The organism is Agromyces sp. Y575, assembly GCF_059445445.1.
The window spans coordinates 795,726-907,996 of record NZ_JCAIUI010000002.1 but is presented as its reverse complement, the minus strand read 5'-3'; the positions used below and the strand labels follow the sequence as shown (position 1 = coordinate 907,996).

At 66.3% G+C, this 112,271-nt stretch carries 110 protein-coding genes, 3 tRNA genes and 3 pseudogenes (2 of these 116 cut by a window edge); 53 read left to right on the top strand and 63 right to left on the bottom strand.

The genetic code is table 11. The annotated features are described in order from the left end of the window. Positions 1-438: the start of a helix-turn-helix transcriptional regulator gene (locus tag AC1C2U_RS10325; protein WP_495361646.1), read on the bottom strand. Its footprint begins 2,307 nt before the window's first position; the window shows 438 of its 2,745 coding nt (coding positions 1-438); it begins with the start codon at positions 436-438; its stop codon lies off the left edge, out of view. Between the two features lie 179 nt (positions 439-617). On the opposite strand from AC1C2U_RS10325, the gene AC1C2U_RS10320 reads away from it, so the two are divergent. The 4 genes from AC1C2U_RS10320 (at position 618) to AC1C2U_RS10305 (ending at position 2,148) form a co-directional block, all read left to right on the top strand. Continuing rightward, positions 618-1,121, top strand: a complete 504-nt coding sequence (locus AC1C2U_RS10320; protein ID WP_495361645.1) for a VOC family protein — start codon at positions 618-620, stop codon at positions 1,119-1,121. Positions 1,122-1,141: 20 nt separating this feature from the next. Beyond that, positions 1,142-1,369: a hypothetical protein gene (locus tag AC1C2U_RS10315; RefSeq protein WP_495361644.1), complete on the top strand. Its 228-nt coding sequence runs from the start codon at positions 1,142-1,144 to the stop codon at positions 1,367-1,369. Continuing rightward, entirely contained in the window at positions 1,366-1,599 is a 234-nt protein-coding gene (locus AC1C2U_RS10310) for a hypothetical protein (RefSeq protein WP_495361643.1), read from the top strand. The genes AC1C2U_RS10315 and AC1C2U_RS10310 overlap by 4 nt, the downstream gene beginning before the upstream one ends. A 108-nt stretch (positions 1,600-1,707) precedes the next feature. Then, on the top strand, positions 1,708-2,148 hold the full coding sequence (locus tag AC1C2U_RS10305) for an iron chaperone (protein WP_495361642.1): 441 nt from the start codon (positions 1,708-1,710) through the stop codon (positions 2,146-2,148). A 70-nt stretch (positions 2,149-2,218) separates the two neighbouring features. Here AC1C2U_RS10305 and AC1C2U_RS10300 read toward each other — a convergent pair whose 3' ends face one another. The 4 genes from AC1C2U_RS10300 to AC1C2U_RS10285 are packed head-to-tail and all read right to left on the bottom strand — an operon-like array spanning position 2,219 to position 4,552. Continuing rightward, positions 2,219-2,983, bottom strand: a complete 765-nt coding sequence (locus AC1C2U_RS10300; protein ID WP_495361641.1) for an ABC transporter permease — start codon at positions 2,981-2,983, stop codon at positions 2,219-2,221. After that, positions 2,980-3,813, bottom strand: coding sequence for an ABC transporter ATP-binding protein (locus AC1C2U_RS10295; RefSeq protein WP_495361640.1), 834 nt, complete (start codon positions 3,811-3,813; stop codon positions 2,980-2,982). Before AC1C2U_RS10295 ends, AC1C2U_RS10300 begins: the two co-directional genes overlap by 4 nt. Continuing rightward, complete coding sequence (locus tag AC1C2U_RS10290) at positions 3,810-4,184, bottom strand: DUF1048 domain-containing protein (RefSeq protein WP_495361639.1); 375 nt, start codon at positions 4,182-4,184, stop codon at positions 3,810-3,812. The genes AC1C2U_RS10295 and AC1C2U_RS10290 overlap by 4 nt, the downstream gene beginning before the upstream one ends. A 2-nt stretch (positions 4,185-4,186) precedes the next feature. After that, positions 4,187-4,552 carry a PadR family transcriptional regulator gene (locus tag AC1C2U_RS10285; RefSeq protein WP_495361638.1) on the bottom strand — a complete coding sequence of 122 codons (366 nt, stop codon included), beginning with the start codon at positions 4,550-4,552 and terminating at the stop codon, positions 4,187-4,189. Positions 4,553-4,770: 218 nt separating this feature from the next. On the opposite strand from AC1C2U_RS10285, the gene AC1C2U_RS10280 reads away from it, so the two are divergent. Then, positions 4,771-5,682 carry a LysR family transcriptional regulator gene (locus AC1C2U_RS10280; RefSeq protein ID WP_495361637.1) on the top strand — a complete coding sequence of 304 codons (912 nt, stop codon included), beginning with the start codon at positions 4,771-4,773 and terminating at the stop codon, positions 5,680-5,682. Between the two features lie 186 nt (positions 5,683-5,868). On the opposite strand, the gene AC1C2U_RS10275 is transcribed toward AC1C2U_RS10280, so the two are convergent. Beyond that, entirely contained in the window at positions 5,869-6,240 is a 372-nt protein-coding gene (locus tag AC1C2U_RS10275) for a hypothetical protein (protein ID WP_495361636.1), read from the bottom strand. Positions 6,241-6,536: 296 nt separating this feature from the next. Between AC1C2U_RS10275 and AC1C2U_RS10270 the strand changes: the two are divergent. Next, positions 6,537-6,674, top strand: a pseudogene (locus tag AC1C2U_RS10270) (MerR family DNA-binding transcriptional regulator); the annotation flags it as partial. Positions 6,675-7,115: 441 nt separating this feature from the next. Continuing rightward, positions 7,116-7,295, top strand: coding sequence for a hypothetical protein (locus AC1C2U_RS10265; RefSeq protein WP_495361993.1), 180 nt, complete (start codon positions 7,116-7,118; stop codon positions 7,293-7,295). 2 nt (positions 7,296-7,297) lie between these two features. On the opposite strand, the gene AC1C2U_RS10260 is transcribed toward AC1C2U_RS10265, so the two are convergent. Both AC1C2U_RS10260 and AC1C2U_RS10255 read right to left on the bottom strand, forming a co-directional pair. Then, the gene (locus AC1C2U_RS10260; RefSeq protein WP_495361635.1) at positions 7,298-7,621 is read right to left on the bottom strand and encodes a helix-turn-helix domain-containing protein; all 324 of its coding nucleotides are present in this window, start codon (positions 7,619-7,621) and stop codon (positions 7,298-7,300) included. After that, positions 7,602-8,555, bottom strand: a complete 954-nt coding sequence (locus AC1C2U_RS10255) for a CPBP family intramembrane glutamic endopeptidase (protein ID WP_495361634.1) — start codon at positions 8,553-8,555, stop codon at positions 7,602-7,604. The genes AC1C2U_RS10260 and AC1C2U_RS10255 overlap by 20 nt, the downstream gene beginning before the upstream one ends. A gap of 251 nt (positions 8,556-8,806) precedes the next feature. Here AC1C2U_RS10255 and AC1C2U_RS10250 point away from each other — a divergent pair, with 251 nt between their 5' ends. The 3 genes from AC1C2U_RS10250 to istB all read left to right on the top strand — a co-directional run bounded on the left by AC1C2U_RS10250 (position 8,807) and on the right by istB (position 12,557). After that, positions 8,807-9,391 carry a small multidrug efflux protein gene (locus AC1C2U_RS10250; protein ID WP_495361633.1) on the top strand — a complete coding sequence of 195 codons (585 nt, stop codon included), beginning with the start codon at positions 8,807-8,809 and terminating at the stop codon, positions 9,389-9,391. A 683-nt stretch (positions 9,392-10,074) separates the two neighbouring features. Continuing rightward, positions 10,075-11,748, top strand: coding sequence for an IS21 family transposase (istA, locus tag AC1C2U_RS10245; protein ID WP_495361632.1), 1,674 nt, complete (start codon positions 10,075-10,077; stop codon positions 11,746-11,748). Beyond that, entirely contained in the window at positions 11,745-12,557 is an 813-nt protein-coding gene (istB, locus tag AC1C2U_RS10240; protein WP_495354363.1) for an IS21-like element helper ATPase IstB, read from the top strand. Before istA ends, istB begins: the two co-directional genes overlap by 4 nt. Positions 12,558-12,684: 127 nt before the next feature. Here the strand turns inward: istB and AC1C2U_RS10235 are convergent, their stop codons facing one another. The 5 genes from AC1C2U_RS10235 to AC1C2U_RS10215 all read right to left on the bottom strand — a co-directional run bounded on the left by AC1C2U_RS10235 (position 12,685) and on the right by AC1C2U_RS10215 (position 16,229). Then, positions 12,685-13,674, bottom strand: coding sequence for a hypothetical protein (locus AC1C2U_RS10235; RefSeq protein WP_495354364.1), 990 nt, complete (start codon positions 13,672-13,674; stop codon positions 12,685-12,687). A gap of 74 nt (positions 13,675-13,748) precedes the next feature. Then, entirely contained in the window at positions 13,749-14,351 is a 603-nt protein-coding gene (locus AC1C2U_RS10230) for an ATP-binding cassette domain-containing protein (protein ID WP_495354365.1), read from the bottom strand. Further along, positions 14,342-15,241, bottom strand: a complete 900-nt coding sequence (locus tag AC1C2U_RS10225; RefSeq protein WP_495354366.1) for a peptidoglycan-binding domain-containing protein — start codon at positions 15,239-15,241, stop codon at positions 14,342-14,344. The genes AC1C2U_RS10230 and AC1C2U_RS10225 overlap by 10 nt, the downstream gene beginning before the upstream one ends. A gap of 118 nt (positions 15,242-15,359) precedes the next feature. Then, a complete protein-coding gene (locus tag AC1C2U_RS10220) occupies positions 15,360-15,914 on the bottom strand; it encodes a hypothetical protein (RefSeq protein ID WP_495361631.1) in 555 nt (184 codons plus the stop codon). A gap of 3 nt (positions 15,915-15,917) precedes the next feature. Continuing rightward, on the bottom strand, positions 15,918-16,229 hold the full coding sequence (locus tag AC1C2U_RS10215; RefSeq protein WP_495354368.1) for a hypothetical protein: 312 nt from the start codon (positions 16,227-16,229) through the stop codon (positions 15,918-15,920). A gap of 481 nt (positions 16,230-16,710) precedes the next feature. On the opposite strand from AC1C2U_RS10215, the gene AC1C2U_RS10210 reads away from it, so the two are divergent. Next, positions 16,711-16,851 carry a hypothetical protein gene (locus AC1C2U_RS10210; RefSeq protein WP_495361630.1) on the top strand — a complete coding sequence of 47 codons (141 nt, stop codon included), beginning with the start codon at positions 16,711-16,713 and terminating at the stop codon, positions 16,849-16,851. 248 nt (positions 16,852-17,099) lie between these two features. Here AC1C2U_RS10210 and AC1C2U_RS10205 read toward each other — a convergent pair whose 3' ends face one another. Next, positions 17,100-17,369: a hypothetical protein gene (locus tag AC1C2U_RS10205; protein ID WP_495361629.1), complete on the bottom strand. Its 270-nt coding sequence runs from the start codon at positions 17,367-17,369 to the stop codon at positions 17,100-17,102. Between the two features lie 668 nt (positions 17,370-18,037). Here AC1C2U_RS10205 and AC1C2U_RS10200 point away from each other — a divergent pair. Then, on the top strand, positions 18,038-18,499 hold the full coding sequence (locus AC1C2U_RS10200) for a hypothetical protein (RefSeq protein WP_495361628.1): 462 nt from the start codon (positions 18,038-18,040) through the stop codon (positions 18,497-18,499). 223 nt (positions 18,500-18,722) lie between these two features. Here AC1C2U_RS10200 and AC1C2U_RS10195 read toward each other — a convergent pair whose 3' ends face one another. After that, complete coding sequence (locus AC1C2U_RS10195) at positions 18,723-19,328, bottom strand: GNAT family N-acetyltransferase (RefSeq protein WP_495361627.1); 606 nt, start codon at positions 19,326-19,328, stop codon at positions 18,723-18,725. A gap of 79 nt (positions 19,329-19,407) precedes the next feature. On the opposite strand from AC1C2U_RS10195, the gene AC1C2U_RS10190 reads away from it, so the two are divergent. Further along, positions 19,408-19,665: a hypothetical protein gene (locus AC1C2U_RS10190; protein ID WP_495361626.1), complete on the top strand. Its 258-nt coding sequence runs from the start codon at positions 19,408-19,410 to the stop codon at positions 19,663-19,665. Positions 19,666-19,814: 149 nt separating this feature from the next. Here AC1C2U_RS10190 and AC1C2U_RS10185 read toward each other — a convergent pair whose 3' ends face one another. Continuing rightward, a complete protein-coding gene (locus AC1C2U_RS10185; RefSeq protein ID WP_495361979.1) occupies positions 19,815-20,549 on the bottom strand; it encodes an SDR family NAD(P)-dependent oxidoreductase in 735 nt (244 codons plus the stop codon). 42 nt (positions 20,550-20,591) lie between these two features. Between AC1C2U_RS10185 and AC1C2U_RS10180 the strand changes: the two genes are divergently transcribed. Together AC1C2U_RS10180 and AC1C2U_RS10175 are read left to right on the top strand one after the other, a co-directional pair. After that, positions 20,592-21,242: a TetR/AcrR family transcriptional regulator gene (locus AC1C2U_RS10180; protein ID WP_495361625.1), complete on the top strand. Its 651-nt coding sequence runs from the start codon at positions 20,592-20,594 to the stop codon at positions 21,240-21,242. Between the two features lie 694 nt (positions 21,243-21,936). Further along, positions 21,937-22,398, top strand: a complete 462-nt coding sequence (locus AC1C2U_RS10175; protein WP_495361624.1) for an SRPBCC family protein — start codon at positions 21,937-21,939, stop codon at positions 22,396-22,398. A gap of 66 nt (positions 22,399-22,464) precedes the next feature. Here AC1C2U_RS10175 and AC1C2U_RS10170 read toward each other — a convergent pair whose 3' ends face one another. Next, the gene (locus tag AC1C2U_RS10170) at positions 22,465-22,887 is read right to left on the bottom strand and encodes a nuclear transport factor 2 family protein (protein WP_495361623.1); all 423 of its coding nucleotides are present in this window, start codon (positions 22,885-22,887) and stop codon (positions 22,465-22,467) included. A 261-nt stretch (positions 22,888-23,148) separates the two neighbouring features. Between AC1C2U_RS10170 and AC1C2U_RS10165 the strand changes: the two genes are divergently transcribed. Then, positions 23,149-24,627, top strand: coding sequence for a pyridoxal phosphate-dependent decarboxylase family protein (locus AC1C2U_RS10165; protein ID WP_495361622.1), 1,479 nt, complete (start codon positions 23,149-23,151; stop codon positions 24,625-24,627). A 96-nt stretch (positions 24,628-24,723) separates the two neighbouring features. On the opposite strand, the gene dnaB is transcribed toward AC1C2U_RS10165, so the two are convergent. From dnaB to AC1C2U_RS10130, 7 genes and pseudogenes are all read right to left on the bottom strand, one after another. Next, positions 24,724-26,097, bottom strand: a complete 1,374-nt coding sequence (gene dnaB / locus AC1C2U_RS10160; RefSeq protein WP_495361978.1) for a replicative DNA helicase — start codon at positions 26,095-26,097, stop codon at positions 24,724-24,726. Positions 26,098-26,564: 467 nt separating this feature from the next. Next, on the bottom strand, positions 26,565-27,017 hold the full coding sequence (rplI, locus tag AC1C2U_RS10155; protein ID WP_495361621.1) for a 50S ribosomal protein L9: 453 nt from the start codon (positions 27,015-27,017) through the stop codon (positions 26,565-26,567). An 11-nt stretch (positions 27,018-27,028) separates the two neighbouring features. Beyond that, positions 27,029-27,289 (bottom strand): 30S ribosomal protein S18, encoded by a 261-nt coding sequence (gene rpsR / locus AC1C2U_RS10150; protein WP_022892391.1) that lies wholly within the window; start codon positions 27,287-27,289, stop codon positions 27,029-27,031. 70 nt (positions 27,290-27,359) lie between these two features. Further along, complete coding sequence (locus tag AC1C2U_RS10145) at positions 27,360-27,893, bottom strand: single-stranded DNA-binding protein (RefSeq protein WP_495361620.1); 534 nt, start codon at positions 27,891-27,893, stop codon at positions 27,360-27,362. 134 nt (positions 27,894-28,027) lie between these two features. After that, positions 28,028-28,390 (bottom strand): annotated as a pseudogene (gene rpsF / locus AC1C2U_RS10140) (30S ribosomal protein S6); the annotation flags it as partial. A 170-nt stretch (positions 28,391-28,560) separates the two neighbouring features. Next, the gene (locus tag AC1C2U_RS10135) at positions 28,561-29,511 is read right to left on the bottom strand and encodes a hypothetical protein (RefSeq protein ID WP_495361619.1); all 951 of its coding nucleotides are present in this window, start codon (positions 29,509-29,511) and stop codon (positions 28,561-28,563) included. Between the two features lie 242 nt (positions 29,512-29,753). After that, complete coding sequence (locus AC1C2U_RS10130; protein WP_495361618.1) at positions 29,754-31,208, bottom strand: CCA tRNA nucleotidyltransferase; 1,455 nt, start codon at positions 31,206-31,208, stop codon at positions 29,754-29,756. Between the two features lie 106 nt (positions 31,209-31,314). Between AC1C2U_RS10130 and AC1C2U_RS10125 the strand changes: the two genes are divergently transcribed. The 6 genes from AC1C2U_RS10125 to AC1C2U_RS10100 all read left to right on the top strand — a co-directional run bounded on the left by AC1C2U_RS10125 (position 31,315) and on the right by AC1C2U_RS10100 (position 39,410). Further along, positions 31,315-33,780 (top strand): DUF6049 family protein, encoded by a 2,466-nt coding sequence (locus AC1C2U_RS10125; RefSeq protein WP_495361617.1) that lies wholly within the window; start codon positions 31,315-31,317, stop codon positions 33,778-33,780. Further along, the gene (murJ, locus tag AC1C2U_RS10120) at positions 33,773-35,395 is read left to right on the top strand and encodes a murein biosynthesis integral membrane protein MurJ (protein ID WP_495361616.1); all 1,623 of its coding nucleotides are present in this window, start codon (positions 33,773-33,775) and stop codon (positions 35,393-35,395) included. The genes AC1C2U_RS10125 and murJ overlap by 8 nt, the downstream gene beginning before the upstream one ends. A 161-nt stretch (positions 35,396-35,556) precedes the next feature. Further along, entirely contained in the window at positions 35,557-36,531 is a 975-nt protein-coding gene (gene trxB / locus AC1C2U_RS10115) for a thioredoxin-disulfide reductase (protein WP_495361615.1), read from the top strand. Between the two features lie 88 nt (positions 36,532-36,619). After that, positions 36,620-36,943: a thioredoxin gene (gene trxA / locus AC1C2U_RS10110; protein ID WP_056007113.1), complete on the top strand. Its 324-nt coding sequence runs from the start codon at positions 36,620-36,622 to the stop codon at positions 36,941-36,943. A 167-nt stretch (positions 36,944-37,110) separates the two neighbouring features. Then, positions 37,111-38,433: an aminotransferase-like domain-containing protein gene (locus AC1C2U_RS10105; RefSeq protein ID WP_495361614.1), complete on the top strand. Its 1,323-nt coding sequence runs from the start codon at positions 37,111-37,113 to the stop codon at positions 38,431-38,433. 17 nt (positions 38,434-38,450) lie between these two features. Beyond that, positions 38,451-39,410: a D-alanine--D-alanine ligase family protein gene (locus tag AC1C2U_RS10100; protein WP_495361613.1), complete on the top strand. Its 960-nt coding sequence runs from the start codon at positions 38,451-38,453 to the stop codon at positions 39,408-39,410. Between the two features lie 142 nt (positions 39,411-39,552). Here AC1C2U_RS10100 and AC1C2U_RS10095 read toward each other — a convergent pair whose 3' ends face one another. Both AC1C2U_RS10095 and AC1C2U_RS10090 read right to left on the bottom strand, forming a co-directional pair. Continuing rightward, positions 39,553-40,533: a ParB/RepB/Spo0J family partition protein gene (locus tag AC1C2U_RS10095; RefSeq protein ID WP_495361612.1), complete on the bottom strand. Its 981-nt coding sequence runs from the start codon at positions 40,531-40,533 to the stop codon at positions 39,553-39,555. After that, the gene (locus AC1C2U_RS10090; RefSeq protein ID WP_495361977.1) at positions 40,533-41,465 is read right to left on the bottom strand and encodes a ParA family protein; all 933 of its coding nucleotides are present in this window, start codon (positions 41,463-41,465) and stop codon (positions 40,533-40,535) included. Before AC1C2U_RS10090 ends, AC1C2U_RS10095 begins: the two co-directional genes overlap by 1 nt. A gap of 1,791 nt (positions 41,466-43,256) precedes the next feature. Between AC1C2U_RS10090 and AC1C2U_RS10085 the strand changes: the two genes are divergently transcribed. Continuing rightward, positions 43,257-43,793 carry a barstar family protein gene (locus AC1C2U_RS10085; protein ID WP_495361611.1) on the top strand — a complete coding sequence of 179 codons (537 nt, stop codon included), beginning with the start codon at positions 43,257-43,259 and terminating at the stop codon, positions 43,791-43,793. Between the two features lie 1,213 nt (positions 43,794-45,006). Here AC1C2U_RS10085 and rsmG read toward each other — a convergent pair. Genes rsmG through rpmH form a run of 6 tightly spaced genes read right to left on the bottom strand, consistent with a single transcriptional unit; the run spans position 45,007 to position 48,048 of the window. Next, positions 45,007-45,636, bottom strand: coding sequence for a 16S rRNA (guanine(527)-N(7))-methyltransferase RsmG (gene rsmG / locus AC1C2U_RS10080; RefSeq protein WP_495361610.1), 630 nt, complete (start codon positions 45,634-45,636; stop codon positions 45,007-45,009). A 16-nt stretch (positions 45,637-45,652) separates the two neighbouring features. Then, on the bottom strand, positions 45,653-46,150 hold the full coding sequence (locus tag AC1C2U_RS10075; protein WP_495361609.1) for a Jag family protein: 498 nt from the start codon (positions 46,148-46,150) through the stop codon (positions 45,653-45,655). Between the two features lie 4 nt (positions 46,151-46,154). Then, the gene (yidC, locus tag AC1C2U_RS10070) at positions 46,155-47,108 is read right to left on the bottom strand and encodes a membrane protein insertase YidC (RefSeq protein WP_495361608.1); all 954 of its coding nucleotides are present in this window, start codon (positions 47,106-47,108) and stop codon (positions 46,155-46,157) included. A gap of 8 nt (positions 47,109-47,116) precedes the next feature. Continuing rightward, positions 47,117-47,530 (bottom strand): membrane protein insertion efficiency factor YidD, encoded by a 414-nt coding sequence (gene yidD / locus AC1C2U_RS10065; protein ID WP_495361607.1) that lies wholly within the window; start codon positions 47,528-47,530, stop codon positions 47,117-47,119. Between the two features lies 1 nt (position 47,531). After that, on the bottom strand, positions 47,532-47,903 hold the full coding sequence (gene rnpA / locus AC1C2U_RS10060; protein WP_495361606.1) for a ribonuclease P protein component: 372 nt from the start codon (positions 47,901-47,903) through the stop codon (positions 47,532-47,534). Positions 47,904-47,910: 7 nt separating this feature from the next. Continuing rightward, complete coding sequence (gene rpmH / locus AC1C2U_RS10055; RefSeq protein WP_022892375.1) at positions 47,911-48,048, bottom strand: 50S ribosomal protein L34; 138 nt, start codon at positions 48,046-48,048, stop codon at positions 47,911-47,913. A 484-nt stretch (positions 48,049-48,532) separates the two neighbouring features. On the opposite strand from rpmH, the pseudogene dnaA reads away from it, so the two are divergent. The 9 genes and pseudogenes from dnaA to AC1C2U_RS10010 all read left to right on the top strand — a co-directional run. Then, positions 48,533-49,894 (top strand): annotated as a pseudogene (dnaA, locus tag AC1C2U_RS10050) (chromosomal replication initiator protein DnaA); the annotation flags it as partial. A 623-nt stretch (positions 49,895-50,517) separates the two neighbouring features. Further along, positions 50,518-51,666 (top strand): DNA polymerase III subunit beta, encoded by a 1,149-nt coding sequence (gene dnaN, locus AC1C2U_RS10045; RefSeq protein WP_495361605.1) that lies wholly within the window; start codon positions 50,518-50,520, stop codon positions 51,664-51,666. A gap of 229 nt (positions 51,667-51,895) precedes the next feature. Beyond that, a complete protein-coding gene (recF, locus tag AC1C2U_RS10040; protein ID WP_495361604.1) occupies positions 51,896-53,176 on the top strand; it encodes a DNA replication/repair protein RecF in 1,281 nt (426 codons plus the stop codon). Continuing rightward, on the top strand, positions 53,169-53,648 hold the full coding sequence (locus AC1C2U_RS10035; RefSeq protein ID WP_495361603.1) for a DciA family protein: 480 nt from the start codon (positions 53,169-53,171) through the stop codon (positions 53,646-53,648). The genes recF and AC1C2U_RS10035 overlap by 8 nt, the downstream gene beginning before the upstream one ends. Before the next feature lie 123 nt (positions 53,649-53,771). Next, positions 53,772-55,787: a DNA topoisomerase (ATP-hydrolyzing) subunit B gene (gyrB, locus tag AC1C2U_RS10030; protein ID WP_495361602.1), complete on the top strand. Its 2,016-nt coding sequence runs from the start codon at positions 53,772-53,774 to the stop codon at positions 55,785-55,787. 93 nt (positions 55,788-55,880) lie between these two features. Continuing rightward, positions 55,881-58,502, top strand: a complete 2,622-nt coding sequence (gene gyrA, locus AC1C2U_RS10025) for a DNA gyrase subunit A (RefSeq protein WP_495361601.1) — start codon at positions 55,881-55,883, stop codon at positions 58,500-58,502. A gap of 6 nt (positions 58,503-58,508) precedes the next feature. Further along, on the top strand, positions 58,509-58,913 hold the full coding sequence (locus AC1C2U_RS10020; RefSeq protein WP_495361600.1) for a DUF3566 domain-containing protein: 405 nt from the start codon (positions 58,509-58,511) through the stop codon (positions 58,911-58,913). Positions 58,914-59,099: 186 nt separating this feature from the next. Next, positions 59,100-59,173: transfer RNA gene (locus AC1C2U_RS10015), tRNA-Ile, on the top strand. Between the two features lie 129 nt (positions 59,174-59,302). Then, a tRNA-Ala gene (locus AC1C2U_RS10010) sits at positions 59,303-59,375 on the top strand. Positions 59,376-59,435: 60 nt separating this feature from the next. Here AC1C2U_RS10010 and AC1C2U_RS10005 read toward each other — a convergent pair. Then, positions 59,436-59,834, bottom strand: coding sequence for a hypothetical protein (locus AC1C2U_RS10005; protein ID WP_495361599.1), 399 nt, complete (start codon positions 59,832-59,834; stop codon positions 59,436-59,438). A gap of 81 nt (positions 59,835-59,915) precedes the next feature. Between AC1C2U_RS10005 and AC1C2U_RS10000 the strand changes: the two genes are divergently transcribed. Beyond that, positions 59,916-60,365, top strand: a complete 450-nt coding sequence (locus tag AC1C2U_RS10000; protein ID WP_495361598.1) for an NUDIX hydrolase — start codon at positions 59,916-59,918, stop codon at positions 60,363-60,365. A 235-nt stretch (positions 60,366-60,600) separates the two neighbouring features. Here AC1C2U_RS10000 and AC1C2U_RS09995 read toward each other — a convergent pair whose 3' ends face one another. Further along, positions 60,601-60,852: a hypothetical protein gene (locus tag AC1C2U_RS09995; protein ID WP_495361597.1), complete on the bottom strand. Its 252-nt coding sequence runs from the start codon at positions 60,850-60,852 to the stop codon at positions 60,601-60,603. 647 nt (positions 60,853-61,499) lie between these two features. Beyond that, entirely contained in the window at positions 61,500-62,021 is a 522-nt protein-coding gene (locus AC1C2U_RS09990; RefSeq protein WP_495361596.1) for a hypothetical protein, read from the bottom strand. Positions 62,022-62,140: 119 nt separating this feature from the next. Here AC1C2U_RS09990 and AC1C2U_RS09985 point away from each other — a divergent pair, with 119 nt between their 5' ends. Continuing rightward, complete coding sequence (locus AC1C2U_RS09985; protein WP_495361595.1) at positions 62,141-62,680, top strand: peptidylprolyl isomerase; 540 nt, start codon at positions 62,141-62,143, stop codon at positions 62,678-62,680. A gap of 8 nt (positions 62,681-62,688) precedes the next feature. Then, positions 62,689-63,546: a rhomboid family intramembrane serine protease gene (locus AC1C2U_RS09980; protein WP_495361594.1), complete on the top strand. Its 858-nt coding sequence runs from the start codon at positions 62,689-62,691 to the stop codon at positions 63,544-63,546. A 274-nt stretch (positions 63,547-63,820) separates the two neighbouring features. Here the strand turns inward: AC1C2U_RS09980 and AC1C2U_RS09975 are convergent, their stop codons facing one another. Continuing rightward, entirely contained in the window at positions 63,821-64,060 is a 240-nt protein-coding gene (locus AC1C2U_RS09975) for a cell division protein CrgA (RefSeq protein ID WP_495361593.1), read from the bottom strand. Between the two features lie 70 nt (positions 64,061-64,130). On the opposite strand from AC1C2U_RS09975, the gene AC1C2U_RS09970 reads away from it, so the two are divergent. Genes AC1C2U_RS09970 through AC1C2U_RS09960 form a run of 3 tightly spaced genes read left to right on the top strand, consistent with a single transcriptional unit; the run spans position 64,131 to position 65,726 of the window. Further along, on the top strand, positions 64,131-64,922 hold the full coding sequence (locus AC1C2U_RS09970) for a class E sortase (protein ID WP_495361592.1): 792 nt from the start codon (positions 64,131-64,133) through the stop codon (positions 64,920-64,922). Positions 64,923-64,925: 3 nt separating this feature from the next. Further along, positions 64,926-65,081: a hypothetical protein gene (locus AC1C2U_RS09965; RefSeq protein ID WP_495361591.1), complete on the top strand. Its 156-nt coding sequence runs from the start codon at positions 64,926-64,928 to the stop codon at positions 65,079-65,081. Next, on the top strand, positions 65,082-65,726 hold the full coding sequence (locus AC1C2U_RS09960; protein ID WP_495361590.1) for an anthranilate synthase component II: 645 nt from the start codon (positions 65,082-65,084) through the stop codon (positions 65,724-65,726). A gap of 87 nt (positions 65,727-65,813) precedes the next feature. On the opposite strand, the gene pknB is transcribed toward AC1C2U_RS09960, so the two are convergent. The 9 genes from pknB to AC1C2U_RS09915 all read right to left on the bottom strand — a co-directional run bounded on the left by pknB (position 65,814) and on the right by AC1C2U_RS09915 (position 78,099). After that, the gene (gene pknB / locus AC1C2U_RS09955; RefSeq protein ID WP_495361589.1) at positions 65,814-67,508 is read right to left on the bottom strand and encodes a Stk1 family PASTA domain-containing Ser/Thr kinase; all 1,695 of its coding nucleotides are present in this window, start codon (positions 67,506-67,508) and stop codon (positions 65,814-65,816) included. 47 nt (positions 67,509-67,555) lie between these two features. Beyond that, positions 67,556-69,256 carry a protein kinase domain-containing protein gene (locus tag AC1C2U_RS09950; RefSeq protein ID WP_495361588.1) on the bottom strand — a complete coding sequence of 567 codons (1,701 nt, stop codon included), beginning with the start codon at positions 69,254-69,256 and terminating at the stop codon, positions 67,556-67,558. Further along, the gene (locus AC1C2U_RS09945; RefSeq protein ID WP_495361587.1) at positions 69,253-70,707 is read right to left on the bottom strand and encodes a peptidoglycan D,D-transpeptidase FtsI family protein; all 1,455 of its coding nucleotides are present in this window, start codon (positions 70,705-70,707) and stop codon (positions 69,253-69,255) included. Before AC1C2U_RS09945 ends, AC1C2U_RS09950 begins: the two co-directional genes overlap by 4 nt. Continuing rightward, on the bottom strand, positions 70,704-72,098 hold the full coding sequence (locus AC1C2U_RS09940) for an FtsW/RodA/SpoVE family cell cycle protein (protein WP_495361586.1): 1,395 nt from the start codon (positions 72,096-72,098) through the stop codon (positions 70,704-70,706). Before AC1C2U_RS09940 ends, AC1C2U_RS09945 begins: the two co-directional genes overlap by 4 nt. Further along, the gene (locus tag AC1C2U_RS09935; protein WP_495361585.1) at positions 72,091-73,320 is read right to left on the bottom strand and encodes a PP2C family protein-serine/threonine phosphatase; all 1,230 of its coding nucleotides are present in this window, start codon (positions 73,318-73,320) and stop codon (positions 72,091-72,093) included. Before AC1C2U_RS09935 ends, AC1C2U_RS09940 begins: the two co-directional genes overlap by 8 nt. A gap of 3 nt (positions 73,321-73,323) precedes the next feature. Beyond that, the gene (locus AC1C2U_RS09930; protein ID WP_495361584.1) at positions 73,324-73,887 is read right to left on the bottom strand and encodes an FHA domain-containing protein FhaB/FipA; all 564 of its coding nucleotides are present in this window, start codon (positions 73,885-73,887) and stop codon (positions 73,324-73,326) included. Then, the gene (locus tag AC1C2U_RS09925; protein WP_495361583.1) at positions 73,884-74,630 is read right to left on the bottom strand and encodes an FHA domain-containing protein; all 747 of its coding nucleotides are present in this window, start codon (positions 74,628-74,630) and stop codon (positions 73,884-73,886) included. The genes AC1C2U_RS09930 and AC1C2U_RS09925 overlap by 4 nt, the downstream gene beginning before the upstream one ends. A gap of 77 nt (positions 74,631-74,707) precedes the next feature. Next, on the bottom strand, positions 74,708-77,218 hold the full coding sequence (locus AC1C2U_RS09920; protein ID WP_495361582.1) for a glycoside hydrolase family 65 protein: 2,511 nt from the start codon (positions 77,216-77,218) through the stop codon (positions 74,708-74,710). Continuing rightward, positions 77,215-78,099, bottom strand: a complete 885-nt coding sequence (locus tag AC1C2U_RS09915; RefSeq protein WP_495361581.1) for an HAD family hydrolase — start codon at positions 78,097-78,099, stop codon at positions 77,215-77,217. The genes AC1C2U_RS09920 and AC1C2U_RS09915 overlap by 4 nt, the downstream gene beginning before the upstream one ends. A gap of 215 nt (positions 78,100-78,314) precedes the next feature. On the opposite strand from AC1C2U_RS09915, the gene AC1C2U_RS09910 reads away from it, so the two are divergent. After that, a tRNA-Leu gene (locus AC1C2U_RS09910) sits at positions 78,315-78,401 on the top strand. A 124-nt stretch (positions 78,402-78,525) separates the two neighbouring features. On the opposite strand, the gene AC1C2U_RS09905 is transcribed toward AC1C2U_RS09910, so the two are convergent. The 4 genes from AC1C2U_RS09905 to AC1C2U_RS09890 all read right to left on the bottom strand — a co-directional run bounded on the left by AC1C2U_RS09905 (position 78,526) and on the right by AC1C2U_RS09890 (position 82,057). After that, positions 78,526-79,350: a hypothetical protein gene (locus tag AC1C2U_RS09905; protein WP_495361580.1), complete on the bottom strand. Its 825-nt coding sequence runs from the start codon at positions 79,348-79,350 to the stop codon at positions 78,526-78,528. After that, on the bottom strand, positions 79,350-80,552 hold the full coding sequence (locus tag AC1C2U_RS09900) for a globin domain-containing protein (RefSeq protein ID WP_495361579.1): 1,203 nt from the start codon (positions 80,550-80,552) through the stop codon (positions 79,350-79,352). The genes AC1C2U_RS09905 and AC1C2U_RS09900 overlap by 1 nt, the downstream gene beginning before the upstream one ends. A 4-nt stretch (positions 80,553-80,556) precedes the next feature. After that, complete coding sequence (locus tag AC1C2U_RS09895) at positions 80,557-80,964, bottom strand: group I truncated hemoglobin (protein WP_495361578.1); 408 nt, start codon at positions 80,962-80,964, stop codon at positions 80,557-80,559. Between the two features lie 475 nt (positions 80,965-81,439). Then, positions 81,440-82,057: an acyl-CoA-like ligand-binding transcription factor gene (locus AC1C2U_RS09890; protein WP_495361577.1), complete on the bottom strand. Its 618-nt coding sequence runs from the start codon at positions 82,055-82,057 to the stop codon at positions 81,440-81,442. 90 nt (positions 82,058-82,147) lie between these two features. Here AC1C2U_RS09890 and AC1C2U_RS09885 point away from each other — a divergent pair, with 90 nt between their 5' ends. Next, positions 82,148-82,486: a nucleoside triphosphate pyrophosphohydrolase family protein gene (locus tag AC1C2U_RS09885; protein WP_495361576.1), complete on the top strand. Its 339-nt coding sequence runs from the start codon at positions 82,148-82,150 to the stop codon at positions 82,484-82,486. Between the two features lie 92 nt (positions 82,487-82,578). On the opposite strand, the gene AC1C2U_RS09880 is transcribed toward AC1C2U_RS09885, so the two are convergent. The 3 genes from AC1C2U_RS09880 to AC1C2U_RS09870 form a co-directional block, all read right to left on the bottom strand. Then, the gene (locus AC1C2U_RS09880) at positions 82,579-83,604 is read right to left on the bottom strand and encodes a zinc-dependent alcohol dehydrogenase family protein (RefSeq protein ID WP_495361976.1); all 1,026 of its coding nucleotides are present in this window, start codon (positions 83,602-83,604) and stop codon (positions 82,579-82,581) included. 160 nt (positions 83,605-83,764) lie between these two features. Continuing rightward, entirely contained in the window at positions 83,765-84,925 is a 1,161-nt protein-coding gene (locus AC1C2U_RS09875; RefSeq protein WP_495361575.1) for a serine hydrolase domain-containing protein, read from the bottom strand. Positions 84,926-85,112: 187 nt separating this feature from the next. Then, positions 85,113-87,512, bottom strand: coding sequence for an MMPL family transporter (locus AC1C2U_RS09870; RefSeq protein WP_495361574.1), 2,400 nt, complete (start codon positions 87,510-87,512; stop codon positions 85,113-85,115). 76 nt (positions 87,513-87,588) lie between these two features. Between AC1C2U_RS09870 and AC1C2U_RS09865 the strand changes: the two genes are divergently transcribed. After that, positions 87,589-89,058: an alpha/beta hydrolase fold domain-containing protein gene (locus tag AC1C2U_RS09865; RefSeq protein WP_495361573.1), complete on the top strand. Its 1,470-nt coding sequence runs from the start codon at positions 87,589-87,591 to the stop codon at positions 89,056-89,058. Between the two features lie 15 nt (positions 89,059-89,073). Here AC1C2U_RS09865 and AC1C2U_RS09860 read toward each other — a convergent pair whose 3' ends face one another. Continuing rightward, a complete protein-coding gene (locus tag AC1C2U_RS09860) occupies positions 89,074-89,736 on the bottom strand; it encodes a pentapeptide repeat-containing protein (protein ID WP_495361572.1) in 663 nt (220 codons plus the stop codon). A 301-nt stretch (positions 89,737-90,037) separates the two neighbouring features. On the opposite strand from AC1C2U_RS09860, the gene AC1C2U_RS09855 reads away from it, so the two are divergent. Further along, positions 90,038-90,760, top strand: coding sequence for a YoaK family protein (locus AC1C2U_RS09855; RefSeq protein ID WP_495361571.1), 723 nt, complete (start codon positions 90,038-90,040; stop codon positions 90,758-90,760). 49 nt (positions 90,761-90,809) lie between these two features. Here the strand turns inward: AC1C2U_RS09855 and AC1C2U_RS09850 are convergent, their stop codons facing one another. From AC1C2U_RS09850 to AC1C2U_RS09840, 3 genes are read right to left on the bottom strand one after another with little or no spacing between them, the layout of a single operon-like run. After that, positions 90,810-91,664 (bottom strand): SDR family oxidoreductase, encoded by an 855-nt coding sequence (locus AC1C2U_RS09850; RefSeq protein WP_495361570.1) that lies wholly within the window; start codon positions 91,662-91,664, stop codon positions 90,810-90,812. After that, the gene (locus AC1C2U_RS09845; protein WP_495361569.1) at positions 91,661-92,770 is read right to left on the bottom strand and encodes an SDR family NAD(P)-dependent oxidoreductase; all 1,110 of its coding nucleotides are present in this window, start codon (positions 92,768-92,770) and stop codon (positions 91,661-91,663) included. The genes AC1C2U_RS09850 and AC1C2U_RS09845 overlap by 4 nt, the downstream gene beginning before the upstream one ends. Then, positions 92,767-94,500: an FAD-binding protein gene (locus AC1C2U_RS09840; RefSeq protein WP_495361568.1), complete on the bottom strand. Its 1,734-nt coding sequence runs from the start codon at positions 94,498-94,500 to the stop codon at positions 92,767-92,769. The genes AC1C2U_RS09845 and AC1C2U_RS09840 overlap by 4 nt, the downstream gene beginning before the upstream one ends. 48 nt (positions 94,501-94,548) lie before the next feature. Here AC1C2U_RS09840 and AC1C2U_RS09835 point away from each other — a divergent pair, with 48 nt between their 5' ends. From AC1C2U_RS09835 to AC1C2U_RS09825, 3 genes are all read left to right on the top strand, one after another. Then, positions 94,549-95,127 (top strand): TetR family transcriptional regulator, encoded by a 579-nt coding sequence (locus AC1C2U_RS09835; RefSeq protein WP_495361567.1) that lies wholly within the window; start codon positions 94,549-94,551, stop codon positions 95,125-95,127. 173 nt (positions 95,128-95,300) lie between these two features. Next, on the top strand, positions 95,301-96,218 hold the full coding sequence (locus tag AC1C2U_RS09830) for a DNA-3-methyladenine glycosylase family protein (protein ID WP_495361566.1): 918 nt from the start codon (positions 95,301-95,303) through the stop codon (positions 96,216-96,218). Between the two features lie 182 nt (positions 96,219-96,400). Continuing rightward, complete coding sequence (locus tag AC1C2U_RS09825; RefSeq protein ID WP_495361565.1) at positions 96,401-96,919, top strand: hypothetical protein; 519 nt, start codon at positions 96,401-96,403, stop codon at positions 96,917-96,919. Between the two features lie 93 nt (positions 96,920-97,012). Here the strand turns inward: AC1C2U_RS09825 and AC1C2U_RS09820 are convergent, their stop codons facing one another. Then, positions 97,013-97,402 (bottom strand): winged helix-turn-helix transcriptional regulator, encoded by a 390-nt coding sequence (locus tag AC1C2U_RS09820; RefSeq protein ID WP_495361564.1) that lies wholly within the window; start codon positions 97,400-97,402, stop codon positions 97,013-97,015. Between the two features lie 67 nt (positions 97,403-97,469). Here AC1C2U_RS09820 and AC1C2U_RS09815 point away from each other — a divergent pair, with 67 nt between their 5' ends. The 5 genes from AC1C2U_RS09815 to AC1C2U_RS09795 all read left to right on the top strand — a co-directional run bounded on the left by AC1C2U_RS09815 (position 97,470) and on the right by AC1C2U_RS09795 (position 102,057). Next, entirely contained in the window at positions 97,470-99,932 is a 2,463-nt protein-coding gene (locus AC1C2U_RS09815; protein ID WP_495361563.1) for an LLM class flavin-dependent oxidoreductase, read from the top strand. 103 nt (positions 99,933-100,035) lie between these two features. Then, positions 100,036-100,698: an NADPH-dependent F420 reductase gene (locus AC1C2U_RS09810; protein ID WP_495361562.1), complete on the top strand. Its 663-nt coding sequence runs from the start codon at positions 100,036-100,038 to the stop codon at positions 100,696-100,698. A 206-nt stretch (positions 100,699-100,904) separates the two neighbouring features. After that, on the top strand, positions 100,905-101,219 hold the full coding sequence (locus AC1C2U_RS09805) for an ArsR/SmtB family transcription factor (RefSeq protein WP_495361561.1): 315 nt from the start codon (positions 100,905-100,907) through the stop codon (positions 101,217-101,219). Further along, the gene (locus tag AC1C2U_RS09800; RefSeq protein ID WP_495361560.1) at positions 101,206-101,655 is read left to right on the top strand and encodes an SRPBCC family protein; all 450 of its coding nucleotides are present in this window, start codon (positions 101,206-101,208) and stop codon (positions 101,653-101,655) included. Before AC1C2U_RS09805 ends, AC1C2U_RS09800 begins: the two co-directional genes overlap by 14 nt. A 24-nt stretch (positions 101,656-101,679) precedes the next feature. Continuing rightward, a complete protein-coding gene (locus AC1C2U_RS09795; RefSeq protein WP_495361559.1) occupies positions 101,680-102,057 on the top strand; it encodes a DUF3052 family protein in 378 nt (125 codons plus the stop codon). A 27-nt stretch (positions 102,058-102,084) separates the two neighbouring features. Here the strand turns inward: AC1C2U_RS09795 and AC1C2U_RS09790 are convergent, their stop codons facing one another. Both AC1C2U_RS09790 and AC1C2U_RS09785 read right to left on the bottom strand, forming a co-directional pair. Next, a complete protein-coding gene (locus AC1C2U_RS09790) occupies positions 102,085-102,420 on the bottom strand; it encodes a cupin domain-containing protein (protein ID WP_495361558.1) in 336 nt (111 codons plus the stop codon). Positions 102,421-102,654: 234 nt separating this feature from the next. Then, complete coding sequence (locus AC1C2U_RS09785) at positions 102,655-103,530, bottom strand: carbohydrate kinase family protein (RefSeq protein ID WP_495361557.1); 876 nt, start codon at positions 103,528-103,530, stop codon at positions 102,655-102,657. A gap of 145 nt (positions 103,531-103,675) precedes the next feature. Here AC1C2U_RS09785 and AC1C2U_RS09780 point away from each other — a divergent pair, with 145 nt between their 5' ends. Further along, positions 103,676-104,788: a phospholipase D-like domain-containing protein gene (locus AC1C2U_RS09780; protein ID WP_495361556.1), complete on the top strand. Its 1,113-nt coding sequence runs from the start codon at positions 103,676-103,678 to the stop codon at positions 104,786-104,788. Between the two features lie 163 nt (positions 104,789-104,951). Then, on the top strand, positions 104,952-105,890 hold the full coding sequence (locus tag AC1C2U_RS09775) for a BadF/BadG/BcrA/BcrD ATPase family protein (RefSeq protein ID WP_495361555.1): 939 nt from the start codon (positions 104,952-104,954) through the stop codon (positions 105,888-105,890). A 4-nt stretch (positions 105,891-105,894) separates the two neighbouring features. On the opposite strand, the gene AC1C2U_RS09770 is transcribed toward AC1C2U_RS09775, so the two are convergent. Next, positions 105,895-107,301, bottom strand: coding sequence for a glycosyl hydrolase (locus AC1C2U_RS09770; protein WP_495361554.1), 1,407 nt, complete (start codon positions 107,299-107,301; stop codon positions 105,895-105,897). Positions 107,302-107,512: 211 nt separating this feature from the next. Between AC1C2U_RS09770 and AC1C2U_RS09765 the strand changes: the two genes are divergently transcribed. Then, positions 107,513-110,077 (top strand): glycosyl hydrolase, encoded by a 2,565-nt coding sequence (locus AC1C2U_RS09765; protein WP_495361553.1) that lies wholly within the window; start codon positions 107,513-107,515, stop codon positions 110,075-110,077. 22 nt (positions 110,078-110,099) lie between these two features. Here the strand turns inward: AC1C2U_RS09765 and AC1C2U_RS09760 are convergent, their stop codons facing one another. The 3 genes in view from AC1C2U_RS09760 to AC1C2U_RS09750 are tightly spaced (at most 16 nt apart) and all read right to left on the bottom strand, a layout consistent with a single transcriptional unit that may run on beyond the window. Next, entirely contained in the window at positions 110,100-110,504 is a 405-nt protein-coding gene (locus AC1C2U_RS09760; protein ID WP_495361552.1) for a hypothetical protein, read from the bottom strand. A 16-nt stretch (positions 110,505-110,520) separates the two neighbouring features. After that, positions 110,521-111,342, bottom strand: a complete 822-nt coding sequence (locus tag AC1C2U_RS09755; RefSeq protein WP_495361551.1) for a carbohydrate ABC transporter permease — start codon at positions 111,340-111,342, stop codon at positions 110,521-110,523. Continuing rightward, positions 111,342-112,271, bottom strand: partial view of a carbohydrate ABC transporter permease gene (locus tag AC1C2U_RS09750; protein ID WP_495361550.1) — the 3' portion only. The gene runs 45 nt beyond the window's last position; 930 of the gene's 975 nt are visible here — the last part of the coding sequence; the start codon falls outside the window, past its right edge; the stop codon is at positions 111,342-111,344. Before AC1C2U_RS09750 ends, AC1C2U_RS09755 begins: the two co-directional genes overlap by 1 nt.

Genomic DNA, 112,271 nt, shown 5'->3' with positions numbered 1-112,271 from the left:
CATGCGATCCACCCATTGCAGGTCGTCGACGATGCAGACGACCGGGTGGTGCGAGGCCGCCTCGGACATCAGCCCGAGAACCGCGAGTCCGACGATCAAGGCCTGCGGCGGCGCGCCGGCGCTCAGGCCGAATGCGGTGGCGAGCGCATCGCGCTGCGGATCGGGCAGCGTGTCGATGCCCTTCATCAATGGAGCGCAGAGTTGCTGCAGACCCGAGTAGGCGATCTCCGACTCGAGCTCGACACCCGAGGCCCGGATCACCTGCATGCCGGACGCGCGGTTGGCCAGGTACTCGAGCAACGCGGTCTTGCCCGCTCCCGCATCACCGCGGAGCACGAGCACCTGACTCCGGCCATCGCGCACGTCGCGCAAGAGGCGATCGAGCACGCCGCACTCGCGCTGCCGCCCGCGGAGGTCCGAACCACTGGCACTTGTCACGTGAGCCTCCAGTCCGGAGGTTACACGAGCCGTGAACCGCCCCCGGGGTCCCCGGTCCATGCCCCCGGGGGGTCGACCCGTGCATCACCCGGGCGCGAGGCCCGGGACTCCCCGACGAACATGATCACACGGTGCCGAACCGGTGCCCGATCACCGATCACCGATCACGGAGGAATGACATGAACACGAACACGAACACGAACACGGGCAACGAATCACGAAGCCAGGACAGACGGGCACTCGAGCTGAAGTTGGAGGTCGTGGTGATCCCCGTCTCCGATGTGGACCGGGCGAAGACCTTCTACGAGGGGCTGGGCTTCCGGGCCGACGCCGACGCCTCGACCGAACGAGGCCTGCGTGTCGTGCAGGTCACCCCGCCCGGATCATCCGCCTCGGTGATCTTCGGCACCGGCCTGACGGATGCAGCTCCCGGCTCCACCCGCGGACTCCACCTGATCGTGACGGATGTCGCGGAGGCGCGCGCCGCTCTCGCTGAACGCGGGCTCGACATCACGGAGGTGTGGCACGACCGCGACACCGTCTTCCACTGGGCCGGAGCGGCGAATCGGGTCAGCGGGCCCCACCCGCTCTACGACAGCTATGCATCGTTCGCATCGTTCGCCGACCCCGACGGCAACGAGTGGGTGCTCCAGCAGGTCGTCGAGCGCCTGCCCGGGCGCTGAAGACAGTGGAGGAGAGAGACATGGAGACCGGAATCGATCCCACGACGGAGCTGTTGCTCGACCTGCTCACGCGAGCCGCGACGGCACACGGCGTGCACGAGGAGCAGGATCTCGGCGGCGTGTACGACGAGCAATGGCCGCAGTGGTACGCGGTACACATGACTCGCACCCTCGCCGAGGCCGGGTATCGCATCACGGCGACCGGCGATGCGCCGATCGGCGACGCGAGCGAGGGGAGTGAACGATGAGCCTCATCGACAGGATCCTCGGCCGCAAGGCGGATATGCCCGAGACGGCGCCCCCAGACGCGTGGCAGTCTCGCGCCCGGGCTTCGCGCGAGGACCGCCAGACCATCGAGGTCGACGCCCTCACCGCCTCCGCCCTAACCGCGGCGTTGTGGAACCCCGGGGTCGGCATCGGGTACGTCGGTCCGTCGACGTACCAGGACTTCGGCGAATGGGATGACTGGGAGGGATGAATCGGGCAGGAACGGAGAAGCGCGGGGCGGGCATCGCCGCCTAGCCTGAGATCGATGCAGCGGTCCGCGCGGCATCGCCGACGAAGATTCCCGAAGGAGAAGACCACGATGGCTAAGACCGACGAGTCCGGAGGACTGAGCAAGGAGGAGCGCGACGCGGTCAAGCAGCGCGCGAAGGAGGTCCGCGAGCAGGAGAAGGCCGGCAAGAACCGCGCGGCCGGCGAGAAGGCGGTCCTGGAGGCCATCGCCGAAATGGAACCTGAAGACAAGGTGCTCGCGGAAGGGCTCTACAGCGTCGTCTCCGAGGTCGCGCCAGACCTCGTACCCAAGACCTATTACGGCATGCCAGGTTTCGCGGACGCGGATGGCAAGATCGTCGTCTTCATCCAGGCGGCCAAGAAGTTCAAGACGCGCTACGCGACCATCGGGTTCCAGGACACTGCCAATCTCGACGACGGTGACATCTGGGGCGCCGCCTTCGCGGTCCGCAACTGGACACCAGCGGTGGAGAAGAAGGTCGCCGAACTCGTCCGCAAGGCCGTCAGCTGACGAATGCCGCACGCTTCCCGGTGAGGGATGCGAGCGGCATTCGTCGTGGCTCTGCGAGCGAGGCTCTGCCTCAGCTGATCTTGCGGCGGTAGATGGCGATCGCCCAGATGTAGGTGACGACGAGGATGCCGACGAGCCAGGCGAGGGCGATCCAGATGTCGTTGCCGACGGGCTCCTGGGCGAACAGGGCCCGGATGGAGTTCACGATCGAGGTCACGGGCTGGTTCTCGGCGAACCAGGCGACCGGGGCCGGCATCGTGTCGGTGGGCACGAACGCCGAGCTGATGAACGGCAGGAAGATCAGCGGGTAGCTGAACGCGCTCGCACCGTCGACGGTCTTCGCCGAGAGCCCGGCGATCACCGCGAGCCAGGTCAAGGCGAGGGTGAACAGGATCAGGATGCCGGCGACGGCGAGCCAGGCGCCAATGGATGCCCCGGTGCGGAAGCCCATGATGAACCCGACGCCGATGACGATCGCGACCGAGATGAGGTTCGAGACCAGGGACGTGAGCACGTGCCCCCAGAGCACGCTCGACCGGGAGATCGGCATGGACTGGAAGCGTTCGAAGATGCCGCCCTGCATGTCGAGGAACAGCCGGTACGCGGTATAGGCGATGCCCGACGCGACCGTGATCAGCAGGATGCCGGGGAGCATGTAGTTGATGTAGGACTCGTCGGATCCGGTGTTGATCGCACCGCCGAGCACGTACACGAAGAGGAGCATCAACGCGATCGGAGTGACCGCGGTGGTGATGATCGTGTCTGGGCTGCGGAGGATGTGCGTCAGCGAGCGGCCGGTGAGCACCCGGGTGTCGCTGAGGACGTGGCTGGTCATCGTTGTTCCTTTCCTGCCGCGACTGCACCGTCGGTGCGGCCGTCGTCGGCGCTGTCGATCTCGCCGGTTTCGCCGACGAGTGCGAGGAACACGTCCTCGAGGGAGGGCTGCTTCTCGACGTACTCGACCTGGGCGGCCGGGAGGAGTTGCTTGAGTTCGGCGAGGGTGCCGTTCTGGATGATCGTGCCCTTGTGCAGGATCGCGATGCGGTCGGCGAGATGCTCGGCCTCGTCGAGGTACTGCGTGGTCAGCAGCACGGTCGTGCCGCTCTTGGCGAGTTGCTTGATCGTCTGCCACACCTCGATGCGCGCCTGCGGGTCGAGACCGGTGGTGGGCTCATCGAGGAAGATGATCGGCGGGTTGCCGATCAGGCTCATCGAGATGTCGAGCCGACGGCGCATGCCACCCGAGTAGGTACCCGCCTTGCGGCTGCCGGCTTCCGTGAGAGAGAAGCGGGCGAGCAGCTCGTCGGCGATTCCGCCCGGGTTCTTCATGTGACGAAGCTTCGCGATCAGCACGAGGTTCTCCCGGCCGGTGAGTACTTCGTCGATCGCGGCGAACTGGCCGGTCAGGCTGATCGACTCGCGCACGTCGCCGGCGTTGGTGGCGACGTCGAAGCCGTACACCGTCGCCGCGCCCGCATCGGCCTTCAAGAGCGTCGACAGAATGCGCACCAGGGTGGTCTTGCCTGCGCCGTTCGAGCCGAGCAGCGCGAAGATGCTGCCCGCCTTCACGTCGAAGTCGACGCCCCGCAGCACGTGCAGGTCTTTGAATGATTTCTCGATGCCCTGCACCCGGATCGCGGGTGCCTGGACCTGTTGGGTGGTCATTTCTGCTCCTCTCGTTCGATGCTCTCGATCGTCTCCGTGAGGCGATTGCGCTCCTTGTCGACCCAGCGCTTGCCGACATAGGCCTGGCTGAATGCCTCGGCGAAGCCGACCGGATCGTCGCCGACGATCGCGCTGACGGGCGTCTCATCGGCGGCGGCACGTTCCCACAGGTCGGCGAAGTCGCCGAGCATCGTCATCATGACCGTGGCGTCGCCGTCGGTGATGCCGCCGTTGTACATGAAGTACCGTTCGAAGGCATTCGCGGCCGTGAGGTACGGCTCCGGCAGGGCCGCGATGCGGGCCTTGTACTGCCGGTACTGCTTCTTCTGATCCAGCGATCCCGTGAGGGTCTCGATCCATTTGCTCGCCATGGTCACTTCACTCCTTCTTCGTGTGCTTTGTGCTGCTGCGATTCGATGCGGTGGCGGAGCTGTTCGATGCGTTCTGCGAGAAAGCTCCAGGTTCCCCAGAATTCTTCGAGGTACTCGCCGCCCAGTGCGTTCAGCGTGTAGACCTTGCGCGGCGGCCCCTTCTCGGACGGGATCTTCTCGACGTCGACGAAGCCGCGCTGTTCGATCCTGACCAGCAGGGCGTAGACGGTGCCCTCGACGATGTCGGAGAAGCCCTGGTCACGCAGCCGCGCAGTGATCTCAGCGCCGTACGCCGGCTGCTCGGCCAGAATTGCGAGGACGATGCCCTCGAGCGTGCCCTTGAGCATCTCGGTCATCTGCTTGCCCATGAAACCCTCCTTTCACTATTCGGTGTTGGTGAGTACTAGTACTCGGTGACAATGACTACTGGTAGATAGTAATCATGAGTACCGGTAAATAGCAACACTAGGTAGCGAAGAGAATTCCAGTTCTTCCACCGGACCCAGCCTGAAGCCACCGGGAATCCGGATCAACGCTCGATCGGGATACGATCGTTGACCTGTATGTCCACCTCGGAGGAAGAGCAATGGAGCTACGGGACATCGAGATCTTCCTCACCCTCACCGATGAACTGCACTTCGGCCGCACCGCCGAGCGCCTGCACGTCTCGGTGTCGCGCGTGAGCCACGCGATCCGCTCGCAGGAGATCGCGATCGGTGCGCCGCTGTTCGCGCGCTCGAGCCGCCGCGTCGAGCTCACCCACGTGGGCGAGGTGCTCCGGGCGGGCTTGAAACCGGCCTACGACGGCATCCGACGCTCCATTGCGGATGCCACGACGGCCGCCCGTCAATCGGCCGAAACCCTGACGATCGGAGTCCAGGGAGCGCAGGCGCACGACCTCGAACCCGTGTTGGAGGCGTTCCGTGCGTCGCACCCGCTCGCCGATGTGCGGTATCGGGAGGTGTACTTCACCGACCCTTTCGACTTGCTCCGCCGCGGTGAGGTCGATTTGGTGACCGCGTGGCTACCGGTCGACGAGCCCGACCTCGCCGTGGCGTGCGTGTTGCGTGAAGAGCCGCTCAACCTGATGGTGTCGTCGCGGCATCCACTGGCCCGCCACTCATCGATCGAGCTCGAAGCACTCGGCGACCTCGTCGTGCCCGATGTCGTTGGGCCTGCCGCATGGCTCTCGGCGGTCGTGCCGTTCACGACGCCGTCGGGCCGCGCCGTCAGGCGTGCGCACCAGGTGTCAACGTTCCAGGAAGTCCTGGCGCTCGTCGCGGCAGGTGAGGTGGTCTGCCCGGTTCCCGACGAGGGGCGCCGCTATTACCCGCGACCCGGTGTCGCCTACGTGCCGTTCAACGACGCGGAACCCGTGCGTTGGGCCCTCATCCGGCAGCGCGAACGAGTCACGCCGATCATGCGGGAGTTCGTCGACGCAACGCTGCGCATGGGCTCGGAATCCGCCGGCACCAGAGATCCCACTGCGCAGATCTAGCCGAGTTCGTCACGACGGCGCGAGAGGTAGGCGGTCTCGGCGGTGTTTCCCGTGAGAGCGATGGCCCGGTCGTAGGCCGCGCGCGATTCCTCGCGACGTTCCAGCCTTCGGGTCGATCCCGTCGTGCGATGGCGCGCCGTCGTCTCCGAGGTGGTCGTTCACGCACCTCGGATGTTGCGGGGTCGGTCAGCGGCGGTTGACGAACCGGGCCGCGCCGATGATGACGGCCAGCGCCGCGCCGAGCGCGGACACCAACGGCACCGCGACCACGGCGAGGGCGACCGTATTGGGGCGGAACTTCAGACCGTCGGGGCCGCCGATGTACGCCCCGATCGGCACCGAGTAGCCACCGCCACCGCCACCGCTTCCCTCGCCCCGTCCGGCCGGGGTCTTCTCGGATGCCGGCATGTCGCCGGAGCCCTCACCCCCGCCGAAGCCGAAGGCCACGAGTGCGACCGGCACGAACTCCCGACCGTCGATCGTGGACTTCTCGCCGTATGCCACCTTCGCGCCCCACGCGGGCACCGATTCCGCCAGGTTCTCGATGAGCTTCGCCATGGCTCGACCGTACGCTCGATATCCGCGCGCGGCTAGATGCACCTGGTCATCACCCCGCAAGCGGATCCTCTGCGCGCACGCTCAGCGACGAGTCTTCGGACCCCGCAGTTTGGCTGAAGCAACGAGCCAGACTGCGGGGATCACCGTCAGAATCGTGAGGAGCACGGTCGACAGAACGAGAGTTGCTCCTCGCCGCCCGCGCTCTGCGTCGCGATGCTCGCGTAGCCGCTGGAATAGGCGATGTCGGACGTGCGTTGACCCCGGCATGCGCTCCAAAGGCGGAAAGGACGTGCGACATGCCGTGGAGTACACGCGAAGTGGCGGAACTGGCGGGTACGACAGTGAACACTGTCCGTCACTACCATCGAATCGGACTCCTTGAAGAGCCGGAGCGCCGGTACAACGGGTACAAGCAGTACGAGCATCAGCACCTCGTGAGTCTTCTTCGAATCCGGCGCCTCGCAGACCTCGGCGTTCCCTTGTCGCAGATCGATGGAGTGAGCGTCTGCACGGAAGGCACGCCGAAGACGTTTCAGGATCTCGACTCCGAACTGCAAGGGATCATCGAACGATTGGGGAATGCCCGAGCCGACATCGCAGGCATCCTGCGAGACAACGTCTCTGCGGGTGTCTCCGCCGGCTTCGAGTCCGTTGCATCCCGATCGTCGAAGACCGACAGTTCGCAAGCCCACATCCACACGCAGCTGTACGATCCGGCCGCGTTGGCCGACATCCGGAAGATCGCCGAAGCCGACGCTGACAACCTCGGTGCTGAACTCGATCGCTTGCGTCACGACGCGGATGAAGAAACTCGGCGCCGGCTGGTGAATGGGCTTGCGACGAAGCTCGCGCAGCATCTTGTCGACCATCGGCGGTTGGAACCCCCGCTCACACACCTGCCGAACAGCCACCACACGACCTCGCAGACCTCGGTCGAAGTTGCCGAAGAGCTGTACAACCCCGCGCAGCTCGACGTCCTCCATCGTGCATACAACGTCGCGCGCGACGTTGCGCGGGCGACGCACGACGCGAACGAGATCATCAACGCGGGTTGACCCTACTCCAAGACGGCGAGCATCACCCTGATCTCGGCCCGGGCGAGCTGAAGCCTCTTGATGCTCGCCGACAAGTCCGCATCGATCAGACGAAGCATCTCCTGCTCGCTGTGAGCATCATCTTCTCGGCGGATCGCCGCGGCAGGAACGCCACGGTCCCGCATCCGACGTACATGGAGCAACTGCAGCAGGTGATTTCTTCCATACTGCTTGTATCCGTTGGGCGCTCTGTCGGGTTCGTCGAGAACGCCCAGCCGGTGGTAGTGCCGCACCGTGTTCACAGTGGTCCCAGCAAGTTCCGCCAGTTCACGAGTACTCCACGGCATCCGATCGACCTCCTGCTCCCCCTGCCTCGATGCTCGACCCGGCGTTGTTCGGTGTCCGCGCCGGTCCGGTGCGCCGGGTGCGCACCCACACAACCACGGTCGCGAGGACGATCACCACGGCGGGCAGCAGCGTCGTCCACGTCCCGACGCCCGCCGAGCGATCGTACGCGGCGATGACGTCGACGTGAAGCGCAGCGTCGAACAGGAAGCCCAAGGTGTTGAACCCCGCATGCAGCACCACCGCGATCTCGATGCCGCCGGTGCGCCAGGTGACCAACGCCGTCCCGACGGCGAAGAAGAGGTAGTTGACGTTCAGCAACAGGTCGGTCGAGAAGTGGACGAAAGCGAACAGCACGCTCGAAATGACGATGGCGACGACGATGCCGGCCCGTGCGCCACGCGCCCACCCGCCAGCGACGCGGAGGATCAGCCCACGGAATCCGTACTCTTCGCCGGCACCCTGAAGCGGTGTGAGCAGCAGCGTGGCAACGAGGAACCAGACCACATCCGTTTGGCTCAAGGTGGTCTCCGGCAGCGGCGCCCAGTACAGGACAGCCGTGACAACCGTCCACGCGGGAACGATGAAGAGCAGCGCCCGCCCGAAGATGTCGAACCGGAAGCGCGAGATCACCGAGTGCAACGATGCGCCCTTCACTCCGTAGAGCCAGCGCTGGATGAGCATGCTCCACGGGATGAGCATCGCGACGGCGGCCATGCCTGCCGCGTGGAACAGGGGGGTATAAGCCACGCTACCGCCAGCGGGGATCGGCCCATCCACCAGCGTCGCAGCGGCGGTGAAGAGGATGTTGAAGAAGAACATTCCGCCGATCAGGAGGACGATCGCGAGGATGCCGCGACCGATCCGGCGTTTCTCCCCGGCGAGCACACGGTGGTACTCGACCTCGGGCGGAATGATGTTCGTGCGCTGGTTCACGGGTATTGGTTCCTTTCGAATCGACCGACGCGATCGGCGACAGGCGCAAGGTGATCTCGTTCGAAACGGAGCCTGCGGCCGATTGCCGACTTCGGGTGCAGGTGTAGCTCACACCCTGTTCCGAGCACACAGTCAAGGGGCTCATCGCGTGAGGGCTCACGGCTTGACCGTGTGCTGAGAACACGGTTTCTACTGGGAACAGAATCCAAAACCGCTCGACGTACGACCCTACGCAGCAAAGGAATCGCGAAGTGGACCCTCTGCAGGAACTCATCAGCAACTTCCAGGATCTTGTGACCCAGGTGCCCGAGATCATCCAGCCCTTCATCGTGATGCTCGCAGGGGCCGTTCCATTCATCGAGGGCGAACTCGCCGCCACGATCGGCATCGCCGGCGGACTCAATCCCATCGTCGCCGGCATCGCCGCCGCAATCGGCAACTTCATCTGCGTGGTCCTCGTGGTGCTTCTCACGTCGCAGGCTCGCACGGCGGTCGCGAACCGCGGCAGGGTGCGCGTCAAGGCGACGGCGGGTGCCACGGGGCTCCCGGATTCCCTGGGCGACGAGTGGGCCACTGCGTTCGAGGAGACGGCACCCGCCAAGCTTGAGTCGAAGGGCCGTCAGCGCTTCAAGAGGTGGCTCGTCCGCTTCGGCGTCCCCGGCGCGAGCATCCTCGGCCCCCTCGCGATCCCAACGCAATTCACCGCCGCGATTCTCGTTGCCGGCGGAACCCCCCGCGGCTGGGTGCTGCTCTGGCAGGCGGTGGCGATCTTCCTCTGGACGACCGTGACCACCGTGTCGATCTGGGCCGCTCTCACCTTCGTCGTCGGGGCCTGAGCCACTTGGGGGGAATCACCGACTTCCTGCTCCCCGAATCTGAGAGGAACAAATGGCACGCAACGAGACGGTGAAACCCGGAGACGGCCATGCCCTACCGCGCTATCGCTGGTGGCAGATGTTCTCACGCTCCCTCTTTCACCTGCGTCTCGCTGGTGAGGGTGGCGCTCCGGAGACCTGGTCCGTCGAATATCGAGCACCACCTCACGGCGCTTCCAGGCGGCCTAGCGAGCTGATCGAGGTGGTAGAAGGCTGCCAACAACGGAACCTGCCGCAGCTGCCGCGTCGCAGCCGCCCCTCGACGATCATGGCCAGTTGACCGGCGAGTTGCTCTTGTGGATTGAGGACGGCGAACCATCGACTCTGGAGTATGCGTGGTACACCGAGGAGCCGATTACAATGCTTCCCGAGCCGCGTTGCGTGGTCATCAAGGAGGCGGGACATGAAGTACCGGTTGATGAATGACTACACCGCCCGCTGGCCGTTCTGGGCAGCGGATGGGCTCTGCAGCGATGACGATCCGCAGCTGCCTGCATCTGACTATGGCAGCGTAAGTCGGACCCACCGGGGCAATCTAGGCGGGACCCACTTGGTCGTTGCCGGGGTGCCTGCGGCAATCTAAGCCGGACCCACCTCCACCGTTATCGGAACTGTGATTTCCGATTGCTGAGGGTGGAGGACGGATGGAGTCTCGGGTGGATGTGTTTGCTCGGATCCGACGTGATGCGCGCGTTGAGGGGTTGGGGATTCGGGCGCTGGCCCGCCGGCACGCGGTCGGCCTGCAGACGGTTCGACAGGCGCTCGAGTCGCCTGAACCGCCGCCGAAGAAGACGCGGGTGCGGTCGGCACCACGGCTGGACAGGTTCAAGCCCCTCATCGACGAAATGCTCCGTCAGGACTTGGACGCACCGCGGAAGCAGAAGCACACCGCGACGCGCGTGTTCGACCGGCTGATTGCCGAGCACGGGGCGACGGAGCTTTCCTACTCGACGGTCCGGAACTATGTTCGGGCCAGGCGCCCGCAGATCGATGCGGCGGCAGGCAGACGGGCTGATGTGTTCGTCCCACAGGAGCACATGCCGGGTGCCGAGGCCGAGGTCGACTTCGGTGAGGTGTGGGTGGTTCTGGCCGGGGTGAAGACGAAGTGTCACATGTTCGTGTTCCGCCTCTCGCACTCGGGCAAGGCAGTCCACCGGGTGTACTCGACGCAATCACAGGAGGCGTTCCTCGAGGGGCACATCGACTCGTTCGATGAGATCGGCGGAATCCCGACCCGGCACATCAAGTACGACAACCTCACCGCCGCCGTTCAATCGGTGCTCTACGGCCGCGGCCGGGACCGGATCGAGAACGAACGGTGGGTGCTGTTCCGCTCGCACTACGGGTTCGACTCGTTTTACTGCCAACCCGGGATCAAGGGTGCGCACGAGAAAGGCGGCGTCGAGGGTGAAGTCGGACGATTCCGCCGGAAACGACTCACGCCGATGCCGGTCGTGGGCTCGCTGGCCGAGCTCAACACGCGGATCCGGCAATGGGATGTGGAGGATGATGAACGCCGCATCGCGTCGCGGATCCGCACCGTCGGACAAGACTTCAGCGCTGAGCAAACGAAGCTGGCGCCGTTGCCGTTCGAGCGGTTCGACCCAGGGCTGACGTTGCACCCGAGGGTTGACCGGTCGGCGCTGATCACGGTGCGGATGGCGAAGTACTCAGTCCCCGCGCACCTGATCGGCCGCAACGTCCGAGTGTCGCTGCGGGCATCCGAGGTCGTTGTCTTCGACGGGCACGCCGAGATCGCCCGCCATGAACGCGTCGTCGCTCGCGGCGGCCACGCCGTGAATCTGGATCACTACCTCGAGGTGCTGCGGCACAAGCCCGGCGCGTTTCCCGGGTCCACGGCCCTTGCCCGTGCCCGCGAGTCGGGCGCGTTCACGGCCACGCACGATGCGTTCTGGCAAGCGGCCCGCAAGGTCGACGGCGACACCGCCGGCACCCGCGCCCTCATCGACGTGCTGCTCCTGCACCGGACCATGCACGCCGCCGACGTGATCGCGGGCATCCGTGCCGCTCTGACCGTCGGTGCTGTGTCCGCTGACGTGGTCGCGGTCGAAGCTCGCCTGCACGCGGCTGGGTCCGGCTTGGGCCGGCATCTCGTTGAACAGTCACCACCCGTCGAGCAGCGTGTTGTCAGTCTGACTCAACGCCGGCTTGCCGACCCCGCGGCGGTGATCGCCGGACTCCCGCCGGACACACGTCCGCTGCCGTCGGTCGCCGGCTACGACGAACTCCTACCGCGACGAGCACGACCCAACATCACTGGACCATCCGCCGATCGAGAAGGAAGCACCAGAACATGACCTCACGAGCTACTGCTGTCACCACTACCTTGCGCCGGCGGCGCGGGCTGACCGAGGAAGCTGCGTCCGCTGCCGTCGATCAAGCTTGCAGGCGGCTGCGGCTGCCGACCGTTCGTGCGGTGGTCGATGAAGCGCTCGAGACTGCCAATCGGGAGCAGCTGTCCTACCAGGGCTTCCTCGCTGAGTTACTCATGGCCGAATGTGACGACCGGGACCGGCGCTCCTCTATCCGTCGTGTCAGCGCGGCAGGCTTCCCTAGGAACAAGTGGCTCGGGGACTTCGATTTCGATGCGAACCAGAACATCAACGCTGCGACGATCCACCAACTCGCAGCTGGTGACTGGATTCGGAAGGGCGAGCCACTCTGCCTGATCGGTGACTCCGGCACAGGCAAGAGCCACCTTCTGATCGGGCTTGGCACTGCGGCCGCGGAGAAGGGATACCGAGTCAAGTACACGCTCGCGACGAAGCTGGTCAATGAGCTCGTCGAAGCCGCCGACGAGAGCCAGCTCGCCCGCACCATCGCGCGGTACGGACGCGTCGATCTTCTCTGCATTGACGAGCTCGGCTACATGGAGCTCGACCGTCGCGGCGCCGAACTACTGTTCCAGGTCCTCACCGAACGAGAGGAGAAGAACTCCGTCGCGATCGCATCAAACGAATCCTTCTCAGGTTGGACGAAGACGTTCACCGAACCGCGCCTATGTGCCGCAATCGTCGACCGGCTCACCTTCGGCGGCAGCATCATCGAGACCGGCACCGACTCCTACCGGCTCGCGCACACACGACGACTCACCGACGCCAGTTAACAAGCCCGACCTGTCGTATCAAGGCGAAGCCGATCTGCCGGCGGTTTGCGAAAGCAATCGGCCACGAGCAGCTGAGAAAGGCCTTTACCTGCATCAACAGTTCTTCCAATGCCAAATTGGTCCACTGCTAGCGGTCCTTGAAGTACCGAAAGAGGTTGCGGCGACGAATGAGCATGCCAGCAATGAGGCTGCCCAGGATCGCGCCGACGATCGTTGCCAACACGATCGGAATCGACGCCATCCTAATCACTTCCGCGTCCGATGGCGCTTGTTCAGCGGACGTTGCCAGTGCGACGGAGCCTGCCAAGAGGGCAACAGGCAGGGCGAGCCAAAGAGCCTCGACGGTGAGCATCAACAGAAGCGAAGCGCGTCTTACGCCCGAGTGCAAAGCCGACGCCAGTTCCACTCGTCGGCTGTAGACGACGCTGAGGAGCAGGAGCGCCGCGCCGATAAGTCCGACCAGGGGTCCGTAGCGAGTCAGCCGGCCCGCGAAAGCCTCCGGACCATTGAATGTTCGGCCCAGCGATGAGTTGAGCTGGGTCAGCTGTACTTCGGTCTCACGGGGCGCGTTCACAGAGACGACTGGTGCGGTGAATGAACTGGGGTCGGAAAGCGATGGCCAGATATCAACCCAGCATTCGTCAAAGGGACCGCTCGCCGTGACGGGCACTATGACTGCGTACTCTAGATCGCTGCGTCGACCGTCCGGCGGCCAGTCGTAGATGGCTGCCACGCGGGCTTCGCCAGTCGTTGTAGAAACTGAGTCACCGGGTGACAGCGCCAATTCGTCCGCTACCGCACGTGAGAGCACAAGCCCGTCGTTGGCTGGCCTGGCGTGGATCAGCCTGAGCAGGCCAGGAGAACCTTCAAAGCTGAGGATGCTGTTCGAGGGGAGTGCGTCGAACCGGATGCGCTGCTCGCTTTCTCGGAGGGCTCCGGCTTCGGCCACTGCTCTCGTACGTGGCATTCCATCGCAGGCGCGGGCGTCGATCTCCGCGGCCGCGTTGACGATATAGACCGATGCACCAGTCGTCCGAAAATTCTCGGCTTCGTCAACGAGCTGACCAATTGCACGAGTTTCTAAGACGACCAATCCAATGGTGATGAGAGAGAGCACGCACAAGACCGCGAAAGAGCGTAAGGGGCTCGCGAATGCATTTCGCCACGCCTCGGAGAATATTGAAGACGCTCTCATCCGAGACCGCCAAGCTCAATGCGACGGGAGCACTCATCGCGGACTCGCGGATCGTGCGTGGCAATCATTACAATATGGCCGGCTTCTGCGAGACCGTCCAAGATTGAAATAACTGCCTCGGCGCTGATGGCGTCCAACTGCGCCGTGGGCTCGTCCATAAGGATCAGATCAGGGTCGCAGGCGATCGCTCGTGCCATCATCAAGCGTTGTGCCTCGCCTCCGGATAGTTGTCCGAATGTGTGATCGCTGACGGCCTCAAGGCGCACACGCGACAGCAGTTCACGCGCACGCGTTTCAGCGTCCCGACGGCGTGCACCCTTCGCGAGCAAAGGAAGCACCACGTGGTCAACTGCCGTGCGACCAGGGACACCGTGCGGATTCTGGAAGACCCACTGGGTCGTGTTGATCCCGAGCGCCTCCAACGTCCCCGCGCGCGGATCGGCGAACCCACCGAGAATGCTCAATAGTGTGCTCTTTCCGCTCCCAGATGGCCCCGTGATCGCGACTAGGTCACCACCCTGAGCTTTGAAACTCAGCCCACTAAAGAGAGGGCGGTCGACGTCGAACCAGTGAGAGAGCCCACGCGCCGTCAGTTGCACGTCATCCTCGACGAGGAATCTACGATCGCTACGTTCGGGGGTAATGTATCGGCCAACGTACGAATGAGCACCCGACCCAATGTTGACGCCACAACCTCGACCGCGTACTTCCGGTCACCGTCAGACACGCATGAAGCGTCGGTGCCTGCGCCAATCAGGGCGCTAGCCGGGACTGCGCTGACCGCGATGGGGGCGGCAAGCTCGAATGCGGCCGTTAGTTTCACGTCTCCACCGCTTGAGACAACTGCCTCATATTCAGGTGTGGCGAGGATTCGGGCAATAGCGTCTGGAGCCGTCACCGTGGTACTGCCACTCGGAACAGAGACTTCAACATCGCCGACTCTCAAGACCCGCTCACCATCAATGGTGATCGCGTTGGCCCCTTTGATAGCAAAGCCACTGACGGTACCGCCGAGCTGAGCAACCGGAGCCCCCGGTGACACAGCCACACCAAGCTGCGATGGGCAGGCGTCGACCGTGACCGAACTCGTCGGTAGCCAGATGACATCAGCCAAAGGCAGAGTGCCTTCTGACTCGAGTCCATTCGCGATGCGAAGTGCACGCATTTGGGTCGAAGTGCTGGTGCCGAAATATTGGTCAACATCGACCGGGTAGCCGAGCCTGGTCAGCTCATTCTCAAGCGCCTGCACATCGGCGCCTTCATCTCCCGGCTGGAGGTCGCGCCACAGCGGAATACTGGTATGCAAGAGCATCACCGGCACTCCGTCTATGGCTATCGGTGCGGTGCCAGAGTTCCAAGACGCTCCAGGTGCGCAATCGACGGCAGTCAGAACGCCCGAGCGGTAGGGGGCAAGGCCACGACTGGGGGTCTGCTCGGCGACGAGCTCCACACTGATCGGGTCGCCATAATCAGAGGATTCGACCGGCACGATTACGGGCCCCGTGTGCGCTTCCAGCGTCGAGGGCGACGCGGCGGGGACAGCAACCACACCTATGCCGATACCGCAGGAAAGGGCTACGAGGCCGACAAGGATCGCGGTCCCGGCCTTATCCGTGCGGGTTGGTGAGGCACTCGAAGGCTTCGGGCTGGTCTGGGCGGAATTCTGGCGACTCACTGAGCTCTTTCTCGAGATCGTCTACATCGTAGTCGTCTTCCACAATGCCGTTCCGAATGAGGCAATCGACTGCGGGCGCTAGTGGATCGCCATTTGACGGATTCTGCAGCATGTTCACGTAGAGCGGCTCAATGAGGTTCTTGGTACCGAACAAGCATGTCTCCTCTGCCGATGAGACACTGGTGCCGTTCCCCGCTGGATACGAAATCGCGTACTGGTAGCTCCCCGAGGCCTGAAGCTCTGCCGACGCCTGTAAGCCGGATTCATTGAGGCAATCGACATAGCGCTGCGCGGCTTCGTCGTACTCCTGCCGAGATATCTTGCCGTCAGCAAGGACATCACGCTCGAAATCTGATGTCGCCTCTTCGCGCGCCTGTTGGATTTCCGCAGAGTACGGAGCGTCCGAGTTTTCAGTGGCTTGAGCCGCGCAACCTGTGACGCTCAGAATGAACGCCACAGGCAGCACGAGCTGAATTGCTCTGGGCATGCTCTAGAACGATACCCAGCTACTACCGTCGCGGCGGAAGTCGTGGCCTGAATCCGAGCCGTTCGAGTTCGTGACGGACGACGACGAGGCCTGCGCGCCGGTGTAGTGCGTGGGCGCAGAAGAGATGTAGCGCCAGATGCCTGCCTGGACCCAGGCACATTGACCGCCACGATCGAAGACGTACGTCGATGTCGACGTCTTCGACGGAGTCGGCAAGCATCCGGCTTGTTGCCCTGCCTGTGCCGGTGCCGCGAGCCCCAACGTGGCCGCGAGAATCAACGCCCCGGTGAAACCAATGGAAAGTGCCTTGCGCATACAACCCCCCAAAATTATGCCTAGCGGCGTCGCTAGGCACTGAAAGGCTGACCAGTCCCGGCACGTTTGGCAAGTCCTCTCAAGAGCCGACTCGAACCAGCTCGGCTAGCACCACTATGCTATCGCGGCATTTGCCAAGGGCTATGCCTCCCACCGTCTAGAAATTCACCACGAGGGCAACATGCTGCAGCGGCCTGACGGTCAAGCTTCAATGTGAACCAACTGTTCGGCAAGACAAAGGACGTCGCCGAACCCGGCGCCGCCGGTGCGGTGAACAACGACACCATCTAGGTGTACCCGGCCATCAGGTCTAAACGGTGGCCTCATCGAAGATGTCAGGCCCAACCCTGGCCGCGATGAGCGTCTGGGTGGTCTCCCCTTAGATTGCCAACCTGGTCCTGAACTCGGTTGACATTCTCATGCATCGCTGGCCGCCAAACTCCGGGCGTGGGCGGCTACCTTCAACCAAGACTTTGACTACATGACCGGGTGGCCGACGGCAAGGCTCGCGGATGAGCACGAGAAGGAAGGCCAACGCCTCTACGAGAACGTGAAGCGTGCACTGCCGAACGACTCGATCACCTTGGAGTACTGGGAGAAGGCCCGCCGCGACTCGTCATAGAGCGGGCGCGGGAGGGGTCGACAGTCCGTTTGAATGAACGTAAAGGTGACCGAGGTGCCTCGCGGGCGGAAATCGCCAGCCAGCCGGATAAGGTTGCGGCGAACGATCCAGCCCTGATCGCGTGATCCGGCGTGGTCGACGGATTCAACGAACAGCTCGAACCGCCGCTCGCCCCTTTCTTGGGCCAGCCACGCGATGACTACTTCGACCGAGTCCGTTTGATGAGCAGGAACCACTCGCCGGTCGACCTACCAGACGGTGCCGCCGCCGACCGAGATGCCGCCCCACGTGAGCGCGATGAAGATCGCGGCGAACACGACGGGCGCGATGCCCTTGCCGCTGCGCGCGAGCCCCTTGAGGAGGGCGATCACGGCCAGGATTGCGGCGACGATCGAGAGGCCGCCGCCGAGGATCAGCCCGATGAACAGCGGGATGGGCATGAGCACGAGGCCGGCCAGCGCGAACCAGAACGCGGCCCAGGCAGTCGGATTGGAGGGGCGTTCGACGGAGTAGGACATGCTTCATTATCTCGTGTCCGCAGCCCGTGAGACCCACGCTGCTCGTCCAGCTGCGGCGACCACCCGATGCTCCCCGTGTGGCCACGATCGGACGAGAGAGGCGGCTCGAAGGGCGGTCCGCGAAACGGCAGCAAGCAAAGTTGGTGAAAACGCCCGCAGGGGTGCGGCGGATTCTGATGGTCGACGCAACAGATCAGGTGTTTGCGGGCTATCGGAGTGCCGGCAGCGGGGTGCGGTGTTCGGCTCGCGGGCGTCGGGCGGGGGTGTCGTAGCCGGGCTGCTTCCGCGGCCGGTTGTTGATCTCGGCGACCACCCGGCTATGCGACGCACGTCCATGCACACCGCATACCCGTATGCAGGTGGCAGGGTGTAGATGTCCAACTGAAGCGGGGGATCACTATGGAGTGGGTAGTTGTGGCGCTGGTTGTCGTCGTCGTGCTCGCTGCCGTCGTGACGACGCTATTCGTCCGCGAGCGCCGGAATCGTTCGCTTGGCGAGCATCACTCGCAGGCCCACGGAGATGCGTCTCATGCTGAGGCGATGGGGCGTGCTTCTGCGGCGGGTGCTTCGCGTGGCACCGGGGTCGGAAGCGGGAGTCCCTGACTCGTCCGCGCGTCGCCAAGACAACGGTCGTTTATGCACTGCAAACGCTGGGGCATGATTGCTTCATGCGTGATGCTCCGAGGCCACCGCTCCATGGGGCCGCGATGGTGGGCCTGGGGGTGAGTCTCGCGCTGCTGCTCGTCGGCTGCACACCCTCAGTTGAGGCCGAGCAAGGACCCATCCGGGCGACGGCGACGCTGTTCCAGAATTGGGATGGCCGCTGCGGGTTTGGTCTTCACGTTGAGAATATCGGAGTAGAGCCAGTTCACTTCCTGCAGGGCGACTTCGAGTCCGTCGGAGGCGTGAGCACTCTCGAATGGGATGTTCCCTTTAGGGGTAAACCTGTCCCTGAGGGATACGACCTCACGATCAAACTCCCGCCCACAATCGAGCCCGGCGATGGTGTGCGGATAGCGTTCGTTGCGAATTGCGATGGAGAGCCGCTCGAAATTGTGGTGAAGCCGATTGGACTGGACCCGATCCGGCTGACTCCGTTCGCTTCGAGGGCTCCATCTAGTCCTGGATGACTCACACAGTAGAAGAGACCAGAACTCATCGGGGCAATGCAGGGCTGCCGACCGGCGTACGCGCCGACCCCGGGCGCCTCGATGAGCGCCGATTCCGAACCGCGTCGTGCATCTCCGATATCGCGTCAGAACCTGAGCTTCCAAGGCGTAGCCAGGCGGGTTGCACCTCGGGCACGACCCGGAAGTCCTCACACAGCGTTCCACCGATTTACTCGCTCGCGACTCACGTCGGGTCGACCGTTGCATGGTGCCGGGCATCCCACTCGGTCTCGCGCAGAGCGTAGACATCCGTGTCGGCCCAGCGGCCCTTGAACCAGATGTTGGCGACGAAGTGCGCCTCCTTGCGCATTCCGAGTCGACGGCAGAGCGCGACGGATGCCGCATTTTGCGGGTCCACCTCGGCGACGATGCGATGCAGGCCGATGGACTCGAATCCCAGCCGAAGCACCTCCGTCGCCGCCTCGGTCGCGTAGCCCTGGCCCGAGTGGTCGGGGTGGAACGCCCAGCCGATCTCGGCGCACCCGTGCTCGGCGCGCTTGAGGCTGAAGTACAGATCCCCGATCACGCGCGCATCATCCCTGCGTTCCACCGCGAGTTCCAGGAAGTCGCCGTCGGATGCGAGGGTCGACTGCTGCGACCACGTCGCGATCCTCGCGGCGACGGTCCGGCGATCGCGCGGATGGTAAAGGAGGTACTCGCAGACGTCGGCCCGTGACTGGTAGTCGAGGATGTCATCGAAGTCGGCCTCGCGCATGATGCGGAGCCGGAGGCGTTCGGTGAGTGTCTCCTCGAACTGGAAGGGGATGCGGAAGTCAGGGCGCTCGCTCACGCCGCCGAGTCTAAGGGGCGCCTCAGACCGAGGAGGCGCACGGTCGACCCGAAACCCAACGTGCTCCCGAGTGAGACGGGTGCAGTGGGCACTTGCCGCCCTCACCCTCGTCGCGTACCTGACGCTGCCGCTCGGGTCCGCGAGCTCCGTGCAGCTCCTGCCGACGCTGCTGGTCGGCCTCGTCTACGCCGCCGTCGTCGTGGCCGTCGTGGTCCCGCTCGCGCATCTCGGCATGCCGTTTCCGCACGTGCTCCGCGAGGGTCTCAGCACGCTCGCGGTCACGATGTTCACGGCCACCCGTGCGACCTCCGGGCGGAAAAGGCTGCTGACGTGCTGACCGCATACGTGCCTCGCTCGAATGCCGAGGCGCCTGCTCCTGGTGAGCGGTTCGACGTACACGCTACGAGTCTCAGAGACCTCGGAGCGCGGCTTCGAGCCGAGATGGATCGGCAGTAGTTGGTCGGGTTCCGCGACGCGGCCCCACCTTCACGCGGCGTAGCCGGCGTCGACCGAGATCGCGGAGCCAGTGATGAAGCGGCCGGCCGGACCGCAGAGGTGCGCGACCGCGAGGGCGATGTCGTGCGGTGCAGCGTAGGCACGAATCGCCATGTACGGCAGCTCGATCTCCGCGTCAGGCCCCGAGGCGGGATTCGCGTCGGTGTCGGTATTGCCGGGGTTGACGAGCGACACGGCGATACCACGGGGGCCGAGGTCGCGAGCGAGCGCTCGCGTGAGCCCGAGAAGCGATGCTTTCGTGGCGGCGTACAGAGCCAACCCCTCGTATGGCGTGCGCTCGAGGAAGCAAGTGCCGATGTTGACGATGCGACCGCCGTCCGGCAGGTGACGAGCAGCAGCGCGGGCGATCATCAAAGGTGCCCGCACGTGCAATGCGATGGTCTGATCGATCGTGGCGACGTTCAGATCCTCGAGAGCACCGGTGGGGAAGATCCCGGCGTTGTTCACCACGATGTCGAGACGGCCAAAGGCTTCGAGCGCAGCCGTGACCAACGCCTCAGGGCCCTCCGGCGTACTGAGGTCGGCGCGAATAGCTACTATCTCCCGCCCGGCCCTGCGGGCGCGGTCGACCACGTTCATCGCCGCGTCGCGGCCACTGCGATAGCTGATCACCACTCGAATGCCGCGGGCCGACAGTTCTTCCGCGATTGCCGCGCCGATCCCGCGACTGCCTCCGGTAACGAGAGCCACCGAGCCTGCATTCATCATCAAGCCTCCAGAGTTTATGTATCGATCACTGCATAAAGTATGCTCGCAAATATGACGACCGCCAGTCAACCCAAGCGCGGTCGCCCGCGAAAGTTCGACCGCGACCAGGCATTGCGGCAGGCCCTCGATCTGTTCTGGCGGCACGGCTATGAGGGCGTTGCGATCAGCGCCCTCACCGCTGAGCTCGGCATTGGCAGCACGAGCTTGTACGCCGCCTTCGGCTCCAAACGCGCGCTCTTTGACGAGTGTCTGGCGCTCTACAATGCCGAATCGGCGCCCATAGTTCGCGGGCTTGCGGCGCCCCGGTCGACGCGGGTCGCCGTCGAGATGCTGCTCCGTGACAGCGCTGACGCCTATACCTCTGAGGAAAGCACCGCTGGCTGCCTGCTCGATTTCGCCGCCAATTGCTGCGCTCCCGAGAATGACGAGGTGCGACGCGCTGTGCTTGAACTGCGCAAGGAGGATCACCTCGCGGTGCGACGGCGGCTCCAGCGCGGGGTGGACGTTGGTGACGTCGCCGCTAGCACCGATGTGGACGCACTCGCGGGTTACTTGATGACAGTCCTCCGCGGCATGTCGATGGAGTCTCGGGACGGTGCCACCCGGACCCACCTCCACCGCACCGTCGACCTTGCCCTTGCCGGCTGGGACACACTGACTACCCTTCGCGGTCAGGCGTCTCGTGGATGAGGTGAATGATTCCTCAGTGAAGCTCGCGTCCCGATTCTCAGACTCGACACTCGAGCACCGAATGCCCGCAAGGGGTCCGCTTGCGCACGACCGTGGGCGGGCCCCATTCGAACTGCGGGCGGGCGCTGCGCTTCAGATAGCGCTCACTGTGTGAATCCGGTCGCGTCGTGCATCATTCAGATATGCCTGGCAACAGGGTTCACCGCGCTTGGCATCACTGTTCTGGTCAAACCTGCACGGTGGGCCGAGGAGTTTCGGAAGCTCGGCGAGCTTACGTTCGGCCGGAGAGTCTCTGATGCCGTGTACCAGCCGGGGAACCTGAAGTGGCTGCCGTCTTGTTCGTGACTATTGGACCGATCTTCGCGATTACGGGGATCGTCCGATTTGTTACCGTCAGGGCCGGGACCTGACCATAGACGATCGGACGGCCGAACGGATCCCCATGAGGGACACGAGTGGCCAGCCGCCTTCTGCATTGCGTAGTCTCGGCGCGTGACTTCTCCGTCACGGGCTGATGCGCGATCGTTCCACGTACTTGAGCATCACGCTACGGGCGTCCCGCAGCCGTCTCCTTCTTGATTCCCGGTCGATCGGAACTGGGGCAACGATTCGTGCCCGTGGTTCGGGTTTCGTGGTCACCGGTAGCGGCACCGACACCGACACCGACAACGACACCGACGGGCATACTACGCTGATGGGAAGTTTCGAAATCCAGCGTGACGTCACCGCCGGAGTCCACCGGGTATTCGCTGCATTGGTCGACGTGAGACTGATGCCCGACTGGTACTCCGCGGTCACGGCCGTGAACGAGCTCACTCCGCCTCCTGTGAACCTCGGCTCCCGATTCCGGATCCGCCGGGCACTTCCCGGTGGTGAGGTCACCAACGTCGCGCACGTCGCCGAGTTCGAGCCGGATCACGTCTTCACCCTGGCCAGTGTGGAAGGACCGACACCGTTCATCTACCGCTACATGCTTACGCCGCACCCGCGAGGCACCACCATCACGCTGCATGGAGAGATATCGGCGGAGGGTCTGCCCGGACCCGCCCGGATCGTCGGCGCCCTCGCTCCGCGACTGTTCGCACGCGGCATGGCCGACAACCTCGATCGATTCCGGACAATGATCGAACAGGAATCCACCCCACCCGACGCCTAAGCGTGCTGCACCGCGTCGGGCGGGGGGAATGCTGTCTCCGTCAATCCGGGCGACAGTTGCCTCCGGTCACAGGGCCGTGCGCGGATCCACCCGTTCCAGGTGCCATGTCTTGGCCACGATGCGGAACCGCTCCTCATCACGGACGAACGAGAGATGGTCGACGAAGATCTCGTCCAGAACCCGCAGCCGCACCTTGACGACCGCGACCGCCGGGGACAGCCAATCGACGAGCAGGATCTCCTCTTCCCGCCGTTGACCTGCAGCCGCGGGTGCCTGACGCGCAGCGACGACGGACCGCCAGGAGGCGAGGGGCTCCTCGAACAGGGTGCCCTGGTCCGCGTCGAACAAGCTCGCTGAGGGATGGAACACCTCATCGAGCAGGCCCACATCGCCGGTGTGCAACAGCCGGAAGTACACATCCACCGCCTCGAGGAGTGCCTCCTGAGTCGCCGGGTCAGCAGTTTGCAACGTGTCGTTGTTCGAAGTCATAGGCCGACGATAGCGACGTCATTCCCCGCGCGAATCCTCCGTCCTGGCCAAGGAGCGTCGATATTCTGCCAACGCCCCCCTCCTCGTTCAGTGGTGCAGGGGGCGGCGCCTCAGCGCCATTACGGTTCCGTTGACAGAGCTATGATCGCGGCAACTCAGACAGCCGTGGCCCACGGGCCGCCGATTCCAAGGACCGCTTTCCGCCAGAGGCCGTCTCGAGGATGAGGCAGATTGATCAGGGAGGGTGTTGACATTGCCTGCATGTGCGACGGATCGGAAGTGGCAACAGTGAATTCACGTATCGAAGACCCGGATGCGAGCCCGATTTCGATGGGGCCCGTTGAGGCGCGAGAGTTGCTCGACCATACTGCTCGGCTGGCGATGGAGCTCTTTCGAGACATGGAGGCAGGACCGGTTGCGCCAGGGGGTGACTCTGGATCGTGGTTGGCAGGGTACGACTTTGAATCACCAAGAGATCCGCAGATCGTTCTTTCCGACGCAGCCGCACACCTCGTGCACTCGGGTGTACACCCAACACATCCGCGGTACTTCGGACTGTTCAATCCCACTCCGACATGGCCGGCGATCGCGGCCGATCTGTTGACTGCGACCATAAATCCGCAACTCGCTGCGTATAGCCATGCCCCAGCGGCGGTCGACCTGGAGCAGCATGTTCTGCGTTTCATCTCGGAACGGCTGGGTATGCCGGACTCCAGCCTCGGAGGCTTCACATCGGGTGGCGCGGAAGCCAATCACACGGCAACTATCGTCGCCCTGACACGGCTCATCCCCGACTTCGCAAGCGCCGGGCTTGGTGGTGCACGGGCTCGTCCCGTACTGTACGCGTCAGCTGAGAGCCACCTCGCCTGGTTGAAGATCGCTCACGCATGCGGCCTGGGCCGCGACGCGGTCCGGTTGATTCGTGTCGATGACCAGCAGCGCATGCTTCTTCCAGCTCTGCATGGCGCCTACCAGGAAGACGTCGCCGCTGGATTCCTGCCATTCATGGTCGTCGGCACGGCAGGGACCACGGGTGCTGGAGCCATCGATCCCCTCAACGAACTTGGGGGTTTCGCGGCGGAGACCGACATGCATCTTCATGTGGACGCGGCTTGGGCCGGTTCAGTCGCATTGTCCGATCATCATCGTCCCCTGCTTGCTGGAATCGAGCGGGCCGACACTGTGACCGTTGATGCGCACAAATGGATGTCGGTACCGATGGGAGCGGGGATGATCTTCAGCCGTGATGCCGACGCTGTGAAGGAAGCGTTTCACGTCACCACGTCATATATGCCTTCACAATCCTCAACGGGGTTGGACCCCTACACCACGAGCATGCAGTGGTCCCGGAGGCTCATCGGATTGAAAGTCTTCGCAAGCCTGGCCAGCTTTGGCCGGGTCGGGTACGCAAGGCAGATCGACGACGACTTCGAGCTGAGTCGCTATGTCGCGCAGCGCGCTTCCGACTCGGGCTGGGAACGCGTAAACGCCAGCCCATTGCCTGTGGTGTGCATCGTGGATCCGCGCATTGATGCCCTCGGGCCCGATCAGAGCTGGGAATGGCACAGCGCGATCGCTTCGCACGTCGTCGCCGGGGGCGAGGCATGGATCAGTCCCGTACGGGTCGCCGGCCGGCCGGCCTTGCGCATCTGTATCACCAGCTATCGAAGCACCGAAGCCGACGTCGACAGACTCTTCGACGCCATCGAGCACGGAAGAGAAGCCCTTGCCGAGAGCTAGGGTCTCGTCCCTGATCTAAGCCAGGTGTCCGCCGCGTAACTCCGTGGTCGACCTAGGTGCGCCGACCGTCGCTTGCGTGAGAACTACAGGCGCCGCCTACCCCTGCACCATGTCCGTGAACCGCGAGAAGTGCCCGTGGAACGCGACCGTGATCGTGCGGGTCGGACCGTTACGGTGCTTGGCGACGATCAGGTCGGCCTCGCCGGCGCGCGGGCTGTCACGCTCGTAGGCGCTCTCGCGGTGCAGCAGAATCACCATGTCGGCGTCTTGCTCGATCGAGCCCGACTCACGCAGGTCGCTGAGCGCGGGCATCTTGTCGGCGCGCTGCTCGGGGCCACGGTTCAGCTGCGACAGGGCGATGACCGGCACCTGCAGCTCTTTCGCGAGCAGCTTCAGCGCACGCGAGAACTCCGACACCTCTTGCTGGCGGCTCTCGACGCGCTTGCCGCTCGTCATGAGCTGCAGGTAGTCGATGACGACCATCTTCAGCCCGACCCGCTGCTTGAGACGCCGGCACTTTGCGCGGATCTCGACGAGCGTCATGTTGGGGGAGTCATCGAGGTACAGCGGAGCGTCGTTGATGCGGCCGCGCGTCGCCGCGATGGTCGTCCAGTCGCGGGAGTCGACGGTTCCCTTTCGCATCATCTGCAGGGGCACGGATGCCTCGGCGGAGAGCAGACGCATGGCGATCTCGCTCTTGCCCATCTCGAGCGAGAAGAATACGGACGGCAGGCCGTTGGTGATCGAGGCGGCACGCGCGAAGTCGAGGGCGAGCGTCGACTTACCCATGGCGGGGCGGGCAGCCACGATGATCATCTGCCCGGGGTGGAACCCGTTGGTCAGGTCGTCGAGGTCGGCGAACCCGGTGGGCACGCCAGTGAACTTGCCGTCGGTGTGCTTGGCCGCCTCGATCTCATCGATCGCCGCGGTCACGGCATCGGACAACGGTACGTAGTCTTCGGTTTCGACGGAACCCGTGACCGAGTAGATCTCGGCCTGGGCGTTGTTGACGAGGTCGGTGACCTCGCCCTCACCCTGGTAGCCCATCTGCACGATGCGGGTGCCAGCTTCGACCAGGCGGCGGAGCAGCGCCCGCTCGGCCACGATCGAGGAGTAGAAGCCCGCGTTGGCCGCGGTCGGCACGATGCTCGTGAGGGTGTGCAGGTACTCCACGCCGCCGGCACGCTGCAGGTCGCCGATCTTCGTGAGCTCGTCGGTGACGGCGATGACGTCGGTCGGCTCACCGTGCGAGTACAACGTGAGGATTGCGTTGAAGACGACCTCGTGCTTCGGCACGTAGAAGTCGACGCCGCGCACGGTCTCGATGACGTCGGCGACCGCATCTTTCGAGAGCATCATGCCGCCGAGCGCGCTCTGCTCGGCGAGGAGGTCGTGAGGAGGAACGCGTTCGCCTCGTCGGGCCTCACCGTCGTCTGCCGGTTCAGCGAGCCCGATGTGCGCGATCGACAAGTTCATGACCTCCGGTTCGGCTCGAACGGGCGAGCGACCCGCGCCCGCACCTCTAGTGTCTCGGGAGCCGCCGACAGTGGCCGACACACGGGAGTTGCACATGGGGTGGAAGGGTCGCTGCTTCACGATAGGCAAGCCCTGTACACAGCACAACCCGGCCTGTGGATAACTCTGGGGACAAACTGGGCGAAACGCCGTAGAAGGTGTGCACTCAGCCTGTGGAGAACTGTGGAAATTCGGTGAATTACACGGGTTGAATTCAGTCACGACCGGGCTTTTTATCTACTCACACCTGTGAGGGAAAACTTCTTTGAAAGTCCACGGCGTGTGTGCGTCGACCTGTGTACAACCATCACAGGAAACACCGATCTCGACTTGCGCGCGCACCCGCTCCGGGTGTACGCAAAACAACGAAACGGCGGCCCGGGCCGAAGCCCAGACCGCCGCCTGTCAACCTGTGAAGCGAGTTACTTCGCCGCGACCACCTGAAGGGTGATCGTCGCCGAAAGCTCGTCGTGCAGACGAACCGTCGCCTCGTGCTCACCGACCGCCTTGATGGGGGCCGTGATCTCGATCTTGCGCTTGTCGAGCTCGCCGAGGCCGGCAGCCGCGACCGCAGCCGCGACATCCGCCGTCTTGACCGAACCGAACAGACGGCCACCCTGGCCCGCCTTCACAGCCAGCCGAACCTTGGTCGACTCGAGCTTGGCCTTGAGTGCCTGCGCGTCTTCGAGCGAGTGCATCTCGCGTGCAACGCGAGCCGCCTTGATCTGCTCGATCTGCTTCTCGCCACCGCGCGACCACGCCACTGCGAAGCCCTGCGGAACGAGGTAGTTGCGAGCGTAACCGCTCTTGACCTCGACAACGTCGCCGGCCGTGCCGAGGCCGGTGACCTCGTGCGTCAGAATTACCTTAGCCATTGTCGTGCTCCTTAACGGCCAGAGCCCGAGTAGGGCAGAAGGGCCATCTCGCGCGCGTTCTTCACGGCGCGGGCGATGAGGCGCTGCTCCTGCACGGAGACACCGGTGATACGACGGGCGCGGATCTTTCCACGCTCGGAGATGAACTTGCGAAGCGTCGCGACATCTTTGTAATCGATGACACCGACCTTGATGGACTTCGCCGGGGCGGCGTTCTTCGCGCCCTTCCCGCGGGTCGGCTTGCGGCGATCGCCGCTCGACTTTCCAGCCATTGTCTTTCCTGTCTGATTGAGTTCGCGGGTTGAGGAGGTCGCGCAGCGACCAACCGAAACCTGCTGAGTATTAGAAGGGGGTCTCGTCGCCGTAGCTCGTGCCGGGGGTGTTCCAGACATCGCCGCCGCTGCCGCCACCCTGGGGGGCTGCTGCTGCGGGGGTGCTGGGCGCCCACGGCTCGTCGGTTCCGGTGTTACCCCCGAAGGAGCCACCACCGGCGCCGCCGGCGCCACGGTTGGACTGGGCGCGCGTCACGGACGCGGTGGCGTAGCGCAGGCTCGGGCCGATCTCGTCGACCTCGAGCTCGATGGTGGTGCGCTTCTCGCCTTCCTTCGTCTCGTAGGAACGCTGCTTGAGACGCCCGGAAGCGATGACCCGGGAACCCTTGGTGAGTGAACCGGCGACGTGCTCGGCGAATTCACGCCAGACGCTCGCGCGCAGGAACAGCGCTTCACCGTCCTTCCACTCGTTCGCCTGACGGTCGAACGTGCGGGGAGTGGACGCGATGGTGAAGTTGGCAACCGCGAGGCCGTTCTGCGTGTAACGCAGCTCGGGATCTGCAGTGAGGTTGCCCACCACGGTGATGATGGTCTCGCCGGCCATGAGGACTAGGCGTCTTTCTTGGCCGAGGCGGGAGCGGGAGCGGCAGCATCAGCAGCAGCAGGGGCTGCAGCAACAGCAGCAGCGGGAGCGGCGGCCACGGCCGCGGCGGGAGCGGCGGCAGCTGCCTTCGCACCGGCCTTCGCCTGCGCGGCGGCCTTCTTCGCGGCCTTCGCCTCCTGAGCCTTCTTGTGCGCGGCGACCTGTGCGATCGCCTCTTCTGCACGCAGGACCTTGGTGCGCATGACGGCCTCGCTGAGGTTCAGCTGGCGGTCGAGCTCATCGGTGGTCTTGGACTCGGCGGTGAAGTCGACGACGGCGTAGATGCCTTCGTTCTTCTTGTTGATCTCGTACGCCAGACGACGACGTCCCCAGATGTCGACCTTGTCGACGGTGCCGCCATCGTTTCGGATGACGTTGAGGAACTTGTCGAGGCTGGGAGCAACGGTGCGCTCATCGATCTCGGGATCGAGGATAACCATCAGCTCGTATTGGTGCATGACTAACCCACCTCCTTCGGACTCAAACGGCTACAGGATCTCTGTAACAGGAGGGTTGTGCATACGTCGCAAGTGGAGGCCGCAGAACGCGGCACACGGGCAACCTAGACAGCATAGCGGATGCCCCGCAGCCGCGCCATTCGCCCGCCGGTGGCCTCGCCGCAGCGTGTTCACCGAACGGGACGCAGCCCGGCTTGCAGCAACTCCGCCCGCAGCAGTTGCGGATTCATCGCGACCGGCCAGTCCCATCGCGCGCCGAACGGCCGATGCTTGCGGATCCGGTTCTCACGCTCCTTCTCGAGCAGCACGATCTCCTGGATCGACCGGCCCTTCGTGAATTCCTCCTTGATGTACTTGCCAAGACCGTCGAACTCGCCGAAAGCCCGATGCTCGGGCCAGTCGAAGTCGGTCACGTCTCGACCGCCGTCCTGTCGATCGAACGCCACCTGCAGCTGAGGGGGCGGGAACCGGAGCACATGCATGTTCGCCCGACTGATCGACTCGCCCGGTGATCCCGAGCGTGCGTCTCCGAACTCGATCGCGGTCCGCGCCCCTCGCACGCCCGGCCTGCCGCGGATCCCTTCGATTGCGTCCTGAAGTTCTTCGCGCGCCACCCCAGCCCGGTCGCGCGACCTCCCGGAGGGGTGAACGGTCCTGCGAAGTCCGTGGTCGATGACCGCGACCGCGGCCGCGAACGGCAGGGTGCGGGAGAGGTCGATCAGCGTGCGGGTGTAGCCGGTGACGAGGCGTCCGCCGATCTCCACGATCTCGCCGTCGGCGATGGGTTCGTGATGCCAGACGACCCCGTTCTTGGACCGGGCAACGGATCGGCCCGCCGAGATCAGGTGCACCGACTGCAGGTGCCGCCCGACGATCGGGATGCCCCAGAGGATCCCGGCTGAGACATGCGAGAAGATCGGCACCCCACGGCGAGTTTCGGCTACCGCATCGATCATGATGCGGTGGCGCTGTTCGCGCTTCGCGCGATCCCACTCAGTGGCGGCCACGTACACCCCGCGCCGCAACCGCCTCACCGTGTCGGGCGCGAGGGAGCGCAGATCATCGCCCACCAGCCGAGCGTCGCGGGCGAGGAGCAGTTTCGGCATGTCATGCTGCGGCATCCGGCGAGCATCCCGCGATACCTTCGCCGCAGCTGCGGCTCGAGCCGAGTTGTGGACGGCGGAACAGGTGCGACAGGTGTCGAGGAGGAGTCGGCGTCTCCGACCATGCGGCCGGTGTTTCCGTTCGGGCCCCCGGTTTCCGCCTGACAGGAAACGCCGGGCACGAACGGAAACATCGGCCGAGGGGCAACCTGGGGGTGAGGTACGCGGGTCAGGTACGGGGAGGGGCAGGGGTACGGGGGTCAGGCGCCCGCTTCGCGCGACGCCCACCAGGCGAGCAGCCGCTCGGTCGCGGCATCCGCGCCGATGGGGCCCTCGTCGAGACGCACCTCGAGCAGGTAACGGTAGGCCTCGCCCACGACCGGGCCCGGCTTCACGTCGAGCAGCCGCATGATGTCGGCGCCGTCGAGCTCGGGGCGCACCGCGGCGAGCTCCTCTTCACCCGCGAGCACGGCGATGCGCTCCTCGAGGTCGTCGTAGGCGAAGGCGAGCTGGTCGGCCTTGCGCCGATTGCGCGTCGTCACGTCGGCCCGCGCGAGGATGTGCAGCCGCTCGAGCTGGTCTCCGGCGTCGCGCACGTAGCGGCGAACGGCCGAATCGGTCCAGGCGCCGTCGGTGTAGCCGAAGAACCGCAGGTGCAGCTCGATGAGCCGGGAGACCGCCGCGATCGTGTCGTTGTCGAAGCGCAGCGCGCGAAGGCGTTTGCGGGCGAGCTTCGCGCCGACGACGTCGTGGTGGTAGAAGCTCACGGCGCCGCCCGGCTCGAACCGCCGGGTCGCGGGCTTGCCGATGTCGTGGAGCAGCGCGGCGAGCCGCAGAACGAGGTCGGGGGAGTCGAGCACGCCGCGCGCGACCTCGTACTCGATGGCCTGGTCGAGCACGGTGAGGCTGTGCTCGTAGACGTCCTTGTGGCGGTGATGCTCGTCGCGTTCGAGTGACAGCGCCGGCAGTTCGGGCAGCACGCGTTCGGCGAGCCCCGATTCCACGAGCAGTCGGATGCCGCCGCGCGGAGTTCGAGTCAGCAGCAGCTTCGTCAGCTCGTCTCTGACGCGTTCGGCCGAGATGCGGTCGATCTCCCCTGCGAGGTCGCTCATGGCCTGCTCTGTGGCGGGATCGACGGCGAAGCCGAGCTGGGCCGAGAAGCGGGCGGCACGAAGCATCCGCAGCGGGTCGTCGCTGAACGACTGTTCGGGCGCCGCGGGAGTGCGCAGCACTCGGGCGACGAGATCTTCGACACCGCCCGACGGGTCGACGAGTTCGAGCTTCGGCAGCCGGAGGGCGAGCGCGTTGACGGTGAAGTCGCGCCGAGTGAGATCGTCTTCGAGGCTCGTACCGAACACGACCTCGGGCTTGCGCGATGCGCCGTCGTAGGCATCGGCGCGGTACGTCGTGATCTCGACGGTCTCGCCGGTCTCGACGGTCTCGCCGGCGATCTTCGCACCGATCGTGCCGAACGCACGGCCGATGTCCCAATGCGCCTCGGCGATCGGCTTGACGATCGCGAGGATCTCGTCGGGCGTCGCATCCGTCGTGAAATCGAGGTCGTTGATCGGCCGGTCGAGAAACGCGTCGCGCACGGGGCCGCCGACGAGAGCGAGCTCGTGACCGGCCTTCTCGAAGGCGCCCGCGAGCCGCGCGACGGTCGGCGAAGCCGCCAACTCGCCCAGCCGGTCGAGGGCCGCCGTGACACTCTGCATGGCTCCCATATTAAGCGGGCGCCGGTGCGTGTCCGGTTTCGTGACAGGCCGGACCGCCTGTGGATGCCGAGCGGATACTCGGCGGACACGCCGTAGAATCGCCAGCATGCTGCCCGAGTCGTTCCCTGCGCGCCGTCGGCGCCCGAGGGGCGAATCGACGGATGCCGCCGCGCAACGGCCTCCACGCGCGGTTGCCGCGGCTCGACGAATGGTCGCCGGGTTCGGCCTGACTACAGCAATGATCGCCGCACTGGTCGCCGCACCCGTCGCCGCCGACGCGGCGGTCTTCGAGGCCACCGCCGAGGGCGCAACCACGACGAGGGCCGGCCACACGTCACGGCCCGCGGCCCGCGACGTCGACGGCATCCTGGTGCGCATCGCCCCGACCGTGTCGACGACGATCACTCCGGGCACGGCGCTCACCTTCGAGGTCGAGATCGAGAACGCCACCGCCGAGTCGGTCTCAGCCGGAACCCTGCGCCTCGTTCGTGCGAACGAGACCATTGACGACACGAGCGAGCTCGATGCCTGGCTCGATCAGGCGGGCGCCGAATCGGATGCCGCCACCGATACCGCGATGCATTCCCTTGACGGCATGGCGATCGCTGCGGGTGAGTCCCGTGCCCTCGCCGCGGGTGCGGTCGACGTCATCTCGTTCACGCTTCCGCCCGACACGCTCGACGGACTCGCCGAGTCACCGGTGTTCGGTTTCGGCGTCGAGCTCCTCGTCGACGGTGCCATCGCGGCCTCCGCGACCGACGCCTACGCCAACAGCTCTGCGCCCGCGACCGACGCAGTGTCGCTCGCCCTCGCGTATCCGCTCACGGTGCCCGCATCGTCGTCAGGACTCCTGAGTTCCGACGATCTCTCGACGTGGACCGCGCCATTCGGGCTGCTCACCCGTCAGCTGGACGCCGTCGCAGGCCGACAGGTCGCGATCGGCATCGATCCCCGCATCATCGCGTCGATCAGGGTGCTCGGCACTGCGGCACCGGCCACGGCCACCGCGTGGCTCGAACGCGTCGCCCAGCTGCCCAACGAGATATTCCCGCTCGCGTATGCAGACGCAGATCTCGCGGTGCAGGCGCAGGTCGGCCTGACCGCGCCGCTCACCCCCACGTCGTTCGCCGACGAGCTCGATGCCGCGAACTTCGCGGATGCCGCAGCCGATGGTGACGCGGATCCCGATGCCGACGCCGAAGGCACCGCCACAGACGATGCCGCACCCACCCCGTCGGCGGATCCGACGCCGCCCGCGTCGGGCGAGCTGCCCACCACCGAAGAGCTGCTCGCGTGGCCCTACACGCGGACCGACATCGCCTGGCCGGCCGACGACACGGTCGCCGCGGGCAACCTCACCTTCCTGAGCGATGCCGGGCTGACGACAGCGCTCCTCGCCCCCGGCAACGTCGCAGCGAGCGAACCGTGGTCGAACGCGGCATCGAACGTCGACGGCTCGACTGCGGTCGTGGCCGACTCGCGACTGACGGCGCCGTTGCGCGAGGCTTCCGAAGCGCTCACCGACACGGAATGGCGCTCCGCGACCGGATTGCTCGGCGCCGAGTTGGTGCTCGGCGGCGAAGCGAACTCCGGGCAGCAGCTCACACTGCTCGCGACGTTCGACCGTGGCACGGCAACGCAGTCGTCGCGCGTCTCGGCGACGCTCGACGAATTGGCCGCGAGCCCCTGGGCCCGACCCGCGACGCTCTCGGATGCCATCGGCGCGCCCCCGGTCGAGCGTGCGCTGGTCGACCTTCTCGAGACCGAGCAGCGCCGCGCGAATGTCGATCGGCTCGTTCGTGCCGAAGCGGATGTCACCGCGTTCGCGACCGTGCTCGAAGACCCCCGCCTGATCTCCGCACCGGCGCGGCGCAATGTGCTCGCCTTGCTCGACGTCGCCTGGCTGGAAGACAATGAGGGCTGGGAGACGGCCGTCGGCCAGTGGCTTCTCGACCAGCGCAACACGCTCGGCGCAGTGTCGGTCGTGCCCAGCAGCCCGATCAACGTGGTCTCGAGTGAAACCGGCGTGCCCACGACGATCCTCAACGCGCTGCCGTACCAGGTCACCGTGATCGTCGATGTCGAGCCGTCGAACGGTCGCCTGATCGTCGAAGACGAGAAGACGATCACGGTCGACCCCGAATCGCGCAGCCTCGTGCGGGTGCCGGTCGCCGCCGGCATCGGCAACGGAGAGGTCACCCTCACGGTGACGCTGACCTCGCCAGAGGGTGTGCCGATCGGCACCCCCGTGATGATCCCCGCGAACGTGCAGGCCGACTGGGAAGGTCTCGGCGCAGCCCTGCTCGGCCTCGTGGTCGTCGTGTTCTTCGGCCTCGGCGTGTGGCGCAACATCCGTCGCCTCCGCCGACAGCGCGCCGAAGCCGCTGCGGAAGCCCCCGACGATGCAGTGGTAGCAGCGGAGGAAGCGGATGCCGCTGACGCTGACGCGACCGAAACAGCAGGAGCCGCAGAAGCGGCCGAAACCGTGACGCCTACGGAGGAGCCGGATGCCACCGAACCCGATGCCGCGGCAACGCCCCGGGAACCCGGTGACGAGCGCCGCGATGGCTGAAGATCGCATCGGACGCGCGAGCCTCTTCCTCGCATCTGGAACTATCGTCTCCCGCGTCCTCGGCTTCGTGAAGGCGGCCCTCCTCGCAGCCGTGATCGGCGGCAGCGGTGCCGGCGCCAACGCGTTCGCCGCGGCGAACCAGCTGCCGAACACCATCTACGCGGTCGTCGCCGGCGGCGTGTTGAGCGCCGTGCTCGTGCCGTTGATCGTGCGGTCGGCCGCGCATCGCGACGGTGGCGCCGCCTACATCAACAAGGTCATGACCCTGGGGCTCGTGATCCTCAGTGCCGCTGCGCTCATCGCCACGCTGCTCACGCCGCTGCTCACGGCACTGATCGGCAGCCGCATGAGTGACGGTGTCTTCGCCCTCGCTGTCGCATTCGGCTATTGGTGCCTGCCGCAGATCTTCTTCTACGGCATGTACTCGCTGCTGGGCGAGGTGTTGAACGCCAAGCGCGTGTTCGGCCCCTTCACGTGGGTGCCTGTGCTGAACAACATCGTCGCCCTCGCGGGGCTCGCCGTATTCGTGCTGGTCTTCGCCTCAGACCCCGATGGCTTGCGCACCGCAGGCGAGTGGTCGCCCGGCATGATCGCCCTCCTCGCCGGAAGCGCGACGCTCGGTGTCGCAGTCCAGGCGCTCGTGCTGTTCTGGTTCTGGCGTCGTGCAGGCCTGCGCTACCGACCGGACTTCGGCTGGCGCGGCGTCGGCCTGAGGTCAACCGCGGGCATCGCGAGCTGGACCTTCGGAATGCTCCTGCTCACGACGGTCGCCGGATTCGTCGAGGCCTCCGTCGTGGGTGTCTCCGCGGCATCTCACGATGAAGCCTCGATCAACATGCAGCAGAACGCCTGGTTGATCTTCATGCTGCCGCACTCGGTGATCACGGTGTCGATCGCCACCGCCTACTTCACGCGGATGAGCGAGCACGCCGCCACCGGCGAACTCCGAAAGGTGCGCGACGACCTCTCCAGCGCGGTGCGCGGCGTCGGCGTCATCCTGATGGTCGCGGCCGCGGTGCTCATGGTGTGTGCGTTCCTCTTCGCTCGAGTGTTCTCCTCCGTCGAGCCCCTCGTGTGGTCGACCGGTGCGGTGGTACTCGCCTACCTCGTCGGCCTCATCCCGTTCAGTATTCTCTTCATCGTGCAACGCACCTTCTACTCCCTCCACGACACGAAGACCCCGTTCTTCATCACCCTCGTGCAGGTCGTCCTGATCATCGCCGGCACACTGGCCTGCATCGCCCTCCCGAGTGCGTGGGTGGCGTTCGGCATCGCCGTGGTCATCACCGTCGCAGGAACCATCCAGGCCATCCTCGCCATCGTGCTGCTCCGGCGACGCATCGGTCCACTCGACGGCCGACGCATCTTCGTCGCCTACGGACGGTCGGCTGCCGCGCTCGTGCTGCCCGTGATCGCCGGTCTCGCATTGCTCTGGGCGCTCGGTGGAACCACCTTCGACGGTTTCGCGCTCTCGAGCGTGCTCACCGCGATCGTGTCGATGGCGATCATCGGCGCAGTGATGAGCGCGCTGTACTTCGCGGTGCTCTGGATGCTGCGGTCACCCGAGTTGCGCGGATTCGCCGCCCCGCTCGTCGCACGCCTCCGCCGACGCTGACATCGGTGACGCGAGCGCGGGGCACAGCACCCACCACGCGGCATCCAAACACATCGGCTCGCCGAACGGCCGCGGAATAGTCGCCGCTTAGACTGTGTTGAGCATCTCGTGGCATCCGATTCGTTGAATGCTGCGAATCACCAGCTACGACGGGAGCGGCTTTGCGCGACATCATCATCATCGGTTCGGGCCCGGCCGGATTCACGGCCGCGATCTACGCCGCTCGCGCGCAACTGAAACCGCTGCTCATCGCGAGTTCCGTCGAGATCGGCGGCGAGCTGGTGAAGACGACGGAAGTCGAGAACTTCCCCGGCTTCCCAGAGGGCATCATGGGCCCCGACCTCATGACGAAGCTGCAGGAGCAGGCCGAGCGATTCGGCACCGAGGTCGTCTACGACGACGTCGTCGAGCTCGACCTCGACGGCCCAGTGAAGCGCGTGAAGCTCGGCAACGGCGATGAGCATGAGGCAGCGACGGTCATCTACGCGACCGGTTCGGCGTACCGCAAGCTCGGCCTCTCCGAAGAAGAGGTGCTCTCCGGGCACGGTCTCTCCTGGTGCGCAACGTGCGACGGCTTCTTCTTCCGACAGAAGACGATCGCCGTGGCCGGCGGTGGAGATTCCGCCATGGAGGAAGCGACGTTCCTCACCCGCTTCGCCGACAAGGTCTATGTGATCCACCGTCGTGACACGCTCAAGGCGTCGAAGATCATGCAACAGCGCGCCTTCGACAACGAGAAGATCGAGTTCATCTGGAACGCCGAGATCGCTGCGATCCACGGAACCGGCGCGGTCACGGGTGTCACCCTGCGCGACACTGCCACCGGTGACGAGCGCGGCCTCGACCTCGACGGGCTCTTCATCGCCATCGGAAACGATCCGCGAACGCACCTCGTACACGGCAAGCTCGACCTCACGCCCGAAGGCACCATCGCGGTCGAGGGTCGCAGTTCGAGGACGTCCCTCCCCGGCGTCTTCGCAGCCGGCGACGTCGTCGACCCGCACTACCGCCAGGCAATCACCGCCGCCGGATCCGGTGCGGCCGCCGCTCTCGACGCCGAGCACTATCTCGCGGCGCTCGGCAACGAGAATGCCGCCGAAGCCGTGCTCGAGACGGAGTTCGCCGCCGTCAACTGACCTTGTGTCGCTCGAAGACTTGGGGCGACACGCACCGCTGCCGCGAACTTCGCATCGCGACATCCGATTTCACCAAAAGGAGAACGCAATGACTGCACGTGCAGTGACCGAGGCCACCTTCGAGCAGGAGGTCCTCAACAACGAAAAGGCCGTCCTCGTGGACTTCTGGGCCGAATGGTGCGGCCCGTGTCGCGCCGTCAGTCCGATTCTCGACCAGATCGCGACCGAGCACGCCGACAAGCTCGACATCGTCAAGCTCAACGTCGATGAGAACCCCGGTCTCGCGATGAAGTACCAGATCACCGCGATTCCCGCGTTCAAGGTGTTCGAGAAGGGCGAGGTCGTGAAGACCGTCATCGGCGCCAAGCCGAAGCCCGCACTCGAGGCCGACCTCGCCGCCTACATCTCGTAGTCGGCGGTCGAATTTCAGACCCGTCCGGCGAAAGCCGGGCGGGTCTTTCGTGTCTCCACCGGGCTGCGCGTTCACGAGCTGCGGATGCCGCGGCGGCACGCAGCCCCGACCAAGCGCCCGGTACCCAGCAACTACCATGGAAATCCTGAACAGAACGGAAGAGTGCAGTGACTTCTGACGGCGTCCCCCAGCGGACCGGCAACAATCTCGACCCTTGGTACGCGAATTACGCCGAGCGAGCAGCCGGGCTGGCCGCCTCTGAAGTCCGAGCACTCTTCGCCGTCGCCTCGCGGCCCGAGGTGGTCTCTCTCGCCGGTGGCATGCCGTTCGTCTCTGCGCTGCCGCACGACCTCATCGTCTCGTCGATGGAGAAGGTCATGCGCGAACGCGGGGCAGTTGCTCTGCAATATGGCTCTGGTCAGGGGATTCCAGAGCTGCGCGAGCAGATTCTCGAAGTGATGTCGATCGAGGGCATCCGCGGCACCGTCGACAACGTCGTGACTGCGACGGGCTCACAACAAGCGCTCGACCTGGTGGCGAAGCTCTTCATCGACCCGGGTGATGTGATCCTCGCGGAGTCACCGAGTTATGTCGGGGCGCTCGGCATCTTCCGTTCGTATCAGGCGAACGTCGTGCACGTGGCCATGGACGAGCACGGACTCATCCCCGAGGCGCTCCGTCAGACGATTGCCGCGCTTCGCGGCCAAGGCCGGCGCATCAAGTTCCTGTACACGATCCCGAACTTCCACAACCCGGCGGGCGTCACCCTCTCGGCGGAGCGTCGGCCTGAGATCCTCGAGATCTGTCGCTCCAACGAAATCCTGATCCTTGAAGACAATCCGTACGGCCTGTTGCATTTCGATGAGCCCGCGCCGAACGCCCTCCGGTCCCTCGACCCCGAGGGCGTCATCTATCTCGGCTCGTTTTCGAAGACCCTCGCTCCCGGATTTCGGGTCGGATGGGCGCTCGCACCGCACGCGATTCGCGAGAAGCTCATTCTCGCCGCCGAGTCGGCGATCCTCTCACCGAGCTCGTTCAGCCAGTTGGTCGTGTCGGAGTACCTGGCGACGACCGACTGGCGCGGGCAGATCGACACGTTCCGGGGCGTGTACCGCGAGCGGAAAGACGCGATGATCGAGGCTTTGGGGGAGTACCTGCCCCAATTGAACTGGACGAATCCCAACGGCGGATTCTACGTCTGGGTCACGATGCCCGACGTTCTGGACTCGAAGCAGATGTTGCCACGTGCGGTGAAAGAGCTCGTCGCCTACACCCCAGGTACCGCATTCTTCGCCGACGGACGTGGGCGGCACGCGATGCGGCTTTCGTACTGCTATCCGACGCCCGAGGCGATCAGGCTCGGCATCCGGCGACTCGCGACGGTCATCAACGGCGAACTCGACCTTCTCGATACCTTTGCGGGCACTGGCCCGTTGCAGCTCCCAGCGAGCGCGGGCTACGACTCCGCGCCGCCATCCGACCTGAAGTAGTGGAGAAACCCCTGATCATGAGCGATTCTTCCGCCCTCTACGTCGTCGTGCTCGCGGGCGGCATCTCCCACGAACGCGACGTGTCTCTTCGGTCGGGTCGCCGAGTCGCCGACGCACTCACCACAGCGGGGCATCGTGTGGTGCTGCGTGACCCCGACGCCGGGCTGCTGGCATTCCTGTCGAGCGAACGGCCCGACGTGGTCTTCCCCGCCCTTCACGGCTCAAGTGGTGAAGACGGGTCGCTCCTCGAGTTGCTTGCTGCAATTGATGTGCCGACAGTCGGGTCATCGGGTGCAGCGGCGCGGCGAGCCTGGTCGAAGCCCATCGCAAGCTCGTTGCTGGCGTCGGCCGGCGTTGCCGTTCCCGAGTCGATCGTGCTCTCGCATGAGTCGTTCCGCGAGCTCGGCGCATCGAGTGTGCTCCGGGTCGTGCGCTCGGCGCTCGAAGGTGACCTCGTCGTCAAGCCCGCCTCAGGTGGTTCCGCGCAGGGAGTCACGATCGTCGATGACTCCAACGACCTGCCGCGCGCGATGGTCGAGGCGTTCACCTACGCAGAGGTCGCGGTGGTCGAGCGTCGCATCTTCGGCACCGAAGTCGCGGTTGCGGTCGTGGATACGGGTGATGGGCCGCGTGCGCTCCCAGCGGTCGAGATCGAACCGACCGCTGGGGTCTACGGTTTTCAGGCCCGCTACAACGCGGGGGAGACCACGTTCTACGCTCCGTCTCGCCTCGATGAGGTGGCGGTCGCTGCAGTGTCGGATGCCGCGGTGCTCGCGCATCGCACACTTGGACTGCGGGATCTCTCTCGCGTCGACTTCATCGTCGATGCCGACGGAATGCCATGGTTCCTGGAAGCGAACGTGATTCCCGGCCTCACCGAGACGTCACTCGTTCCGCTCGCGATCGAGGCGTCCGGTACGGATGCCGCGACTCTGTACGGCTCGCTCGTCGCAGCGGCCCGGTTGCGCGCGAACTAGCTTCGCACGTTCCGAAGCGATCATCGCCGATGGTGCCGATCGCTTCATCGCGTGCCCGACCAACGCCGTTCCAGCGGGTGTTCTCTTCGCCGATCCAGCCCGATTTCAGCTCGTCAGGAACGATCCTGCGCGACTCTTGAACTCAGACCCCGTCGAGATTCTCGCCAAGTTCCGTCAGGATCCGCCGAAGGTCCTGAACGGTCGCGAAATCAATTGTGATCTGGCCTTTTCTCGCGCCGAGCGCAATCTTCACCCGAGTATTCAGTCGGTCGCCGAGGCGAGTCGCCAAGTCTTCGAGAAAGTCCTGTCGTTTGCCTGCCGCCGGCTTCGGACGCGACGATTTCGGCTCATTCGTGGCGACCGCTTCCGCGGCCCGAACCGACAACTCCTCATTCACGATCTTGTCGGCGAATCGCTGCATGCCTGCTGCGTCGTCGCCGACGGAGAGGATCGCCCGGGCATGCCCCGCGGTGAGCACGCCCGCCGCAACCCGAAGCTGCACGGCCTCGGGAAGCTTGAGCAGTCTGAGTGTGTTCGAGATCTGAGGCCGCGACCGACCGATGCGTGAAGCGAGTTCCTCCTGGGTGATTCCGAAGTCGGCGAGGAGTTGCTGATAGGCGGAGGCTTCTTCGAGCGGGTTGAGTTGAGAGCGGTGCAGGTTCTCGAGCAGCGCGTCACGAAGCATGTCTTCGTTCGCGGTGTCTTTGACGACGGCCGGAATGGAATCGAGTCCCGCTGCCTTCGTCGCACGAAGCCGTCGTTCACCCATGACAAGCTCGTATTTGCCAGGCAGGTCGGGGTGCCGACGAACCACGATGGGCTGGAGAACTCCGAACTCGCGCACACTGTGTACAAGCTCTGCCAGGTCGTCGGGGTCGAAAACGCTACGCGGCTGTTGGGCGTTCGGAAGGATGTCATCCGGATCGAGACGCGCGAGGTGCGCACCCGGAACCGTGACGAGGTTGTCTGCCGACGCTGCTTGTTCGACAACCGCGATGGCCACGGCTGGTTGCGCCTCCGAGTCGGGGAAGAACACGTCGACGGGGCGAGTGCGGGAGCTGTCATCCCCACTCGGGATCAGTGCACCGATTCCACGACCGAGACCGGTCCGTTTGGTTGTCATCAGTTCGACTCCTCGGGTTTCGCAGCTCCGCGCCGGGCGATTTCGGCCGCTGCCTCGCGATACGACAGAGATCCGCTCGACGCATAGTCGTAGCTGATCACGCTCTGGCCATAGCTGGGTGCCTCGGACACCCGCACTGAACGGGGAATGATCGTGTCGAGCGTTTGGACGGGGAAGTGGTCGCGCACCTCTTGAGCCACTTGCTGCGCCAAGTTGGTGCGGGAGTCGTACATCGTCAAAAGGATCGTCGACAGCCGAAGTTCGGGATTGAGGTGCTTCTCAATGAGTTCGATGTTGCTCAGGAGTTGCGAGAGGCCCTCGAGCGCGTAGTACTCGCACTGAATTGGAATCAACACCTCACGTGCCGCGACGAAGGCGTTGATCGTAAGGAGGCCGAGTGATGGCGGGCAGTCGATGAAAACGTAGTCGTAGGGCTGTTCCATCGAAGCGAGATGCGCGTCGAGTGCACGCCGCAGCCGTTGCTCGCGAGCAACGAGCGAGACGAGTTCGATCTCTGCGCCCGCGAGGTGAATGGTCGCGGGCACGCAATCGAGCAACTCGTGCTCGGCTGACGACTGAATGACCTCCGCGAGTGCGAGGTCTGCGACAAGTACCTCGTACACGCTCTTGCGCTCCGAGCGGTGATCGACTCCGAGAGCGGTCGATGCGTTGCCCTGCGGATCGAGGTCGATCACGAGCACTCTGGCACCCGAACGCGCAAGGCCGGCCGCAAGATTGACCGCGGTCGTCGTCTTTCCGACGCCGCCCTTCTGATTGGAGATCGTCAACACACGCGTCGCAGGCGGCAAGGGGAGCACCGCGTCATCGAGGGCGATGCGCCGACGGTTCTCTTCGGCGAGTTCGTAAGCCAGGGGAGTTCCTCCGTGATCAGAAGATGTTTCACGTGAAACATCAGGGGCTTCAATTGGCATCAGGGGTGTCGCCTGCGCGACGGCATTGGCAGGAGTGACCATCATCGGCGAGCTCACCACATATTCACGCCCGAGCGGGGGCTCGGATGATTGCGGTTGCTCGCTGGCTCGGTCGTTGCGTTCGGGCGTTGGCGCGATCTGTGGTTCGACTGCCGAGATGCTCGCATCATCGGGCTCTTCCTGTGCCACAGCCGGCGCACTGGCGTTGGAGGTCGGTGCGGGGGAGTCTGCCTCGGCTGGGGTTCGAACGGGGTACAGCGCCGAAGCCGTGTCGGCCGTAGCCTCCCCGACGATCTCGCGAATGAGGTCCTCCAGGAGACGATCGGGACCCGCAGTGCGGTGCACCGCCGACTCATCGATGGGGTCCGCACCGGCCGTCAGTGCTTCAGCAGTCGCCGCGTCCCAGTCGACTCCGCGGTCGAAGGGGATCTCATTCGAAGGGCGGTCGCCATCGTTCACTGTCGCAGATCCTACCGATGCTCTGGGCGGCGCGGCTTGCTCGGGAGCGACCGCCTGGCGTTCGTCGGCCACGGATGAAATCGCGGCATCAGTACTGGGTTGCTCCGATGTGACACCGGGTCGACCGTCTTCTCCCGGGCCTCCAACGACCAGTTGAGGGGCGGCTTCCGCGTGAGGCTCCGGGCTCCGGTCCGAGACCTGTTGCTTTGCCACGAGATCGGCAGCAGGGTCAGCCGGCCGTGTTTCGTTCACGGGTGCTTCCGAAAGCGCCGGAGGCGTGGATCTCGAGTGAACGGTACCCTCGGCGACTTTCTCAGATTCGGGCTGAGGGCGCCTGCGACGAAACCATCCACGTCCCCCGCCCTTTGCCATACCGACTGCTCCATATCGTTGGATCTGCGGGTCGAATCGACGTATTCCGTAGCGGCCCGACCTGAAAGTCAAGCCTAACCGGCGCGACTGACTCTCAAGTTGATGACTGGCGAAGTCGAGGGTATCCAGACCAAACGTCCCTGCGGGAGCAGTGGTCAGCGTTCGACCAGTCGGCGCCCTCCCGGCCACGCGTACCGGGTCAGCTCGCTGAGGGGGGGGGCAGCGGTGGAGCGTGATGGAGCGAAACCCGTTGTGACGCTGAGGCACGGGCTGGGGAGTTCACGTGAGACACGAGTCCGCCCCTGATGTTGCGTGGTGCCCATGATCACTCGAGGGCGCCTCCTCGACACCTGGCCGCTGAGGTACGGACAAGTGGAAGGCGTGGGGCGGGAGGCCCAATCGTCACGGCGGGATCGTGATGCCAGCCACTCGACAGTCTCATGCGGGCACCGGTGCTTTCGGGGCTTGTTGGCGCGTATTGGGGACACCCCTTACAGAGGTGGTGATCAAGACAGTCCAGGAGCGACACAGCACGGAGGTGAGTGTCCTCGGCCACGTCGAAACGAAGACTCATCGGTCGAGTCGGGACGTCGTCACTCGCGGGCGATGCAAGTTCGATGACTGGGGTCGAGCGGGTGCGACCTGCGGTAACGCCGCCGGCGCCCTCGATCGAATGTTCACCGAGACGAGTTGAATGAATTGCAGCATGTTTCACGTGAAACGCCGTTGGCTCTTGAGATCCGATTGCGCTGCGAAAGCCGGGTGGCTGTGCGTGCGACATCCACACAAGAAGTCCGTCCGCACACACCGTCCCGGCAGGAGCTCGCAGCAATTCGATTGGCAGAGGGACGGCGACGTTTCACGTGAAACGTCAGTTGCGATGGATATCTCGCTCGCCGTGCGCAGTATGCGGGTGTCCCAGGGTCAGTCTCCCAAGTCGCTCACTTGTAGGGTCCAAGTGTGAGCGCGTTCGACCCTGAAGAGGATCTTGGTCAGGACCTTGGCTTCCGCCTGCTGTGGAATACCCCGGTCACTTCGTTCTATCGACGCCATGTTTTGGAGGAGACGTCCGCATGGCTGGCAGAGCACGGATATCAGATCACGGTTCTGGACGCGTCATCCTGGTCTGCCGAGGCGGATCTTCATCGGGATGTTGCTCAGGCGCTGAGCTTCCCTGACTATTACGGCCATAGCCTCGACGCTCTGAACGATTGTTTGCGTGACGTTGTCAGTCAGGACTACGGGTGGGACCCCCACGCCACCGGCCTCGTACTGGTGTTCACCGGATATGACACATTCGCAGCGAGATGCCAGCGGCCCGCGCAGGTCGTTCTGGACCTCGTCGCTCAGCATTCTCGTGTCGCGGGGTTGTTCGGACGAAGGTTGATCTGTCTCGTGCAGAGTGACGCCCCCCGCATCAGCTTCGATGCGGTAGGGGCCGATCCCGTACTTTGGAACGAAGCAGAGTGGCTGAACTCCAGTCGCCTCCCGACCTAAGCCACGATGCGCTTCTCGAGCGCGCCGGTCCACGGTTCGTGCGGGGTGTTGGTGGCAGACCCAGCCGAGGATTGCGCCGACGCGGAAGATCACCCACATGCCGGTCATACCGGGTCGCGAGACCGCGCCATCGCCGCTTGGATGTGGCGGCGGAGCCGGTCAGCGCAGATGGCCCGGGACGAGTACGCCCGATCCGCCAACAGCGCGACCGGCCTCGTGCGTGCAGGAACATGGGCGAGTCCGCGCCAGGTCCGGGACCGACGAGGATCGCGAGGGCGGCGTCGGCCGTCGATGGCGTAGTGGATCTTCGTGGACAGGCCGCCGCGGGACCGTTCGACGGCGCGATCGGGCGGTTGGGTGCAGGGAGTCTTGTGATTCGACAGGTCCCCCTGTGACCCGATTGAACCAGGTCGCCTGCTACGCCGCCAGCCGCTCCCATTGCGCATCCGAAAGTTCACGACCACGAGCCACCCCCACGAGCATCCCCGACCACAGATCACCCCGCGACTTGGGAGACGAACTCTGGCAATTCAGTTCGGCTCCCGCTGGATCCGCATCGCAGCAGAGGTGGCCCGTGACCTGAGACCATCGACCATTGGCGTTGCTCCGTATCAGAGCGAGACGGAACCGCACGGTGGTTCCATGTTTCACGTGAAACGCATGAGAACTGGCACGCCGCACACAACGGACCGTCCGCGCACCTCCGCGGTGTGGCAATCTTCTCCGTCCCAAACCGGCCTGCGCACCGAAGGTCAGCAACTCACCAATGATCACGGCGGCGGGAATGCTCAGGGATCGAACCTTCGAGCGGACAATTCACGACGCCTGCGCAGCTGCAGCTCGAGTGGAGCGCGGGACCAACCGGGCAGCACCGGTCGTGAGCTGAGGCCGTCTGCGTCATTGCTCCCGGCTTTCGTCCCGATCCAGATCGTGATCCACGTCACAGTCGCGAACCCACCTGACCGTCCGTGTGGGGGCCCGAACTTCATCCGGAACCGACCAGGCACCGCAATGCTCTCGAATCAAGCGTCTGACTGGATCGGAAGCACACGACGCCTCAACGTGGCCGAGCGAGCGTGAATTGAGCCACTTGAGTCAGGGCACGCCAGTACGAGCCCTCCGGCCAGCCCGGAAGCCGGCCGAATCGATGTGACTCTCTTCCAGAATCCACGAGTTAACGAATTGGCGGCGCCCACGCCGCAGAGCGGGAGCGTCAGCCCGCAGTTGCGCGGAAGACCCGCGTGACTTCTGACACGAGTCCCTCGCCGAGCACGAGCACCTCCACGTCGCGCAGGTGGTACTTGCGGATGACCTTCTCAGCAGCCGCAATCTCACCGTCGACGCCGGCGCCCTTCATGAGCACGAGCTCGCCACCTGCCCGCAACAGGGGTGCGGTCACTGGAATCAGTGTGCGCAAGGCGCTCACTGCGCGCGCCGTGACCTGATCGAGGGAGTCGAAGAGCTTCGATTCCTCGGCACGGGCTCTCACGACCGTGACGTTCGCAAGCGCGAGTTCACTCGCCTGTCGCTCGAGCCAAGCGACGCGGCGCTCCATCGGCTCGATGAGGGTGAACGAGACATCCGGTCTCAAGATGGCGAGAACGATGCCGGGCAGGCCCGCGCCTGAACCGACATCGCCCACGCGCCCCGGCCGCAGCAGGGGTGCGACCAATGCACTGTTCAAGACGTGACGAGTCCAGAGCCGGGGGAGTTCCAGCGGTCCGACGAGACCGAGTTCCTCGCCGTGTCGCGCGAGCGCCATCGTGAATGCGCGGCCGGCATCGATGTGCTCGCCGAAGATATCGACCGCGGCAGCCGGTTCCGGCTCCAGTCCGTCGATCATCGTTTCACGTGAAACGTCAGGCACCGCGGGTGATGACCGTGTGACGGTCACTGCCCTCGCCGCGTGACTCCGAGTGCAGACCGCGCTCAGCCACAAGATCGTGCACGAGCTTGCGCTCGTACGACGACATCGGGGGGAGTGAAGCTTCCGCCGCGCCTCCATCGATGCGCTCGGCGGCGCGAGTCACGAGATTCGCGAGTTCGTCCCGACGAGCGTCGCGCGAGCCGCCGATGTCGAGGATCAGCCGTGAGAACGCGCCGGTCTTGGTCTGCACGGCGAGCCGAGTGAGTTCTTGGAACGCGCTCACGGTCTCGGGCTTGGAGAGGAGATCGAGGTTTTCGCCGGCTCCAGCGTTCACCGACACATACGCGCGCCCATTGCGGGCATCGATGTCGATGTCGCCGTCGAGGTCCATGATGTCGAGGAGTTCCTCGATGTAATCCGCCGCGATGTCGCCCTCTTCCTCGAGCTGAGCGGTGGAGCGGTCTGCGGTCTCGTGCTGTACGTCGGTCATGGGTCTACTTCCCCTGCTTCTTCGAGCGAGACTTGCTCACGGGCTGCTGGCGCTGCGTCTTCTTCGGCTCCTGCGCCTCGATCGCGATCTCGGTCTTCTCATCGACGACGAGCTTGCCCTTGCGAGCGAGTCGCTCTTCACGGGCCTTCGCTGCTTCACTGCCCGGAGTCGGCATGTTCCTGATGACCACGAACTGCTGACCCATGGTCCAGAAGTTCGAGACGAGCCAGTAGAACATGACACCGATGGGGAAGGCCACGCCGGAGAATGCGAACACGAGGGGGAGCAGGTACAGCATGATGCGCTGCTGGCGGAACATCGGGCTCGCCTTGGTCTCGGGCGACATGTTCTTCGAGACGATCTGCAGCTGGGTGATGAACTGCGAAGCGGTCATCAGCACGATCATCGTGGCCGCGATGGCCATGACCTGCCAGGGGTACTCTCCGTTCATCGCGCCGATGAACGTGCCCTTCAACGGGGCACCGAGGAACTCCGAGTTCGCGAACGAGTTCGCGAGTTGCTGGGTGAACACACCGACGCCGGCCTTGTCATGCTGAGCGTCGTTGAGCACCGAGAAGAGTCCGAAGAAGATCGGCATCTGCAGCAGGAGCGGCAGGCACGATGAGAGCGGGTTGGTGCCCGTCTTCTTGTAGAGCTCCATGGTCTCGCGCGACATGGCCTCGCGGGAGAACTGGTCTTTCTTGCCCTTGTACTTGTCTTGGATCTTCTTGAGCTGCGGCGCGACCTCGAGCATGCGGCGCTGGCTCTTGATCTGCCGGACGAAGATCGGGATCAGCGCCGCACGAACGACGATCACCAGGCCGACGATCGAGAGGATCCAGGTGCCACCTGCGTCGGGATCGAGGCCGATGAAGTCCCACATCGAGTGGAACGCGACGAGGATCAGCTCGATGACCCATTTGATGGGCCAGAGAACCAGGCTGATGAAATCAGGCATGGAGGAGTTCAGTCCTTCCGGGACAGGGTGGGGGAGGAGAGCAAGAGCTCCGCGTCGTCGCGGTGCGAGTGATCATGGCGAGCCGAGACGGTACGCATCTGATCAGATGCATCCGTCTGCCCGATACCGGCCGGTACCACCCACCCGGACGGGGTCACCCGGTAGCGCGAATGACGTGCGGCCTTGACGTCGTCGATGCCGCCGGCAGTCCAGGGATTGCAGCGAAGTATGCGCCAGGCTGTCAGCGCCGAGCCGATGAGGAGGCCGCGCTGTTGCACGGAACCGAGTCCATAGGCGGAGCACGACGGGTAATAGCGGCAGACGTCGCCGTAGAGCGGCGAGATGGCGGCGCGATAGCCGCGAATCACGAGCACCCCGAGATTGCGGGGGAGGAGCCCGACGAACAGGGCGGCGTTCTTCACGCTATTCGCCCTTCTCCTGCGATGGGATCGCTGACGCGCGCATGCGACGGCGCTGAAGTGCACTCAGCACCTCGGCGCGGAGCTCATGCCAGTCGACAGCGGCAGCCGAGGGCAGCGCTCGCACGACCACATCGACGTCGGCGATGCCGTCGCCGAGCGCCTCGTGACACACGGCCTTCAACCGCCGGCGCACGAGATTGCGTCGAACGGCGGAACCGACCTTCTTCGACACGATGAAGCCGAAGCGTGCGCCAGCGCCCGACTCCCGTGAGCGCACATAGCTCACGGTGTGGGCACCGGCGACCTTCGCACCCCGGCGCACGATGACTCGATAGTCGTCGGCACTCGTGATGCGATTGGCTTTGGCAAGCACCGAAGTACTAGGCGGAGAGTTCGGTGCGACCCTTGCCGCGGCGCGCCGACAGGATGGCGCGGCCGGCGCGGGTGCGCATGCGAAGGCGGAAGCCGTGCTTCTTGGCGCGACGACGGTTATTCGGCTGGAAAGTACGCTTGCTCATTCTTCTTCTCCGGCGTTCGGATCTCCTCGCCGGGACCGCGGAACAGCGCGAAGGCGGGAAAACTAGGTGCCCTGATGGGCTGGGGTCAACTGATTAAAACTACGGCCTCGAGGCCTTGGGGTCAAACCGAACAGAGTTCAACCCGGCACAGTTCAAAAGGGACAGTATCGCTCGAACCTCAGGATCGCCTGTGGAGTGACACGCCCGCGACGTCGAATCCCTCAATCGGCATTTGTCGGGAGCGGGTTCATTGGATAGCGTTTGACACCAGTTATCCCCAGCTTGGTGCGCGGAATCTCGGGCTTCTTCCGAATTCTCCCCACAGGGCGTGGAAAACCCAGTGAACACTTCGCCTCGCGCCGCTTGCTCCGTCGATCGGGGGATCGATGAGCGGCAGACGACGGCACCGGATCGATTGCGGGGAACCATGACAGAGCAGCCCATCACGGATATTTGGGCGACGATCCTCGATCGGCTGTCAGACGACGACGCCATCACGCCGATGTTGCAGGGCTTCCTCAATCTCGTCGAGCCGAAGGGCATCGCGGCCGGCACCTTCTACCTGGAGGTGCCGAACGACTTCACGGCGACGATGTTGAACCAGCGCATGCGGGTGTCGTTGCTCTCCGCGATGAGCGTTGTCGAGGCGCCGTCACCGGTCACCTCGTTCTACGTCGTCGTGAATCCCGAGCTCGAGGAGGCTCGAGCCCCCGAGCCGCAGTCGCCGTTCGTCGACGAGCTCGATCCGGTCGAGATGCCCGCCTCCCCCCAGTCGGTCTTCGAGAACACCAGCCCGGTCTCGTCACGCGACACGCGGCTGAATCCGAAGTACGCGTTCGAGAGTTTCGTCATCGGCCAGTCCAACCGCTTCGCCCACGCCGCCGCGGTCGCGGTCGCTGAAGCGCCGGCCAAGGCGTACAACCCGCTGTTCATCTACGGCGACTCCGGTCTCGGCAAGACCCACCTCCTGCACGCCATCGGTCACTACGCGATGAGCCTGTACCCCGGGATTCGCGTGCGCTATGTGAGCTCCGAGGAGTTCACGAACGACTTCATCAACTCGATCGCGAACAACCGGGGATCGCTCTTCCAGCAGCGCTATCGCAACATCGACATCCTGCTGATCGATGACATCCAGTTCCTGCAGGGCAAGGCGGAGACTCAGGAGGCGTTCTTCCATACGTTCAACACACTGCACGATCACAACAAGCAGGTCGTGATCACGAGTGATGTGCCGCCGAAACACCTGACCGGCTTCGAAGACCGCATGAGAAGCCGCTTCGAGTGGGGCCTCATCACCGACGTGCAGGCGCCCGACCTCGAGACCCGCATCGCCATTCTCCGTAAGAAGGCGCAGTCCGAGCGCCTTCAGGTGCCAGACGACATCCTCGAATACATGGCGTCGAAGGTGTCGAGCAACATCCGTGAACTCGAGGGCACCCTCATTCGCGTCACTGCGTTCGCAAGCCTCAACCGCACGGCGGTCGACATGCCTCTCGTGCAGACGGTCTTGAAAGACCTGATCACGGATGACTCGGACAACGTCGTCTCGCCGGTCGACATCATCACGGCGACCGCCGACTACTTCAAGCTGACCGTCGACGACCTCTACGGTTCGAGCCGGTCGCAGGCCGTGGCGACCGCACGCCAGATCGCGATGTACCTCTGCCGTGAGCTCACGAGCCTGTCACTGCCGAAGATCGGCCAGTTGTTCGGCAATCGAGATCACACGACGGTCATGTATGCGAACAAGAAGATCTCGGAACTCATGAAGGAGCGCCGCTCCATCTACAACCAGGTCACCGAGCTCACGGCGCGCATCAAGCAGGTCAGCCGCTACCGCTGAGTGTGCGGCGTTCCCCGTACGGACTGAGCTTGCCCCATGCGTGGGTTGAGCTTGCCCCATGCGTGGGTTGAGCTTGCCCCATCTGCGGGTTGAGCTTGTCGAAACCGAGACTCGTCGAACCTCCGCCGAGAAGGTTTCGACAGGCTCAACCCACAGAACCGGAAACCGACAAGGTCGACCCGGCGCGCTCGAGCTCGCCGAAAAACGGGTCTGCAGCGACCGTGCACGACCATTCCGGGCGATTCCCACAGTTGTGGAGAACCTGTGGATTGTTCGCGAAGAACCGCCTGAAGCCTGTTGAGACAAAGGGTCAGCCTGTGCAGAACAGTGTCATGCGTTCGACGTCAGCATGAGGCATCCGCTCACGAACCCACACACTGTGCACAGATCGGATGCCGCGCGATCGGCGTCGTTCCGCAGGTCTCTGCACACCATCCACAGTTTCCACAGCGGTTAACACTGTTAAGAGTTAAGGGTTTAAGGGGGGATTCCCACAACCTTGGAGATCGGCGCTCGTCGAGCAGCGGTGCGGCAGTGCACGGTCGACATCGATTCGCCCCGCGAAGAGCTGAACTCTGCGGATAACATGGGATCCACCCAGCGACATCCACGACGGGAGAACCGTGAAGTTCCAGGTCAACCGCGACGTCTTCAGTGAGGCCGTTTCCTTCGCCGTCAAACTGCTGCCCCAGCGCACCACTTTGCCGATCCTCTCGGGTGTGCTGATCCAGGCGAACGCCGACGGCCTCGTGCTCTCGTCCTTCGACTACGAGGTCTCATCTCAGACCGAGATCCAGGCAGACGTCGAAGAACCCGGCACCGTGCTCGTCTCGGGGCGTCTGCTCGCCGAGATCGCCGGTCGCCTCCCGAACGCCCCAGTGCGGGTCGCAACGGAAGAGAGTCGAATCTCAGTCAGTTGCGGCTCGGCGAGCTTCACACTGCTGTCGATGCCGGTCGAGGAATATCCTTCGATTCCCGAGATCGGCCCCCAGTCCGGCGTCGTGCCGGCCGAGGAGTTCGCAGCGGCCGTCGCACAGGTCGCGGTCGCCGCTTCGCGCGACGACGTCACGCCAGTGATCACCGGTGTGCAGCTCGAGGTGCGCGAGAACAATCTCAGCCTGGTCGCGACCGACCGCTACCGCGTCGCAGTTCGAGAACTCGACTGGGATGGCGGCACCGTCGCCAGCGAAGAGACGGTCAGCGCGCTCGTGCCTGCCCGCACACTTCAAGAGGTGGGCAAGACATTCGGCCACTCCGGCACCATCTCCGTCTCGATAACGAACCGCGACGATCGCGAGCTCATCGCTTTCAGCGCCGACAAGAAGACCGTGACGTCGCTGCTCATCAAGGGCAACTTCCCGCCCGTGCGACGACTCTTCCCCGAGACGGTCGACAACTACGCGGTCGTGAACACCGCCGAGCTCATCGAGGCGACCCGCCGTGTCGCCTTGGTGCTCGAACGTGAGGCCGCTCTGCGCTACAGCTTCACGGCCGACGGGCTCACGCTCGAGGCGATCGGCAGCGAGCAGGCCCAAGCATCGGAGTCGATCGACGCGATCCTCACCGGCGACGACACAGTTGTGTCGCTGAAGCCGCAGTTCCTGCTCGACGGTCTCGGCGCCGTGCGCTCCGAGTTCGTCCGCGTCTCATTCACGAAGACCGAGAATCCGAACAAGCCGGGTCCGGTGCTCATCACGAGCCAGTCCTCGCGCGAGCAGGCCGGCGCCGACAGCTACCGCTACCTGCTGCAGCCGAACCTGCTGCTGCGCTGACCGTTCTGCGGGTTGAGCCCGGCTGACCGTTCTGCGGGTTGAGCTCGGCTGACCGTTCTGCGGGTTGAGCCTGCCGAAACCTCGCCGAGCTGGGTTTCGGCAAGCTCAACCCGCAGCTTCGGCAAGCTCAACCCGCGGGCCTGGCGTCGGCGGTGCGGGGTAGCGTGGTGAATTGCGATTCCGACGGCCATGAGGCATCCGGATGCCGCGCCGTCGAAGGGAGCCCAGCGTGCACGTCGCCCGTCTCTCCCTGACCGACTATCGCAACTACGAGCGTGCTGAACTCGAACTCGGCCCGGGCGCGACAGTGCTGGTCGGGCGCAACGGACAGGGCAAGACCAACCTCGTCGAAGCGATCGGTTACCTCGCCACGCTCAGTTCGCACCGCGTCTCCGGCGATCAGGCGCTGATCAGGGCCGGCGCCGACGCCGCGATCGTGCGTGCACTGCTCACCCACGGCGATCGTGAGTTGCTCATCGAGCTGCAACTGAATCGTCAAGGCGCCAACCGTGCCCAATTGAATCGTTCCCCGGTGAAGACGCGTGAGCTGCCGCGCTATGTGCACAGCGTGCTCTTCGCTCCTGAAGACCTCGCCATCGTTCGGGGCGAGCCCTCGGTTCGCCGGCGAATGCTCGATGAGCTGCTGGTGCAACGCACGCCACGGCTCGCCGGCGTCATGGCCGATTACGAGCGAGTGCTGAAACAACGCAATTCGTTGTTGAAGAGCGCGCGGGCCAGAGGGCTCGCCGTCGACAAGCTGACGACACTCGACATCTGGGATGAGCGTCTCGTCACGCTCGGTTCGGAGCTCATCGACCAGCGGCTCACGCTCATCGCCGAGCTCCGGGAGCCCCTCGCAGCTGCGTACCGATCGATCGTCGACGCCGACCACGCTCCTGGGATGAGTCCGTCACTCTCAATCGACGGCGCCGACCCGGATGACGAGCCTGATGCATCCGCTGCCCCTCTCGATTCGACGTCGAGCACGATCGAGCGATTCGCCGAGGCGCTGCGAGTGCTTCGCCCGAAAGAGCTCGAGCGAGGCGTCACCCTCGTCGGTCCGCACCGCGACGATGTCGTGCTCCTCCTCAACGGTCTGCCCGCGAAGGGGTACGCCAGCCACGGCGAGTCGTGGTCGTTCGCGCTTGCCCTGCGACTCGCCTCAGCCGAGCTCTTGCGACGCGATTCGATGACCGGCGACCCGGTGCTCGTGCTCGATGACGTGTTCGCCGAACTCGACCGCCTGCGGCGCGAACGTCTCGCCAGCGCCATCTCGGGCTTCGAACAGGTGCTCGTGACGGCGGCGGTGCTCGAAGATGTGCCGGCGCCCCTGACCGCCCGTGTCGTGCACATCGAGGCGGGTCGCATCGTCGACGAGGGTATGCAAGGGATCGGTGCTGGCCCTTCGACAGGCTCAGGGCGCAGAGATGACGATGGTATGCAAGGGATCGATGGTGCCGGCCCTTCGACAGGCTCAGGGCGCAGAGACGACGAGGCCGCCGATGTCTGAGGCCGCGCGCGTCTACCAGCACTTCCGTGAGATCTTCGGCGGCGAACGAACACGCAGCGGTCGAGCGGGCAGGGTTCGCACTCGCGAGATCTCCGGAAGCGAGCCGTTCACCCCGGGGCGCGACCCGAAGCCGCTCGCCGACACGATCGATTCGCTGAGTACCCAGCTCGGCTGGAACGGTCCGCTCTCGCAGCACGACGTGCTCGCCTCTTGGGCCGATATCGCCGGCGAAGAGACCGCACGTCATTCCGAACCCATCGCGATCGAGGGCGGGGTGCTGCAGGTGCGCTGCGAATCGACCGCGTGGGCGACGCAGCTGCGCATGATGCGCACGCAACTGGTCACCGAGATCACGACGAGATTCCCCGGAGCGGCCGTCGAGACGATCAGGTTCCAGGGGCCGGATGCCCCCACCTGGAAAAGGGGTCCCAGATCGGTTCCAGGGCGCGGTCCACGCGATACCTACGGCTAGGCAGGCAAATTCGGTCACTTCCGACCTGATATCGCCCCAGATCGGCGCTTCAGGGCCTGTGTCGACCCTCCGTTTGATAGGATCGAGAGTCGCCAGAATGACGGTCAGGAGCCCGATCCACACATGACAGCGGAACCCACGAAGGCCCAGTCACCGGCTTACGGTGCTGATGAGATCCAGGTACTCGAGGGCCTCGAAGCGGTTCGCAAGCGGCCGGGTATGTACATCGGCTCGACGGGCCCACGAGGCCTGCACCATCTCGTCACCGAGATCGTCGACAACTCGGTCGACGAAGCGCTTGCGGGCCATGCCACCACCATCGACATCACGATCCTGGCCGACGGCGGTATACGCGTCATCGACGACGGGCGCGGCATGCCGGTCGACATCCACAAGACCGAGGGCCGCTCCGCCGTCGAGGTCATCCATACCGTGCTGCACGCCGGCGGCAAGTTCGGCGGTGGCGGATATGCCGTCTCGGGCGGGCTGCACGGCGTCGGGGCATCCGTCGTCAATGCGCTGTCGAGCAAGTTCGACGTCGCAGTGCGCCGTCAAGGGTACGTGTGGCGCCAGTCGTACACCATCGGGGTGCCCGACGCTCCGCTCTCGAAAGATGAGCCGAGCGACGAGACCGGCACGACGACCACGTTCTGGCCGAACCCCGACATCTTCGAGACCGTCGAGTTCGACTACGAGACTCTCCGCTCCCGCTTCCAGCAGATGGCCTTCCTCAACAAGGGCCTGCGTATCACGCTGACCGACGAGCGCGTCGGCCACGTCGAGATCGATCCAGAGGATACGGCTGCGAGCGAAGCGGATGACGCGGCTCCCGGTCAGCGCACCGACACCTTCCTCTACGAGCGAGGACTCGTCGACTACGTCGAGTACTTGAACCGCTCGAAGAAGTCCGACGTCGTGAACGACGAGATCATCTCGTTCGAGACAGAGGACACCGAGCGGAAGATCGCGCTCGAAGTCGCGATGCAGTGGACGACGGCGTACACCGAATCGGTGCACACGTACGCGAACACGATCAACACGCACGAGGGCGGCACCCATGAAGAGGGCTTCCGCGCGGCGCTCACGACTCTCGTGAACAAGTACGCCCGCGAGAAGGGCATCATCAAGGAGAAAGACGACAACCTCTCCGGCGATGACGTTCGCGAAGGCCTCACCGCGGTCATCTCGGTGAAGCTGGCGGAGCCGCAGTTCGAGGGCCAGACGAAGACGAAACTCGGCAACACCGAGGTGAAGTCGTTCGTGCAGAAGGTCACTTCAGACCAGCTCGGTGACTGGTTCGAGCGCAACCCGACGCAGGCACGCGACATCATCCGCAAGGCGATTCAGGCCGCGACCGCGCGCCTCGCCGCGCGCAAAGCGCGCGAGGCGACTCGTCGCAAGGGCCTGCTCGAGTCGGGCGGCATGCCAGGTAAGTTGAAGGACTGCTCGTCGAAAGACCCGTCGGTCTCCGAGATTTTCATCGTCGAGGGCGACTCGGCCGGCGGCTCCGCCGTGCAGGGCCGCAATCCCGAGACGCAGGCGATCCTGCCGCTGCGGGGCAAGATCCTGAACGTCGAGAAGGCACGCCTCGACCGAGCGCTCGCCAACAACGAGGTGCAGGCCATGATCACGGCGTTCGGCGCCGGTATCGGTGAAGATTTCAACACCGAGAAGGTCAGGTACCACAAGATCGTGCTCATGGCCGACGCCGACGTCGATGGCCAGCACATCACGACACTGCTGCTCACGCTGCTGTTCCGGTACATGCGCCCGCTCATCGAGCTCGGCTACGTGTACCTCGCCCAGCCCCCGCTCTACCGTCTCAAGTGGACGAACTCCGACGACGAGTACGTTTACTCCGACAAGGAGCGCGACGCCCTGCTCACGGCGGGCGTAGCGGCCGGCAAGCGAATTCCCAAAGACAACGGGGTGCAGCGCTACAAGGGCCTCGGCGAGATGAACCACCAGGAGCTGTGGGAGACCACGATGAACCCGGAGACCCGCACCCTGCTGCAGGTCACCATGGACGACGCGGCCGCCGCTGACGAGATCTTCTCCACACTGATGGGCGAAGACGTCGAGAGCCGACGCAACTTCATCCAGAAGAACGCGAAAGACGTCAGGTTCCTTGATATCTAGTGGTCTCGTTCCCTGAGATCGTCGAGGGGAACGGACCACGGCAAGACTCCCTTCGACAGGCTCGGGGAGCGGACAGGCGAAGAAGAGAAGCAGATGACAGACGCAGACGAGAATACCGACGGCCCCGGCATCCACGGCAGGATCGACCAGGTCGATCTGCAGCTCGAGATGCAGCGTTCCTACCTCGACTATGCGATGAGCGTCATCGTCGGGCGAGCGCTGCCCGACGTGCGCGACGGGCTCAAGCCCGTGCACCGCCGCGTCATCTACGCGATGTACGACGGCGGCTACCGCCCCGACAAGGCGTTCTCGAAGTGCGCCCGCGTCGTCGGCGACGTCATGGGTCAGTTCCATCCCCACGGTGACACTGCGATCTACGACGCTCTCGTGCGCCTCGTGCAACCGTGGAGCCTGCGGTACCCGCTCGCACTCGGGCAGGGCAACTTCGGTTCGCCCGGCAACGACGGCGCGGCCGCTCCCAGGTACACCGAGACGAAGATGGCTCCGCTCGCGCTCGAAATGGTGCGAGACATCGAGAAGGAGACCGTCGACTTCCAAGACAACTACGACGGCCGCACACAGGAGCCGTCGATCCTGCCCGCCCGGTTCCCGAACCTTCTCGTCAACGGATCGGTCGGCATCGCGGTCGGCATGGCGACGAACATCCCGCCGCACAACCTGCGCGAAGTGGCATCCGGCGCCCAGTGGTACCTCGAGCACCCCGAAGCATCGCGCGAAGAGCTGCAAGAGGCTCTGATGCAGCGCATCAAGGGCCCCGACTTCCCGACGGGCGCACAGATCCTCGGCGTCAAGGGCATCAACGACGCCTACCGCACGGGCCGTGGCTCGATCACGATGCGCGCGGTCGTCTCGGTGGAGGAGCTGCAGGGCCGCACCTGCCTCGTCATCACCGAACTGCCGTACCAGGTGAACCCCGACAACCTCGCGATCAAGATCGCCGACCTCGTGAAAGACGGCAAGGTCGGAGGCATCGCCGACATCCGGGATGAGACCTCGGGCCGTACCGGCCAGCGACTCGTGATCGTGCTGAAGCGCGACGCGGTTGCGAAGGTCGTGCTGAACAACCTCTACAAGCACACGCCGTTGCAGGAGAACTTCGGCGCGAACATGCTGGCGATCGTCGACGGCATACCGCGCACGCTCTCGATCGACGGGTTCATCGCGCACTGGGTCGACCACCAGATCGAGGTCATCGTGCGACGCACGCAGTACCTGCTGCGTGAAGCCGAGGCCCGCATGCACATCCTGCGTGCGTACCTCAAGGCCCTCGATGCCCTCGATGAGGTCATCGCGCTCATCCGCCGCTCGCCCACCGTCGAGGAGGCCCGCGACGGTCTCATGGAGCTGCTCGTCATCGACGAGCTCCAGGCGCGTGCCATCCTCGAGATGCAGCTGCGCCGTCTGGCCGCTCTCGAGCGGCAGAAGATCATGGACGAGGCAGCCGAGCTCGCCGAACTGATCGCGGACTACGAGTCGATCCTCGCGTCGCCCGAACGTCAGCGCACGATCGTCTCGGAAGAGCTGGCCGAGATCGTCGCGAAGTACGGCGACGAGCGGCGCACGCACATCATGCCGGGCTTCGACGGCGACATGTCGGTCGAAGACCTGATCCCCGAAGAGGAGATGGTCGTCACCGTCACCCGCGGCGGCTACGTCAAGCGCACGCGCAGCGACAACTACCGCTCGCAGCACCGCGGTGGCAAGGGCGTCAAGGGTGCGCAGCTCCGCGCAGACGACGTCGTCGAGCACTTCTTCGTGACGACGACGCACCACTGGCTGTTGTTCTTCACGAACAAGGGCCGAGTGTACCGGGCGAAGGCGTACGAGATCCAAGAGGCCGGCCGTGATGCGAAGGGCCAGCACGTCGCGAACCTGCTCGAGATGCAACCCGATGAGCAGATCGCCGAGATTCTCGACATCCGCGACTACGGGGTGGCCCAATATCTCGTGCTCGCCACTCGCGACGGCTTGGTGAAGAAGACCGACCTCACCGCGTACGACACCAATCGCTCGCGTGGCGTCATCGCGATCAACCTGCGCGACGACGACGAGCTCGTCTCGGCGATGCTCGCCGACGAGCACGACGAGATCCTCCTCGTCTCGAAGAAGGGCATGTCCCTGCGCTTCCAGGCGACGGATGAGGCGCTCCGGCCCATGGGGCGGTCGACCTCGGGTGTGAAGGGCATGTCGTTCCGCGAGGGCGACCAGTTGCTCGAGGCATCCGTCGTCGCCGGCTCGGAGCACGCTGGCGCGGTGCTCCCTGAGCTCGTCGAAGGGGGCGAGTCCGCTTCGGCGGGCTCCCCGAACGACGAAGCCGATGGGGCGAGGTACGTCTTCGTCGTCACCGAGGGCGGCTATGCGAAGCGCACCGCCGTCGACCAGTACCGCCTGCAGAATCGTGGCGGCCTCGGTATCAAGGTGGCGAAGTTGAACGACGATCGCGGCGACCTCGCCGGTGCCCTGATCGTCGGCGACGACGACGAGGTGCTTGTGGTTCTTGCCAGTGGCAAGGTGGTACGCTCTGACGTCGCCGAGGTTCCCGCCAAGGGCAGGGACACGATGGGCGTTGTGTTCGCGAAGTTCGCGGACGACGACAAGATCATCGCCATCGCGAAGAATTCCGAACGGAATCTCGTGGAGGAGTCCGCAGAGTCCGCAGAGTCCGCAGCGGCCGAGCCCGCGCGAGAGGGATAGTCGTACATGAGTAGCATTGCAGAGAAGCTGGCCCGCAAATCGAACCGCAAGACCCCTGCCAAGCAGGTGCGCCTTCGGCTCGTCTACATCGACTTCTGGTCGGCGGTGAAGCTGTCGTTCCTCGTCGCCGTGTGTCTCGCCGTGGTCAGCATTGTCGCAATGTTCCTCATCCACACGGTGTTGAACTCGACCGGCATCTTCGAGAAGCTCAACGAGCTCGTGAAAGACGTCGCCGGTGCCGGTGGCGATCTCACATCGATCCTCTCGCTCGGCAACGTCATGGGCTTCGCCATCGTTGCGGCGCTGCTCAACCTCGTCGTGACGACTGCACTCGGCGCAATCCTCGCGGTGCTCTACAATCTGAGCGTCAAGATCACGGGCGGCATTCTCGTCGGCTTCACGAACAATTGATCCGCGCTGAACGCGAAGCGTTCAGCCGGATCAGATCGAGGGGCGGCCCCTTCCGGGCCGCCGAATCGAGATCTCACCCCGGGCTGGCGGCCCTTTCCGGGATGCCGAATCGAGATCTCAAACATGAGATTCGGTCGATTCGGAGATTGCCAGAACGTCCGGTAGTCTTTCCTTCGGCCGAAATTCGGGGATATAGCTCAGGCGGTTAGAGCGCTTCGCTGATAACGAAGAGGTCCGAGGTTCAAGTCCTCGTATCCCCACTGTGACAATTCAACACCCGTGACAATTCAACACCCGTGACAATTCAACACCCGTGATAATTCAATACCCGTGGCGATTCAACACCCGGAACAATTCCATATACACCTGGATGCCGCGGTATCCGGCCCGGGGCCTTAGCTCAGTTGGTAGAGCGCCTGCTTTGCAAGCAGGATGTCAGGAGTTCGATTCTCCTAGGCTCCACAGTTTCGACACAACAGTGTCGACACAACAGTTTCCACGTATCGGGTTCGCGCGTTCGCTTCACAAGCGAAGCCAGCGCTCGACCAAGCCGACGATCGCTTCGAGCCTGTCGTCGAGTTCGCTCGGATCGAGCGTGATGACCCCGCGATCGGCAGCAGCCCAGCGAACCAGACCGGTATCGTCATCGAAGCTGAAGCCGTCGGCATCGACGATCTTCACGCCGCGGTGCAACACCGCCCGCACCTTGCCGCGCGGGTCGATGCCGAGGGTCACGCGGTCGGCGCCATCGAGCGCGTAGTTGGGGCCGTTCCACTTGATGTTCTCGATGGTCGCCGCCGGGGCGACACCACGGATTCCGGCGCACAGCCGCCGGAGCGGACCGCCCTGATCCGTTGGGAGCTGGGCGAGGAACCGGTCGACTTCGGCCGACGCCGCGATCGTATTCGTGTCATCGGCCATGTGCCGCTCCTTCGCCTCGCGGTTGCCTCGACCATAGACCCCAGCGGTCATGGCCGTCGATGGTGCAGCTACAGTGTCCGAATGGACATCCGCATCGCTGCGTACGGGGTCATCATTCGCGACGACCGAATCCTGCTCTCGCACTGGAACGAGCACGGGCGATCGGGATGGACACTGCCGGGCGGGGGAATCGAGGGCGCCGAGCATCCTGTGGCGGCTGCGCGGCGCGAGATCCGAGAAGAGACGGGGTACGAGGCATCCGTCGACAGGCTGCTCGGTATCGACACGATGGTGGTGCCGGCGGCGAAGCGCCACACGGCCGCGTCACCGCTCTATGCGATGCGTGTCGTGTACCGGGCGAGCGTCGTCGGCGGAGAGCTGCGGAATGAAGTGGGCGGCTCGAGCGACGAAGCCCGATGGTTCCCGCTCGACGAGGTGGCGAACCTCAAGCGGGTGAGCCTGCTCGACATCGCACTACGGTTGAACGCGGCGGAGCCGATCGATGGTGTGCCCCCGCCCGTCGGCGACTGAGAACCCACCGCTGCGGCGCTGAAGGCCCCGACGGCGGGCCAGCTGATGCGAGAGCTGCTGCGCCGTGGAACGGATGACCGCGCGGCCGTGTCGCCGACGTTCCGGCCGTGACGGGCCGAACCGTTCGCGACACGGCCGCGCGGTGCCGAGCTCCCCGAGGCCGATGCCGTCGCGCTGGCGATGACATCGACCCGCGGGGGCCGGGCATGAGTGCTGGTGTTGTCTTCCACGATGATCAGATCATCGGCTGGGTGAGGAGCGCGATCCGCTGGAACTGGGCGTCGCGAAGGCCATTCGCGATCAGTTCGTTGCGACGACGCTCGGAGACGGCCGCGTAGCTGCGTTGCTCGTCTTGGCGACGACCCCATGCAATGAGAGCGAGGCCGAGGCGGCGGGCGAGCCGCTCGCGCAGCTGTCGTGCGTCTGCACGAAGGGTGACGGTCTGGTCCTGGGGGCTTCGGCCGGCGGTGAGAGTACTCGTATTCACGGTGATTCCTTCTGGTGTATCGGTGTTGGGTGTGGAGCGATGGTGCTGGTGTGCTTCGTGAGCGGCTCATCGGCCTGAGCTGATCCCGTGATCGACGGCATCCGAGCACGGATGCATCGTCATGGCGTCGAGGGCAGGGTTGACGGACTCGTCGCGAGGCGCGGTTGGGCGGTTGGCCGTCACGGAGCTTCGAGATGCCGAAGGATCGGAGGGCCGGCGATCGCGACCTGACGGTGGCGCACTCCGGGACATCCGCTCATCACGGTGAGGTGACGAAGGCGACGATGTCGCCGACGGACGACCCGGCTGGCGCCGCAGTGGTCACACGCGAGGCGCGCAGTTGGCGGTCAGGCGCAAACGCGCGTGCCGCCGGAGCGAACCGTTAGCCCGCTCGAGGCGCGAGGAGGACTCCCGTATAGGCCGCGGTAAATGCTGGCGTGAAGATGTGCTTCATCATGGGTATCAACTCCTCTGCTGCTCGGGTGCGATGCGCACCGCTTATGGACACTAGCGGGATATTCACGTCGACCGCAAGGTGAATTCTCAGATTCATCGCAAATCGGGGTCAGCACCGAGATCGAGCACGCCCGGAACGACGATGGCCCCGCCTGGATCAGGCGGGGCCATCGGTGATTCAGCGCAAGCGATCAGGCGTCGGTTGGCGCGCCGCCGGGCGTCGGCTCGTCGTCGGCGACCCAGAGTTCATCGTCGGCACGGAACGTCTGCCAGACGGCGTAGGCGACGCCGGCCGCGGCGACGATGCCGGCGCCGATCGCGAGATAGGTGCCCACTCCGGGGCCCTTCTTCTGCTTCACGACGGCCGCGGCACGAGGCGACACCCGCTCGATGGCGCGGCGCACGCGTGCGTCGTTGGCGATATCGCCGATGGAGAGCACGGAACCGAGGGCGTTGCCCACGCTGCGCTCGACGGTGTCGCTGGCAGTACGCGCGACACGGCCCGCCTGCTGGACGCCAGGTCGGACGTAACTCTCGTACCCGGTGCGGACCCGCGGCACGACCTCTTCACGCGTGAGGTGACCGAGTTGACGGCTGGCCTCGCGCGCGACGGCATTTGCGTGCTCGAGCACGTGCTGCTGGTTCTCCCACAGATCCCCAGCGGTGCTCTGCAGTCGCTTGAGTTCCTTCCGGCGCTTGCGTGACAGACTCATGTCGACCTCCATCGTTGTGCAGCGAACCACTCCATCTTGCCACCGAAACGGCTGGAAGCGGGGTGGGAGTCCGAATACGGCATGCCCCTTGACGAATCCACCCATGCCAGAATAAGAGGATGCCGATTCCCACCGCAGTCGCGACACTCAACACCAATCACGGCCCGATCAAGGTCGACCTCTACGGCGACCACGCCCCGAAGACGGTCAAGAACTTCGTCGGCCTCGCCACCGGCGAGATCGAATGGACGCACCCCGCCACCGGTGTGAAGTCCGCCACCCCCCTCTATGACGGGGTGATCTTCCACCGCATCATCCCCGGCTTCATGATCCAGGGCGGCGACCCGCTCGGCCAGGGCGTCGGCGGCCCGGGTTACCAGTTCGACGACGAGATCAACTCGGAACTCGACTTCACCGAGCCCTACGTGCTCGCCATGGCGAACGCCGGCATCCAGATGGGGCACGGCACCAACGGCTCGCAGTTCTTCATCACCACCGGCCCCACCACGTGGCTGCAGGGCAAGCACTCCATCTTCGGCAAGGTGACGGATCCCGCGAGCCAGGCTGTCGTCGACCGACTCGGCGCCGCCGCCACCGATGGCCGCGACAAGCCCCTCGAAGACATCGTCATCGAGAGCATCACCGTCGAGCAGGTCTGAAACTCGAGGTGAGCGACTCGGGGCCTGATCGGGCGAACTTCTGCTATCGGCATCCCGATCGGCAGAGCTACATCCTGTGCCAGCGGTGCGGGCGCACGATCTGCCCCGAGTGCCAGACGCAGGCGGCTGTCGGCGTGATCTGCCCCGAGTGCATGCGCGAGCAGCGCGCAACGGCGCCGCGCACCAAGCCTGCGGTGCTCACTCGTGTGCGCTCGGCCGCCGGGCGCGGCGCCCCCGTCGTGACGTATTCCCTGATCGGCATCACCCTGGCCGTGTTCGTGCTTCAACTGATTCCGGGTCTCGGGGTCACGAACTGGCTCTACTTCACACCGCTGGCGATGAGCGACATCGCGTTCCAGCCATGGCGCCTGCTGACCACCGTGTTCGTGCACTCCACCGGCCTGATCTTCCACGTGCTGCTCAACATGTACACGTTGTGGATCTTCGGAGGCCTGCTCGAGGGACTCCTTGGACGCTGGCGCTTCCTCGCCCTGTACCTGCTCTCGGGCCTCGCCGGCTCGGTCGGCGTGATCTGGTTGTCCGATCCGAACACGAGTGTTGTCGGGGCATCCGGTGCCATCTTCGGTTTGATGGGTGCGTTCCTCGTGATCCAGCGTCGCCTCGGCGGCCAGACGACCCAGTTGTTCGTGCTGCTCGGCATCAACCTCGTGATCGGCTTCGTGCCCGGCTTCAACATCGCCTGGCAGGCCCACCTCGGCGGGCTCATCGGTGGTGCGCTCATCGGGTTCGTCTTCATCGAGACGCGAAAGAGATCGCAGCAGACGCTTCAGATCTGGCTGCTCGTCGCCGTCGCTGTGGTGCTGGTTCTCTTGAGCCTGCGCTACTTCTTCTTGCCGATCGGCTGACACCGTTCCAAGTTATCCACAGCACTTTCCACAGCTGGGGAGAGTTACACACGTGTAATTGTCGGCATTTCGGGGGACTTCGCCGCTCGAAGATATCCACACCTGTGGATAACTCGGCCGGCGGGCGGGCTTCGACCGGCTCAACCCGCAGGGTCTGACGGGCACGAGAGAGGGGCGGATGCCGCAGCATCCGCCCCTGGTTCGCTGAGCTCGTCGAAGCGAAGCCGCGAGCTTCCTTCGACAAGCTCCCTTCGACAAGCTCAGGGAGCCGAGTTCAACGCCAGCGGGTGGTCATGAGGAAGCCGATGAAGGCGATGCCGAAGCCGATGAGGATGTTCCACGACTCGAGCTCGGCGATGGGGAAGCGGCCCTGGCTCACATAGAACACGATGATCCAGGCGAGCCCGACGAGCATGAAGCCGAACATGACGGGCTTGAACCACACCGGGTTCGGAGCCTCTTCGCCGCTCACTGGTTCTGCGCGCGCGGGCTTCGGGGATTTCGTACGTGCCATGGGGCGATTCTAGCCGAGCCGGAGGCCCTCGCACATTCGGTTCACGTTCGCGCGGACTAGAATCGCCCGTATGTCCGAGTCGCAACCCGATGCCCGGCGTGCACGCCGCCCGTCGGGTGGCCAGCGGCCCCGTGTGAGCGTCGTCGGCGTGTTCGGCGAGTTGCTCCTCACCGGCGGCGTGCTGATCCTGCTCTTCCTCGGCTGGCAACTGTGGTGGAACGACGCGATCATGGCCGGACAACAGTCGTCCGCGGCATCCGCTCAGAGCGCTGAATGGCTCGAGCAGGCCCAAGCCGCACAGGGCGAGACGCCCGCCCCCGCTCCCGCCGACTACGGCGAACCTGTCGTGGACGCGACGGGGTACGGCAACGCCGAGACCTTCGCGGTCATGTACGTGCCACGGTTCGGCGAAGACTCCCAGCGCAACATCGCCGAAGGCACCCAGCTCGACGTTCTCAACAGCTTTGAGCTTGGTGTCGGGCACTACCCAGGCACGCAGATGCCGGGCGAGGTCGGCAACTTCGCGATCGCCTCGCACCGCAGTGCCTACGGCGGCGGCATGCACGAGATCGAGCAGTTGCAGCTGGGCGACGCGATCTTCATCCAGACGAAAGACGGCTGGTTCACCTACCGGTTCCGAGACTTCGAGTACGTGACCCCCGAGACGCTCGATGTGCTCGCCCCGGTGCCGCACCATCCCGACCTCGCGGCGACCGATCGCCTCGTCACGCTCACCAGCTGCAACCCGTTGTACTCCACCGCCGAGCGCATCATCGCCTATGGCGTGCTCGAGTCCTGGCAGCCGAGCTCAGCGGGTGCACCCGCCGAGATCGCACCGATCGTGGCGACCTGGGGGAGCTGAGACATGTACGGCGCAATCTGGCGCATCCTGCCCGGGCCCGTGTGGCTGCGCATCATCCTGATGCTGCTCCTCGTCGCGGCCGCGGTGTTCGCCCTCTTCACGTGGGTGTTCCCGTGGGTCGACGGCGTGCTGAATCCGATCAACGTCACGGTGGAATGAATGACCCGCGTCCTCGTCATCGACAACTACGACAGCTTCGTCTACACGCTCAACGGTTACCTGCAAGAGCTCGGCGCCGAGACCGAGGTCGTACGCAACGACTCGTTCGACGCCGCCGAGGTGGCGACGCGTATCGCCGAATACGACGCGGTGCTCATCTCGCCGGGGCCGGGCAAGCCGTCGGATGCCGGTGTGTCGATCCCCATCGTCGAGGCGGCGCTCGCCTCGGGGCAGCCGATCCTCGGTGTCTGCCTCGGCCACCAGGCGATTGCCGAGGCCTTCGGCGCGGTCGTGACGAACGCCGATGAGCTCATGCACGGCAAGACGTCGCGCATCACGCATGACGAGAGTGACTTCTACGACGGGGTGCCGCAGCCTTTCACCGCGACGAGGTACCATTCGCTCGCCGTCGTCGATGGCACCGTGCCCGAGTCGCTCGTGGTGACGAGCCGAACGCAGGGCGGCGTGATCATGGGCGTGCGCCACGAGAGCGCCCCGATCTTCGGCGTGCAGTTCCACCCGGAGTCGGTGCTGACCGAGGGCGGCTACCGCATGCTCGGCAACTGGCTCGCGGTCGCAGGGCTGCCAGAAGCGCGAGAGCGCGCCGTCGGGCTCAGCCCGTTGATGCGCGCAACAACGGCGTAGGCCTCGATACGCTCGCTGCGCTCGCTACTCGACCGGCGAAGATGCGGCTGCTACTCGACCGGCGTGGGGCGAGTCGGCGAGAGCGGGTCAGCCGGCGCAGTAGGTGAGTTCGACCGAGGAGCGCTGCGGCACATCGCCGGGCGGCACCGACTGCTGCGTGACCGGCGAGCCCGGCTGCGACTTGCATGAGGCGTCGGGCTTGGGCACGGCGGTCAATTGCAGGTTCTCGGCCGCCAGGTACGACGAGGCGGCCGCAAGCGTCTGCCCGGTGAGGTCGGTGAGCGTGACCATTCCGCTCGAGATGCGGAAGTCGACGGTGGAACCAGCCTCGACCGATGCACCGGCCTCGGGCGTCGTGGCGAGCACCGTGTCGCCGGGCACGGTCGGTGATGGCTCTCTCGTCTCGGTGCCCGGCACGAGCCCTGCAGCAGTCAGGTCGGCCTTCGCTTGTTCGAGAGTCTTGTTGCGGAGGTCGGGCACGGCGACGGCTTGTCGCCCGGTCGAGACGTACACCGTGACCGCAGTGTCCGCGTCGACGATCTCGCCCGCGGCCGGATCACTGCGGGTCACCTGATCGGCGGGCACCGTGTCGCTCGTCTCGTTGACGCGGGTAGCGGGGAGCCCGAGCTCTTGGAGCTTGGCCACAGCCTCTTCGTAGGTGCCGCCGGTCAGCGCCGGAATCTCCCGTGAGTTCGTCGGCAGCTCGGTGGTGGGTTGCAAGTTGAACGCCCAGTACATGACGGCGATCACGATCACGATCACGCCGATGATGCCCGACCAAATCCAGATCGCCGGCGGGCGGCGCTGGGTGCGGGTCATCGTCTCGTCTTCCGCGAGCTGGCGGAGCGCCAGTTCGGAGCTCGACAGCGAGGCGGTGGGCGCTCCGAAGAGCATCGTGGTCTGGTCGGGTTCGCGATGCACCGGTACGCGACCGGATGCCGCGCTGTCGACGTCGGACCGGAACTCCGCCGCGGTTTGGTAGCGCTGGTCGCGATTCTTCGCGAGGGCGTGCAGCACGACCGAATCGAGCGCGGGCGAGACCTTCGGATTGATGACGCTCGGCTTGACCGGGCGTTCGCTGACGTGCTGGTAGGCCACCGCGACGGGCGTGTCGCCGCGGAACGGCGGCCGACCGGTGAGCATCTCGAAGAGCACCACGCCACTGGAGTACAGGTCGGTGCGCGCGTCGACGGTCTCGCCCTTGGCCTGCTCGGGCGAGAAGTACGACGCTGTGCCGAGGATCGCCGTGGTCTGCGCGACCGTCGTCGACGAGTCGGAGACTGCTCGGGCGATGCCGAAGTCCATGACCTTCACCTGGCCCGCGGTGGTGATCATGATGTTGCCTGGCTTGATGTCGCGGTGCACGACGCCTGCTCGGTGAGAGTACTCGAGTGCGGTCAGCACACCATCGATGACCCGCACCGCGGCAGACGCCTCGAGGGGTCCGTCGTGGATGATGTCTTTCAGCAGCCGACCCTCGACGAACTCCATCACGATGAAGGGTAGCTGCACCTCTTGACCAGCGGAGTCGATGACCGTTTCTTCGCCCGCATCGAACACGCGCACGATCGTGGGGTGCGCCATGCGCGCCGCCGACTGCGCCTCCTGCCGGAACCGCATGCGGAACGCCGGGTCTGTCGCCAGCTGGGGCTTCAGCAGCTTGATGGCGACCTGACGACCGAGCCGGGTGTCGGTTCCGACGTGCACGTCGGACATACCACCGCGCCCGATGAGGGCGCCGACGCGGTATCGACCCGCGAGCACTCGTCCTTCATCGTTCACCCTGTGGCTCCGTCCGTTCTGTGAATCATCCCGTCAGTTGCAGCGTGCTAATTGTTCTTGTTGTCGTTGGCCGCGGCTGTCACGGTTACCATCGCCGACGGCGACGCGGGGGAGGCCACCGAACCGCAGTAGTAGACGTAGGTGACCGTGAGCTGGCCGCTCGTCGCCTCGGTCGTCTGCAGGAGAGCTTCGGTCGCGCCGGCACCCGACGGCTGTGCCGACGGCGCCCCCGTTCCCTGTACCGACACCTGGTAGCCCGACAGCGTCTGGCCGGCAGGGCACGATTGAGCGTCCCATGAGACTGTGAACGTCTCACCGGCCTTCAGGCTCGTCGGCGCCACACGAGGCGCCGCCGCCGGCGCGCCCGGCGTCTCAGGATCGACGTAGAACGTGATCGTGACCTCGGAGCCGATCTGCATGTTGCCCGTGGGGTTCACGTCGTAGACACGGCCGGCCTCTTCAGGGGTTGCCGCGGGGGTGCCCTCGACGGCGTTCACGACCATGCCGAGGGCCTGGAGGCTCGCCCGAGCCTCGTCGACCGTGAGCCCCAGGTAGTCTTCACGGATGACCTGGGCGGTCGTCGGCGCATCGGGCGTCGACGGAGGCGGCGTCGAGGGCGTGCTCGCCGACGACGCCGGCGTCGACGGCGCCGTCGAGGGCGCTTCTTTCCCACCGCCGCTCAGAGAGAGCGCGATGATCGTGCCGATGAGCACGATCGCGAGCAGCGCGATGAGCACGATGAGCGGCCAGGTCCACGGGCTGCGCTTCTTCTTCTCTTCGACGGGCTCTTCTTCGTCGCCCGGGGCGCCGTCGGCCTGCGGCATCACCGTCGTCGCGGCGGTGGCGCCGGCCTGCGGCATGAGCATCGTGGCGGCCGTGGCGCCGGCAGCGCCGAGCACGGCGGGCACCGCGGCGGCAGCCGCCTGCACGTCGCCCCGGCGGAGGGCAGTGGCTGCGCGTGCGAGAAGCGCGGCCGACTGCGGCCGGTCGGCCGGGTTCTTCGCGATGCATCCGTAGACCAGGTTGCGCACCGGCTCGGAGACCGTGACCGGCAGGTCGGGCGGTGTCTCGTTGATCTGCGCCATCGCGATGGCCACTTGCGACTCGCCAGTGAAGGGGCGACGGCCCGCGAGGGCCTCGTAAGCGACGATGCCGAGCGAGTAGATGTCGGTGGTCGGCGAGGCCGGGTGGCCCGACGCCTGCTCGGGCGAGAGGTACTGCACCGTGCCCATGACCTGGCCGGTGGCCGTGAGCGGCACCTGGTCGGCGATGCGCGCGATGCCGAAGTCGGTGATCTTCACGCGCCCGTCGGGCGTGATGAGCAGGTTTCCGGGTTTGATGTCGCGATGCACGAGTCCGGCGGCGTGTGCTGCCTGCAGTGCCGCCGCGGTCTGCGCGACGATATCGAGCACCTTGTCGGTGGAAAGCACATGCTCGCGCTCGAGGATCGTGGAGAGCGCCTCGCCGGGCACGAGCTCCATAACGAGGTACGCGCTGCCGTCTTCCTCGCCGTAGTCGAAGACGTTGGCGATGCCTTCATGGTTCACGAGCGCGGCATGGCGGGCCTCGGCGCGGAAGCGCTCGAGGAAGCCCGGGTCGCCCAGGTACTCGTCTTTCAAGATCTTGATCGCGACCTGACGTCCGATGACGAGGTCTGTGGCTTGCCACACCTCGCCCATCCCGCCGATCGCAATGCGGGACTGCAGTTCGTAGCGCCCCCCGAAGGTGAGCCCTGCGCTCGGTCTCATTTGTTCAGCACCGCCTCTAGTACCTGCTTTGCGATGGGTGCGGCAATGCCATTGCCGAACCCTTCCTGACCAAGTCCCCCGCCATCCTCAACGAGCACTGTGATCGCGTACTGAGGATTGTCGGCGGGGGCAAAACCGGTAAACCAGAGAGTGTAGGGGTCACTCTCTGCGTTCTCCGCTGTACCCGTTTTACCGGCCACGCTGACGCCGTCTATTCTTGCATTACTCGCGGCCCCGTTTTCGACACCGTTGATCATCATGCCGACCATCGTGTTCGCCGTCTCCTCGCTGATCGCACGGCCGAACTCGCGGGGTTCGAACTCCTGCAGTGGGCTGAAGTCGGGCGCCGTGATCTGATCGACCAGATTCGGGTTCATCACGATGCCGTCGTTCGCGATCGCGGCCGACACCATCGCCATCTGCATCGGCGTGGCACGCACCTCGTACTGCCCGAATGCCGAGAGGGCCGTCTGCGCGTCGTCGAGCACTCGCGGGTAGATGCTCGGCTCGGTCACCGTCGGAATCTCGAACTCCGAATTGAACCCGAACTTCTCGGCCTGCTCGCGGATCGCTGCGTCGCCGAGTTCGATGCCGAGCTCGGCGAACGGGATATTGCACGAGAGACGTAGCGCCGTCGCGAGGCTGACGGTGTCGCCGCCGCCGCAGTTGCCGCCCTCGGTGTTGCGGACGACGGAGTCGGTGCCGGGCAGGGTGAACGTGGGGGGGTTCGGCAACTGGCTCTCGGGCGTGTACTTGCCCGACTCGAGTGCGGCCGCGGTGACGACGAGCTTGAACACCGACCCAGGCGGGTTCATGTCGCCGCCCGTCGCCCGATTGAAGAGCGGGTCGCCCGGGTCGGCGAGCAGTCCCTCGTAGGTCGCGAGCGCCAGGGCACTGTCGTGCACGACCAGCGCGTTCGGATCGTATGTCGGCTTGGTGACCATCGCGAGGATGCGCCCGGTCGACGGCTCGGTGACGTAGATCGCGCCCGTGTAGTCGCCGAGCGCGTCCCACGCGGCCTGTTGCGCCACCGGGTCGATCGCGACCTCGACGGATGCCCCCATCGGATCTTGCCCTGAGATCAGGCGGTTGAGGGAATCGAAGAACTGGCTCGACGACTGCCCGCTGAGGTAGTCGTTGAGCGAACGCTCGAGGCCAGTGGCCTCGCCGTTGACGGGGATGTACCCGGTGACCGCGGCGTACAAGGGTCCGTTCGAGTAGACCCGCTGGAACTTGTAGTTGTCGTCGGAGGGCTGCGAGTAGGCGATCGGCTCACCGTCGACGAGGATCGGGCCGCGCTCGACGGAGTAGCTCTCGTAGAGGGTGCGCGAGTTGCGAGGGTCGGCCGAGAGTGTCTCAGCCTGCGCGTACTGGATGATCGTCGACGAGACGAGCAGGGTGAGGAACATGAGGAGCGCGACGATCGAGACGCGCTTGAGCTCGCGGTTCATCCGTCGATCACCAGCCTCGGGTGGTTGCGCACCGTATCGGACAGGCGCAGGAGCAGGGCGACGATGATCCAGTTCGCCACGAGCGAGGAACCACCAGCTGCGAGGAACGGAGTGGTGAGACCGGTGAGCGGGATGACGCGGGTGACGCCTCCGACGACGATGAAGACCTGCAGGGCGACGACGAACGCGAGGCCCACGCCGAGCAGTTTGCCGAAGTCGTCTTGGCCGGCGAACCCGATGCGGAACCCGCGTGCGACGAACAGCAGGTACAGCGCGAGGATCGCGAAGATGCCGGCGAGGCCGAGCTCCTCACCGAGGCTCGCGATGATGTAGTCGCTCTGCGGAACCGGGGTGATGTCGGGTCGGCCCTGGCCCCAGCCCGTGCCGATCAACCCGCCGTTGGCGAGCCCGAAGAGGCCTTGCACGAGCTGATAGCTGCCGCCGTAGACCTGGTCGAAGCGCTCGGGATTGAACGGGTCGAGCCAGTTCGCGAAACGATTGCCGACGTAGTCGAGGGTCTGGCTGGCGATGATCGCACCGCCGATGAAGAGGCTGAGCCCGAGCACCACCCACGACAACCGGCTCGTCGCGACGTAGAGCATCACGAGGAAGAGGCCGAAGTAGAGGAGCGCGGTGCCGAGGTCGCGCTGGAAGACGATGACGGCCATCGACAGCGCCCACACGATGAGGAGCGGGCCGAGGTCGCGTGCCCGCGGAAACTGCATGCCGAGGAACTTCGTGCCCACCATCGACAGCGAGTCGCGGTTGCGGACGAGATAACCGGCGAAGAAGACCGCCAGGGCGATCTTCGCGATCTCGCCGGGCTGGAACGTGGCGAAGTCGCCGAGGCCGATCCACACCCGCGCGCCGCTCACCTCGCGCCCGAGGCCGGGCACGAGCGGTAGGAGCAGCAGGATGATCGCGGCGAGCCCCGCGAGATAGGTGTAGCGAAACAGCACGCGGTGGTTGCGGATGACGAAGATCGTTGCGATCGCGCAGACGATCGCGATGCCGCTCCATGCGATCTGCCGCACCGCTGCGCTCTCCCAGCCCGACTCATCGTTGGCGATGTCGATGCGGTAGATCATCGCGATGCCGAGGCCGTTGAGCACGGTCGCGATCGGCAGCAGGAACGGGTCTGCGTCGCGCGCGACGAATCGCATGCCGATGTGCAGGCCGAACACGAGCACCGAGAGTCCGGCGCCGAGCAGCACCAGCTGCGTGTCGATGTGACCGAGCGCCCCGAGCTGCACGAGCACGATCGCCGCGGCGTTGATGAAGCATGCGATGAGGAGCAGCCAGAACTCGAGATTGCGCAGCTTCTGCGGTATCCGGATGCGGCGGACGCCCTCTGGGGGCGTCGCGACTTGACCGACGTGGAGGTCACTCAACGGAATCCTCCAGCCGCTGCACGATGCGATACGCCTCGGAGAAGGAGCCCGCGCTGATGGTCTGCTCGACACGCTGCTGGTCGTAGGTACGAAGCTCTGCCATGTCGAGGTCGATCTCGGTGTGGAGTTCGTGCAGCGAGATCGGCCCCAGGTCTTGCTGGATGCCCTGGAAGATCGCGACCCGGCCGTTGGACTCGCCCACGTAGTAGCGCGTCTGCGTCCACTGGTAGCCGAGCAGGAACGCCGCCGCGATGGCGGCAACGAGCAGCACGATCCAGAAGCTCCACGTCCAGCGGCGGCGGCGGCGGCGACGGGCGTCTTCTTCGATGATCTCGTCGAAGAAGTCTTCGGAGTCGGGCTCGAAGTGCGTCTCTTGAACGGGGTGCGGACGGAACGGCGTGAGACGGATGCCGCGGGCGCGCACGGGCTCGGGCTGGCCGAAGGCGAGCGGCGCGGCGGCCGAACCGACCACGAGGGGCGGGGTCGCCGGCGTCGGCGGTTCGCCGATGTCGAGGATCACGACCGTGACGTTGTCGGGTGCCCCGCCGTCGAGCGAGGCCTTCACGAGCCGGTCGGCCACTTGCTTGGCGCCCGCCTCGGCCGACATCAGGTCGTGGATCTCGTCGAAGGAGACGACGCCCGAGAGGCCGTCGGAGCACAGCATCCAGCGGTCGCCCGCCCGCGTGTCGAGCACCATCGCGTCGATCTCGGGCGACGCCTCGACGTCGCCGAGCACACGCATGAGCACCGAACGACGCGGGTGCACCATCGCCTCTTCGGCGGTGATGCGACCTGCGTCGACGAGGCGCTGCACGAAGGTGTGGTCGGTGGAGATCTGGCTGAGCTCGCCCGACCGCAGCAGGTAGATGCGGGAGTCGCCGATGTGCGAAATGACGATGCGATCGCCGACGAGCAGCACGGCGCTCACGGTCGTGCCCATGCCGGTGAGTTCGGAGTGCTCGGCGACGGTGGCCGCGAGCTGACGGTTCGCGGCGATCAGGGCGCCCTCGAGGGATGCCGCGGCCTCGGTCGTGTTGTCGTAGTCGACATCGGCCTCGGCGATGCGCCGCGTCGCGATCGCGCTCGCGACGTCACCGCCCGCGTGCCCGCCCATGCCGTCGGCGACGACGAACAGGCGGCGTCCGGCGTACCCCGAGTCCTGGTTGTTCGAGCGGATGCGCCCCACATGCGAGACCGCAGCGCTCGCCTTGACAGTCGCCATGGGCTACCGCCGCAGCTCGAACGTCGTCGCTCCCACCTTGACGGTGGCTCCGAGCGGGATAGGGGTCGGCACGGTCACTCTGGAGCCGTTGAGGAAGGTGCCGTTCGTCGAATCGAGATCTTGGATCATCCAGCGGCCGTTCCACTGCATGATTCGGGCGTGGTGGGTGGAGGTGTAGTCGTCGCGGATGATGATCGCCGAGTCGCTCGAGCGGCCGATGGTGATCTCGTCGTGGCCGAGTGGGAACTCCGCACCGGCCTTCGCGCCGCTCGTGATGACGAGACGGGTCGCGTTGTCGCTCGAGGCGAGCTCGCCGTTGGCGCCGCCGGATGCCGCGGCCGCGTGTGCGACCGGTGCAACCGCCGGCGAGGGGACAGGCGCCGCCGACACGGGTGAGCTGGGGAACGTGGACACCGATGCCGCGCCCGCAGCGGACGTCTCGGGCTGCAGCTTGCGCACCCGCTGCCCGAAGAGGTCGCTGCGCAGTGCATAGACGATCGCGAAGATGAACACCCAGAGCAACAGCAGGAAGCCGAGTTGGAGGACGAGAAGGGTCAGTTCACTCATTCGCCGGGCCCCCAGAACCCGCCCATGTCGTGACGTTCGGTGGCCGGGTCTGTGCGCGAGCCTGCGTCGCCGCCGGGAGAAGCCTGCGCGAGCACCCGGAACACGATGCGGGTGCGGCCGATCGTGATGACCGAGTCGGGTTCGAGGATTGCGTCTTTCAGGGGAGAGCCGTTGAGCTGACTGCCGTTCGTGGAGCCGAGGTCGCGCACGCGGGCGCGACTGCCGTCCCACTGCACCTCGGCGTGCCGACGTGACGCCCCAGAGTCATCGAGGGTGATGTCGGCCTCGCTGCCGCGGCCGATGACCGTGCGCCCCTTCAGGATCGGGTAGCGCTTGCCGTTCACGTCGAGCACCGGGGTCCAGGCGACCTGGCCCTTCACATTCTGCGAGTCGACCTGCACCATGCCCTCGGTGAGGCTGTCATCAGCGTGCAGCGCGATCGTGATGCCGCCCGCGAACTGGAAGCGCTGGCTCGCAGCGTGCTTCTGCACGAGGTCGACGAGTTCGTCGATGAGCGCCGGACCGAGGCCCGTCATGCGGGCGTAGTCGGCGGGTGCCATGCGCACGACGAAGCTGTTCGGTACGAGCACGCGGTCGCGTGAGACGACCGCAGCCTTCGTGTCGATCTCCCGTTTCAGGGCAGAAGTGATCTCGACGGGTTGCAGCCCCGAGCGAAAGGTCTTCGCGAACGCGCCGTTGACGGCTCGCTCGAGACCCTTCTCGAAGTTGTCCAGTAGGCCCACAGGTCTCCCGTTCCAGGTGTGCTACGACGCTGTCGTGACTGTGACATGGTAGCCCGAAGGGCTGTAAGACTCGCGAATCAATCGACCTGGATCGTCGAGTCGGCTTCGTCGACGTCGAGCGAGAGCGTCGGGATCGACGCCGTCAGCAGTGTGCCGTCTGCCCGACGCGAGCCGGTGACGTCGCGCATCGTCGGTGCCCCGTAGAGGCGCGGACCCTGCCCGTCGAGCGGCACCGAGACATCCGTACCGGCCGCCACGACCACGTCGACACCGCGAACCCGCACGCGTGCTTCGACCCCGTCCTCGACCGCGAACGAGATCGATTCAGGGTCGAGACGTACGCGCAGCCGCGTGCCGCGGAGCGTGATGCGGAATGTGAGGCCTTGCCACCCGTCGGGCAGGCGAGGGTCGAACGTGAAGATGCCGTTGTGGTCGCGGAACCCGCCGAAACCCGACACGAGCGCGCTCCACACACCGCCCGTCGAGGCGACGTGCACCCCGTCGGCCGCGTTGTGGTGCAGGTCGGCGAGGTCGACGAAGAGCGCCGATCGGAAGTAGCGCATCGCGAGTTCGTGGTACCCGACCTCGGCCGCGATGATCGACTGCACGATCGCCGACAGCGTCGAATCGCCAGTGGTCAGCGGGTCGTAGTACTCGAAGTTGGCCCGCTTCATCTCGGTGGAGAACCGGTCGCCCTGCAGGTAGAGCGCGAGCACCACGTCGGCCTGCTTCAACACCTGGAAGCGGTAGATGACGAGCGGGTGGTAGTGCAGGAGGAGCGGGCGGCGGTCTTCGGGAGTGTTCTCGAGATCCCAAAGTTCCTTCTGCAGGAACGCGCTGTCTTGCGGGTGGATGCCGAGCTGCTCGTCGTAGGGGATGTGCATGTGCGCGGCCGCGCGGCGCCAGCTCGCGACCTCGGCGGGCGTCACCCCGAGTCGCTCGACGAGGCGGTGGTAGGCCACAGGGTCGAGCACCTGCAGGTTGTCGACGGCGGATGCCGCGGCGGCGAGGTTCGTTCGCGCCATCACGTTCGTGTACAGGTTGTCGTTGACGACCGTCGTGTACTCGTCGGGGCCGGTGACGCCGTGGATGTGGAACACGTCGTCGGCGTTCGAGCGCCAGAAGCCGAGGTCTTCCCACATGCGGGCGGTCTCGACGAGGATGTCGATCGCCCCGCGACCTAAGAAGTCTTGATCGCCTGTCGCGGCGACGTACTGGCACAGCGCATAAGCGATGTCGGCGTCGATGTGGTACTGCGCGGTGCCGGCAGCGTAGTACGCGCTCGACTCCTGACCGTTGATCGTGCGCCACGGGAACAGCGCCCCCATCTGGTTCAGCTCCAGCGCGCGGGCGCGGGCGGGGTCGAGCATCCGTTGCCGGAATCGCAGCACGTTGCGCGCGACGATCGGCGCCGTGTAGGTGAGGTAAGGGAGGACGTAGACCTCGCTGTCCCAGAAGTAGTGGCCCCCGTAGCCGGAGCCCGAGACGCCCTTCGCGGCGACGCCGCCGCCATCGGTGCGCGCCGTCGCCTGCGCGAGCTGGAAGAGGTTCCAACGAGTCGCCTGCTGGATCGCTGCCTGGCCGGTGATCTCGACGTCGGAGCGGGCCCAGAAGTCGTCGAGCCACGCACGCTGCTGGGCGAAGAGCTCGCCCACGCCCACCTCTGCTGCGCGGTCGAGGGTGCGGTCGCTGCGATCGGCGAGCTCGCGCGCCGGCACCTTCCTGGCCGTGTGATAGCTGACCATCTTGGTGATGCGGATCGGCTGGCCCTGCTTGGCGCGCACCCGATAGATGTGCTTGGCGAGGTCGTCTTCGATGGAGCCCGACTCGGTGAAGGAGTTGTCGGTGGTGATCGAATGCTCGGCGGCGATCGCGATCGCCATGCCCGAGTTCGTCGTCTGGTAGCCGAGCAGGTATCGGCCCTCGGTGCGCCGCTTCACGCGGGGCTGCAGCACGCGTTCGTTGAACTGCTCGGCCTTGCGGGGATCGAAGCCGCCGCTGGTCTCGAGCACGCCCGAGCGGTACTCGTCGCGGCCGTCTTGACGGTTCAGGATCTGGCTCGAGATGGTCACCGCGGCATCCGAGTCGAGCATTTCGACCTCGTAGTCGATGACGGCGAGGTGACGGTCGGTGAAGCACACCATGCGCCGGCTCGTGATGAGCACGCGCTTGCCCGACGGGGTGCGCCAGACGATCGAGCGACTCAGCGCACCGAGGCGGAAGTCGAGCCGACGCTCATAGGAGAGGAGCTCGGCCTCGGTGAGCACGAGGGGCTCATCGTCGACGTAGAGGCGGATGACCTTGGCATCCGGCGCGTTCACGATTGTCTGACCCACGCGCGCGAACCCGAACGCCTCTTCGGCGTGCCGGATCGGCCACGTCTCGTGGAAGCCGTTCACGAAGGTGCCGTGCATGAAGCCGTCGCGGCCCTCCTCGACGTTGCCGCGCATGCCGAGGTAGCCGTTGCCGACGGCGAAGAGCGTCTCGGTGCGGCCCATGTCGGCCTCGCCGAAGTCGGTCTCGACAAGCGCCCACTCGTCGATCGGGAACCGGGTGCGGTTCAGTGGGTCGTGGTCGGCGAACCTCATTCGGGTTCCTCTCGGGGGGTGTTCGTTGGTCGGGTACCGCTCGCTGAGCCAGTCGAAGCGCGCGTGCCGGCGTGGCTCCCTTCGACGGGATCGGCGGGTGGCAGCAGGGGGATGAGCTCGTCGAGTTCGTCGACCACGATGTCGGCACCGAGTGCTTCGAGGGCCTCGCGGCCGACGCCGCGATCGACGCCGATGACGACGCCGAAGTCGCCCGAGGCACCGGCCTTCACCCCCGACTCGGCATCTTCGACGACCGCACAGGCCCTCGTCGGCAGGCCGAGCAGCTCTGCCGCGCGCTCGAAGGTGTCGGGGGCCGGCTTGCCGGGGATCCCGTCGCGCGCGGCGACCGCGCCGTCGACGACGACCTCGAAGCGATCGGCGAGCCCCGCCGCCGCCAGCACAGAGGGGGCGTTCTTCGAGCTCGAGACGACGGCCACGAGGCATCCGCTCGCCTGCACCGCGTCGAGGAAGGCCACGCTCGCCGGGTATGCGGCGACGCCCTCTTCGGCGAGCGTCTCGTTGAAGGCCTCGTTCTTTCGGTTGCCGAGGCCGTGCACGGTGTCTCTGGCGGGAGAGTCGGTCACTTCGCCTTCGGGCACGCGGATGCCGCGGCTCTCGAGCAGGCTGCGCACGCCGTCGTAGCGTGGCTTGCCGTCGATGTACGAGAAGTAGTCGGCCTCTTCATACGGCGCGGCGCCGTGCCGCTCGAGGAAGGGGGTGAACAAGCGCGCCCAAGCGTGCATGTGCACGGTCGCGGTCGGCGTCAGCACGCCGTCGAGGTCGAAGAGATAGCCGCGGATGTTGCTGAGCGCCCTTGCCGTGCGCGGGGCACGCTCGTCGTGGCTGGTGGGGGAGTGGGGGGTCTCGCTGGGCGAGCTCACGGGCGGTCCTTTCGTCGCGTCGGTCGGGGCACCGGAACCCGCTGCTCGATGCTATTCCCGGGTGGCTGGGGAACGCGAGGCGAGGCCGATACTCGGAGGAATCGCCAAGGGTCTGTTCGGGTGTGGTTGATCGTCGTACGGTCGGCTCGAATGGCTTTGCCGCCGGGGAGATGTTAGTCTCTCGTGGTTGGACGCACTGCGGTGCATCCATACGTGCGCGAGTGGCGGAATTGGCAGACGCGCTGGCTTCAGGTGCCAGTACTCGCAAGGGTGTGGGGGTTCAAGTCCCCCCTCGCGCACCAGCATGAGGGATTCACGAATCTCATCGATCGTTCACGAACTCGGTTCAAGAAGAAAGCCCCCGCGGTGGCGGGGGCTTTCTGTTGTTCGCGAGTGGTTCGGAGCGTCTATCGAAGGCGCCGGGGGTCAGTTTCGAACAGGGGCTCGGGGCTCGGCCAGCGCCGCTGACTCGGAGGGTGATTCCTCGGAAAACGCCGATGACTCGGAGAACGATCCCGGCATCGAGAACGATGCTGGCTCGACGAATGATTCCCGCTGGACGGCCGGTCGTGTCCAATCGGGCTCGACGACCGGGTCATCGACCGGCGGCGTTTCGTCGCCGATCGTGGCACCGGCGACCGGTTCGTGCTCGGCCTGAGGCAGGGTTCCGAGACGGTCGACCTGTTCGGTGAGGGCGTCGAGCACGGAGCGCAACTGGATCTGCGCGACCTTGGCGTAGGTACGCACGTACTCGATCTCGGGAAGGGCCGGCTTCTCCGACGTGGTCAGCCCCGCGGCCACATGCACCGCGCTGCGTTCTGCGCGCTCCAGAACCTCGCGGTACTGGTCGCGGGCCGTGATCACCAGATCGCGGGCGTACTGCTCAGCGTCGGCCACCGCGCGGTCTGCGATCAGCTGCGCCTGAGAGAGCAACCCGACGGCACCTGCAGCGATCTCCTGATGGAGATCGGTGCCGGCCTCCGCATGGAGCTTGGCGTTCTCAGCGCGCAGGTTCGTCAACTCCTCGTGGGCGCTGTCCGCGGCGGCCCGGACGGCGCCAACGGCTTCCGACGTCTTGCGTACGAACGCGTCGACCTCCACCCGGTCGTACCCGCCGCCGATGTGCTTGATGCCGAAGCGCACCTCGCTCGCCTCGGGCAGGCGGCCCACCGCGCTCGCCAGGGTTCCCTCGTGCTCCACGGCGGGAGGAGCGTCGGGAAAGTCGGGGTCGTCGGTCGTCATGGGCGTCATCAGCGGGTTCCCACTTGCTCTACGGCAGCCTGCGCCGGCTGCGGGTTCTGGGTGTGGTGATGCAATGCGTGGCTGTCTTCGTCGAGGGTAGCGAACTGCTCGAAGCGAATGTCGCTCGAGGGCAGGCCGGCGTTGCGCACACGCAACACCGCGTGCCGCACCATGTTGGGCGACCCGCACACGAGTGCGAGGTCACCGGGCCGGGCGGCGTCGGCAGCGACATCCCCCACCAGGCCCTTGGCGCCCGGGAAGCTCGGGTCGTCCGAGACCACCGGCGTATAGGTGAACCACGGGCGAACGCGCAGATCTTGGAGCAGCTTGTTCTCGTAGAGGTTCCACGGCACGCGCGCCCCATGGAACACATGCACCTGAGGAGCCTCGCCTGTCTCCTGCCAGCGCTGGTCGATGCGCTCCAGGTGAGCTCGGAGCGGCGCCAGGCCGACACCGCCGGCGATCATCAGCAGGTCGCGTCCGCGATCATTCTCCCCGAGCGTCAGCTCCTCACCGATCGGGGCACCGAGGCGCACGGTCTCTCCGACCGCGAGCGAGCCGATCATCGTGCCGCTCACCTGACCTCCGGGAACCATCTGGATGTGGAACTCGAGGGTGCCGTCGGCGCGTGGAGCGTTGGCGGGACTGAAATAGCGCCAGAGCCGAGGGCGGGAGGGGATCTCCATCGCCATCGACTGGCCCGGTTCGAAGGACAACGCAGGATCGGGAAGCACTTGGAACACCGCGATGTCGAGGCTTCGCCGATCGACTGAGAGCACCTGCCCGGCCCATGAGGCCGGACTCGTGCGCTCGGACTCCTCAGCCGCCTGGACCATCACCGTGGCGATGAGGCCATAGGCCGCCGCCCAGTCCGCGGCGAGCTCCTCGGTCCACAAATCTCCGAGGAAGTGCTTCAGCGTGGCGAGCAGGGAAGCACCGACCGCGTCGTAGTGCTGCGCCACGACCTGGAAGCGCCGGTGGTCGCGGCCGAGCTGCTGGATCAGCCCGGTGACCTCGTCGAGCTGGTCCACTCCCGACACGATGCGGCCCAGCGCGCCGACCAACCGGTCGCGCTGGGTCGCCATCGAGACCGGGAACATGCTCCGCACCTCGGGGTGAGAGAGGAACAGGTGGGAGTAGAAGTGCAGCGGGACTTCGTCACCGAGAGTCTCGGCGAGCGCCCACGTCTCTTTCAGCGCGGCAGTGTTCACCGAGTCAGCCTCGCGTCGAGGCCACCTCGACGATGTCCGACTCCGTTCCGCCGAGCGCAGCCCCCACCCGGCCGATGATCGCGGGCTCGACGCCGGCTTCGGTCAGCGCCGTCACCAGGTGGGCGACGACGACGGCGAAGTCGTCGGTCGAGATGCCCATGCCCTGGTGCGCCGCGCGCAGGTCGCGCCCCGAGTACTCGACCGGACCGCCCATGACCTGCGAGACCAGTGCGACCTGGTGGCGCTTGAGCCGGACCATCTCGACCCCCTCGAAATACGAGGCGAGCCGGTCGTCGGCCACCACCAGTTCGTAGAACCTGCCGACCACCGCGGTGATCGCCGGCGCGCCACCCACGGCCGCATAGTCGCTCTGCTCGAGTACATCAGACTGCTGGTCGCTGGGACTTGTCACGTTTCATCCGTTCGTTGGGGGAACACCTGGGTTCTCTTCCTAGCAGAACGCAGCCCCAGGGGGCTAGCTCAGAACGAAGCCCGCGTGCTCGCTCTCGCTGAGCGGGACCATCTTCGTTGAGGAGTAACTGAGCCGATCGTGCGCCAAGCTCCGGGGAGAAGCTCTCGCGAGCTCAATAGGTTGGACCCATCCTATTGCCGACGGTCGGTTGATCCGGCTCGCGCGCGGCATCCGCTGCGGCCGATGTCGGACATGGCGCCGGGGCTGAACGCATTCACCGTGACGCGCGCATATGGACCAGTCGCGCCATCTCGTAGCTGCAGTCGATGTTGCACAGTTTCGCGGTGCAGTACTGGGTCATGCGCCATACAATGTCTGCGAGATGCACCTCAAGGAGGCAATGGAATGGGCTAGGAACTGCGTGTGGTCGACCGGTCCGACGAGTTGGTGGTGGGCGCGGACTCGGTGGCGGCGCTCACAGTTGCGCGACCGCGTCGAAGGCCTCGTCGAGGAGGCTGGAATACGATCGACCACCGTCGGTGGCCCACGCCGACGTGGCGACGTAAAGGCACGCGAGACCGGACTGGGTGATGGCGTCGGCCCTGATGGTCGGGTGCTCCTTCTTCCCCGTGAGGCGACGGGCGATGATCGGCGCGAGCACGGCCGCCCATGCGGTGTGCCGTTCGATCGTCTTCGCTCGCAGGCCCGGGGTGCTCAGCGCCACACGGGTGGTTCGTCGCACGGCCTCGAGGTCGCCCACGGCGATGCGTTCGAGTGGCGCCAGCGCTGCCCGAAGCGCCGCCCACGGCGACTCGTCTTCCGGGCGCGACAGAAGTGCCTCTTCGATCAGACGCCCCATCGGCATGAGGTCGCCGATGACGAGGTCCTCCTTCGTCGCGAAGTAGCGGAAGAAGCTCCGCGGGGAGATTCCGACTGCGGCGGAGATCTCCTCGACGGTCGTCTCGTCGAATCCGCGCTCGTCCAGAAGGGCGACCGCGCGTTGAGTGATTTCCGCGCGAACCGCCTGTTTGCCGATTTCACGAAGATCGCCCCGGTCGGAAGCAGCAGCGGCGAGCACCGCGGATGCGCGCACAGTCGAGGCGGTCGCAGGGCAGTAGCCGCGGCATCCGACCGATCGATTGCACGACAACACTCAAGGACGACAACACTCAAGGAGGACTCCGTGAACACCGAACAGCAGGTCAGCCTCGAATCCGCGCGCGAGCGCGCGATGGAGGTGCGGGCGCTGTACGAGACGATCGAGCAGCGGCTCAATGGAAAGGTGTGGACACTGCACGAGCTCATGCTCGGCTTCAGCAATGACGTCGGCACGGTCGGGCGACTGATCCTCGCCCACGACGGCACGTGGGAGATCGACGGCGACGTCGATGCGCAGCTGCGGCACAAGCTCGCGGAATCCCTGTGGTGGGTGATCGTCATCGCCGAACGACTCGACATCGACATCACCGACGCCTATGCCGACACCATGGACCGGATCGAAGCCGGTCTCCGGCCGCACTAGACCAGGACGTCGGAGGGGCGGTCTTCGGCGTCGAAGCGGAAACGGCGGGCGACGACTGCGTCGAGGCCTGCAGGCCGCCCGTGGGCGCGGAGTCAGAAGGTGAGAAGAACCTTCGTGGCACGGCGCTCATCCATCGCCTTGTAGCCTTCGGCGGCCTCCTCGACCGGCAAAGTCAGGTCGAACACCTTTCCGGGGTCGATCTTGCGGTCCCAGATGAGCTGGATGAGGTCGGGGAGGTACTGGCGCACCGGGGCCGGCCCGCCGTGCAGGTGCACGCTGGCGAAGAAGAGGTTCAAGCCGTCCAATTCGACGCCATGAGAAACTCCGACGTCTCCGACGTAACCGCCGGGACGAGTGCTGTTGATCGCCTGCCACATCGACTCCTGCGTGCCGACGGCTTCAACGGTGCCGTGGCTACCGTAGCCGCCCGTGAGCTCCTTGACCTTTGCCGCACCCTCATCGCTGCGCTCTTCGATGATGTCCGTCGCGCCGAACGCGCGCCCCAGCGCTTGTCGTTCGGGGTGGCGGCTGAACAGGATAATCCGTTCGGCACCGAGCTGCTTGGCAGCGAGGACCGCCGAAAGCCCCACAGCACCATCGCCGACGACAGCGATGGTCTTTCCGGGTCCTGCTTCGGCGGCGACGGCCCCGTACCACCCGGTGCCGAGCACATCGGATGCCGCCATCAGCGACGGGATCAGGTCAGCATCGGGGTGACCAGGGGTGGCGACAAGAGTGCCGTCGGCCAGCGGGACACGTGCGAGCTCAGCCTGCGTGCCGATCGCGCCCATCATCACGTTGTGGATGCAACGGGATTGGTAGCCGGCCTGGCAGATCTCGCAGGTATTGTCCGAGGCGACGAACGACCCAACTACGAAATCGCCGATCTCCACATTCTTCACATCTGCGCCGATCTCTTCGACCACGCCGATGTACTCATGACCCATCGCCTGCGGCGTCGAGTAGAGAGGCTCCGCCCCGCGGTACGGCCACAAATCAGACCCACAAATACACGTCGCGGACAAGCGGATAATCGCATCCGTGGGTTCGATGATCATTGGGGCGTCGCGCTCTTCGAGCCGAACGTCTCCCGGCCCGTACATCATTACTCCACGCACAATGTGCTCCTTCGTTCCGGAAAGCTCCACTCCAGTAAAGGACCCAGACGCCGCGCGAGAAAGTCCCTCTCCGGCCGACCGCGCCACCGTACTGGTAAGAATGCCGTGAAGCGGCCGAGCCTGCAATGGATGCTCGCAGAGAATGGGAACGGTCCTGAACTCAACCCTGGATGGGTGCCGTGTACGCCATCTCGCCGACCGTTCGGCGCAACGCCGTGGAGTCGGAGTGTTCACGATTCGGATGCACCCGATTGGTCAGGAGCGCGACGACGAGATTCTCTTCGCGGTCCACGAGAAGCGACGTGCCGGTGAATCCGGTATGGCCCCTGCCGCCACTGCCCCGTTCGCTCATCCAGCTCTCCTGGCCGATGCGCAATCCGAGGCTCTGACCGAATCCGATCTCCTGTTCGATGCGCTCGGCCGCACTGCCGAGCATCGTCGGTAACTGGTCGTGCCACAGCCGGTCGAACGAGCGGGGGCTGAGCACCCCGGGCAGCCCGGCGAGCAGGGCGGAACCGAGCGCGGTCACGTCGCGCACCGGCGCGAACAGGCCGGCATTGCCGGACACCCCGCCGAGCGCGCGCGCGTTCTCGTCGTGGACGGTACCGCGCACCATGCCGCGCCCGATCTGCGGCATGTACTCCGTGGGCGCGCTGCGTGCGGCATCCGGGGCGAACGTCGTCTGCGTGAGCCCGAGCGGGTCGAGCACGTGCTCGCTCACGAGCCGCGCCCACGCCAGACCGGTCGCCGTCTCGGCGATGGCCATGGAGGTGATGTAGCCGAGGCACGAGTACTGCATGGAGGTGCCCGGCGCATACGAGAGCGGGAGCGACAGGATGTCGTCGAGCACGTCGGAGCGCTCCTGCTCGATCCAGCGCGCGTGATCGGTGCCCTCGTCGTGGACGCACCGACGCCAGGAGCGCGGCGAGATCGGATCCAGTCCAGATGTGTGGCTCAGCAGGTGGGCGAGCGTGACTTCCGCCTTGTCTCCAGACCCGTAGGTGGGGAGCCATTCGGCAACGCTCACGTCGAGATCGAGCAGACCCCGATCCACCAGGCTGAGCACAGTGATCGCCGTGAAAATCTTGGTGATCGAGGCGAGATCGTAGAGCGTGTCGTTGCCCACAGGCTCGCCGGCGGTCTGCGCGATCGGCTGTCCGCTGTCATCGAAGTTCGCTGCTCGACCGGTCGAGATCGTGATGGTCGGCGTGCCGGATCGAGTGATTTCGCACACTGCGCCCGGGGTGACTCCGCTATTCACGGCATCGTCGAGAACGTTCGTCAGTCGCGGGAGAACGGAAGCAGGGAACCGGTCGGTCATGTTGGCGGCTCCTCCTCCGACGTGGTCGAGTGTGTCACCTTACGCTGAGATGAGCAGCCCGGCCGGTACGCGGGAGAATGAGCGCGTTCAGCTTCGTCGGGCGGCCGGCAGCTGCGATTCGAACTGCTCCATCGTGCCGTCTGCGGGAGGCCCTGGCACTCCCTGCTTCGAACGGCGAGCGGAGCGCTCAGGCGTGATGCCGGCGCTCGAGCGCCGCCCCCTCGACGTCGACGTTCGGCATGATGCGGTCGAGCCAGCGCGGGATCCACCACGCCGAGCGGCCGAGCAGGTGCATGAGCGCCGGCATGAGGAGCATCCGAACCGCGAATGCGTCGACGAGCACGCCGAAGGCGAGGCCGAAGCCGATCGACCTGATCATGGTCGATTCCGAGAACACGAACCCGCCGAACACCGACACCATGATGAGGCCGGCGGCGATGACGACGGACCGACCGGCCCGGAACCCGCGGGCGACAGCCAGGCGAGCGGATGCCCCGTGCACGAAGGCTTCCCGCATGCCCGACGCGAGGAAGAGCTGGTAGTCCATCGCGAGGCCGAAGAGGACGCCCACGAGGATCACCGGCAGGAAGCTCAGGATCGGACCGGTGTGGATGCCGAGCGGCTCGGCGAGCCAGCCCCACTGGAAGACCGCGACCGTCGCGCCGTAGGTGGCGAACAGCGACAGGATGAAGCCGCCTGTCGCGATGAGCGGCACGAGGATCGAGCGGAACACGAGGATCATGATGAGCAGCGAGAGCCCGACGACGACCGCGAGGTAGGTCGGCAGCACGTCGGCGAGGTTCTCGGAGATGTCGATGTTGATCGCCGCCTGGCCGGCCACGCCGAGCGTGATGTCGCCGCCGATCGGCGGCAGCTCACGCAGCTCGCGCACGAGCTGCTCGGTGGAGGCGCTGTTCGGCCCCTCGGTGGGAACGACCTGGAACGCCGCGAGTCTGCCGTCGTCGGAGACCGCGATCGGGGCGACGGCGACGACGTCGTTCTGATCGGACAGGGTGCGCGCCACCTCGAGCTGGGCGCCGAGCAACTCGTCGTCGTCGAGGCCGGCGGGCAGGGCGGCGGTCACGAGGAGCGGGCCGTTCGCGCCGGCGCCGAACGCGGCTTCGGTCGTCATGAACGCGCGGTACGACGCGGAGTCGGCGGCTTCGGATGACCCGTCCGGCAGGCCCACGCGCATCGAGAGTGCCGGGATCGCGATCGTGAGGAGGGCCGCGGCGGTCGCGATGACGGTCACGATGGCCCGCCACGTCGGCATGGGCTTGGCCTTCGTGTCTTCGTGGTGCTCCTCGCCAACGCGTGCCCGGGCACGACGGCTGAGCACGCGTTCGCCGAGAAGCCCGAGGAGCGCAGGGGTGAGGCTGATCGCGATGAGTACGGCGACCGCCACGGCGATCGCGCCGACGGTTCCCATGAGGCCGAGGAACGGGACCCCGGTCACGTTCAGGGCGAGCAACGCCACGACGACCGTGGCGCCGGCGAAGACCACCGCGTTGCCGGCGGTGCCGTTCGCGAGGCCGATCGACTCGCGCACCTCGGCACCCTGCAGCAGTTGCTTGCGGTGCCGGTTGATGATGAAGAGCGAGTAGTCGATGCCCACCGCGAGGCCGAGCATCACACCGAGCATCGGGGTCACCGACGCCATCTGCACGACGCCCGAGAATGCGAGCGAGCCGAGGGCGGCGATCGCGACACCGACGAGGGCGGTGACGAGCGGAAGTGCGGCCGCGAGCACTGAACCGAGCATCACGAGCAGCACGATGGCGGCGAAGACCACGCCGACGATCTCGCCGATGCCGACGAGTTGCGGCACGCCCTGCGCGATGTCGGTGGAGAACGAGACCTCGACGCCGTCGATCGGCTCGGACTCGAAGTGGTCGATGACTGCCTGCTTCGACTCCTCGGGGAGCTCGAGCCGCGGCTCGGTGAAGGCGACGTTCACGAGCACGGTCGACTCGTCGTCGGAGATCACGCGAATACCGTCTGAGAGTTCGAGCAGCTCGGCGCCGACCTCGAGCTGCTCGGCGCCCGACTCCAGCTCGTCGCGAGATGCGTCGAGTTGCGCCTGCTGCTCGTCGAGCACGGCGAGCTGTTCGGCCGGCGCCCCTGCCGCGATGGCCTGCTGACGGGCGGCGTCGAGTTGCGTCTGCGCGGAGTCGAGCTGGGCGCGGCCGGCCTCGAGCTGCGCCCGGCCGTCGGTGAGCTCCTGTCGGCGGTCGGCCCGCTGCTGCTCGGTCTCGAAGGGGTCGATGACGTCTGCGACATCCGGCAGCTCATGGCCGTCTGCCACGAGCGCGCTGATCTGCTCGCGTTGTGCCTCGCTCAGCGCGCTGCCGTCGCTCGTCTCGAAGACCACGGTGCCGGACGCACCGGCGAAGTCGGGCAGCTGCTCCTGGAGCTCTTCGGTCACCGCGCCCGACGCAGTGCCGGGGATGTCGAAGCTCGTCGCGAGACCCTTGAACCCGACGGCGAAGCCGACGCCGGCGACGACGAGCACGAGCACCCATGCAGCGACGACCATCCACGCGCGCCGCGCCGAGAGCTTGCCCAAGCGATAGAGCAGTTCCGCCATCAGTCTGTCCTCCCGAAACCCCGAGGTACAACTCTACGCAACGGTCCGTCTCGTTGATAGCGAATAGGATGTGAGGATGTCCGAGCGGCGACGAGGCGCAGCGCGAAGCGAGTCCGCGCGCCTCGCGATCCTCGACGCGACTGCGCGGCTTTTCGCCGAGCGCGGGTACGACCACCTCTCGATGGAGGGCATCGCCGCCGCCGCCGGAGTCGGCAAGCAGACGATCTATCGCTGGTGGTCGTCGAAGGGCGCACTCGTCGCGGAGTGCCTCCTCGAAGGCATCCTGCTGCCGGATCGTTTCACCCCGGGTGACTCCGGAGATGTGCGGGGCGACCTCGTCGTCTGGCTCGACGACCTGAGCCGCTTCATCGCCGACCCCGGCAACGAGACCCTCCTCCGTTCCCTGCTCGCGGCGGCTTCGGAGCATGAAGAGGTCGGTCGACGCCTGTACGAGGGCCTCGGGGCAGGCTCGGCGCTCATCGTGCGACTCCAGTCGGCGATCGACAGCTCAGACCTTCCTGCCGCGGCGCCGATCCAGGAGATCGTCGAGGCCCTCGTCGGCGCGTTGATTCTGCGGATTCTCAGCCGCGCACCGCTCGATCCCGAGTCGCCTCGACGCCTCGTCGGCGCGGTGCTCGGATCGGTGGCGTCGCAGACGCAGCCGCAGCCGCCGACACCGTCGCGCGCCGCCCAGACGGAGCCTCGGGTACTGCGCGACCTCGTCTACATCGAGGTCGCCGGCCACCGACCGCTCGCGCTCGACTTGTACCTCCCTGTCGTCGGGCCTTCGGCGCCGCCGGTCATCCTGTTCGTGCACGGCGGCGGGTGGCAGAGCGGCAGCAGGCGCGAATTCGGCCCCCAGATCGAGAATGCGTTCGGTCGCATCGTCGCCGCGGGGTTCGCCGTGGCATCCGTCGACTACCGCCTGAGCGCCGAGGCGATCTTTCCCGCCCAGCTCGACGACGTCGCGGCGGCGCTCGAGTGGTTGCGGGCGAACGACGAACGCTTCGGCCTCGACGCGTCGCGCGTCGTGCTCTGGGGGGAGTCGGCGGGCGCTACGCTCGCGGCGCTCCTGGGGCTCCGATCGGATTCCGCGGTGCGCGGCGTCATCGACTGGTACGGGCCGACCGACTTCATCGAGCACGCCCGCGCCCTCGGTCGGGAGCACGACCCCGATTGCAGCGAGGCGAAGTGGATCGGAGCGACCGTCGCGGCGGACCCCGAACGCGCGGCGGCCGCGAGCCCGGCCCGGCAGGTGCGGCTCGGAGCCCCGCCCTTCCGCATCGTGAACGGAACGAACGACCGCTCGGTGCCCGTGTCACAGGCGGAGCTGCTCACCGACGCGCTGCTCTCGGCGGGCGCGGCGGCGGAGCTCGTGCTCGTCGAGAGCGCCGGGCATCGGTGGGAGGGCGCCGTCGACCGCGACGCCCTGCTCGAGGACGCCATCGACTTCGCGCGGCGCGTCACCGTCGGAGGGCACGGCGGGGTCGGTGCAGAGCGCGTGCTCTCAGTCGACGACGCGGATGCCGAGGTGACTTGCCCGTGAGGGCGAGTGCGACGTTCAGTCGACGACGCGGATGCCGAGGTGACTTGCGAAGAGCGACGCCAGCAGGGCGACCTGCATGCCGTCGATCGTCGCGCCCTTCAGGCCTTCGAGGCCGGTGATCGCGGCGAGGTCGAGTCCTCGGAGGTCGACATCACGGAGCCGTGCACCCGTCACGTCGAGCGCGCGCACCTCGGTCTGCTCGAAGGCGACGCGCTCGGCACGGACATTGCCGAGATCCAGCTCTTCGATGGTGCAGTCGGTGAACCGGATGTCGCGGATCTCGGCACCGCGGAGGTTCACGAAGCCGAGCTTGCAGCCGATGAAGCGCACCGACTGCCACGTGTTGTCGTAGAACTCGACGGAGCCGATGCGTGAGCTCGAGATGAGCACGTCGCGCAACGTCGCTCGAGGCGCCCGCAGCACCGGTGCCTCCAGGCGTTCGAACACGGTCTCGGTGAGCACCGCACCGCGAAGGTGAGCGTCGTGCGCGAACACGCCGGTGACCTCGCATTCGCTGAGGTTCACGCCGGTCAGGTCTCGTTCCGAGACATCGCCGCCGCGATAGCGCAGGCCCTCGACACGGTCGCCGGCGGCGAGCGTCTCGATGTCGGCCTCCGTCAGGTCGGTGAGCGTGATCTCGTCGATCCGCGGCGCAAGAGTGTGCGGGCGTGGGGGCATGGTGTCCTCTGGTGAGTGTCATCGAATCGAACAGATCGAGGCTACGGCCCGCCACCGACCGTGCCCCCTTCAGCCGCCGTCCTCCATGAAGCCGAGCTCGACCGCGGCATCCATCGGGGCTCCGAAAGTCGACGACTCGGTCAGAGGACCATGGGCCGGGCGCTCACGAAACGGTCCTTTCGTCCGCATCCGACATGCGGTTGAATTGCAACCACGCGACCGAAGTTCCGGCTGAGGCGAGAGCGCGCATCCGTCATGAACCGGTGGCGGGAGGCCGAACTGGCCACCCGAGGGAGGGCAAATGACGACGTCAGACGACCGCCTCACGCGAGTCGGGCCGCAGCTCACCGGCCTCGCAGTGGTGCTCTCATTCGCAGCGGGGGCGACAGATGCGTTCGCCTTCCTTCAGTTCGGCGGCATCTTCACGGCGAACATGACCGGCAACATGATCTTGGCGGGCTTGTTCGAACGGCCCGACTACGCGAATACCCTGGTCGGTGCGAGCGTCGCCCTGGTGTTCTTCGCCGCGGGCGTGTTCATCTCACTGCGGATCGCCCGGCCGGGTGCAACTCTTCGACGGGGGCTCCTGATCGTGCTGACGGCGACCGTGCTGGCCCAGGTCGTCGTGCTCGTCGGCTGGTTGCTCAACCCGCACCCGACGGAATTGCTCATTCTCGTGGCGCTCATCGCGCCTTCGGCGCTCGGAATGGCCGGACAGACTTCCGTGGCGCGACGCATCGAGCGCCGCTCCGGCGTGACGACGACCTTCATGACCGGCACACTGACGAGTGTCATGGCCGGCTTCGCCGACCGGAAGACGGAGGACAGAGGCATCCGCATCGGCGCCATCGTCGCGCTCGTGCTCGGCGCCGTGTGTGCTGCGTTGCTCATGAGCGTCGAGCCCGCGCTCGGTGCGGTCCTTCCGCTGCTTCCATCGGTCATCGGGTTGGTGCTGCTCGCGAAGTTGCCCATCCCGGTGCCGGGGCAGGACGGGGACATGAGGATGCCGCGGCGCGCGGCGTGACTCCAGGGCCGGCGCGGTGAGGCGCCGGCCCTGGGCGGACGACCCGGTGCTACTCCGTGCCGCGCAGGCCGAGCCGGCCGGTGCTGACCGCGGCGACCACGCCGCCGTCGACCAGCAGGTCGGTGCCCGTGATGAAGCTCGCGTCGGGCCCCAGCAGGAATGCCGCGGCATCCGCGATGTCGTACGGTGTGCCGACGCGGCCGGTGCCGGACGCGTCGATCATCGCTCGCATCTGCCCGCCCGATTCGCCGGCGAGCTCCTGCTGGCCCATCGGCGTCGAGATGACTCCCGGGCTGATGCTGTTGATGCGGGCGCCGCGCGCACCCCACCCGGTGCTGGCCGCGCGCACCCGCAGGTGATTGCCGTGCTTGGCGAGCGGATACGCCGCGGCGGCCTCGGTGACCGAGCCGAGCACCGGCAACGACAGGAGGGCGTCGGCCGGAGTCATCGCGAGAGCGTGCGACACCTCGGGCGGCAGCGGCGGCAGGAAGTGGCCCGCCATGCTCGCGATGACGACGCCGGCTCCGCCCGGTGCGATGACCCGCTCGAACTCGTCGAGCACGAGCGCGGTGCCGAGCAGGTCGACGGCGAGGATCGCATCGCGAGGCGCCTGCACGGGGGAGAGGCCCGCCGTGTGCACGACCTGCGTGACCGGCCCCAGTTCGGCTGCGGCGTTCGTGAGCCCGACGACCGATGCGCGCGACGACACGTCGACGCGGTGCGTCACCACGTCGAATCCGTCGCCGCGAAGTGCGTCGCCGACGCGGTCGAGCGCCGCTTCGCTGAAGTCGGCGAGCACGACCGTGCGCCCGGTGCCCTGGCGGCGGGCGATCGCCTCGCCCATGCCGCCGGCGCCGATGATGACGAGCACCTCGCGCGCGCCGACTGCTCCGTTCGCGCTCATGCCGCCGACCATCCGCCGTCGCTCGCGAGCACGACGCCGTTGATGTTCACGCCGTCGTCGCTGAGCAGGAAGGTGATGGATGCCGCGAGGGCTTCGGCCTCGGCGGCATCCGGAAGGATCGTCATCGCCAGCTGCACCCGCTCGGCGCCGAGCGGTGAGGCGAACTTCGCCTCGATGTTCGTGATGGTCGCACCGGGAGCGACCGCGTTCACGCGCAGGCCGCTCGGACCGTACATGAACGCCGTCGACTTCGTGAGGCCGACGACGGCGTGCTTTGAAGCGGTGTACGCCACGCCAGCGGCCGAGCCGCGGAGTGCGGCCTCGGAGGCGGTGTTCACGATCGAGCCGACGCCCTGCGCGACCATGACGGGCACGACGGCGCGCATGAGCTTCATTGTGCCGTCGACGTTGACCGAGAAGACGCGCTTCCAGACGGCGTCGGTGAGCTCGCCGATCGGCGTCATGTCGTCCATGATGCCGGCGATGTTCGCGAGGCCGTCGATGCGGTCGCCGGCGGCTTCGACGATGCGGGCGATGGCCGCGTCGTCGGTGATGTCGGCCACGAGGGTCACGACCTCGGCACCGGCGTGTTCGGCCGCGAACTCGTCGAGTCGCTCCTGCGACACGTCGACGCCGATGACCCGGCCGCCTTCGCGCGCGACGCGCGACGCGGTCGCACGGCCGATGCCCGAACCGGCGCCCGTGACGATGACGGTCTTGCCCGCGAAACGGCCCTGGTCGAGGCGTTCCACCCACACGGGCTGCTCGATGGGAGGTGCGGCTGGGGCCGCGTCGGTGGCGGCGTCGGATGCCTCGGCGCCGGCCGCTGCGGCAGCAGGTGCGCCCGGGGCATCCGTGGCCCCGGAGGCGCCGGCCGGAACGTCGCCGGCCGCCGCGCGCGCGACGAGCGTGTCGATCATCTCCTGGCTGAAGCTCCCCTTGCTGAGCTTGACCAGTCGCTTGATGGCGAGGCGCTGCACAGGGCGCATCACGTCGGGGTCCTGGCCGGCCTGGGCGAGCAGGTCGCGGACGATCGGGCCGCCGACCGGGTGCTCGAGCCAGGTCTTGATCGAGTCGTCGCCGGTGAGGGGCTTGGTGGTGCTCATGCGAGTGCTTCCTTCTGTATCTGTTGTTGTGGTGCTGCTGTCTGCTGCGGTGCTGCAGTGACAGTGTCGAGGTCGGTTGTCCCGGCAGCGTGTTTCGCGGCGAGGTATCCGAAGACTGCGGCCGGTCCGATGGTCGAACCTGGGCCGGGGTAGGTGCGGCCCATGACGGAGGCGGTCGTGTTGCCCGCCGCGTACAGACCGGCGATGGGGGCGCCGGACGCGTCGAGCACGCGCGCGTGTTCGTCGGTGAGCAGACCGCCTTTCGTGCCGAGGTCGCCCGGTACGAGCTTGACCGCCGTGAACGGCCCCTTCTCGATGGGGCCGAGATTGGGGTTGGGCTTGACCCGCGGGTCGCCGTAGTAGTTGTCGTAGACGGTGCGGCCGCGCCCGAAGTCGGCGTCGACGCCTCCGCGAGCGAGCCCGTTGAACCGGTCGACCGTTGCGCGGAACGTCGCCGTGTCGACGTGCATGAGCGCAGCGAGCTCTTCGAGGGTATCGGCCTTCAGCGAGACGCCGCCCTCTCGTATGGCCTTGCCGCCCATGAGCATCGCGGCGAACATGTACCGCTGACGGTGGCGGCGGTCGACGACGAGCCACGACGGGTTCGCGGGCGTCGTGCGGTTGCGCTCGAGCAGGTGGTGGCCGAAGTCGATGTAGCTCTCGGACTCGTTGAGGTACCGCGCCCCCGACTGGTCGACGACGATGCTGAACGGGTCGGAGCGCTCGTTGAGCACGAACAGCGGCTGCGCGCCCGGGATGGGCACTGATGCGCCCCACCATGCGTCGTCCATGAGGGCGAGCGCGCCGCCGGCCTTGGCGCCGGCCTCGATCGCGGTGCCGAGGTCGCCCTCTGCCGCCGAGCTGTAGCCGGGGATGCCGTGGTAACGCTCGCGCCACTCGCGGTTCATCGCGAAGCCGCCCGCGCCGAGGATGACGCCGCGCCGCGCACGCACCCGCAGCGGGCCGCTCGACGTCGACACGACGGCACCGATCACGCGGCCGTCACCGTCGTCGTCGCGCACGAGTTCGGTGACGGGTGAGTTCAGAAGCAACTCCGTGCCCTGGCCGCGAACGATGTCGCCGAGGCTCAGCATGAGGGCGCCGCCCATGCCGACGAGCATACGGCCGGTCAGGAGGCCGCCGAGGGTGCGGAACACGAATCGGGCGCCGCGGATGAACCCCGACGGCGTCGACCAGGCGCGCGACAACAGCCAGACATCGTCGGTCTTCATCGGTATGGGCACGGCGTCCTTGATGCGCGAGGTGCGCTTCCAGTCGCCGAGCCTGTTGGCGTTGAACGGCACGACCTCGATGGAACGGCCCACCTTGCCGCCCGCCCGATCGGGGTAGTAGTCGGGATAGTCCTTCGCGATCGTCCACCGCACGCCGAGCCGTTCGAGCAAGCCGAACACCACCGGCACGGCGTCGACGAACGCCTCGCGACGCTCCTGCGAGCTTGCGGGGCCGATGTCGGCCGAGTCGCCGATCGCGGACTGCAGGTAGGTGAGCGCTTCCTCGCGCGAGTCGGCGATGCCGTGCTGTCTCATGAGCGGATTGTTCGGCATCCAGAGCCCGCCGCCGCTGCGCATCGTCGTGCCGCCCCAGCGATCGGTGCTCTCGACGACGAGCGTCGACAGGCCGGCATCCGCTGCAGTGATGGCGGCCGTCATTCCGGCCGCACCGCTGCCGGCGACGAGTACGTCGACCTCACGGTCCCATGGTTGCGTCATGATTCCTCCTTATACCGGACATCGTTGTCCGGTAGTAAGGTAGCACTCGTGCCTGAACGTGAGAAGGGAACACCCGAGACTCGCAAGGCCAATCGCGGCCCGAGTGCCGGACCCGAGAATCGGCGCGCGATCATCGCCGCCGCGCGAGAGGTGTTCGCGAGCGATGGCCTGCAGGCCCCGTTCAACGCGATCGCGAAGCGCGCCGGCGTCGGCCAGGGCAGCCTCTACCGCCACTTCCCCGATCGGCTCGAACTCGCCGTCGCCGTCTTCGACGAGAACATCGACCAGCTCGAGGCATCCGTCGAGCCTGCCGAAGCGACCCTCGACGAGCTGCTCGACGCGATCATCGAGCAGGCGGTGGTCTCGACCGCGCTCATCGACGTGATCTGGCGCAACCAGCACGACGAGCGCGTGGCCCACCTCGGCGCACGGCTCGCCCGTGTCGTCGGCACCGTGCTCGACCGCGAGCGAGCAGCCGGACGCATCGGCGACCACGTCGTCATCGAAGACGTACTGCTCGCCGTCACGATGCTCGCCGATGTTCTCGCGCGAACGGATGCCTCGGAGCGTCAGCGCGTCGCGCAGCGGGCGTGGGCGCTCTTCCACGCGGCGTTCACGCCGCGCTGAGGCAGCGGCCCGCACGCGAGACCATCAGGCGATGACGGATGCCTCGGCGTCGGGGTGCTCCGCCGAGGCAGGTTCATCGTCGTGCCGCACACGACCACGACCGCCCGGTGGCGGCGGTGGCCGCCGCGGAGTAGAGGGCCGCTCCTGTCAGGAGCGTGAGGCACACTGGAGCGATGATCGCGGAGCATGCCCTCAGTTGGCGGCCGCGGCATCCGACCGACCTTCGCCAGACGATCGGGGTGCTGCGTCGCGGCGGCGGCGACCCGGCGTTCCACGTCGATGCGAGCGGTGCGGTGTGGCGCACAACCCGCACACGAGACGGCGATGCGGCCATGCGACTGACCCAGTCCGCCGCAGACGAGCTGCGGTGCGAGGCTTGGGGGCCCGGCGCCGGCCTTGCGGTCGAGCAGGCACCGGAACTGCTCGGCGACCGTGACGATCCGGCCGAATTCGAGCCCGGCCTGCGCCTGCTCGACGACGCGCACCGGTTGAATCCCGGCCTTCGCATCACGCGCACGGCGCAGGTTTTCGACGCGCTCGCGGCGACGATCCTCGAGCAGAAGGTCATCACGCTGCAGGCGCACGACTCGTGGCGGCGACTCGTGAACCGTTTCGGCACCGCGGCGCCGGGGCCGACGCCTCGGCCGATGCGGGTCGTGCCGTCTGCCGATGCATGGCGTGCGATCCCGAGCTGGGAGTGGCATCAGGCCGGTGTCGATCCCAAACGGGCGCGCACGCTGCAGAACGCCGCGGGATACGCGGCGAAGCTCGAAGCCGTCGTCGACATGAGCCCGGCGGATGCCGCAGCTCGCCTCACCCTCATGCCCGGCATCGGCCCGTGGACCGTCGCCGAGGTCGCTCAGCGTGCCCTCGGCGACGCCGACGCGCTCTCGGTGGGCGATTACCACCTCTCGAACTACGTCGGCCATGCGCTCGCGGGTCGCGACATGACCGATGACGAGATGCTCGAGACACTCGCCCCGTGGGCCGGTCATCGGTACCGGGTGGTGCGGTTGCTCGGCGCTGCCGGTGTTCGCGGCAGGCCACGGCGCGGGCCGCGCATGGCGTTCGTCGACCATCGCGCGATCTGATCGACGCTGCTCTCGCGGCCGCCTCGGTGCAGCTGTCGGCGCAGCTGTCGAGACGGTCGTCAACGCTGTGTTCGCCAAGATCATTCGAAGAAAATGTCGCGCTCACGCATAGGACACGCATAGGCTCGCCTCGTAACGTGCTCTGAGGCCGATCCGGTCGCAACCCCACCCCGAAGGACGTCATGACCGACAACACATCCGCCCGCACCAAGGTCAACGTGCCGCTGATCCTGCTCTGGGTCGTCGCCGTCGTGATCATCGCCGTGGGCGCCTGGCTCCTGGCCTCATCGAACGCCACACAGGTCGAGCTGTACACGACCCAGTCGGCCGACTACGCGGCGTACCTCGCTGCACAGTCGGGCACTACGATCGGCGGCCTGCTGCTCGCCGCCGGCGGCCTCGCCGTGGTCATCGCCCTCGCAGTGCACGCGATCAGCCTCGCGGCTGCGCGCCGCTCGGCGGCGGATGCCTCGGCGCTCGTGCTGGCCGACGATGCCGCGTTCGATGACGCCGACTTCGCCGCGACCGAGGTCGAAGACGTCGTGATCGTGGCCGACGGCGTGCAGACGACCGCGGAGCCGGTGGCCGCCGCGGCGCCCGAGGCGACTGCGGTTCCCGCCGCGGCGCCCGAGGCGACTGCGGTTCCCGCCGAGGAGCCCGTGGCCGACGAGACCGTCGCCCCCAAGAGCACCGAGAAGTAGCGCAACGACGAAGCGGGCCGGGCGAACCGCCCGGCCCGCTTCGTCGTGTCCGGTCGGAGTGTCAGCCGGCCGTGGCGTCAGCAGTTCGAAGCATCAGCCGGCCGAGCGCTCAGTGGCGACGATGTGCGCGTGGCCCCACTCGACGAGCGGTTGCAGCAGTTCGATCAGTTGCAGCCCGGCGGCGCTCGGGGTGTAGGTGATCGTGACCGGTGTGGTCGCGCGAACGTGCCGCTCGATGACGCCCTCGTCTTCGAGTTCTTTGAGCCTCGCGGCGAGCAGCCGGTCGGAGATGCCGGTGACGGCGCCGCGGTACTCCGAGAATCGACGCGCTCCGCGCACGCCGGCCAGCAGGATCGCCGCGTTCCACTTGCGTCCGGCGAACTCGACGGTGCCCTGGAACCGCCGGCATTCGGCCTCGTCGATATGGCCGAGCTCCTGCAGGCGCGCGCGGTGGCGGGTGAGGTCGTCCGATTCACTTACCATGAGTAAGTAGCTTACCCCTCTCGTGCGGTTCCGGCATCCATGGACCACGATGGAAGCGTGGCGCCGGATGAACGCGGTCGCCCTGAACGATCGGAGCACGATGCACTACGGCCACGACCTGCAGTTCGGCACCTTCATCACGCCGAAGAACGACCCACCGCAGTTCGCCGTGCGACTCGCCGAGCTCAGCGAGGCGGCGGGCTACGAGCTCGTCACTTTCCAGGATCACCCGTACCAGCCGGCGTTCCACGACACGCAGACGCTGCTCACCTGGGTCGCGGCGCGCACCGAACGCATCCATCTCTCGGCGAACGTCACGAACCTGCCGCTCCGGCCGCCGGCCGTGCTCGCCCGCGCCTCCGCGAGCCTCGACCTGCTCTCGGGCGGGCGCTTCGAGCTCGGGCTCGGCGCCGGCGGGTTCTGGGACGCGATCGAGGCGATGGGCGGGCGCCGCCTCACGCCCGGCCAGGCCGTCGACGCGCTCTCCGAGGCGATCGACATCATCCGAGGCATCTGGGACCAGGGCGATCGCGCTCGCTTCGAGATCGACGGCGAGTACTACCGGGTCAGCGGCGCCAAGCGCGGGCCGGCACCCGCCCACAACATCCCGATCATCATCGGCGCGCTCAAGCCCCGCATGCTGCGGCTCATCGGCCGGAAGGGCGACGGCTGGCTGCCTTCGCTCACCTACTTGCAGCCCGGCGACCTCGCGGCGGGCAACGCCACGATCGACGAAGCTGCGATCGGCGCCGGCCGCGACCCCCGTGAGATCCGGCGCCTCGTGAACATCGGCGGCCGGTTCTCGGCAGGCGCCGGCGGCGGATTCCTCGACGGACCCGCCTCCCAGTGGGTGGAACAGCTGCTCCCGTACGTCGTCGACGACGGGGTGGGTACCTTCATTCTCGCGAGCGACGACCCCGGCACGATCGCGCACTTCGCCGACGAGGTCGCGCCCGCACTTCGCGAGGCGGTCGCGCGCGAGTTTCGGGTGACGGATGCCGCGGCATCCGCCGACCCGATCGTGGTGTCTTCGGAGGGCCCTTCGACGGGCTCAGGGAGCAGGGGCTCTTCGACGGGCTCAGGGAGCAGGGGGCCTTCGACGGGCTCAGGGAGCGAGGGCGCTTCGACGGGCTCAGGGAGCGGGGGCCTTTCGGCGGGCTCAGGGAGCAATGCCGTGCGCAGCTCGACGGTGCGTGCGAAGCGCCGCGACGGCATCGACTACGACGCCGTGCCCGCCTCGCTCGCGGCCGACGCCATCGAGCCGGGCGATGCCGGCTACGTGCGCGTGAAGTCGACGTACATGCGCGGCGGCGCGCCGGGGCTCGTGCTGCGCCCCGGCGACGCTCGGCAAGTCGCCGAAGCAGTCGGCTTCGCGCGAGCGAACCCCGACGTGCCCCTCGGCATGCGCAGCGGCGGCCACGGCATCAGCGGCCGCTCGACGAACAACGGCGGCATCGTCATCGACCTCTCGCGCATGAATGCGATGGAGGTGCTCGACGAAGCGAGCCGGCTCGTGCGTATCGAGGCAGGCGCGCGCTGGCAAGACGTGGCTGCGTTCCTCGCGCCGCATGGCTGGGCGCTCTCGTCGGGCGACTACGGCGGCGTCGGGGTCGGCGGGCTCGCCACCGCAGGCGGCATCGGCTGGCTCGTGCGCGAACACGGGTTGACCATCGACCACATCCGCGCCGCCGAGGTGGTGCTGGCCGACGGCAGCATCGTGCGAGCGGATGCCACGGAGCATCCGGAGCTCTTCTGGGCCGTTCGCGGCGCCGGTGCGAACGTCGGCATCGTCACCGCCTTCGAATTCGAGGTCGACGAGGTCGGCGCGGTCGGCTTCGCGCAGCTGGCGTTCGACGCGAGCGACACCGCGGGGTTCCTGCAGGCGTGGGGCGACTGGGTCGTCGATTCGCCTCGGGATGTCACGAGCTTCATGCTCATGGGCGGTGCGCGACCGGGCGAACCGCCAGTCGCGCGGGTGATGGCGGTGATCGACTCCGACGACCCCGAGACGGTGCTCGCGCGCCTGCAGCCGCTCGCCGAGGTCGCGCCCCTCGTCGGGCAGGACGTGCGGCTCACGACCTACGAGTCGATCATCTCGAACGCCGCCGACGGCAGTCATGGCGCCGAGGGCGAGCCGACCTCGCGCACGGGCCTCATCGGGCGCATCACGCCGGAGTTCGCCCGCGACGTCGCCCAGTTCATGGCGAGCGGGGCGAGCTACTTCTTCCAGTTGCGCGCCGTCGGCGGCGCCGTGCACGACGTGCCCGCCGATGCCACGGCGTTCGCGCACCGCTCGGCCGAGTTCTCGGTCGTCGCGTTCGGCTCGAGCCGGCACCAGACGAGCGCGCGCTGGAACGAGCTGCTCGCCCCGCACTTCACGGGCGCATACGTCAGCTTCGAGACCGAGCAGGGCCCCGAGGCGGTCGCCGCGGCCTACCCGCCGGCGACCCTCGAACGGCTGCGCGCGATCAAGCGGGAGGTCGACCCCGGCAACCTGTTCCGCGACAACACGAACGTCGCGCCGGCGTAGCCGGGGTTGTGCCAGAGCCCGCTGCGCCGTACTCGCTCGTGCACCTACCTGTGGTTCTCTCGAGAACCGGAATCGAATCGTCGACCGTGCGTTGCATAGGTACATGACGAACATCGCACCCACTGACATCGGCATCATCGGCGCCGGCAACATCGGCGGCACGCTCGCCCGCAAGCTGGTCGAACTCGGCCACCGTGTGACGATCGCGAACTCGCGTGGCCCCGAGACCCTTGCGGCGCTTTTGGCGGAGCTCGGCCCGAACGCGAAGGCCGGCACGCCGGCCGAGGCCGCTGAGGCGGGGGAGTTCGTCATCGTCTCGGTGCCGCTGAAGGCGTACCGCGACATCCCCGTCGAGCCGCTCGCCGGGAAAGTCGTGATCGATACGAACAACTACTACTGGGAGCGCGACGGTCGCATCGCTGAGCTCGACGCCGGTGAGGCCACGGTGTCAGGGCTGCTGCAGGCGCACCTGCCCGAATCGAAGGTCGCCAAGGGCTTCAACAACATCAACTCGGGCTCGATCCTTACCGACGGAACGCCCGCCGGTACGCCGGGCCGCCGTGCGCTCTCGACCGCGAGCGACTTCGACGACGCTGCCGCGTTGGTCACCGCGCTGCTCGACGACTTCGGGTACGACTCGGTCGTCGTCGGCCCGCTCGCAGAGAGCTGGCGCGTCGAGCGCGACCAGCCGGCCTACACGACGCCGCAGAACCGTGATGAGCTCGTGGCGAACCTCGCCCGAGGTGAGCGGGTGTCTGCCGCGTAGGCGCTGATGCGTCGTCGCGGTACGACATTCGATGCTTGACGCGTAGGATATTACCTACGTATAGTGTGGACATGGCTCTCAACACCGTGAAGCGCGACGACCGCGACGACCCGGACGCGTCCGACCCGGACGACAACGGCGACGCCCGGCAGGGCTGAGGGGGCTTCGCTTTGCCTCGCCGTGTCAAGAGCGGGCCGCTGGACGACATGTTCGGCGCACTCGCCAATCCCACGCGTCGCGACATCCTCGACGCGCTGCTCGACGGTGAGCACACCGCCGGGGAGCTCGCCGGGAAGTTCGACATGGCCCGCCCCAGCGTCTCGGAACACCTGCGGGCCCTGCGGGAGATCGGTCTGGTCCATGAGCGTCTCGAGGGGCGTCACCGCTTCTACCGGGTGACGGGCGAACCGCTGGCGGAGTTGATCGACTGGCTCAGCCCGTACGAGCGATTCTGGCGTGACCGGATGTCCGTGCTCGCTGGCGTTCTCGACCGGATGGGCGACGACGATGCCCAACAGTGACCTCACCGCGATCGAGGTCGAACAGTACTTCCCGCACCCTCCTTCCAAGCTCTGGCGGGCGCTGACGACGCCGGAGCTCATGGCGCAGTGGCTGATGCCCAACGATTTTCAACCTATCGTCGGCCACCGGTTCACCTTCCGCGGCCGTCCGGTCGCGCAGACCGGGTTCTCGGGCGACATCGCCTGCCAGGTTCTGGAGTTGACGGCACCGAGACGGCTGCGGATCAGCTGGGCCGACGCCGAAAACCCGGACGGGATGGCGACCGAGGTCGCCTGGACACTGCAGCCCGAGGGGAAGGGCACCCGCCTGTTCCTCGAGCACACCGGCTTCGACCCGGACGACCCCACCCACCAGCTCGCCCGTCAGTTCATGAACGGCGGCTGGCGCAGCCACGTGCTGCGCCGACTGGAGGACCTGCTCCAACACCTCGCATGACCCTCATCCGAAAGGCACGACATCATGGCCCGCACGATCGCGGAGAAGTTGCAGATCAAACCGAACACGGAGCTGCTGTTCGGTCCGTCCGCGCCCGAGCAGCGCGCACTGCTGGATCCGTTGCCCGAGGGTGTGACCGTCGTCGTCGGGATCGACCGTGACACCAGCGACGTCGCAGTGATGTTCGCTCATGACCGTGACGATCTCGACGTCCTGCTGAAGGAGACGTTTCCACTGCTCACCTCGCCGAAGGCGATCTGGATCGGCTACCCGAAGGGCAACAAGGCCGATATCAACCGCGACAGCATCTGGAAACGCGCTGAGGAATTCGGCTGGACCCTCAACGGGAACATCTCCCTGTCTGATACCTGGTCGAGCGTCCGCCTCAAGCGGCAGAGCTGAGTCGATCTCGCCGCGTCGACGTGCGCGTCACTCGAGCCATTCGGTGATGAAGGTCGGGCTCGCGTGGATGTGCGTGGAGATGAGCGCCTCGGGCCCGATGATCACGAACTTGTGCGGAGTCTGCGCCGGCACGACGAGTACCTGACCGCCGACCGCCTCCAGCTGCTCGTCGTCGACCGTGAACAGCGCGCGCCCGTGGCGGATGACGAAGGTCTCGGTGTACGGATGCAAGTGCAGCCGCGGCCCCGACCCGTCTTTCGCGTTGTACGTGAGGATGAGTGACACCTCTGAGCCGATCGACGTTCCCTCGATCGATTCGTGCCAGAAGACGTCGTCTTCGGCGACGCCGCTGCGCTGGTGCATCAGAACCATCGTGTGCTCCCCACGTTCGACGGACACGGTACACCGGGCGACTTGCGACCGCACGCGGGCGCCACCTGTTGGTCGAGTAGGCCGCCCGCGGCCGTATCGAGACCTCGCAACGGGTCTCGATACGTTCGCTGGCGCTCACTACTCGACCAACGGATGGTGCGCTCACTACTCGACCAACGGATGGTGCGCTCACTACTCGACCAACGAGAACCGCAGCCGCGCGGGCTACGCGAGCGCGCCGTCGAGTACGGGGTGCAGGTGGCGCGTGGTCAGCACCGTCGCGGCATGGCGCGAGCCGGCCGCCAGGGCGTCCGCGAGCGGAGCACCGGCCAAGTGCGCGTCGAGCACTCCGGCCATGAACGCATCGCCGGCCCCGTTGGTGTCGAGCACCTCGACCGGCACCGCCGCGACGTCGGCCAGCTGCATCCGGCCGTCTGCTGCAGCAGTGTCGATCGCGATCGCGCCCTGCGCACCGAGCGTGCACACGACGACGGATGCCCCGCCGCGCACGCACTCCTCCATGAAGGGCCGTGGGTCGTCGCCGATGCGGTCGGCGTTCATGAAGATCCAGTCGGCGGCCGCGATGAAGGGCCGGTGGAAGTCGGCGCTGCCGTCGTAGTCGTGGATGTCGGTCCAGATCGGGCGACCGGTCGCGCGCGCTGCGTCGATGAGCGCGCGCGAACGCTCCGAGAGGTCGAGCACGATCGCCGGGGCATCCGTCATCGCCTGCGTCAGTTCGCCCGTCGGCGGCGTACCCGGATCAGCGGGTGCTGAGAGGTAGAGCGAGACGCGCTCGCCGGCACGCGTCATGAGGTTCAGATGGCTTTCGGTGCGGGCGGCGGGCAGGCTCGCGAGCTCGACACCGGATGCCTCGAGCGCGCCCCGCACGCGACGGCCCTCGTCGTCGTCGCCGATGAGCGTATGCAGCAGCACCGGCCGACCGAGCCCGGCGAGCCCCAGTGCCTTGCCCGCAGAGGTGCCGCCGACGGTCTCGTAGTCGTCGAGTGCGAACTGCATGTGCGGCACTGGCTCGGGGAGGTGCTCGAGGTAGACGATGCGGTTCCAGGCGGCGGGTCCGGAGATGACGATGGGCGAGTTCATGGTTCGCCAGCGTAGCGGTGCGGTGGGTCTCGATACGCTCGCTGGCGCTCGCTACTCGACCAACGGAGTTCCGGGTCGGCACTGATGCTCGGGCGGGCGAGCTGGGTCACGCTTGAGTGAGGAACACTCATGAAAGAGGTGCGCCATGCCGGTCACCATCGGCGGAGTCGAGCTGTACATGGGACCGACCGAGGTCGGCGGCCCCGACGATCTCGACCAGGCGGTGCGCGACTTCATCGACGAGGCGAAGCACAACCTCGCGATCGCCGTGCAGGAGATCGACTCGCGCCCGATCGCCAAGGCGATCCTCGCGGCGAAGCTCCGCGGCGTGCGGGTGCGGGTCATCCTCGAGGGCGATTACCTCACCGAGGAGAAGGCACTCGAGGACCCGTGGGGCGTCACGGGTGCGCATGAAGAGAATCGCATCATTCAGGGCGCCCTGCTGAAGGCGAGGGTCGACGTCGTCAGCGACCTGAATCCGAAGATCTTCCACCAGAAGTTCATCGTGCGCGATTCGGGCAAGCCGACGGCCGCCGTGCTCACGGGCTCGACCAACTTCACCCTCACCGACACCGGCAAGAACGAGGCATCCGGAATCGACGCCGGCCAGAACCTCAACCACGTCGTCGTGCTGCACGGCCAGCACGCCGCGACCGAGTACCTGCGCGAGTTCGAACGCATGCGCTCCGGCACGTTCGGCGACATGCACGAGCGCGTCGAACCGCGACCGAAGGAGTTCGACCTGCCCGAGGTGCGGGTGAAGCCGCTCTTCGCCCCGCGGCACGGACCCGAGATGGAGATCATGAAGCAGATGCTGAAGGCTCGCGAGAGCATCGACTTCGCGATGTTCACGTTCGCCCAGTCATCCGGCATCGACGACACGATGATCCGCCTGCGGCCGCTCGTCACGCGCATCCGCGGTGTGCTCGACCGCGGCCAGGGCGCGGCGAAGTGGGCGGCGACGAGCGACCTCGGCCGAGGCGACGTCGAGCTCTTCGCGAACAAGCGCAACACGGGGGTGCGCAAGCTCCACCACAAGCTCATGGTCATCGACGAGCGGCTCATCATCGTCGGCAGCTTCAACTACACGGCACCCGCGAACACCCTGAACGACGAGAACATCATCGTCATCGGCGACCTCGAAGAAGAACAGGGCAGCCCAGCGGATGTCGCACAGCGGGTGCTCGCCCGCTACGCCCTCACCGAGATCGACCGCATCATCGACGACCTCTCGTCGCCGGTGCCTGTCGTGCCCTGAGACCGGAGCGCCACGTCGGCCGTGCCCAGAAGAGCTGCGTGCCCGCACGTGGCGCGCGCCTCGGAGCCACCTGATAGCGTCGTCTCCGCGGTTCGGGCGGGCTTGCAGTCGCCGGTGCCCGAGGCCAAATCGCTCGCAGTCTGGTCGCCGAGCGTTCCCGTGAATGGAGCAGTACACCGTGAATGCGACGAGCACGCTCGCGATCGACGCAGGGCAATCCGGCATCAAGGTCCGGCACGCGGATGCCTCGGGGGTCACGGAGTGGTCGGCGCCCGGTATTCGCACCGACCTGCCGCTGCTGCCGCAGCTTGCCCGCATCATCGAACAGGCGCACGGAGCCGGGCACACTGCCGAACGTGTCGGGCTCGGCGTCTCGGGGCTCACCGACGACGAGACCGACGCCGGCTACCTGCTCGCCTCGGCCGCGCTGATCGGCGCGCGCAGCGTGCACCTCGCGCATGACTCCATCACCGCCTACCTCGGCGCGCTCGGCGACGAGCCCGGCGTCGTGGTCGCGGCAGGCACCGGCGTCGTGACCCTCGCCGTCGGAGTCACCGACATCGCCAGGGTCGATGGATGGGGCTACCTCATCGGTGACGCCGGAAGCGGATTCTGGCTCGGCCGTGCCGGGCTCGATGCCGTCATGCGGCACCACGACGGCCGCGGTCATGCCACAGCGCTGACCGACATCGTGCGTGCGGACTTCCCTGACCTCGAGTCGGCGTACATCGAGTTGCAGGGTGACCCCGAGCGCGTGCAGCGCGTCGCGTCGTACGCCAGGGCCGTCGCTGAGGCCGCAGCGGCCGGTGACGCCGTCGCCGGGTCGCTCGTGGCGGGGGCTGCGCGTGAGCTCGCGGCATCCGCTCTCGCAGGCCTTCGGCGCGTGGGCGCAGCGGATGCCCCGGAGCCGCGGGTGCGCGGAGTCGGCGGCCTCTTCGCGGGTGCCGTCCTGGGGCGCGACTTCGTCTCGGCCGTGCGCGCGACGTTGCCCGGCGCCGAGATCCGGCTCGGCGAGGCGCACCCGCTCGACGGCGCCGCCGCGCTCGCCGACGTTGCGCCGACGAGCGCACTCGCCGCGCACATCGCGCGCGCGACGGCCTGACGCGTCAGGACGGCACGGTCCAGCGCTGGTTCGCCTGGCCGTTGCAGTCCCAGATCTGCAGGAGCGTGCCGTCGACCGAGCTCTGTCCGGTCACGTCGAGGCACCTTCCCGACTGGGGGTTGCGCAGGCTTTGCGCGCTCGCACTGTAGACCCACTGCTGGGCACCTGAGCCGTTGCAGTCCCAGAGCTGGATTTTCGTGCTGTTCGCCGTGCCCTGCCCGGTGACGTCGACGCACCTGCCTGCGTTGGGGTTGCGGATGGTCCCGTCGGCGGCCATCGTCCAGGTCTGGGCGACGCCACTCGCGCACGTGTAGAGCTGCACGGCGGTGCCGTTGGCGGTTCCGGATGCCGCGGCGTCGACGCACTTGCCCGCGAGACCGGTGATCGGTCCGGTCGCGGTCGGCGAGCCCGTGTCGGGGAGCACGACCTCGCCGCGGTTCAGCACCCGTTGGTGGAAGTACGCGGCCTGGATCTCGGCGTTCGTGTTGCTGCCGAGCAACTGCTCGGACCAGATCATGAAGTAGCTCCATCGGGTCTGGCTCGTCAGCAGCGAGCTGTTCGGCGCCTTGCCCATCTCGGCGATCGCGATCGGCTTCGAGCCGGCGATGGACTGCAGCTGCTGGTAGTCGGCGTTGCTCGGGTGGCTCTTGTACCAGACGTCGAGCGAGGCGACGTCGACGTAGTCACCGCCCGGGTAGTAGTTCGCCCAGTCGCCCGCGGCGCTGTCCTGCACGTTCCAGACCCAGATGAGGTTCGTGAGGCCGCGACTGTCGAAGTAGTCGCGCATCTGCTGGAAGATCTTCGCGCCACCGCTCACGCCCGAGCGGCCGCCCCACCAGTTCCACGTCTCGTTCATCTCGTGGAATGGGCGCCAGAGCACCGGCACGCCGGCATCGCGCAGTTGCAGCAGGTAGGGCACCACCTGCTCCATCCGTTGGCGCCACGTGGTGTTCAGGGCAGTGCCGCCCGTGACGATCTGTTCGAACTGGGTCTGCGTGATGCTCGACTTCACGCCGCCTTCGAACTCGCAGGTCGCCGGCCCGGTCGGCGGGCAGACGTGCCACGTCAGAGCCACGAGCGAGCCGTTCTGCCACTGGTTGATCGCCTCGTTCACCACGAGCTGCCGGTTCGCGGCATCGGAGGAGCGGAACATGAGGTCGCCGCCCCAGAGTCCGGGCCACTGGCCCGTGATGTTGTTCACCTGCTGCGTGTACTGCGCCGGCTGGTTCGCGGGCTCCTTGTTGTGCTGACCCGAGACGATCCCGGTGCCCGCGATCGACGTCAGGTAGTCGATCACCGCCTGCTTGTCGCGGGCGGGGAAGGCCTGAGCAGGCTCGGCGGCCGCGACCGTGCCCACCGCCAGCAGGGCGCCGAGTGCAAGCGCCGTCCAGTTCCGAATCCAAGTTCGCATCGTTGCTCCCAAGAGTCGTGGACAGGTCGTCGCCGCGCGACCATCACCCCGTCGTTGCGGTTGTCCCTCGACAGGATTCCGCGGACCGGCCTCGCTGTCAAGGCTTTCATTAACAATTAATGAAAGTCTTGCCGCGGACTGGATGCCGCTGCTAGACAGTTCGCGTACGCAGAAGTCAGACGACAAAGGGGTTGGCCATATGGCGCCGTTCATGCGCACTCGACGTTCACTGATTCTCGGCTCCACGGTGGTGATGCTCGCGGGACTCATTGCGGCACCGGCCGCCGCCGAGCCCGGCGGGGAGTCGGGAGCGGAGTACCGGGAGGCGCTCGATGACTTCTCCGCCTACGCCGACAGCGCAGCCGTGGCATCTGTCTACGGATCGAACCCCAACGGCGGGGCGAGCACGGCGACGCTCATGCCGTCGCCGTTCGGCGCCGAGTTCGGCAACGCCCTCCAGCTCGACTACACCTACCGCAGTGGGTACAGCGGCCGGTCACGTACGGTGAACGGCTACTGGCCGGGACTCCGATCGGTCGACCTCTGGGTGCAGAACGGTGCGCCGGGCCAGGATGTACTCCTGCAACTGTCGGACGGCGCCTCGTACGAGGCGCACCTCAACACCGTGCCGGGCTTCGATGCCGAGTCGACCGCGCCGCAGCACCTGCAGATCCCGATCGCCCAGTTCCGGCCGAAGTCGGGCTCGGGCACGCTCAACACGAAGGGCGTCACGTCGTTCGCGATCTACGCGAACCAGGCCGGCGGGGTGCCGGGAGGCTCGATCGTGTTCGACGAGATCGAGCTCGTCTTCGACGAACGACCGACCGCGCCGACGATCGGCTTCGACACGACCGACCTCGTTGCCGACGGCGTCGGCAACCTCGTGGCGCTCCTGAACCAGACGGCGACGATCCCGGCCGATGCGCGCATCGTGCAGGTCTCGTACACCTCCTCAGACGAGGCGGTGCTGCCCGCGTACGACCGGTTCACGCCCAAAGGCGACTTCGCGGCAGAGGGCGTCGTCGCTGTGCACCTGCAGCAGGTGAAGCTCTTCACCGACGGCACCACGTTCACGCTCGACGTCGACGCCGAGCTGAAGGTCACCGTGGTCGACCTTCCGCCGGCGCTCGATGTCATCGAGTATCTCGATCAACTGACCGGTCATGGCGTGCTCTCGGCGATGCACCACGACCAGAGCTACTCGAATCCCGCGACGAACGACACGCTCCACCAGCGCGTGGCGAACCAGTTCGGGGTCTACCCCGCCCTGTACTCCGCCGACTTCCTCACGGGCGGCACCGTGCAGTACCGGCAGAACATGATCGACGAGGTCGAGCGGCAATGGGCTAACGGCAACCTCGTGCAGATCATGTTCCACGTCTCGCCGCCGCAGTACACCGTCGCCGAGGAGCCCGCGGGCGACTGGGGCGGCGACCAGGCGCACGAGACGCTGCCGAGCCCCAACCGCATCTTCAGCTACCTCTACAACGACCAGTGGGAGGAGCTCATGACCGACGGCAGCGCCCTGAACACCAACTGGAAGCTACGGATGGATGAATACGCGCGGTTCCTGCAACAGCTCGAAGACGCCGGGGTGACGGTGATGCTCCGTCCGTTCCACGAGATGAACCAGCACGTGTTCTGGTGGGGCGGTCGCCCCGACCTCGCCGGAACCCCCGAAGTCGAGGGCAGCCCGGGGCTCTACCGCATGTTCCACGACTACCTCGAGCAGGAGAAGGGCCTCAGCAACATCGTCTGGGTGTGGAACATCCAGGACCTGCCCGACGACTACGGCTTCGCCGACGGCGACGCGAAATTCGACCGCTACGAGGGACTCGAGGGCGGTCTCGCCGAGTACGACGCCAACGACTGGCGTCAGTTCAGCCCCGGCGCGGACTACTACGACGTGCTCTCCGTGGACTTCTACGACCCGCTCGGGTACCAGCAGCGCCACTACGATCAGGCGACGAGCATCGCCGAGGAGCACGGCAAGCCCGTGATCATCGGAGAGACGTTCGTCTTCCCGACGCAGGGTGAGCTCGCGGCGCAACCCGACTGGACCCTCGCGATGCCGTGGGGCGTACGCACCTGGAACTACAACACCTCCGAGGCGATGGCCGCGTTCTACGAGCACAGCATCGGCGCGTCGGGCACGCCGCGGTTCACGACGCGCGACAACACGCTCGTCGTGTCGGAGCCCGCCGAGGGAGCGACGTCGGACGTCGCGCCGGGCTTCTCGGGCACGGCACGTCCCGGCGCTTCGGTCTCGATCACGGTCGCGGGCGAGGTGGTCGGCACCGCGACGGCGACGGATGCCGGGAGCTGGAGGATCGATCCGACGACGCTGCCGGTCGGGGCCAGGTTCAACGCCGTCGTCGAGGCATCCGGAGGAGGCACTGCGACTCTCACCGGACTCGGCATCCGCATCGCCGCGCCCGCCTTCGATGACCTCGAGGACGGCGCGACCGTCTGGCACAAGGCCGACCTCGAGGGAACGGCGCCGGCGGGCACCGACGTCGAGGTCGTGCTCGAGCGCATCATCGAGCGATCGAAGTCAGGGCACGGGCATGGACACCAGCCCTCCAGCCGACCGGTGCGCGGCGACCTCGACGTCGACGCCGACGGCAGTTGGTCGTTCGACCCCGCCCGCAAGCTCGACCTCGGCGAGTACCTGCTCACGGTCACCGCGACACTCCCGGGTGCCGACCCGGAGCTCGGATCGCGCACCTCGTCGGTGACGTTCACCGTCGGGCGTGGTGCGCACGGCCGGCGCTAGAGTGTCACGCTCGCGCGCCGCGCTAGCGTGCGCGGGCGAACAGCCGACGGATGCCGCCGCGCGGGTCGAGGGCCGCGCGCGGCGGCATCGCGAGCATCATGGTCGCCCGGGCGCGACCGTACTCGGGCCACGGCAGCGAGTGGGTCGGCGAACGAGCCGGCGACCCATCGCGGACGAAGGCGGCCGTCATGGCACGGCCGAGGTCGGAGGCGAGCGCGTCGAGGAAGGTCGAAGCCGAGACATCCGGCAGCGCCCCCCGCAGCTCACGGCCGAACGCGGAGGTGACCCCGGGGTCATTCCCGCCGCGGCAGTCGACCCACCCACTGCCGTCGTTGGCATTCGTGCCGATGAGCAGGTCGAGCGCGGCTCCGTCGGGGGTCTCGATGCGGCATCCGCGAACGCGACCCTCACGGACTTCTGCGATCACCGCGCCGCGGCATCCGTCACTTCGTCGCACCCGCCGTGACGCCGTTGTAGATCCACCGCTGAAGCACCAGGAAGATGATCACCGTCGGAATGATGACGATCATGGTGCCGGCCGCGATCACCTCCCACTGCGCGCCGTACGGACCCTTGAAGTTGAAGAGCGCGGTCGAGATCACGGCGAGCGAACTCTTGGGCATGTAGAGGAACGGTATGTAGAACTCGTTGTAGATCGCGATGCCCTTGATGATGACCACGGTGGCGATCGCGGGGGTGAGGAGCGGCAGGATGATCTTGCGGTAGATCGTGAACCGCGACGCGCCGTCGACGAGTGCCGCCTCATCGAGGCTCTTCGGGATCGACTGCATGAATTGCACGAAGATGTAGATCGAGATGATGTCCGTGCCCATGTAGAGGATGATCGCCGACCACGGCGTGTTCACGAGGCCGAAGCTCTTCACGATCTGGAAGGTCGCGACCTGGGTGGTGACGCCGGGCACGAGCGTCGCGATGAGGAACAACGCGAACACTAGCTTCTTGCCGCGGAAGTCGAAGCGGTCCAGCGCGTACGCGGCCATCGTGCCGATGAGGATGGTGCCGGCGACGGCGATGACGAGGATGAACGTCGTGTTCGCGAAGCCGAGCAGCATGTTGCCGCGGGTGAACGCCGTGACGAAGTTCTCGAGATTGAACCAGTTGCCGGGCGGCGCGAGCGGTCCGGTCGTGCTGTACTCCTCGCGCGTCTTGAATGCGGCGAACAGCACGACGCCGAGCGGCACGAGCACGACGAGCGTCGCGACGATGAGCGAGGTGTACTTTCCGGTGGAGACGAGGTGGCGCATCAGCTGAGGGTCACATCCTTGTCGGGGGCGAGACGACGCTGCACCCAGGTGACGACGAGTACGAGGATCAGCAGGACGACGGCCATCGCCGACGCCAGCCCGACCTGCCGGAAGTTGAACGCGGTCTGCACCGTCTGGATCACGAAGGTGCTCGTGCCGTTCGCGCCGCTGGTCATCACGAACGGGATCTCGAAGACCGAGAGGCTGCCCGAGATCGCGAGGATGAAGGACAGGCTGATGATGCGCTTGATACCCGGGGCGATGATGTAGCGGAACTGCTGCCACCTGTTCGCACCGTCGAGCTCGGCGGCCTCGTAGAGCTCGCCCGGGATCGACTGGATCGCGCCGAGGAAGAGCACGAAGCTGAGCCCGGTGAAGCGCCAGACCGAGGTCGCTGCGAGCGAGAAGTTGGCGATGTCGGGGTCGCCCAGCCAGTGCGGGGCGTCACTGAGCCCGAAGATCGCCAGGACGCTGTCGAGGGTGCCGCCGGGCTGGAACAGGTAGAGGAACACGAACCCGACCGCGACGCCGTTCAGCAGGTACGGGAAGAAGAGGATGCCCTTGAAGAAGTTGCGGAAGCGCGTCTTGAACGAGAGGAGCGTCGCGAAGTACAGGGCGATGCCGATCTGCACGAACGAGGCGACGAAGTAGTAGAGGCTGACGAAGAAGACCTGCCAGTACTTCGGATCGGTGAAGACCCTGAGGTAGTTGTCGAATCCGACGAGGTTTCGATCCTTGTCGATGCCGTCCCAGTCGGTGAAGCTGTAGCCGATCATGTTCGCGACCGGCAGGTAGCTGAAGGTCAGGAGCAGCGCCAGGGCCAGGGCGAGGTAGAGCCATGGGGTGTACGGACGCGCCTTCAGCCGAATGGATCGCGTGGGGGAGGGGTGGCCGGGCGGTCGCCCCTCCATCTCCGCCGCGAGCACGCC

Bases quoted from the DNA above. Each gene is read 5' to 3' on its own strand.
- gyrA (WP_495361601.1), top strand. From the start codon at position 55,881: ATGACAGACGCAGACGAGAATACCGACGGCCCCGGCATCCACGGCAGG.
- AC1C2U_RS10020 (WP_495361600.1), top strand. From the start codon at position 58,509: ATGAGTAGCATTGCAGAGAAGCTGGCCCGCAAATCGAACCGCAAGACC.
- AC1C2U_RS09820 (WP_495361564.1), bottom strand. From the start codon at position 97,402: ATGGTAAGTGAATCGGACGACCTCACCCGCCACCGCGCGCGCCTGCAG.
- AC1C2U_RS10075 (WP_495361609.1), bottom strand. From the start codon at position 46,150: ATGACCGACGTACAGCACGAGACCGCAGACCGCTCCACCGCTCAGCTC.
- AC1C2U_RS10295 (WP_495361640.1), bottom strand. From the start codon at position 3,813: ATGACCACCCAACAGGTCCAGGCACCCGCGATCCGGGTGCAGGGCATC.
- rpmH (WP_022892375.1), bottom strand. From the start codon at position 48,048: ATGAGCAAGCGTACTTTCCAGCCGAATAACCGTCGTCGCGCCAAGAAG.
- AC1C2U_RS09850 (WP_495361570.1), bottom strand. From the start codon at position 91,664: ATGAGCGCGAACGGAGCAGTCGGCGCGCGCGAGGTGCTCGTCATCATC.
- trxA (WP_056007113.1), top strand. From the start codon at position 36,620: ATGACTGCACGTGCAGTGACCGAGGCCACCTTCGAGCAGGAGGTCCTC.
- AC1C2U_RS09795 (WP_495361559.1), top strand. From the start codon at position 101,680: ATGGCCCGCACGATCGCGGAGAAGTTGCAGATCAAACCGAACACGGAG.
- AC1C2U_RS09840 (WP_495361568.1), bottom strand. From the start codon at position 94,500: ATGACGCAACCATGGGACCGTGAGGTCGACGTACTCGTCGCCGGCAGC.
- AC1C2U_RS09875 (WP_495361575.1), bottom strand. From the start codon at position 84,925: ATGACCGACCGGTTCCCTGCTTCCGTTCTCCCGCGACTGACGAACGTT.
- AC1C2U_RS09870 (WP_495361574.1), bottom strand. From the start codon at position 87,512: ATGGCGGAACTGCTCTATCGCTTGGGCAAGCTCTCGGCGCGGCGCGCG.
- AC1C2U_RS10145 (WP_495361620.1), bottom strand. From the start codon at position 27,893: ATGGCCGGCGAGACCATCATCACCGTGGTGGGCAACCTCACTGCAGAT.
- AC1C2U_RS09830 (WP_495361566.1), top strand. From the start codon at position 95,301: ATGATCGCGGAGCATGCCCTCAGTTGGCGGCCGCGGCATCCGACCGAC.
- AC1C2U_RS10200 (WP_495361628.1), top strand. From the start codon at position 18,038: ATGCGTGATGCTCCGAGGCCACCGCTCCATGGGGCCGCGATGGTGGGC.
- AC1C2U_RS10005 (WP_495361599.1), bottom strand. From the start codon at position 59,834: ATGGCCGATGACACGAATACGATCGCGGCGTCGGCCGAAGTCGACCGG.
- AC1C2U_RS10310 (WP_495361643.1), top strand. From the start codon at position 1,366: ATGAGCCTCATCGACAGGATCCTCGGCCGCAAGGCGGATATGCCCGAG.
- AC1C2U_RS10290 (WP_495361639.1), bottom strand. From the start codon at position 4,184: ATGGCGAGCAAATGGATCGAGACCCTCACGGGATCGCTGGATCAGAAG.
- AC1C2U_RS09920 (WP_495361582.1), bottom strand. From the start codon at position 77,218: ATGAGGTTCGCCGACCACGACCCACTGAACCGCACCCGGTTCCCGATC.
- AC1C2U_RS09755 (WP_495361551.1), bottom strand. From the start codon at position 111,342: ATGCGCCACCTCGTCTCCACCGGAAAGTACACCTCGCTCATCGTCGCG.
- AC1C2U_RS09765 (WP_495361553.1), top strand. From the start codon at position 107,513: ATGCGCACTCGACGTTCACTGATTCTCGGCTCCACGGTGGTGATGCTC.
- AC1C2U_RS10285 (WP_495361638.1), bottom strand. From the start codon at position 4,552: ATGGGCAAGCAGATGACCGAGATGCTCAAGGGCACGCTCGAGGGCATC.
- AC1C2U_RS09775 (WP_495361555.1), top strand. From the start codon at position 104,952: ATGGAGCAGTACACCGTGAATGCGACGAGCACGCTCGCGATCGACGCA.
- gyrB (WP_495361602.1), top strand. From the start codon at position 53,772: ATGACAGCGGAACCCACGAAGGCCCAGTCACCGGCTTACGGTGCTGAT.
- AC1C2U_RS10305 (WP_495361642.1), top strand. From the start codon at position 1,708: ATGGCTAAGACCGACGAGTCCGGAGGACTGAGCAAGGAGGAGCGCGAC.
- AC1C2U_RS09785 (WP_495361557.1), bottom strand. From the start codon at position 103,530: ATGAACTCGCCCATCGTCATCTCCGGACCCGCCGCCTGGAACCGCATC.
- AC1C2U_RS10125 (WP_495361617.1), top strand. From the start codon at position 31,315: ATGCTGCCCGAGTCGTTCCCTGCGCGCCGTCGGCGCCCGAGGGGCGAA.
- AC1C2U_RS09865 (WP_495361573.1), top strand. From the start codon at position 87,589: ATGTCCGAGCGGCGACGAGGCGCAGCGCGAAGCGAGTCCGCGCGCCTC.
- AC1C2U_RS10220 (WP_495361631.1), bottom strand. From the start codon at position 15,914: ATGCCCAGAGCAATTCAGCTCGTGCTGCCTGTGGCGTTCATTCTGAGC.
- AC1C2U_RS10170 (WP_495361623.1), bottom strand. From the start codon at position 22,887: ATGACTTCGAACAACGACACGTTGCAAACTGCTGACCCGGCGACTCAG.
- AC1C2U_RS09990 (WP_495361596.1), bottom strand. From the start codon at position 62,021: ATGAGTCTGTCACGCAAGCGCCGGAAGGAACTCAAGCGACTGCAGAGC.
- AC1C2U_RS09905 (WP_495361580.1), bottom strand. From the start codon at position 79,350: ATGACGCCCATGACGACCGACGACCCCGACTTTCCCGACGCTCCTCCC.
- istA (WP_495361632.1), top strand. From the start codon at position 10,075: ATGGAGTCTCGGGTGGATGTGTTTGCTCGGATCCGACGTGATGCGCGC.
- AC1C2U_RS09855 (WP_495361571.1), top strand. From the start codon at position 90,038: ATGACGACGTCAGACGACCGCCTCACGCGAGTCGGGCCGCAGCTCACC.
- AC1C2U_RS10280 (WP_495361637.1), top strand. From the start codon at position 4,771: ATGGAGCTACGGGACATCGAGATCTTCCTCACCCTCACCGATGAACTG.
- AC1C2U_RS09860 (WP_495361572.1), bottom strand. From the start codon at position 89,736: ATGCCCCCACGCCCGCACACTCTTGCGCCGCGGATCGACGAGATCACG.
- AC1C2U_RS10135 (WP_495361619.1), bottom strand. From the start codon at position 29,511: ATGCCGCAGCATGACATGCCGAAACTGCTCCTCGCCCGCGACGCTCGG.
- AC1C2U_RS10185 (WP_495361979.1), bottom strand. From the start codon at position 20,549: ATGAATGCAGGCTCGGTGGCTCTCGTTACCGGAGGCAGTCGCGGGATC.
- AC1C2U_RS10100 (WP_495361613.1), top strand. From the start codon at position 38,451: ATGAGCGATTCTTCCGCCCTCTACGTCGTCGTGCTCGCGGGCGGCATC.
- AC1C2U_RS09930 (WP_495361584.1), bottom strand. From the start codon at position 73,887: ATGAGTGAACTGACCCTTCTCGTCCTCCAACTCGGCTTCCTGCTGTTG.
- AC1C2U_RS09780 (WP_495361556.1), top strand. From the start codon at position 103,676: ATGCCGGTCACCATCGGCGGAGTCGAGCTGTACATGGGACCGACCGAG.
- rpsR (WP_022892391.1), bottom strand. From the start codon at position 27,289: ATGGCTGGAAAGTCGAGCGGCGATCGCCGCAAGCCGACCCGCGGGAAG.
- AC1C2U_RS10180 (WP_495361625.1), top strand. From the start codon at position 20,592: ATGCTCGCAAATATGACGACCGCCAGTCAACCCAAGCGCGGTCGCCCG.
- AC1C2U_RS09975 (WP_495361593.1), bottom strand. From the start codon at position 64,060: ATGGCACGTACGAAATCCCCGAAGCCCGCGCGCGCAGAACCAGTGAGC.
- AC1C2U_RS10210 (WP_495361630.1), top strand. From the start codon at position 16,711: ATGACCGGGTGGCCGACGGCAAGGCTCGCGGATGAGCACGAGAAGGAA.
- AC1C2U_RS09985 (WP_495361595.1), top strand. From the start codon at position 62,141: ATGCCGATTCCCACCGCAGTCGCGACACTCAACACCAATCACGGCCCG.
- AC1C2U_RS10320 (WP_495361645.1), top strand. From the start codon at position 618: ATGAACACGAACACGAACACGAACACGGGCAACGAATCACGAAGCCAG.
- AC1C2U_RS10275 (WP_495361636.1), bottom strand. From the start codon at position 6,240: ATGGCGAAGCTCATCGAGAACCTGGCGGAATCGGTGCCCGCGTGGGGC.
- AC1C2U_RS09960 (WP_495361590.1), top strand. From the start codon at position 65,082: ATGACCCGCGTCCTCGTCATCGACAACTACGACAGCTTCGTCTACACG.
- rsmG (WP_495361610.1), bottom strand. From the start codon at position 45,636: ATGATCGACGGACTGGAGCCGGAACCGGCTGCCGCGGTCGATATCTTC.
- AC1C2U_RS09800 (WP_495361560.1), top strand. From the start codon at position 101,206: ATGCCCAACAGTGACCTCACCGCGATCGAGGTCGAACAGTACTTCCCG.
- AC1C2U_RS10095 (WP_495361612.1), bottom strand. From the start codon at position 40,533: ATGACAACCAAACGGACCGGTCTCGGTCGTGGAATCGGTGCACTGATC.
- AC1C2U_RS10205 (WP_495361629.1), bottom strand. From the start codon at position 17,369: ATGTCCTACTCCGTCGAACGCCCCTCCAATCCGACTGCCTGGGCCGCG.
- AC1C2U_RS10090 (WP_495361977.1), bottom strand. From the start codon at position 41,465: ATGCCAATTGAAGCCCCTGATGTTTCACGTGAAACATCTTCTGATCAC.
- AC1C2U_RS10035 (WP_495361603.1), top strand. From the start codon at position 53,169: ATGTCTGAGGCCGCGCGCGTCTACCAGCACTTCCGTGAGATCTTCGGC.
- AC1C2U_RS09845 (WP_495361569.1), bottom strand. From the start codon at position 92,770: ATGAGCACCACCAAGCCCCTCACCGGCGACGACTCGATCAAGACCTGG.
- AC1C2U_RS10300 (WP_495361641.1), bottom strand. From the start codon at position 2,983: ATGACCAGCCACGTCCTCAGCGACACCCGGGTGCTCACCGGCCGCTCG.
- AC1C2U_RS10165 (WP_495361622.1), top strand. From the start codon at position 23,149: ATGTGCGACGGATCGGAAGTGGCAACAGTGAATTCACGTATCGAAGAC.
- AC1C2U_RS09950 (WP_495361588.1), bottom strand. From the start codon at position 69,256: ATGAGACCGAGCGCAGGGCTCACCTTCGGGGGGCGCTACGAACTGCAG.
- AC1C2U_RS09790 (WP_495361558.1), bottom strand. From the start codon at position 102,420: ATGCACCAGCGCAGCGGCGTCGCCGAAGACGACGTCTTCTGGCACGAA.
- AC1C2U_RS10000 (WP_495361598.1), top strand. From the start codon at position 59,916: ATGGACATCCGCATCGCTGCGTACGGGGTCATCATTCGCGACGACCGA.
- AC1C2U_RS09810 (WP_495361562.1), top strand. From the start codon at position 100,036: ATGACGAACATCGCACCCACTGACATCGGCATCATCGGCGCCGGCAAC.
- AC1C2U_RS10260 (WP_495361635.1), bottom strand. From the start codon at position 7,621: ATGCCGTGGAGTACTCGTGAACTGGCGGAACTTGCTGGGACCACTGTG.
- AC1C2U_RS10130 (WP_495361618.1), bottom strand. From the start codon at position 31,208: ATGCAGAGTGTCACGGCGGCCCTCGACCGGCTGGGCGAGTTGGCGGCT.
- AC1C2U_RS10175 (WP_495361624.1), top strand. From the start codon at position 21,937: ATGGGAAGTTTCGAAATCCAGCGTGACGTCACCGCCGGAGTCCACCGG.
- AC1C2U_RS09770 (WP_495361554.1), bottom strand. From the start codon at position 107,301: ATGCGAACTTGGATTCGGAACTGGACGGCGCTTGCACTCGGCGCCCTG.
- AC1C2U_RS09965 (WP_495361591.1), top strand. From the start codon at position 64,926: ATGTACGGCGCAATCTGGCGCATCCTGCCCGGGCCCGTGTGGCTGCGC.
- AC1C2U_RS09935 (WP_495361585.1), bottom strand. From the start codon at position 73,320: ATGGCGACTGTCAAGGCGAGCGCTGCGGTCTCGCATGTGGGGCGCATC.
- AC1C2U_RS09825 (WP_495361565.1), top strand. From the start codon at position 96,401: ATGACCGACAACACATCCGCCCGCACCAAGGTCAACGTGCCGCTGATC.
- murJ (WP_495361616.1), top strand. From the start codon at position 33,773: ATGGCTGAAGATCGCATCGGACGCGCGAGCCTCTTCCTCGCATCTGGA.
- AC1C2U_RS09815 (WP_495361563.1), top strand. From the start codon at position 97,470: ATGAACGCGGTCGCCCTGAACGATCGGAGCACGATGCACTACGGCCAC.
- AC1C2U_RS09805 (WP_495361561.1), top strand. From the start codon at position 100,905: ATGTTCGGCGCACTCGCCAATCCCACGCGTCGCGACATCCTCGACGCG.
- rplI (WP_495361621.1), bottom strand. From the start codon at position 27,017: ATGGCTAAGGTAATTCTGACGCACGAGGTCACCGGCCTCGGCACGGCC.
- AC1C2U_RS09970 (WP_495361592.1), top strand. From the start codon at position 64,131: ATGTCCGAGTCGCAACCCGATGCCCGGCGTGCACGCCGCCCGTCGGGT.
- yidC (WP_495361608.1), bottom strand. From the start codon at position 47,108: ATGCCTGATTTCATCAGCCTGGTTCTCTGGCCCATCAAATGGGTCATC.
- AC1C2U_RS10315 (WP_495361644.1), top strand. From the start codon at position 1,142: ATGGAGACCGGAATCGATCCCACGACGGAGCTGTTGCTCGACCTGCTC.
- AC1C2U_RS09945 (WP_495361587.1), bottom strand. From the start codon at position 70,707: ATGAACCGCGAGCTCAAGCGCGTCTCGATCGTCGCGCTCCTCATGTTC.
- istB (WP_495354363.1), top strand. From the start codon at position 11,745: ATGACCTCACGAGCTACTGCTGTCACCACTACCTTGCGCCGGCGGCGC.
- AC1C2U_RS10215 (WP_495354368.1), bottom strand. From the start codon at position 16,229: ATGCGCAAGGCACTTTCCATTGGTTTCACCGGGGCGTTGATTCTCGCG.